The sequence below is a fragment of the Pseudomonas fluorescens genome (assembly GCF_902498065.1).
Classification (GTDB): Bacteria; Pseudomonadota; Gammaproteobacteria; order Pseudomonadales; family Pseudomonadaceae; genus Aquipseudomonas; species Aquipseudomonas fluorescens_BJ.
In genome coordinates this window covers 282,497-397,839 of record NZ_CABVIR010000005.1, presented here as the reverse complement: position 1 = coordinate 397,839, position 115,343 = coordinate 282,497, and the positions used below count along the sequence as shown (strand labels likewise).

77 protein-coding genes, 1 other RNA gene and 2 pseudogenes (2 of these 80 running past the window's edge) are annotated in these 115,343 nt (G+C 61.0%); 43 read left to right on the top strand and 37 right to left on the bottom strand.

Annotated elements, in window-relative coordinates:
• The 5 genes from F8N43_RS20145 to F8N43_RS20125 form a co-directional block, all read left to right on the top strand.
• Positions 1–1,529, top strand: partial view of a non-ribosomal peptide synthetase gene (locus F8N43_RS20145; protein ID WP_150654239.1) — the 3' end only. The gene continues 7,714 nt to the left of window position 1, outside the view; 1,529 of the gene's 9,243 nt are visible here — the last part of the coding sequence; the start codon falls outside the window, past its left edge; the stop codon is at positions 1,527–1,529.
• A gap of 54 nt (positions 1,530–1,583) precedes the next feature.
• The gene (locus F8N43_RS20140; protein ID WP_150654238.1) at positions 1,584–2,642 is read left to right on the top strand and encodes a TauD/TfdA family dioxygenase; all 1,059 of its coding nucleotides are present in this window, start codon (positions 1,584–1,586) and stop codon (positions 2,640–2,642) included.
• Between the two features lie 11 nt (positions 2,643–2,653).
• A complete protein-coding gene (locus F8N43_RS20135; RefSeq protein ID WP_150654237.1) occupies positions 2,654–5,752 on the top strand; it encodes a non-ribosomal peptide synthetase in 3,099 nt (1,032 codons plus the stop codon).
• Positions 5,749–17,547 carry an amino acid adenylation domain-containing protein gene (locus F8N43_RS20130; protein WP_150654236.1) on the top strand — a complete coding sequence of 3,933 codons (11,799 nt, stop codon included), beginning with the start codon at positions 5,749–5,751 and terminating at the stop codon, positions 17,545–17,547. The genes F8N43_RS20135 and F8N43_RS20130 overlap by 4 nt, the downstream gene beginning before the upstream one ends.
• Before the next feature lie 92 nt (positions 17,548–17,639).
• Positions 17,640–18,605 carry an alpha/beta hydrolase gene (locus tag F8N43_RS20125; protein ID WP_150637576.1) on the top strand — a complete coding sequence of 322 codons (966 nt, stop codon included), beginning with the start codon at positions 17,640–17,642 and terminating at the stop codon, positions 18,603–18,605.
• Positions 18,606–18,654: 49 nt separating this feature from the next.
• Here the strand turns inward: F8N43_RS20125 and F8N43_RS20120 are convergent.
• Positions 18,655–19,012: pseudogene (locus F8N43_RS20120) on the bottom strand (DUF6124 family protein).
• Positions 19,013–19,360: 348 nt separating this feature from the next.
• Here F8N43_RS20120 and F8N43_RS20115 point away from each other — a divergent pair.
• Together F8N43_RS20115 and F8N43_RS20110 are read left to right on the top strand one after the other, a co-directional pair.
• Positions 19,361–19,789, top strand: a pseudogene (locus tag F8N43_RS20115) (DUF1963 domain-containing protein); the annotation flags it as partial.
• Between the two features lie 50 nt (positions 19,790–19,839).
• The gene (locus tag F8N43_RS20110) at positions 19,840–20,295 is read left to right on the top strand and encodes a GNAT family N-acetyltransferase (RefSeq protein ID WP_150654235.1); all 456 of its coding nucleotides are present in this window, start codon (positions 19,840–19,842) and stop codon (positions 20,293–20,295) included.
• A gap of 165 nt (positions 20,296–20,460) precedes the next feature.
• Here the strand turns inward: F8N43_RS20110 and F8N43_RS20105 are convergent, their stop codons facing one another.
• From F8N43_RS20105 to pvdM, 5 genes are all read right to left on the bottom strand, one after another.
• On the bottom strand, positions 20,461–22,875 hold the full coding sequence (locus tag F8N43_RS20105) for a TonB-dependent siderophore receptor (RefSeq protein ID WP_150654234.1): 2,415 nt from the start codon (positions 22,873–22,875) through the stop codon (positions 20,461–20,463).
• Positions 22,876–22,998: 123 nt separating this feature from the next.
• Positions 22,999–24,660: a cyclic peptide export ABC transporter gene (locus F8N43_RS20100; protein ID WP_150634072.1), complete on the bottom strand. Its 1,662-nt coding sequence runs from the start codon at positions 24,658–24,660 to the stop codon at positions 22,999–23,001.
• A gap of 102 nt (positions 24,661–24,762) precedes the next feature.
• Positions 24,763–25,668: a formylglycine-generating enzyme family protein gene (locus F8N43_RS20095; RefSeq protein WP_150654233.1), complete on the bottom strand. Its 906-nt coding sequence runs from the start codon at positions 25,666–25,668 to the stop codon at positions 24,763–24,765.
• Positions 25,669–25,697: 29 nt separating this feature from the next.
• A complete protein-coding gene (locus tag F8N43_RS20090; RefSeq protein ID WP_150654232.1) occupies positions 25,698–26,978 on the bottom strand; it encodes an aminotransferase class V-fold PLP-dependent enzyme in 1,281 nt (426 codons plus the stop codon).
• 29 nt (positions 26,979–27,007) lie between these two features.
• Positions 27,008–28,357: a pyoverdine-tailoring dipeptidase-like protein PvdM gene (gene pvdM, locus F8N43_RS20085; protein ID WP_150634075.1), complete on the bottom strand. Its 1,350-nt coding sequence runs from the start codon at positions 28,355–28,357 to the stop codon at positions 27,008–27,010.
• Between the two features lie 243 nt (positions 28,358–28,600).
• Between pvdM and F8N43_RS20080 the strand changes: the two genes are divergently transcribed.
• The gene (locus F8N43_RS20080) at positions 28,601–30,229 is read left to right on the top strand and encodes a PvdJ/PvdD/PvdP-like protein (protein ID WP_150634076.1); all 1,629 of its coding nucleotides are present in this window, start codon (positions 28,601–28,603) and stop codon (positions 30,227–30,229) included.
• Positions 30,230–30,349: 120 nt separating this feature from the next.
• Here F8N43_RS20080 and F8N43_RS20075 read toward each other — a convergent pair whose 3' ends face one another.
• Genes F8N43_RS20075 through F8N43_RS20065 form a run of 3 tightly spaced genes read right to left on the bottom strand, consistent with a single transcriptional unit; the run spans position 30,350 to position 34,898 of the window.
• Complete coding sequence (locus F8N43_RS20075; protein WP_150654231.1) at positions 30,350–31,744, bottom strand: efflux transporter outer membrane subunit; 1,395 nt, start codon at positions 31,742–31,744, stop codon at positions 30,350–30,352.
• Between the two features lie 7 nt (positions 31,745–31,751).
• A complete protein-coding gene (locus F8N43_RS20070; protein ID WP_150654230.1) occupies positions 31,752–33,725 on the bottom strand; it encodes a MacB family efflux pump subunit in 1,974 nt (657 codons plus the stop codon).
• Positions 33,726–34,898 (bottom strand): efflux RND transporter periplasmic adaptor subunit, encoded by a 1,173-nt coding sequence (locus F8N43_RS20065; RefSeq protein ID WP_150654229.1) that lies wholly within the window; start codon positions 34,896–34,898, stop codon positions 33,726–33,728.
• A gap of 416 nt (positions 34,899–35,314) precedes the next feature.
• Here F8N43_RS20065 and F8N43_RS20060 point away from each other — a divergent pair, with 416 nt between their 5' ends.
• The 6 genes from F8N43_RS20060 to F8N43_RS20035 all read left to right on the top strand — a co-directional run bounded on the left by F8N43_RS20060 (position 35,315) and on the right by F8N43_RS20035 (position 45,063).
• Complete coding sequence (locus F8N43_RS20060; protein WP_150634080.1) at positions 35,315–35,794, top strand: sigma-70 family RNA polymerase sigma factor; 480 nt, start codon at positions 35,315–35,317, stop codon at positions 35,792–35,794.
• Between the two features lie 148 nt (positions 35,795–35,942).
• Positions 35,943–37,280 carry a lysine N(6)-hydroxylase/L-ornithine N(5)-oxygenase family protein gene (locus F8N43_RS20055; protein WP_150634081.1) on the top strand — a complete coding sequence of 446 codons (1,338 nt, stop codon included), beginning with the start codon at positions 35,943–35,945 and terminating at the stop codon, positions 37,278–37,280.
• A gap of 522 nt (positions 37,281–37,802) precedes the next feature.
• Entirely contained in the window at positions 37,803–40,505 is a 2,703-nt protein-coding gene (gene mgtA / locus F8N43_RS20050) for a magnesium-translocating P-type ATPase (protein WP_150654228.1), read from the top strand.
• 167 nt (positions 40,506–40,672) lie between these two features.
• Positions 40,673–41,083: a response regulator gene (locus F8N43_RS20045; protein WP_191623754.1), complete on the top strand. Its 411-nt coding sequence runs from the start codon at positions 40,673–40,675 to the stop codon at positions 41,081–41,083.
• A gap of 110 nt (positions 41,084–41,193) precedes the next feature.
• Positions 41,194–41,820: a response regulator transcription factor gene (locus tag F8N43_RS20040; RefSeq protein ID WP_150634083.1), complete on the top strand. Its 627-nt coding sequence runs from the start codon at positions 41,194–41,196 to the stop codon at positions 41,818–41,820.
• Positions 41,821–45,063, top strand: a complete 3,243-nt coding sequence (locus F8N43_RS20035; protein ID WP_150637546.1) for a transporter substrate-binding domain-containing protein — start codon at positions 41,821–41,823, stop codon at positions 45,061–45,063.
• 3 nt (positions 45,064–45,066) lie between these two features.
• On the opposite strand, the gene dkgB is transcribed toward F8N43_RS20035, so the two are convergent.
• The 3 genes from dkgB to F8N43_RS20020 all read right to left on the bottom strand — a co-directional run bounded on the left by dkgB (position 45,067) and on the right by F8N43_RS20020 (position 47,654).
• Positions 45,067–45,870, bottom strand: a complete 804-nt coding sequence (gene dkgB, locus F8N43_RS20030; protein WP_150654227.1) for a 2,5-didehydrogluconate reductase DkgB — start codon at positions 45,868–45,870, stop codon at positions 45,067–45,069.
• Between the two features lie 238 nt (positions 45,871–46,108).
• Positions 46,109–46,648, bottom strand: a complete 540-nt coding sequence (locus tag F8N43_RS20025; RefSeq protein ID WP_150634086.1) for a PaaI family thioesterase — start codon at positions 46,646–46,648, stop codon at positions 46,109–46,111.
• A gap of 97 nt (positions 46,649–46,745) precedes the next feature.
• The gene (locus F8N43_RS20020) at positions 46,746–47,654 is read right to left on the bottom strand and encodes a LysR substrate-binding domain-containing protein (protein ID WP_150637544.1); all 909 of its coding nucleotides are present in this window, start codon (positions 47,652–47,654) and stop codon (positions 46,746–46,748) included.
• Between the two features lie 105 nt (positions 47,655–47,759).
• On the opposite strand from F8N43_RS20020, the gene F8N43_RS20015 reads away from it, so the two are divergent.
• The 3 genes from F8N43_RS20015 to F8N43_RS20005 all read left to right on the top strand — a co-directional run bounded on the left by F8N43_RS20015 (position 47,760) and on the right by F8N43_RS20005 (position 51,001).
• On the top strand, positions 47,760–48,626 hold the full coding sequence (locus F8N43_RS20015) for a pirin family protein (protein WP_150634088.1): 867 nt from the start codon (positions 47,760–47,762) through the stop codon (positions 48,624–48,626).
• Between the two features lie 125 nt (positions 48,627–48,751).
• A complete protein-coding gene (gene ycaC / locus F8N43_RS20010; protein WP_150634089.1) occupies positions 48,752–49,378 on the top strand; it encodes an isochorismate family cysteine hydrolase YcaC in 627 nt (208 codons plus the stop codon).
• A 180-nt stretch (positions 49,379–49,558) separates the two neighbouring features.
• Positions 49,559–51,001, top strand: a complete 1,443-nt coding sequence (locus tag F8N43_RS20005; RefSeq protein ID WP_150634090.1) for a mechanosensitive ion channel domain-containing protein — start codon at positions 49,559–49,561, stop codon at positions 50,999–51,001.
• 151 nt (positions 51,002–51,152) lie between these two features.
• On the opposite strand, the gene F8N43_RS20000 is transcribed toward F8N43_RS20005, so the two are convergent.
• The 3 genes from F8N43_RS20000 to F8N43_RS19990 all read right to left on the bottom strand — a co-directional run bounded on the left by F8N43_RS20000 (position 51,153) and on the right by F8N43_RS19990 (position 55,149).
• A complete protein-coding gene (locus F8N43_RS20000) occupies positions 51,153–53,582 on the bottom strand; it encodes a TonB-dependent receptor (RefSeq protein WP_150637539.1) in 2,430 nt (809 codons plus the stop codon).
• Between the two features lie 101 nt (positions 53,583–53,683).
• On the bottom strand, positions 53,684–54,643 hold the full coding sequence (locus F8N43_RS19995) for a FecR domain-containing protein (protein ID WP_150654226.1): 960 nt from the start codon (positions 54,641–54,643) through the stop codon (positions 53,684–53,686).
• The gene (locus tag F8N43_RS19990; protein ID WP_150637535.1) at positions 54,643–55,149 is read right to left on the bottom strand and encodes a sigma-70 family RNA polymerase sigma factor; all 507 of its coding nucleotides are present in this window, start codon (positions 55,147–55,149) and stop codon (positions 54,643–54,645) included. Before F8N43_RS19990 ends, F8N43_RS19995 begins: the two co-directional genes overlap by 1 nt.
• Positions 55,150–55,456: 307 nt before the next feature.
• Between F8N43_RS19990 and F8N43_RS19985 the strand changes: the two genes are divergently transcribed.
• The gene (locus tag F8N43_RS19985) at positions 55,457–55,897 is read left to right on the top strand and encodes a carboxymuconolactone decarboxylase family protein (protein WP_150634094.1); all 441 of its coding nucleotides are present in this window, start codon (positions 55,457–55,459) and stop codon (positions 55,895–55,897) included.
• Here the strand turns inward: F8N43_RS19985 and F8N43_RS19980 are convergent, their stop codons facing one another.
• The 3 genes from F8N43_RS19980 to F8N43_RS19970 all read right to left on the bottom strand — a co-directional run bounded on the left by F8N43_RS19980 (position 55,898) and on the right by F8N43_RS19970 (position 60,200).
• The gene (locus tag F8N43_RS19980) at positions 55,898–57,490 is read right to left on the bottom strand and encodes a DHA2 family efflux MFS transporter permease subunit (RefSeq protein ID WP_150654225.1); all 1,593 of its coding nucleotides are present in this window, start codon (positions 57,488–57,490) and stop codon (positions 55,898–55,900) included.
• Positions 57,487–58,608: an HlyD family secretion protein gene (locus F8N43_RS19975; protein ID WP_150654224.1), complete on the bottom strand. Its 1,122-nt coding sequence runs from the start codon at positions 58,606–58,608 to the stop codon at positions 57,487–57,489. The genes F8N43_RS19980 and F8N43_RS19975 overlap by 4 nt, the downstream gene beginning before the upstream one ends.
• A 401-nt stretch (positions 58,609–59,009) precedes the next feature.
• The gene (locus F8N43_RS19970; protein ID WP_150631659.1) at positions 59,010–60,200 is read right to left on the bottom strand and encodes a benzoate/H(+) symporter BenE family transporter; all 1,191 of its coding nucleotides are present in this window, start codon (positions 60,198–60,200) and stop codon (positions 59,010–59,012) included.
• A gap of 282 nt (positions 60,201–60,482) precedes the next feature.
• Between F8N43_RS19970 and F8N43_RS19965 the strand changes: the two genes are divergently transcribed.
• Complete coding sequence (locus F8N43_RS19965) at positions 60,483–61,247, top strand: GntR family transcriptional regulator (protein WP_150631658.1); 765 nt, start codon at positions 60,483–60,485, stop codon at positions 61,245–61,247.
• A gap of 176 nt (positions 61,248–61,423) precedes the next feature.
• Here F8N43_RS19965 and guaD read toward each other — a convergent pair whose 3' ends face one another.
• The 4 genes from guaD to xdhA all read right to left on the bottom strand — a co-directional run bounded on the left by guaD (position 61,424) and on the right by xdhA (position 67,570).
• Positions 61,424–62,728, bottom strand: a complete 1,305-nt coding sequence (gene guaD, locus F8N43_RS19960) for a guanine deaminase (protein ID WP_150654223.1) — start codon at positions 62,726–62,728, stop codon at positions 61,424–61,426.
• A gap of 8 nt (positions 62,729–62,736) precedes the next feature.
• Positions 62,737–63,579: a xanthine dehydrogenase accessory protein XdhC gene (xdhC, locus tag F8N43_RS19955; RefSeq protein ID WP_150654222.1), complete on the bottom strand. Its 843-nt coding sequence runs from the start codon at positions 63,577–63,579 to the stop codon at positions 62,737–62,739.
• Positions 63,580–63,723: 144 nt separating this feature from the next.
• Positions 63,724–66,123 (bottom strand): xanthine dehydrogenase molybdopterin binding subunit, encoded by a 2,400-nt coding sequence (gene xdhB, locus F8N43_RS19950; RefSeq protein WP_150631655.1) that lies wholly within the window; start codon positions 66,121–66,123, stop codon positions 63,724–63,726.
• Entirely contained in the window at positions 66,116–67,570 is a 1,455-nt protein-coding gene (xdhA, locus tag F8N43_RS19945; protein WP_150654221.1) for a xanthine dehydrogenase small subunit, read from the bottom strand. The genes xdhB and xdhA overlap by 8 nt, the downstream gene beginning before the upstream one ends.
• Before the next feature lie 268 nt (positions 67,571–67,838).
• Between xdhA and F8N43_RS19940 the strand changes: the two genes are divergently transcribed.
• From F8N43_RS19940 to ffs, 6 genes are all read left to right on the top strand, one after another.
• Positions 67,839–68,498, top strand: a complete 660-nt coding sequence (locus tag F8N43_RS19940) for a GntR family transcriptional regulator (protein ID WP_150631664.1) — start codon at positions 67,839–67,841, stop codon at positions 68,496–68,498.
• A gap of 2 nt (positions 68,499–68,500) precedes the next feature.
• Positions 68,501–71,989, top strand: a complete 3,489-nt coding sequence (gene smc, locus F8N43_RS19935; protein WP_150654220.1) for a chromosome segregation protein SMC — start codon at positions 68,501–68,503, stop codon at positions 71,987–71,989.
• A 258-nt stretch (positions 71,990–72,247) separates the two neighbouring features.
• Positions 72,248–73,102 (top strand): cell division protein ZipA, encoded by an 855-nt coding sequence (gene zipA / locus F8N43_RS19930; protein WP_017337515.1) that lies wholly within the window; start codon positions 72,248–72,250, stop codon positions 73,100–73,102.
• Between the two features lie 112 nt (positions 73,103–73,214).
• Entirely contained in the window at positions 73,215–75,572 is a 2,358-nt protein-coding gene (ligA, locus tag F8N43_RS19925; protein ID WP_150631652.1) for an NAD-dependent DNA ligase LigA, read from the top strand.
• Between the two features lie 204 nt (positions 75,573–75,776).
• The gene (locus F8N43_RS19920) at positions 75,777–76,943 is read left to right on the top strand and encodes a putative zinc-binding metallopeptidase (RefSeq protein ID WP_150631651.1); all 1,167 of its coding nucleotides are present in this window, start codon (positions 75,777–75,779) and stop codon (positions 76,941–76,943) included.
• A gap of 137 nt (positions 76,944–77,080) precedes the next feature.
• An RNA gene (gene ffs / locus F8N43_RS19915) (signal recognition particle sRNA small type) lies at positions 77,081–77,177 on the top strand.
• A 184-nt stretch (positions 77,178–77,361) separates the two neighbouring features.
• On the opposite strand, the gene F8N43_RS19910 is transcribed toward ffs, so the two are convergent.
• On the bottom strand, positions 77,362–77,676 hold the full coding sequence (locus F8N43_RS19910; RefSeq protein ID WP_150631639.1) for a helix-turn-helix domain-containing protein: 315 nt from the start codon (positions 77,674–77,676) through the stop codon (positions 77,362–77,364).
• A gap of 415 nt (positions 77,677–78,091) precedes the next feature.
• Here F8N43_RS19910 and F8N43_RS19905 point away from each other — a divergent pair, with 415 nt between their 5' ends.
• Positions 78,092–79,789, top strand: coding sequence for a putative bifunctional diguanylate cyclase/phosphodiesterase (locus F8N43_RS19905; protein WP_150637520.1), 1,698 nt, complete (start codon positions 78,092–78,094; stop codon positions 79,787–79,789).
• A gap of 12 nt (positions 79,790–79,801) precedes the next feature.
• On the opposite strand, the gene F8N43_RS19900 is transcribed toward F8N43_RS19905, so the two are convergent.
• The gene (locus F8N43_RS19900; protein WP_150637518.1) at positions 79,802–80,539 is read right to left on the bottom strand and encodes a substrate-binding periplasmic protein; all 738 of its coding nucleotides are present in this window, start codon (positions 80,537–80,539) and stop codon (positions 79,802–79,804) included.
• 144 nt (positions 80,540–80,683) lie between these two features.
• Here F8N43_RS19900 and dnaX point away from each other — a divergent pair, with 144 nt between their 5' ends.
• The 4 genes from dnaX to recR all read left to right on the top strand — a co-directional run bounded on the left by dnaX (position 80,684) and on the right by recR (position 85,129).
• Complete coding sequence (dnaX, locus tag F8N43_RS19895; RefSeq protein WP_150654219.1) at positions 80,684–82,774, top strand: DNA polymerase III subunit gamma/tau; 2,091 nt, start codon at positions 80,684–80,686, stop codon at positions 82,772–82,774.
• Positions 82,775–82,840: 66 nt separating this feature from the next.
• A complete protein-coding gene (locus F8N43_RS19890) occupies positions 82,841–83,179 on the top strand; it encodes a YbaB/EbfC family nucleoid-associated protein (RefSeq protein ID WP_008028561.1) in 339 nt (112 codons plus the stop codon).
• 247 nt (positions 83,180–83,426) lie between these two features.
• On the top strand, positions 83,427–84,461 hold the full coding sequence (locus tag F8N43_RS19885; protein WP_150654218.1) for an NADP-dependent oxidoreductase: 1,035 nt from the start codon (positions 83,427–83,429) through the stop codon (positions 84,459–84,461).
• A gap of 65 nt (positions 84,462–84,526) precedes the next feature.
• Complete coding sequence (gene recR / locus F8N43_RS19880; RefSeq protein WP_133836727.1) at positions 84,527–85,129, top strand: recombination mediator RecR; 603 nt, start codon at positions 84,527–84,529, stop codon at positions 85,127–85,129.
• Positions 85,130–85,273: 144 nt separating this feature from the next.
• On the opposite strand, the gene F8N43_RS19875 is transcribed toward recR, so the two are convergent.
• Positions 85,274–86,182 carry a DMT family transporter gene (locus F8N43_RS19875; RefSeq protein ID WP_150654217.1) on the bottom strand — a complete coding sequence of 303 codons (909 nt, stop codon included), beginning with the start codon at positions 86,180–86,182 and terminating at the stop codon, positions 85,274–85,276.
• Between the two features lie 96 nt (positions 86,183–86,278).
• On the opposite strand from F8N43_RS19875, the gene F8N43_RS19870 reads away from it, so the two are divergent.
• The gene (locus F8N43_RS19870; RefSeq protein WP_150637509.1) at positions 86,279–87,145 is read left to right on the top strand and encodes a LysR family transcriptional regulator; all 867 of its coding nucleotides are present in this window, start codon (positions 86,279–86,281) and stop codon (positions 87,143–87,145) included.
• Between the two features lie 57 nt (positions 87,146–87,202).
• Here the strand turns inward: F8N43_RS19870 and yegQ are convergent, their stop codons facing one another.
• The gene (yegQ, locus tag F8N43_RS19865; RefSeq protein ID WP_150654216.1) at positions 87,203–88,528 is read right to left on the bottom strand and encodes a tRNA 5-hydroxyuridine modification protein YegQ; all 1,326 of its coding nucleotides are present in this window, start codon (positions 88,526–88,528) and stop codon (positions 87,203–87,205) included.
• 174 nt (positions 88,529–88,702) lie between these two features.
• Between yegQ and F8N43_RS19860 the strand changes: the two genes are divergently transcribed.
• Positions 88,703–89,764, top strand: a complete 1,062-nt coding sequence (locus tag F8N43_RS19860) for an AI-2E family transporter (protein ID WP_150631631.1) — start codon at positions 88,703–88,705, stop codon at positions 89,762–89,764.
• Here the strand turns inward: F8N43_RS19860 and F8N43_RS19855 are convergent.
• The 3 genes from F8N43_RS19855 to F8N43_RS19845 all read right to left on the bottom strand — a co-directional run bounded on the left by F8N43_RS19855 (position 89,761) and on the right by F8N43_RS19845 (position 90,853).
• Positions 89,761–89,943 carry a hypothetical protein gene (locus F8N43_RS19855; RefSeq protein WP_150631630.1) on the bottom strand — a complete coding sequence of 61 codons (183 nt, stop codon included), beginning with the start codon at positions 89,941–89,943 and terminating at the stop codon, positions 89,761–89,763. The two genes, F8N43_RS19860 and F8N43_RS19855, sit on opposite strands and share 4 nt — an antisense overlap.
• 112 nt (positions 89,944–90,055) lie before the next feature.
• Entirely contained in the window at positions 90,056–90,250 is a 195-nt protein-coding gene (locus F8N43_RS19850) for a hypothetical protein (protein WP_084319749.1), read from the bottom strand.
• 234 nt (positions 90,251–90,484) lie between these two features.
• Positions 90,485–90,853 (bottom strand): hypothetical protein, encoded by a 369-nt coding sequence (locus F8N43_RS19845; protein WP_031319047.1) that lies wholly within the window; start codon positions 90,851–90,853, stop codon positions 90,485–90,487.
• 246 nt (positions 90,854–91,099) lie between these two features.
• On the opposite strand from F8N43_RS19845, the gene F8N43_RS19840 reads away from it, so the two are divergent.
• Positions 91,100–91,918 (top strand): shikimate 5-dehydrogenase, encoded by an 819-nt coding sequence (locus tag F8N43_RS19840; RefSeq protein WP_150631629.1) that lies wholly within the window; start codon positions 91,100–91,102, stop codon positions 91,916–91,918.
• A 207-nt stretch (positions 91,919–92,125) separates the two neighbouring features.
• Here F8N43_RS19840 and F8N43_RS19835 read toward each other — a convergent pair whose 3' ends face one another.
• The 3 genes from F8N43_RS19835 to acnA all read right to left on the bottom strand — a co-directional run bounded on the left by F8N43_RS19835 (position 92,126) and on the right by acnA (position 97,485).
• The gene (locus F8N43_RS19835) at positions 92,126–93,691 is read right to left on the bottom strand and encodes a methyl-accepting chemotaxis protein (protein WP_150631628.1); all 1,566 of its coding nucleotides are present in this window, start codon (positions 93,689–93,691) and stop codon (positions 92,126–92,128) included.
• A gap of 103 nt (positions 93,692–93,794) precedes the next feature.
• On the bottom strand, positions 93,795–94,586 hold the full coding sequence (locus tag F8N43_RS19830; RefSeq protein WP_150654215.1) for a CPBP family intramembrane glutamic endopeptidase: 792 nt from the start codon (positions 94,584–94,586) through the stop codon (positions 93,795–93,797).
• Between the two features lie 157 nt (positions 94,587–94,743).
• Positions 94,744–97,485 carry an aconitate hydratase AcnA gene (gene acnA, locus F8N43_RS19825; protein ID WP_150654214.1) on the bottom strand — a complete coding sequence of 914 codons (2,742 nt, stop codon included), beginning with the start codon at positions 97,483–97,485 and terminating at the stop codon, positions 94,744–94,746.
• A 222-nt stretch (positions 97,486–97,707) separates the two neighbouring features.
• On the opposite strand from acnA, the gene rlmM reads away from it, so the two are divergent.
• Together rlmM and tusA are read left to right on the top strand one after the other, a co-directional pair.
• A complete protein-coding gene (gene rlmM, locus F8N43_RS19820; protein ID WP_150631625.1) occupies positions 97,708–98,781 on the top strand; it encodes a 23S rRNA (cytidine(2498)-2'-O)-methyltransferase RlmM in 1,074 nt (357 codons plus the stop codon).
• A 91-nt stretch (positions 98,782–98,872) separates the two neighbouring features.
• Entirely contained in the window at positions 98,873–99,124 is a 252-nt protein-coding gene (gene tusA / locus F8N43_RS19815; RefSeq protein WP_150631624.1) for a sulfurtransferase TusA, read from the top strand.
• 108 nt (positions 99,125–99,232) lie between these two features.
• Here tusA and F8N43_RS19810 read toward each other — a convergent pair whose 3' ends face one another.
• The gene (locus F8N43_RS19810) at positions 99,233–100,636 is read right to left on the bottom strand and encodes an MATE family efflux transporter (protein ID WP_150654213.1); all 1,404 of its coding nucleotides are present in this window, start codon (positions 100,634–100,636) and stop codon (positions 99,233–99,235) included.
• Between the two features lie 212 nt (positions 100,637–100,848).
• On the opposite strand from F8N43_RS19810, the gene pdxB reads away from it, so the two are divergent.
• On the top strand, positions 100,849–101,991 hold the full coding sequence (pdxB, locus tag F8N43_RS19805; RefSeq protein ID WP_150654212.1) for a 4-phosphoerythronate dehydrogenase PdxB: 1,143 nt from the start codon (positions 100,849–100,851) through the stop codon (positions 101,989–101,991).
• Between the two features lie 185 nt (positions 101,992–102,176).
• Here the strand turns inward: pdxB and F8N43_RS19795 are convergent, their stop codons facing one another.
• Positions 102,177–102,356, bottom strand: coding sequence for a PA1571 family protein (locus F8N43_RS19795; protein ID WP_150631620.1), 180 nt, complete (start codon positions 102,354–102,356; stop codon positions 102,177–102,179).
• A 247-nt stretch (positions 102,357–102,603) separates the two neighbouring features.
• Here F8N43_RS19795 and F8N43_RS19790 point away from each other — a divergent pair, with 247 nt between their 5' ends.
• The gene (locus tag F8N43_RS19790; protein ID WP_191630147.1) at positions 102,604–104,412 is read left to right on the top strand and encodes an ABC transporter transmembrane domain-containing protein; all 1,809 of its coding nucleotides are present in this window, start codon (positions 102,604–102,606) and stop codon (positions 104,410–104,412) included.
• A 76-nt stretch (positions 104,413–104,488) separates the two neighbouring features.
• Here the strand turns inward: F8N43_RS19790 and F8N43_RS19785 are convergent, their stop codons facing one another.
• Positions 104,489–106,417, bottom strand: coding sequence for a transglycosylase SLT domain-containing protein (locus F8N43_RS19785; protein ID WP_150637490.1), 1,929 nt, complete (start codon positions 106,415–106,417; stop codon positions 104,489–104,491).
• A gap of 213 nt (positions 106,418–106,630) precedes the next feature.
• Here F8N43_RS19785 and F8N43_RS19780 point away from each other — a divergent pair, with 213 nt between their 5' ends.
• Entirely contained in the window at positions 106,631–108,550 is a 1,920-nt protein-coding gene (locus F8N43_RS19780) for an ATP-binding cassette domain-containing protein (RefSeq protein ID WP_150631617.1), read from the top strand.
• A 108-nt stretch (positions 108,551–108,658) separates the two neighbouring features.
• Here the strand turns inward: F8N43_RS19780 and F8N43_RS19775 are convergent, their stop codons facing one another.
• Positions 108,659–109,099 (bottom strand): universal stress protein, encoded by a 441-nt coding sequence (locus F8N43_RS19775; RefSeq protein ID WP_008028495.1) that lies wholly within the window; start codon positions 109,097–109,099, stop codon positions 108,659–108,661.
• A gap of 103 nt (positions 109,100–109,202) precedes the next feature.
• Between F8N43_RS19775 and F8N43_RS19770 the strand changes: the two genes are divergently transcribed.
• Positions 109,203–109,640, top strand: a complete 438-nt coding sequence (locus F8N43_RS19770; protein WP_150631616.1) for a hypothetical protein — start codon at positions 109,203–109,205, stop codon at positions 109,638–109,640.
• A 91-nt stretch (positions 109,641–109,731) separates the two neighbouring features.
• Here the strand turns inward: F8N43_RS19770 and F8N43_RS29730 are convergent, their stop codons facing one another.
• Positions 109,732–109,857, bottom strand: a complete 126-nt coding sequence (locus F8N43_RS29730; protein ID WP_263596745.1) for a hypothetical protein — start codon at positions 109,855–109,857, stop codon at positions 109,732–109,734.
• A 390-nt stretch (positions 109,858–110,247) separates the two neighbouring features.
• Here F8N43_RS29730 and fadB point away from each other — a divergent pair, with 390 nt between their 5' ends.
• The 4 genes from fadB to topA all read left to right on the top strand — a co-directional run.
• On the top strand, positions 110,248–112,395 hold the full coding sequence (gene fadB, locus F8N43_RS19765; RefSeq protein ID WP_150631615.1) for a fatty acid oxidation complex subunit alpha FadB: 2,148 nt from the start codon (positions 110,248–110,250) through the stop codon (positions 112,393–112,395).
• A 32-nt stretch (positions 112,396–112,427) separates the two neighbouring features.
• Entirely contained in the window at positions 112,428–113,603 is a 1,176-nt protein-coding gene (gene fadA, locus F8N43_RS19760; RefSeq protein WP_150637486.1) for an acetyl-CoA C-acyltransferase FadA, read from the top strand.
• 99 nt (positions 113,604–113,702) lie between these two features.
• Entirely contained in the window at positions 113,703–113,939 is a 237-nt protein-coding gene (locus F8N43_RS19755) for a DUF1653 domain-containing protein (protein WP_017337558.1), read from the top strand.
• A 114-nt stretch (positions 113,940–114,053) separates the two neighbouring features.
• A protein-coding gene (topA, locus tag F8N43_RS19750; RefSeq protein ID WP_150637484.1) for a type I DNA topoisomerase crosses the window boundary here: on the top strand, positions 114,054–115,343 show its start. 1,338 nt of this gene lie beyond the right edge of the window; only the first 1,290 of its 2,628 coding nucleotides appear in the window; its start codon is at positions 114,054–114,056; the stop codon falls past the right edge of the window.

The following is a 115,343-nucleotide window of genomic DNA, read 5'->3' as shown; positions in this document are numbered from 1 at the left end:
TCGAACATCCGCGCCTGGAGGATTTCGCCGCTCAGGTGCACGCTCTGCGGCACGCCGCCAATGCCTGTGAACGCCCGGCACTGGTGGCGGACCACTCCGGCGACCGCCAGCCGTTGTCCTTTGCCCAGCAGCGGTTGTGGTTCCTGTGGAATCTGGAACCGGACAGCTCGATGTACAACATGCCGGGCGCCTTGCGGTTGCGGGGCGAGTTGAACCTGTCGGCACTGCAGCAGACGTTCGAGACCCTGGTGCAACGCCACGCCGTGTTGCGCACCACGTTCCATGAGGAAGACGGCCAGGCCTGGCAGCGGGTACACGCCGAACTGCCGTTGAACTTCGTCGCCAGCGACCTGCGGCATTTGCCGGCGCCGGACGTCGAAGCCGCGCAACTGGCCCGTGAGGAAGTCGCCCAGCCGTTCGATCTGCGTAATGGGCCGCTGCTGCGGGTGCGGGTGTTGCAGGTCGCGGATCAGGAGCATGTGTTGCTGCTGACGGTGCACCACATCGCTGCGGATGACTGGTCGTTCCGGATTCTGATCAATGAATTCGTGACGCTGTATCCGACGTTCAATCAGGGCGGCGTTGCGCAGTTGCCGGAACACGCCGTGCAATACGCCGACTTCGCCAAATGGCAGCGCCAGTGGCTGGAGCAGGGCGGCGAGCTGCAACGTCAGCTCGATTACTGGGTCGCGCGCCTTGGCCAACCGCAAACGGTATTGGAGCTGCCGGGCGACGGCGATCAGCGTCAGGCGCAGGAAGGCGCCAGCCAACATTTCACCTTGAATGCGACGTTGAGCCAGCAGTTGCGCGACTTCGCCCAACAGCGTGGATTGTCGCTGTTCATGGTGCTATTGGCCGGCTTCACCCTGGTGTTGCGCCAGCGCGCGGAGGTCAGTCGCGTGCGCATCGGCACCGATATCGCCAACCGAAATCAAGTTGAGCTTGAACAAATGGTCGGCTTCTTCGTTAACCAATTAGTGCTGCAAGTGGATGTGAATGCTGACGAGGCTGCCGGGCAACTGTTGCACGCCTGTCGCCGTGCGGTTCTGGAGGCTTCGGACCATCAGGACCTGCCGTTCGAGCGATTGGTGGAAGCGTTGCGTCTGCCGCGTCGGGCCGGGCGTTCGCCGTTGTTCGACATCAAGTTGATCTATCAGGAAGGCGTCGGTCGCTTGCCGTCCATGGACGGTTTGCTGGTCGAGGATTTCCCGTCGGGCCGGCAAGCCGCCGAGATCGGCATGGTCGCTGCGTTCTACAACGAGGCCGAACACATTCACCTGAGTTTCGAAACACCCGCCGGGCAGTACTTGCCGAGCACGCTGGAAAGCCTGTTCGAACAAATCGAGGCGGTGCTGCAAGCGTTGTTGCGCGCTGACGAGCTGACGGTCAGCCAATTGCTGGACCTGGCCACCGAGGTGCAGCGCCGCGCCGATGCGCGCCTGAACGAACAACGCAAGGCATTGCTGGGCGGGCGCATGGCGATCAAGCGTCGTCGCGGCACGCCGGCAACGCACAGCACTGCGGACTGATTCATTGCAGCGGCGCCCACCGGGCGCCGTCGTCATCATTTTCTGGAGGGGTTTATGACTGTTTCAACCACCAAGTCCATTCCCAAAATCGGTCGCGGTGCACGCAAGAGCCTGTCCACCGACCCGACCCGGCTGGTGAGTTTTGCGCCGATGTTCGACGGTGCCAGCATGCCGCTGGTGTGCCGTCCGGCAGTGCCTGGCGTGAGCCTGGTGGAGTGGGCGACGGAGAATCGCGCCCTGATCGAAAGCAAGCTGCTGGCCCACGCGGTGATTCTGTTCCGTGGCTTCCAGGTAGCTGATATCACCGAGTTCAACCGTTGCGTGGCGGCGATTTCCGACGGTGCCCTGGAGTACCTGTTCCGCGCCTCGCCACGGACCCAGATCACCGGCCAGTTCAAGATCTACAGCTCCACCGATTACCCGGCGGCGGAGAAAATCTTCCCGCACAACGAGCACTCCTATTCGCCGGTATTCCCGCGTCACCTGTACTTCTACTGCGACACGCCGTCGACCACCGGCGGTGAAACCCCGTTCGGCGACACCCGCGAAATTCTCGCGCGGATCGACCCGGCCGTGCGCGAGGAGTTTCAGCGCAAACGCATCATGTACGTGCGCAACTACGGCGACGGCATGGGGCTGCCATGGCAGACCGTGTTCCAGAGCGAAGATCGCGGTGAAGTCGAAGCCTACTGCGCCAAAATCGGCATTCAAGCCGAGTGGAAGTCGGGCAATCGCCTGCGCACCCGGCAAAACGGCCCGGCGATCGTGCGCCATCCGCTGACCGGCGAGCGCATCTGGTTCAACCACGGCACCTTCTTCAATGCGCTGACCCTGCCGGACAGCATCCGCGACAACCTGCTGCGTGAATTCGGCCCGCTGGACCTGCCGCAGAACACCTTCTTCGGTGACGGCACCGCCATTCCCGACGACGTCATCCGCCACCTGCAAGGCATCTATCGCGACGTGATGGTCGAGTTCGCCTGGGAGAAGGGCGACGTGGTCCTGCTGGACAACATCCTCAGCGTGCATGCGCGCAACGAATTCACTGGCTACAGAAAAATCCTCACGGCCATGGCCATCGCGCAGAAAAGCGCCGACCTGGATCAGGAATAAGGACACTCGACATGAACACCACCGCCCTCGAACCTTCGGTAGACGTTTTCCAGACTTCCGCTCAGCAAGCCTTTTATTTGCGTGCTCAGGAGTTGGGCGGACAGCCGCTGTTCGCCGCTCTGACCGTGCCGGTCGCCCAGGCCGTGGACGCGCAGGCATTGCGCCTTGCACTGGATGAATTGGGTCAGCGCCATGAAACCCTGCGCACGGTCTATCGCCGTTTGCCGGGGATGAAGTGGCCGGTACAGAACCTGTGCGACGAGGTGCCGGTAGCGTTGCTGGGGCGCGTGTCTTCGTTGGACGAAGCGCTGCGTCGCAGCCGCGAAACTGTGGCTGAGGCACCGGATCGAGTGCTGGTGGTGGCGCAAGTGAAAACCGCAGACGGGCAGCATTTCGTCACGTTGCTGGCGCCGGCCAGCAGCTTCGATGAAGCATCGCTGCGAGTGCTGTCGGTGGAGCTGGCGAGCCTGTTGCGCGGCGAAACACTGGCCGACAATCAGGAAGACTTGCAGTACCTGGATTACACTGCGTGGCAGGAAGAACTGCGCGAAGAAGACATCGGCCATCAAGGCGCGGCGTTCTGGCGCAATCTGCAACAACAGTTCGCGCTGGCCCATCACCTGCCTTTTGAAAAGACGGTAGAAGTGACGCTGGCTCGACATCAGGCCACGCTCGACGACGCAGCATGGCTGGCCGATGTGCAGCGAGTGGCCGGCGCTCAGGGTGTCGAAGCGCAGCGCGTGGCGTTGTTGCTGTGGAGCGCGTTCGTGGCGCGCATCGGCCATCAGGAAAAGTTGCTGATGGGCTGGGAAGTGGCGGGGCGCAACGAGCAGACCGAAGCGACCCTGGGGCGTTTCGCCCGGCGTTTGCCGGTGGCTTTCGACAACCGCAGCCACGAGACCCTGGCGCAAGCGTTGACCTCGTTTGCTGGCAACGTCGAGCAATCGCTGTCCTGGCTCGACTGCCTCAACGAGTTCGAACTGAGTGCCGAAGTCGCAACGCCCCTGCGTTATGGCCTGGTGTATCAGGCCGATGCCGAGGCGAACATCGAAGTGGACGACGCCAACCCGGAAGTCCTGCGCCTGCGGGTTCAGGGCGAACACTTGCAGCTGTCGTGCCTGGCCGGCGCGGTGCCTGAGTCGATGCTGGCGGTCTGGCTGGAGCAGTTTGTCGAATTCAGCCGGCAGTTGCTGACCTCGCCGGAGCTGACCCTGGGCCAGGCCACTCAGGTCAACGCGGTGCAAATGACCCGTTTGATCGAAGACTTCAACCCGCTGGCCGCCGAGCAGGCATTGCCGCATCGCTACCTGCAAGACCTGTTCAGCGAACAGGCACGCCTGCATCCGCAACGCATCGCCGTCAGCGTCAATGGCCAACGCCTGAGTTATGCCGAGCTGGATGCACGCTCCAACCAGGTGGCCAATACCTTGCGCGCCCAAGGTGTGGCGCCGGACGAAATCGTTGCGGTTTACGGTCAGCGCTCGCTGGAAATCGTCATCGCACTGCTCGGCACGCTGAAGGCCGGCGCGGCTTACCTGCCGCTCGATCCGAATTACCCGATCGATCGTCTGACGTTCATGTTGCAGGACGCCGCCGCGCGTCAGGTGCTGGCCTGCCAGCCGCTGCCGGAAGCGTTGCACGGCGAGCGGGTGATTTCGCTGATGACCGATGCCGAAGTCTGGTCCGCTTCACCGGAACAGCCGGCCGTGCTGGGCGACAGCGCCCATCTGGCCTACGTCATTTACACCTCCGGCTCCACCGGAAAACCCAAGGGTGTGATGATCAGTCACGCCAACGCGGTGGCCTCGACCCTCGCACGCAGCGCGTTCTATCGCCAGCCGTTGCGCGCCTTCCTGATGCTCTCGTCGTTCTCCTTCGACAGCTCGGTGGCCGGGGTTTTCTGGGCGTTGGGGCAGGGCGCGACCCTGTGCCTGCCGGACGAAGACAGCTACAAGGACCCGGCGCTGCTGGCGGCGCTGATCCAGCGTGAAGAAGTTTCCCACTACCTGACCTTACCGTCCTACCACGCGCAGATTCTCGAGCACCTCGGCGACCAGGCCCTTGCCTGTGTGATTGTCGCCGGCGAAGCCTGCAGCAACGCCTTGGTTGCGCGACATCGCGAGGCCTTGCCGCAGGTGGTGCTGGTCAACGAATACGGCCCGACCGAAGGCACGGTCTGGTGTTCGGCGTGGGAACTGCCGCTCGGTCAGGATGACGACACCATCCCGATTGGCCAACCGATTCCGGGCATGCGCATTCACGTGCTCGGCCCGGACCTGATGCCAGTGGCCGTGGGCGTCGAAGGTGAGCTGTACGTCGGCGGCGCCGGGATTGCTCGCGGCTACCTCAAGCGCGCCACGCTGACTGCCGAACGCTTCATCCCCGACCTGTTTGCGAAGCAGGCCGGCCAGCGCCTGTACCGCACCGGCGACCTCGCACGCTACCGCGCCGATGGCGTGTTGGAGTACCTGGGCCGGGTCGATCATCAAGTGAAAATCCGCGGTTTCCGCATTGAACTGGGCGAGATCGAAGCCGCCATGCGCAGCGCCCCCGGCATCGAAGACGCGGCGGTCATCGCCCGTGAAACGCCAACCGGCCCGCAACTGCTGGGCTTCGTGATTTCCCCGGCTGACACCGCCGACATCCGCCTCAACGAATTGCGCAGTCATCTCGGCGAAGCGCTGCCCGAGCACATGCAACCTGCGCGCTTGCAGGTGCTGGAACGCTTCCCGCTGATGCCCAACGGCAAACTCAATCGCCAGGCCTTGCTCGACCTCGACGTTCGGCGCGGTGCCTTCGTCGCCCCGCGCACCGACCTGGAAAAAGTCCTGGCGGCGATCTGGGCCGAAGCACTGCACGTGGAGCGGGTCGGCGTGCACGACAGCTTCTTTGAACTCGGCGGTCACTCGCTGCTGGCGACGCGGATTCGTGCGCGGATTCAGGAAGAGCTGAACCTGGCGATCCCGCTGAAGCTGTTCTTTGAAGGCGACACGCTGGAACGCCTGGCGGCGGAAATCGAGCAGTTCCGTCAGCACAGTGAGCACAAAGAAAACGATGTAGACGCCCTGGAAGCGTTGTTCGACGAAGTGGATGAGGAACACACGCGATGAGTGCTGCACCGGACAGAATGATGACCCTGGCCCAGCGTTTCTGCGGCTTGAGCCTGGAGGCGCGGCGTGCCTTGCAAGAAAAGATGCACGCGCAAGGCCTGAACCTGGAACTGCTGCCGATCCCGCCAAGGGACCCGGCGGTGGACACGTTGCCGGCGTCCTACGCGCAGCAGCGGTTGTGGTTTCTGTGGCAGATGCAGCCGCAGGCGACCGCGTACAACCTGACCGGTGCCTTTCGTCTCAGCGGTGAGCTGAACCGTGCAGCGTTGGCGCAAACCCTCGCCGCGCTAGTGCAGCGTCATGAAGTGCTGCGCACCACGTTCGTCTTCGACGAGCAGCAGGTGCTGCAAAAAATCCATCCGCAGATGGACGCAGCGCTGGTCGAGGTCGACGCCGCTGACGAAACCGAACTGCAACGTCAGGTCGGTCTCAACGCCGAGCAGCCGTTCGACTTGCAGCACGGCCCGTTGATGCGCTGCCGGTTGATCCGCCTCGACGCGCAGCAGCATGTGCTGGTGCTGACGTTCCACCACATCGTCACCGACGGCGGTTCGCTGCCGATTTTGTTGCAGGAGTTCACGCAACTCTATGCGCAGCTGAGCGCCGATCAGCCGGCGCAACTGCCGGAGCTGGGCATTCAGTACGCCGATTTCGCCCGCTGGCAGCGCCTGTGGCTGGAGGCTGGCGAGGCCGAGCGTCAGCTGGCGTACTGGCGTGAGCAATTGGGGCGCGAGCACCCGCCGCTGAACCTGCCGGCCGACCGCCGTCGCCCGGCAATCCCGAGTCAGCAGGGCGCCAGCGTCGAGCTGAAGGTGCCGGCCGAACTGGCGATCAACCTGAAGGAGCTCGCCCGTCGCGAAGGCTGCACGCTGTTCATGGTGCTGATGGCCTCGTTGCAAACCCTGTTGCATCGCTACAGCGGCGAACGGGACATTCGCGTCGGCGTGCCGATTGCCAACCGTACCCGTCAGGACGTGGAGAATCTGCTGGGCTTTTTCGTAAACACCCAGGTGCTGCGCACCCAGCCCCATGCCGATCAGCCATTCCTGCAATTGCTGGCCGAGGTCAAGACTGCTGCGCTGGGCGCGCAGGCGCATCAGGATTTGCCTTTTGAGCAGTTGGTCGATGGCCTCGATGTCGAACGCAGCCTGAGCCACACGCCCTTGTTCCAGGTGATGTTCAACCACCAGCGCGATGCCGGCGGGAAACAGCGCTGGGACTTGCCGGGCCTGAGCGTCGAGCCGCTGGTCTGGGACGAAAAGACCACCAAGTTCGAGCTGATGCTCGACACCGTGGAGAGCGACGACGGCATCCACGCCTCGTTTGTCTATGCCACCGAATTGTTCGACGCCTCGACCATCGAGCGTCTCGGCCAGCATTGGCTGAACCTGTTGCAGGCGATTTGCGCCGACGGCTCGGTCGCCTTGGCCGACCTGTGCATGCTCGCCCCAACCGAGCAGCAGGCTACGTTGCTGGAGTGGAACCGCAGTGCCGCTTCGCCGGCCACAAACACGCTGTGCGCGCATCAACTGATCGAAGCCCAGGCTGCCGAGCACCCGCACAGCATTGCGGTGACCTGCGACGGCGTGACCCTCAGCTACGCGCAACTGAACCAACAGGCCAACCGCATCGCCCAGCGTCTGCGCGAACGCGGCGTCGGCCCGGATGTGTTGGTGGGGATCGCGCTGGAGCGGTCGCTGCAAATGATTGTCAGCGTGCTGGCGATCCTCAAGGCCGGTGGCGCCTATGTGCCGCTGGACCCCGAATACCCGCAGGACCGTCTGGCCTACATGCTGGCCGACAGCGGCACGCGCCTGTTGCTGACCGACTCCGCGCTGCTGCCGCGACTGCCGTTGTCCGAAGGCCTCGAAGTGATTTGCCTCGACCACGCCAGTGACTGGCTCAACGAAGCGTCTGCCGAGAATCTGCCGAACCTGACCCAGCCGGAAAACCTCGCGTACGTCATCTACACCTCCGGCTCCACCGGCAAACCCAAAGGTACGTTGTTGCCCCACAGCAACTTGACCCGCCTGTTCAGCGCCACCGAGCACGGGTTTGGTTTCAACGCGGACGATGTCTGGAGCTTGTTCCATTCCTACGCCTTCGACTTCTCCGTGTGGGAAATCTTCGGCGCGCTGTTCTACGGCGGCAAGCTGGTGGTGGTGCCGCACGCCATCAGCCGTTCCCCGGAGGAGTTCGCTCGCCTGCTGTGCGATGAACAGGTCACGGTGCTCAACCAGACGCCGTCGGCGTTCCGTCAGTTGATGCCGTTTGCCTGCGCCAATGCCCAGGGCATGGCCCTGCGTTATGTGGTGTTTGGCGGCGAGGCGCTGGATGTCGCGAGCCTGCGTCCGTGGTACGACGCCTTCGACGACCAGCAGCCACTGCTGATCAACATGTACGGCATCACTGAAACTACCGTGCATGTGACGTACCGGCCGCTGTCTCGGGCCGACCTCGACGGCGTCAACAGTTCGCCGCTGGGCGAGCCGATTGCCGACCTGCGCTGGTACGTGCTCGATCCGCGTCTGAACCCGGTGGCGAAGGGTTGCGTCGGTGAGCTGTACGTCGGTGGTGCCGGCCTGGCGCGGGGTTATCACCAGCGCTCCGACCTGACCGCCACGCGGTTCGTCCCGGACCTGTTCGCCAGCGAGGCGGGCGCACGCCTGTATCGCACCGGCGACCTGGCGCGCTATTGCGCCGACGGCAGCATCGAGTACGCCGGGCGCGTCGACCATCAAGTGAAGATTCGTGGCTTCCGCATCGAGCTGGGGGAAATCCAGGACCGCCTGCAAAGTCACCCGGCCATCGAGCAAGCGCTGGTGCTGGCGCCTGAGATCAATGGCAGTCAGCAACTGGTCGCCTGGTTCACCGTCACCCAGGACGTGGCCGATCTACGTCAATCGTTGCGTGAACACTTGCAAGCGGGCCTGCCGGATTACATGGTGCCGGCGCATTTGCTCAAGCTCGATCAGTGGCCGCTGACCGGCAACGGCAAGCTTGATCGCAACGCACTGCCCAAACCTGACGCCACGCTGGCGCAGCAGGTTTACACGGCGCCAGCGGATGAGATGCAAGCCGCGTTGGCGGCGATCTGGCAAGACGTGCTCAAGCTTGAGCGCGTGGGCATCGATGACAACTTCTTCGAGCTGGGCGGCGACTCGATCATCTCCATTCAGGTGGTCAGCCGTGCGCGTCAGGCCGGCATCCGCATCACCCCGCGTGATCTGTTCCAACACCAGACCGTGCAAAGTCTGGCGAAGGTTGCCCAGCGCAGCGCCGGGCTGGTCATCGACCAGAGGCCGGTGCGCGGCGAGGTGCTGCTGACACCGATCCAGCACTGGTTTTTCGAGCAGGCCATCGAGCCCCGGGACCACTGGAACCAGTCGGTATTGCTGGAACTTCGCGAACCGCTCGACAGCGCGTGCCTGCAACAGGCATTGGCCGCGCTGCTGGAGCATCACGACGCGTTGCGCCTGCGTTTGCATCAGGTCGATGGCGTGTGGCAGCAGGCTCAGGCCGAGCACTGGAACAGCACCGAGCTGTTGTGGCAACGGCAGGCCGCGAACGCTGATGAGCTGCTTGAGCACTGCAACGCCGCACAAGCCAGCTTGAATTTGCACGACGGCCCGCTGTTGCGCGCCTTGCTGGTGGACATGGGCGCGGCCGGTCAGCGCTTACTGCTGGTGGTGCATCACCTGGCGGTGGACGGTGTGTCGTGGCGTCTATTGCTCGAAGACTTGCAAACGGCCTACGACCAGGCGCGTCAGGCGCAACCCCTGCGCCTGCCGGCCAAATCCAGCGCCTATCAAGCGTGGGCGGCGCGTTTGCAGTTGCATGCGCAAAGTCCCGAACTGGCGAGCCAGGCCGCTTACTGGCAGCGCCAATACCACGACGTGGTGGTGGACCTGCCCGCTGATAATCCACAAGGCAGTCTCGCCGGCCAGCATGCCGTGAGCGTGGAAACCGTGCTCGACAGCACCTTCTCTCGCCAACTGCTGCAAGAGGCTCCGGCGGCTTACCGTACGCAGGTCAACGACCTGTTGCTGACGGCGTTGGCGCGGGTGCTGGGCGACTGGACCGGCCAGCCGTCGACCTTGGTCAAACTGGAAGGTCACGGCCGTGAAGACCTGTTCGACGACATCGACCTGACCCGTACCGTGGGCTGGTTCACCTCGATCTTCCCGGTCAAGCTGACCCCGGCCAACGATCTGGCGGGCAGCATCAAGGCGGTCAAGGAACAGCTGCGTGCGGTGCCGGACAAAGGCATTGGTTTTGGCATCCTGCGCTATCTGGCCCAGGCCGGTCTTGAGGCGTTGCCGCAGCCACAAATCACGTTCAACTACATGGGCCAGTTCGATGCCAGCTTCGATGAGCAGGCACCGTGGCGTCCGGCCCGGGAAAGCGGTGGCGCCGAGCAAGGGGCTTCGGCGTCGCTGGACCGTGGCCTGAGCATTAACGGTCAGGTCTACGCCGGGCAATTGCGCCTGAGCTGGACCTTCAGCCGAGACGTGTTTGCCGAGCACACCGTGCAGCGTCTGGCCGAGGCCTATGCCACCGAGCTGCAACAGCTGATCAAACATTGCCTCAGCGGTGCCGGTGGCCTGACGCCGAGTGATGTGCCGCTGGTCAGCGTCGATCAGACGCAGCTCGACGCACTGCCGCTGGCGGCGCGTGATATCGAAAGCATCTTCCCGCTGTCGCCGATGCAGGAAGGCATGTTGTTCCACAGCCTGTTCGCCCCGGATGCCGGCGCTTACATTCCGCAAATGCGCGTAGACGTGCAGGGCATTGAGGTCGAGGCGTTCCGCAGCGCCTGGCAACAGACGCTGGAAAACCATGAAGTGCTGCGCGCAGCGTTCTTCAGCGAGAGCAATGGCTCGCGGCCGCTGCAAGTGATTCTGGCCAATGCCACGCTGCCGTTGACCGTGCTCGACTGGCGCAATGAAGCGGATCAGGCGCAGGCCCTGGAACGTCTGGCCGAGCAAGACCGTCTGCGCGGTTTCGACCTGACAGCGGCACCGTTGCTGCGCCTGACCCTGGTGCAGACCGCGCACGACACGCATCACCTGATCTTCACCCACCACCATATTTTGCTGGACGGCTGGAGCACCTCGCAGCTGTTCGGCGAAGTGTTGCAGCGTTACTCCGGTGAGATGCCGGTGGCGAGCGGCGGTCGTTATCGCGATTACATGACGTGGCTGGGCGGGCGTGATCGCGCTGCGTGCGAAGCGTTCTGGCTGGAGCAATTGCAGGCGTTCAACGAGCCGACACGTTTGGCCGGCGCACTGCCGGGGCCTGTCGCGGGGCAGGGCGAGGGTCATCGCACCGTTCACCTGAGCCTGGACCGGGCGGCCACCGAGCGCCTGAGCGGGTTTGCCCGTCAGGCCCGCGTCACGCCAAACACCTTGCTGCAAGCGGCCTGGCTGTTGCTGTTGCAGCGCTACACCGGCCAGCGCACCGTCGCGTTCGGCGCCACGGTGTCGGGGCGTCCGAGCGAGTTGCAAGGCATCGAGCAGCAAGTCGGCCTGTTCATCAACACCTTGCCGGTGATCGCCACGCCGCACCCCGAGTGCACGGTCAGCCAATGGGTGGACGAGGTGCAGGCGCTCAACCTCAAATTGCGCGATGTCGAGTACACGCCGCTGGCGGATGTACAGCGCTGGGCCGGGCATTCCGGCGAGGCGCTGTTCGACACGCTGCTGGTGTTCGAAAACTACCCGGTCGCCGAGGCGCTGGAGGGTGGGAATCCGAGCGCGCTGAAGTTTTCCGGTATCAGTAATCACGATCAGACCAGTTTCCCGCTGGCCATCGCCGCCGAGTTGGGCGAGTGCCTGGACCTGCGCTTCAATTACGACACCACATTGTTTACCGCCGAGGCCATCGACGGCCTGAGCAATCGTCTGGTGGCGTTGCTCGATGCCATGGTCCGTGAGCCGCAACAAGCCCTGGGCCGTCTGAGCCTGCTCGACGCCGCGCAGACCGAGCAGCAAGTTCAAGGCTTCAACGACACCGCCGTGACCTGGCCCGATGTGCGCCCGGTCCACCTGTGTTTCGAAGCCCAAGTGCTGAAAACCCCGGACGCTGCGGCGTTGGTGTTTGCCGGCCAGACCCTGACGTATCGCCAACTCAACCAACAGGCCAACCGCCTGGCGCACTCCCTGCGCGCCCACGGTGTTGGCGCCGAAGTGCTGGTGGGCATTGCCGCCGAACGCTCGCTGGAACTGGTGATCGGTTTGCTCGCGATCATGAAAGCCGGTGGCGCCTATGTGCCGCTGGACCCGGATTACCCGCGCGAGCGCCTGGAGCACATGTTCGAAGACAGCGGCGTGCACGTGCTGTTGACCCAGCGTCATCTGCTGGCGCAATTGCCGATTCCGCCCGGCACCACGCTGATCTGCCTGGACGACAGCGCCCAACTCGTCGAAGGCATGAGCGAGGAAAACCTGCCGTGCGTGGTCGAGCTGCAATCGCTGGCCTACATGATTTACACCTCCGGTTCCACGGGTAAACCCAAGGGCGCGGCCAACCGTCACGATGCGTTGTACAACCGCATCGAGTGGATGCAGGGCGCGTACCCCCTGGACGGTCGCGACACCGTGCTACAGAAAACGCCGTTCAGTTTTGACGTCTCGGTGTGGGAGTTCTTCTGGCCGCTGATGGTCGGTGCACGCCTTGCGGTGGCCGAACCGGGTGCGCATCGCGACCCGGCGCAGCTGGTGCGTTTGATCGAGCAGTATCAGGTCAGCACCCTGCATTTCGTGCCGTCGATGTTGCAGGCGTTTGTTCAGGGCGAAGGCTTCGAACGTTGCGCCAGCCTGCGGCAAATCATGTGCAGCGGTGAAGCATTGTCGGCGGATTTGCAGAACAGCCTGTTCCGCGTGCTGCCCGACGTTGGCTTGTACAACCTGTACGGGCCGACCGAAGCCGCCATCGACGTGACCCACTGGACCTGCGTCGAAGACGGTTCGATCAGCGTGCCGATCGGTTGCCCGATTGCCAATCTGGTGACCTACATCCTCGACGACAGCCTGCAACCGCAAGTGGCGGGCTGCGTCGGTGAACTGTATTTGGGTGGCATCGGCCTGGCGCGGGGTTACCACCGTCGTCCGGACCTGACGGCCGAGCGTTTCGTCGCCAGCCCGTTCGGCGTAGAGGGCGAGCGCCTGTACCGCACCGGCGACCTGGCGCGTTACCGCGAGGACGGCGTGATCGAGTACGTCGGCCGCATCGATCATCAAGTGAAAATCCGTGGCTTGCGTATCGAGCTGGGTGAAATCGAAGCCTGCCTGCTGGACCATCCACAGGTGCGCGAGGCGGTGGTGATCGCGCTGGATGTCGGTAAATCCAAGCAATTGGTGGCTTATGTGGTCGGCCAGTCGTTGGTGCTCGACGGGCTCAAACAGCACCTGCGCAACGCATTGCCCGAGCACATGCAGCCGAGTCATCTGCTGATGCTTGAGCGGTTGCCGGTCACGCCAAACGGCAAGCTCGATCGCCGCGCCTTGCCGCAACCCGATCAGCAGGTGCGCGAGTACGTCGCGCCGCGCAATGCCGTGGAGGCGACGCTGCAGGAAGTCTGGCAGGCGTTGTTTGAGGTGCCGGTCGGCATTCAGGACAACTTCTTCGAACTGGGCGGCGATTCCATCGTGTCGATCCAGGCGGTCAGCCGTGCACGCAAGGCCGGCCTGAGCATCTCGCCGAAACACGTGTTCAGCCACCCGACCATCGCTGAACTGGCGACGGTTGCCCAGGCTGTGGACGCCGTGGAAGTGGCGCCGGTGATGGCTGCGCCGACGCTGAAGATCGAGCTGAGCGACGTGCAATATCAGGCGCTGGAGTTGACGGCAGACGAAGTGGACGACGTTTATCCCCTGTCGCCGATGCAGCAGGGCATGCTGTTCCACTCGGTGCAGGACGGTGATTCGGGGCTGTACGTCAACCAGATCGAAGTGGGCGTACGTGGCGTTGACGGTCCGCGCTTCCGCGAAGCCTGGGCCGACGCCGCGCAGCGCCACGCGATCCTGCGTACCGCGTTCCTGTGGGAGGGCGACAAGGAGCCGCTGCAAGTGGTGCTGCGCCACGCGCCGGCGCTGCTGACCGAACTGGACTGGCGCGGTCTGGATAACCAACCTGAGCGCGTACGCCAATTGGCCACCGATGAACGTGAACGTGGCTTCTCGCTGAACCGCGCGCCGTTGTTGCGCCTGCTGCTGGTGCGTCTGGAAGACGACCGCTATCGCCTGATCTGGACTTACCATCACATCCTCATGGACGGCTGGAGTGTGTCGCGCCTGATCGGTGAAGTGCTGCGTCATTACAGTGGCGATGCGCAGGAGCCGGTGGCCGCGTATCGCGACTACATCGACTGGCTCGGCCAACAGGTGGCCGAGGCCAGCGAAGCGTTCTGGAAAGGCAAACTCAACGCCCTCGAAGGCGCCACTCACCTGGCCCGCGCGTTGCCGGTGAAGGCGCCGCAAGCGGGTTATCACGCGATCTACACGCACCTGAATGCGCAGCAGACCGCGCGTTTGCAGGCGTTTGCCCAGCAACAGCAAGTGACGCTCAACACTCTGGTGCAAGCCGCGTGGCTGCTGCTGTTGCAGCGTTACACCGGTCAGCGCACGGTGACGTTCGGCGCCACGGTGTCGGGCCGCCCGGAAACCCTCAACGGTTCGGAGAACATGTTGGGGCTGTTCATCAACACCTTGCCGGTGGTCAACAGCGTGCCGACCGAAGCAAGCGTCGGTGACTGGCTGCGCGAGATCCAGGCCTACAACCTCGATATCCGCGACTTCCAGCAAACCCCACTCAGCGATATCCAACGCTGGGCCGGGCAGGGCGGGCAGACGCTGTTCGACAGCATCATCGTTTTCGAAAATCAGCCGGTGGACCGCACGTTGCGCGAGTGGAACGGCGATTCGCTGCGCTTCGAAGACGTCTCCGACTTCGGCCTGACCAGCTTCGCCATGGACTTGATGGTCAGCCTCGATGAGGGGCTGCGCATCGAGTACATGCATCAGCGCGATCAGTTCGACCTGGCCACCGTCGAAGTGCTGCGCAGCCACATGGAAAGCCTGATGCAGCGCCTGTGCGACAACGCCGGGCGCGCGGTGGGCGAGTTGGGCTTGCTGACCCTGGACCAAGGCCGGCACCTCGACGGCGAGTTGCCGACGCTGGCCGACGACCATGAACGGCCGGTGCATGAGCTGATCCGCGAGCGGGCGCGCCTGCAACCGGAGCACACCGCGTTGGTGCTCAGTTACGCCGACCGCGACGCCGAACACTTGAGCTATGCCGAACTGAATCGGCGTTCCGACGCACTCGCGGTGCACCTGCTGGAGCAGGGCGTGCAGGCCGAAGACGTGATCGGTGTGTTCATGGAACGCTCGCTGGAACTGGTGGTGTCGCTGCTGGCGGTGATGAAGTGCGGCGCCGCCTATGTGCCGCTGGACCCGCAATACCCGCAGGAACGTTTGCGCTACATGATGGCCGACAGCGACATGCGTTTGCTGCTGACCCAGGAGCGTCTGCGCGACACCGCGCAACTCAATCCGGGCACGCCGATGGTCGCCGTGGATCGCTTGAACCTCGACGTTGAAGTCGCGCCGCCGCAACGCGCAGTACACGCCGAGCAACTGGCCTACCTGATTTACACCTCGGGCTCGACTGGCAAGCCGAAAAGCGTCGCCGTGGCTCACGGGCCGTTGAGCATGCACGTGCAGGCGATTGCCGAGCTGTACGAAATGGACCCGGGCAATCGCGAACTGCATTTCATGTCGTTCGCCTTCGACGGCGCCCATGAACGCTGGATCACCGCGCTGATCAGCGGCTCGACCCTGGTGGTGCGCGACAACACCTTGTGGACTGCCGAGCAGACCCTGGCGGTGTTGCACCGTCAGCGCATCAGCGTCGCCTGCTTCCCGCCGGCGTACCTGTTGCAACTGGCCGAACACGCTGAGTTGCAGGGCGGTGATCCGCCGCCAGTGCGTATCTACTGCTTCGGTGGCGATGCGGTGCCGGACGCCACGTTCGAGCGGGTCAAGCACACGCTCAAACCGCAATTCCTGGTAAACGGCTACGGCCCGACGGAAACCGTGGTCACGCCGCTGCTGTGGAAGATTGCTGCCGACGGACACTGCGAGGCGATGTATGCGCCGATTGGTCGCCGCGTCGGCACCCGCAGCCTGCATGTGCTGGACATGGACCTCAATCCATTGCCGGTGGGCATGGTCGGTGAGTTGTACATCGGCGGTCGTGGCGTGGCGCGTGGTTACCACCGTCACCCGTGGCAAACCGCCGAGCGTTTCGTCGCCAACCCGTTCAGCAACGACGGTGGTCGTCTATACCGCACCGGTGACCTGGTGCGCCGTCGCGAGGATGGCGTGTTCGATTACGTGGGGCGCATCGACCATCAGGTCAAAGTGCGCGGCTTCCGCATCGAACTGGGTGAAATCGAAGCCCGTCTGCGTGAGCAAGTCGGGGTCAATGACGCGCTGGTGGTGGTCCGTGACAGCGGCCAGGGTCCGCAACTGGTGGGTTATGTGGTTGCGGCCGAAGACGACGGTCTGGGCCTGCATTGCCAGGCAGCCTTGCGTGAAAGCTTGCCGGATTACATGGTGCCGACGCAGATCGTGGTGCTGCCGCGTTTCCCGCTGACACCCAACGGCAAGCTCGACCGCAAGGCCTTGCCCGACCCGACCTTCGAGGGCCGCGATTACGTGGCCCCGCGCACACCGCTGGAATGGGCACTGGCCGAGATCTGGCAGCAAGTACTGGGTGTCGACAAAGTCGGCATCACCGACAATTTCTTCGAGTTGGGCGGCGACTCGCTGCGCACCCTCAAGGTGATCTCGAAGGTGCGGGCGCTGAATCAGCCGGACTTCCAACTGAAACTGCGCGACATGATGGCCAAGCCGACCATCGCCGGGTTGTCCGGTGTCGATGAGCAACCGCCCAGACAGAGCCCTGAACCGCTGTTGCTGTTGAACCAGCCCGTGGACGATCAACCGGCACTGTTCTGCCTGCACGCCGGGTTCGGCACGGTGTTCGACTACGAACCGCTGGCCCGCCGACTGGAAGGTCTGCGCACGGTGTATGGCGTGCAATGCCGCATGCTGCTGGACCGCCAGTGGCACGACACGTCGCTGCAACAAATGGCCGCCGACTACGTCGAAGCGATCCGCCGCAAACAAGCGCAAGGCCCGTATCACTTGCTGGGCTGGTCGTTGGGCGGAGCGCTGGCGTTGATGGTCGGCGAACTGCTTGAACAGCAGGGGCAGCGTGTGGCGTTCGTCGGTCTGGTGGACAGTTTTGTGCCGACCCAGGCCAATGCCGCCGCCAGTGTTGATGAGTGGCGCGCGGACCTGCGCGAGTTCCTCGGCGCAACCTTGAGCATGGACAGCGATGTCGTTGCCCAGGCATTGAGTGTCGAGACTTCGGGTGATCAGGACGCCATCGCGCGGATCATTCGCACGGTGATCGACACCGAAGGCGAGCAGGCCAGCGGCTACGCGCTGCTCGGTGCCGATGAGTTGGCGCAGACGTTCATGGTCAGCACACGCTTGAAGGCGTTGTCGCGGCAGGTGGAGACCTTGCCGCTGCCGCACGCCGAACTGTGCTGTTGGTGGGCCGATGGCAACCCGACGGCGGAACGCGCGACACTGGAGCGTCAGCAACCGCGACTGCGCAAGGTGCAGACCGTCAGCGCCAGCCACTTCGATATCCTGCAACGGGATGAATGCCTGAGCGCCGTGGTGACGGCACTCGGTCGGGAGGTGGTGGCGCAGGACTAAGCGTTTACCGCGTCAAAACAAGCTCGCCCTAATGAACGGTCCTCACGGTTCGTTTATAGGGCGAGCTTTTATTTTTTTGGAGACGACCGCCCATGGCACTGCACCCGGACATCGAAGGTTTTCTAGAGCTGGCCGAGTTCGGCCGCCTCACCGGCAAAAGCCTGCCCATGCACGAGCTGAGCCCGACCGAAGCGCGCCAGCAATTCGAACAAACCTCGCAGTTGCTCGATGCGGCACCGATGGGCGCGCTGACCGTGACCGCGGTCAGCATTCCGGCCCGCGACGGCCATCTGCTCAACGCGCGCCTCTACGCTCGCCCGTCGCTGGGCACGCAGGAGCGCGCGGTGCTGCTGTATTTTCATGGCGGCGGCTATGTGGTCGGCAGCCTTGATTCCCATGACACCCTGTGCCGGCGACTGGCATTGGCAGGTGGTTTTGCGGTGCTGTCGGCGGATTATCGACTGGCCCCGGAGCACCGTTTTCCTACCGCCTACGAGGATGCGGAGGATGTGACGCGCTGGCTCGCGACCACGGGCGCCGGTGCTCTGGGCCTGGACGCCACGCGCATCGCACTGGCCGGCGACAGCGTCGGCGGCAGCCTGGTGGCCTCGTTGTCGATCGCGATCGCGCAGAATCCGCAAGCCTGGCCGCTGACGCCACGGCTGCAAGTGTTGTTATACCCGGTGATCGACGCCGTGGAAAAACGCCCGTCGCTTGCGCGTTTCGCTGAAGGCTATCTGCTGGAAGCGACCACGCTGCAATGGTTCTACCAACAGTACCAACGTAGCGCGGATGATCGCCGCGACTGGCGCTTTTCACCGTTGTTTGCCGAGACCGTGCAAGGTCTGACGCCGACCGTGTTGTGGTTGGCCGAGTACGACCCGCTGCTGGACGAAGGCCTGGCCTGGGCCGAAAAATTGCGGGCGGCGGGGCAACCTGTGGTGCTCGACGTTAAAGCGGGGATGACCCACGACTTCGCGCGGATGGGGGAGATGGTGCAGGAAGTGCCGGGGATGCTGGAGCAACTGGCAGGGCTGATCACTGAAAGCCTGAGTTGATGCATTCGTGGTGATCGTTCCCAAGCATGGGAACGATCACATTGCCGGACTAATGCACGCCCTCTATCGGATACAGATGGTCCAACGCCCGATTCACTGCCAACTCCGCGAACATGATCACCTGCGAAATACCCAGCAGCGAATTGCGCGACGATCCCGTCATATGATCAGCCAGATCGTTTGTCATCACATCGGCGGAGGCCAGCGACTCACAGGCATAACCGAGCAGGGTTTCGATATCGAGGTCCGGGTTGACGATGAACATCGTACTCAAGGTGCGAGGCGTCGCCATGATGTCGGCGGCTGAGTGCGGTTGGAATTCCGGGGTGGGGTCGGTGGGGGAATCGAGATTTTCGTTGTGGGGATGCCGGTTCGGTTTCCGGCGGGTTGGGTGTGACCTTGGGCATAGATGGAACTCCTAACGCGAAATGTAAAGGAGCCATCACCCTCGCTACCAAACGAAGGGTGGCGGCCATACGCGGGTTGGTAGACCGGTCGCATTAGGACCCCGGCGCTCCCGAAGGAGCCCTGCGCATGACCACCATAAATCAGAGCCCTGAAAAAGCGGCCGTATAGGTGACTCAATGCGCCTAAGCGAAGCGGGCTACCAAACCCGACCACTGATTTGCAGTGGCAGGGAAACGATAGAGACCGTGCTCAAGACGCACAAGACGGCGGATTCTGGCGTACCTGTAGGCAACGACGCAAGGTGATGTAGCTTTCATGAAGTAACTTGTAGGCCGCTTAAACAAGCGCTCGAACCGATGGGAAACAACTGGCTGATCAGAGAGTACGGCCCCGACGATGTACTCGTCCGCAAAGAGCCGGCGGTAGCAGGCTCATGCATCAAACCCTTTCCCTTGCTGGCCGAACCGGTGGCTGAAGACTTTCCGCTGTGGGATGGAGGCGGCGTACCGGAGGATCTTGAGGGCGAAATTTGCAAGCTTGAGAAGGCGGGGGAGATAGAAAGCTACTACGATGTTGTCACTCATACGTACGCACACAAAATTGGCGGATACCCCTCATTCTGCCAACCTGGCGTCGACCTCGGTGATGACTTCGAATTCGTGTTCCAGATTTCATCTGACTCCAAAATCAATCTGAACGTGGTGGATTGTGGAAGCCTGATGTTCTGGAAGAGCAAAAGCACGGGGACGTGGGCTCTGTACTACGACTTCTACTAAGCAGGCGGCATCCCTCACGCTCAGCCAACCACACGGAAAGAAGCACTCAAATGGACTGCCTGACTCGAATCGCCACAAGCGAAGATGCAACCGCCATCAGCCGAGTCGTCATTGGCGCACTACGCGAAACCAACGCCAGGGACTACACGCTGGCAGTCATCGAACAGGTGGAGCAAAGCTTCTCCCCTCAAGCCATCCTTTGCTTACTGACTCAGCGTCTGGTCTACGTGGCAACAATCGACGATCACGTCGTTGCAACCGCCAGCCTTGACCAGGACGTTGTTCGAAGCGTATTCGTCGACCCACTCCATCAAGGGCAGGGCATCGGCAAACAGTTGATGGCGATGATCCAGTCGGCCGCCGTCAGCAGGGGAGTCACATTATTGCGCGTCCCTTCTTCAATCACCGCAGAAGGCTTTTACGCATCGCTTGGCTTCAAAAAAGTTCGAGACGAGTTTCACGGTGCCGAGCGCACGATCATCATGGAGCAATGGCTCGCGTATTAACTTGTCTCCGGGAATCGAAAAGGCAATCGAACATTCAAAGTAGGGACCCTCCGGCCCGTCGAGCAGCAAATCCCAACCGCGCATCGCACCGAATGCCATCCACTCCAAAAACAAAACCGGGCCGCAAGCGGCCCGGTGGTGTTCAGCAATTAACCTGCGCAGCGATCAATAGTTAGCCCGCAACGTCAGGGTCAAGTTACGCGGATCGCCATAGAAGTTGGTGCCCCACGAAGCATCCACGCGATCGTAGTACTTGCGGTCGAACAGGTTGTTGGCGGTCAGGGTCGACGACAGGTTTTCGTTGAACTTGTATCCGACCTGCGCCGTCGCGACGGCGAAGCCGCCTTGTTCGAATTTCACATCGCGCTGGTAGTGGGTATCGCTCACAACACGCACGCCGCCGCCGACGCTGAAGTCTTTGAGCGGGCCGTCGGTGAAGTCGTATTTGGTCCACAGGTTGAAGTTGTGCTTGGGCGTGATGGTGCTGAAGGTGGCACCTTTTGTGGCTTCATCACCTTCCAGAAACTTGGTGGAGGTGAAGGCGTAGCCGGTGACGACACTCCAGTTGTCGGTCAGGTTGCCGCTCAACTCGGTTTCCCAGCCTTCACTGCGTGCCTTGCCTTCGGTCATGTAGGCGGCGGTAGCGTTGTCGTATACGGCACGGTTTTCATCGTAGATGCGAAAGACCGCAACGCTGGCGTTCAGACGGCCGTCGTAGAACTCGCGCTTGAGGCCGATTTCATATTGCTTGCCTTTGCGCGGCCCGATAGGCGTGTTGTCACTGCCGATCTCGCTTTGTGGCTTGAATACGCCGGTGTAGCTGGCGTAGGCCGACAGTTCCGGGGTCAGCTTGGCGATGATAGCGCCGTAGGGCACGACCTTGCGGTTGATGCTGGTGTGGGCTTCGCCGAAATTGTTGAAGAAGGCGTTGGCGTTCTTCGCGTCGCTTTCGTACCAGGTCACGCGGCTGCCGCCGATCACGTCGAGCCAGTCGGTGACGTTGAACTTGGCGCGGGTATAGAGGCCGTACTGGTCGGACTTGGACCAGTTACCGTTGACCCGCTCATAGTCGTTCTTGGGAATATCGATACTGCCCGGGTTGTAGACGTTGATCGGGAAGTATTCGCCGCCACCGTATTCGAAGTCCTTGTCCAGGTGCTGGTACTCGGCCCCGACGGTGAACTCGTGTTGGCGATCCGCGAATTCAAACGGCGTGGTCACGAAGCTGTCGACGCCGATGGTCTTGATATGGGTGTAGTAGTCGTACGCCACAGCCCAGCTGTCGCCATTGGGCTCGACCGCACCGTCGGCCCAGGTGAAGTTACGTTGCGGGGTTTCCGCATCACGGTAAGTCAGGGTGGTCTTGAACTGACCACCGTTATCCAGCGCGTGATCGACCTCGGCGAAGGACTCCCAGACTTTCTCGTTCAGGGTGTTCCACTTGGCATCGACGAAGGTCGAGCGCGACACGTCCAGCAACTTGCCATCGGCAAAGGCCGGCAAACCGAACGCCGGTGTGGAGTGGTTTTGCTGGTAGGCACCGCCGACCGACAAGGTGGTGGATGGGTCGAGGTCGAATTCCAGGCGACCGTACACCATGGGGCGTTCGTTCTGGGCGGAGTCGACGAAGGATTTGTTGTTTTCGTAAGCGGTGATGAAGCGACCGCGTACGGTGCCCTGATCGTTCAACGGGCCGGTGACGTCGACCATCGAGCGGTAGTGGTCATAGGACCCTGCGCCCAGTTCGCCACCGAGGGCGAATTTGTTCAGGGCGCGCTTGCGCACTACGTTGATGGTGCCGCCGGGTTCGCCAGCACCTTGATACAGGCCCGACGGGCCGCGCAGCACTTCGACGCGGTCGTACATCGCGAGGTCGAAGCTGGTGCCCAAATCGCCCTGGCCGGTCGGTTGCGACACGCCGTCAACCTGTACCTGGTCGACGAGGAAGCCGCGCATGTAAACGTCGTTCAGGCTGGAACCGGAGTTGTACGTCTTGATGGTGACGCCGGTGACCTGACGCATCGCGTCTTGCAGGCTGTTCATGTTCTGGTCGTCCATGCGCTGGCGCGTGACGACGGACACTGACTGCGGAATGTCCTTGAGCTTGATGTTGCCCTTGCCGATGCTGACTTCATCGGAGGTGTAGGAATGCGTGCCTTCGGTAGTCGGCCCCGGTGCCACGCCGGAGATCGCGGTCGCGCCCAGTTGTAGCGCACTGGAGTTGCCCGCCACCGGAATCAGCGAAACGGTGTTGCCAGTCAGTTGAAACGTAATGCCGCTCCCCAGCAGCAACGTGTTCAGTGCCTGTTCCGGCTCCAGATTGCCGGAAACCGCCGTCGATTTGAGGCCGTTGACCATGTCTTGGCTATACAGAATCTGCAGGTCGGTCTGTTGACCCAGTTGCTGTAGCGCGCTGGCCAGCGATTGCGCAGGAACGTTGACGTTCACCGGGGCCGCCTGGACTTCAGACGTGCCCAGCAGCAACAGGGTCAGCAACGCACCCGGTACGACTGTTCGGAATTTCTTTTGCGGCGCGATAGCCAGTGCCAACGGCGCGCGGGACAGGGTAGGGCTTTGCATTGCTCAAATCGCTCCTAAGGTGTGCAGTTTTTTAGTTAATGATAATTATTATTAGACGCATCACCCCGACGAAACCGGAAAACAATCTCCGAAAATCATCGAGGTCGTTGAATTCAAGGAGGCTCAGGCGGTCGCCCGCTCCGTCACCACTCGGCCCGATTCCATGCGCACCAGTTGATCGGCCATGTCGAAATAGCGATCGTCGTGGGAGATGACGATGATGGTTTTGCCCAGGCGCTTGAGGTCCGGAAGCAGCTCGGTGTAGAAGATCCGGCGGAATGTCGGGTCCTGGTCGGCCGCCCATTCGTCAAACACCAGCACCGGACGTTCTTCCAGCCAGGCATTGACCAGTGCCAGGCGTTTACGCTGGCCGGTGGACAGGTCGGTGGTGGTGAAACTGCCGTCCTTGACGCTGACCTTGTGCGCGATTTCCAGGCGTTGCAGGTATTTGTTGGCGTCTTCGGGAATGTGCTGATCGCCCTGCACCACGTCATCGAACAGGTAGTAGTCGGCAAAAATCGTGGTGAACAATTGGCGGTAGTCGTCACGGTTCTGCGCATCGATGCCTTCGCCGTTGAGCAGGATGGCGCCTTGTTGCGGCGCATACAGCCCCAGCAGCAACTTGATCAAGGTGGTCTTGCCACAGCCGTTTTCGCCGACGATGAAAATGATGTCGCCCTGTTCGATGGTCAGGTTCACCGGCCCCAGGCGGAACGCTTCGCTGCCCGGTGCGGCCGGGAAGGCATAGCTGACGTTGTCCAGTTGCAGGCTGTTGACCACGGCCGGTTTTTTGCCGGTGTCGTTGAGCAGCAGGTGCGGCTCGGGCGAGGAAAACCGGCTCGACAGTTCGGCGATGCGGCGGAAGGCAATCCGCGCCCGGCTGACCACCGGCAAGGTGCCGACCAGATGCTCGATCGGGCCTTTCATGTACAGCAACACCAGGACGAAGCCGCTCATCACCGACTTGTCGGCGCTCGGCCAGAACGATTGCAGGGCCAGCGCAAGGCCGATGACCACGAAGAACAGCATCGACCCCAGCGTCTTGGCGATCACGAAGGTATTGATCGAGCGCACCTGGGTGTTGCAGATGAAGTCGGCCGTGCCCTGGATACCCGAAGTGAACATGCGCTGGCGGCGCGGACGGTGAATGCGCAGTTCCTTGGCGCCGCCGGCAATGGCGTTGTAGTGTTTTTGCAGTTCGTCTTCGGCGTCACGGGCGGCCATGAAGCCTTTGATGCCTTTGCCCTGGGCGTAGAACTGGATGCCTGTGCCGATGGCAATCGCCAACACCATCATCAGGAACATCGGCCACGACAACAGGGCCAGGTAGCCCATGCAGCCGAGGGTCACGGTCAGGGAAATGGCCAGCGGCGCGAAGGCAAATGCGAAGTCGCTGATGGTGTCGACGTCATGGGTCAGCACCGGGATCAAACGGTGGCTGCGATAGCGTTCGATCTGTTCGATGGGCGCCGACAGCACCTTTTCTCCCAGCTCTTTGCGCAGCTTGGCAATGATGTGCTGGCCAACATAGTTGGTGCCGATGTCCGAGCAGATTGAACTCGCCAGGGCCAACAGGCAGAGGCCGCCGAACAGCGCAACCACGCCTTGGGTCAGGCCGCTTTGCGAATGCAGCGCATTGTTGATCGTGGCCAGCAGCACCGTCACGCTCAGACCGCCCACCATGCCCAGAATGATCGACAGGCTGACCACCAGCCGGAACGGTTTCAGGAGGGTGAACAATTCATGAATTGCACCGCGCGTAGGCTGGGTCTTGAGGAGATGCATTTGAGGACGGTCCCTTGGGTCGTGAGGCATACCCAGTAGAACGTGTGGTCAGGCGTTTAATTTAGACGGCCGCCGACTGGCGGCGGCCGAAGGGGAGGGGGCTCAGCCTTTGGACGGCAGCTCGCGTACCACGCGGAAACCGATCCAGTCGCCACGGGTTTGCGGGTAGATGTTGTTGCGGTTGCCGGAACGCGAGAACACCGGCGCTTCGCCCCAGTCGTTGCCGCGAATCTGCAGGGCTTCGCAGTTGCCTTCGACCCAGGCGCTGCCGTCGGTGGGGGCGCCGACGTAATCGCTGTGTTCACAGTCGGCGATCCACTCGTAGACATTGCCGTGCATGTCGTACATGCCGAAGGCGTTCGGCGGGTAGCTGCCGGCCGGGGAGGTGTAGCTGAAACCGTCGGTTGGCCCGTACGTATTGGCGTGGGTGGCGATGCTGTACTCGGTGCCCTCATCGAACGGGAACGGGAACGGTCCGGTTGATCCGGCACGGGCGGCGTATTCGCGCTGTGCCTCGCTGACGATGTGGTAGTGCTGGCCGGTCTTGAGCGACAGCCACGCGACATACGCGCTGACCTCGGCGAAATTCATGCACACCGCCGGCTGGCGCGGGCCCTGTGGATAACGCGGTTTGCTGTTGATGCACTCGCGGCCGGGGCGGGTGTCGCCGTCGGGGAGGGTGATCCCGGTTTCCTTCAGGTAGTGGTCCCATTCACCGGCGGTGATCTGGTAACGGCTCATGGCGAAGGGCTTGGCGAACGTCACTTCGTGCATCGGGCCTTCATCGGGTTCGCGACCGACTTCACCTTCCGGTGTGCCCATGGTGAAGGTGCCGGCGGGCAGCACCACCATTTCCGGGCAGTGGCGGCAGTCCTTGAACACCTTGCCCGGCAGCGGCGCAGTGGAGGCCTGGGCACCGCAGGACAACGCGGCGCCGAGCAATGCCAGCAGGGTCAACGCCCGCGATTGTGGGCGCGACGATCCGAGTCTGTGCAGGATGTTTTTCATGAGCATTCTCGCTAAAGGGAATCGGTGTGTCAGAGCTTGCTGGCCAACAGCGCCACGACGCGATCGATGTGCGCCTCGGTGTTGAGCAGGCCCGGGGACAGGCGAATGATCGGCCCGACATCACGGTCGACGGCATCACAGACCACGCGCTGGTCCATCAGGAAATTGGCCACTTCCTCGCAGTCGCGGTTCTTGATGCGGAAGAACGTGAAACCGGCGGAATACTCAGGCGACAGCGGCGTGACGAGCTCCACCGACGGATGCGCCTGCAAGCGCTTTTTCAGGTAGCTGTTGATCTCGTGAATGCGCGCCTGAACCTCGGCCTTGCCCAGGTCCAGATGCAATTTGAACGCTTCGGTCAGCGCCCAGCGGTGTTCAAACGAGTGATAGCCGCCGTAGGTCATCACGGTCGAAAACGTGGTCGCTTCGGAGAACGTCGGGATGGTCGGCGTGACATCTTTCATCTCGTCCGAGCGGGCGCAGATGACCCCGGTGCCCCGTGGCCCGAACATCCATTTGTGGGTGCCGGCGATGAAATAGTCGCAATGCATGTCCGGGAAATCGAGGTTTTCCACGCCGAAACCGTGGACGCCATCGACGACATAAAGGATGCGATCCTTTTCCTCGCGGTCGCGGTTTTTCTCGGCGACCAGTTTGCCGATCTCGCCGATCGGCAATTTCACACCGCTGCCGGAGTGCACCCAAGTCATGCCCAGCACGCGGGTCTCGGGACGGATGTTGCGGGTAATCGAAGCCAGTATTTCGTCGGTCGAAACCTTGTACGGGTCCTCGAACAATTTGATTTTGCGCACCTGGGTGCCGTCCTTCTGCGTGCGGAATTCGAACACGCTGTTGGCCGCGTAGTGTTCATGCTCGCTGGTGAGGATTTCCTGATCCGGACGCACATGAATACCGGCATAAATCATTGCCAGGCCTTCGGTGGTGCTGCCGGTCAGGGCGATCTGCGACGGTTTGGCGTTCAGGTAACGGCCGGCCCACACGCGGACTTCTTCTTCGCGGCGTTCGGTTTCACCGCGATGCCAGTCCATCGCCAGACCGGGGTTGCGATCGAGGTTGGCGCGGTGCATCTCGATCGCCTCGCGCACCGGTCGTGGGTGCGAGGTCACCAGAAAGTTGGCGAAATGCAGGTAGTCGGGGTCCTGATTGAACAACTGGCGAAACTGCGCCCATTTGTCTTTGGGCAGCGGCGCCGGCGTGGCGGCCAGCGCAGGCAGGCTGACGGCGGAACTCAGGGGGATGCCGGCCGCGATAACGCCAGCCTGCTTGAGGAAGGTACGACGGTTGGTCATGGATTCGGTTCGCTTGGCAAAGGTGAAGGTCAGTGTTTGGCGACGGGTCTGGAGGACTTCTGCACCTGATCCCAAACCCGCAGGAAGTTGCCGCCCCAGAGCTTGGCAATGTCGGCTTCGCTGTAGCCGCGACTGATCAGCTCGGCGGTCACGTTGCGTGCCTCGCTGACGTCTTTCCAACCGTTAAGGCCGCCGCCGTCGTTGAAGTCGGAGCTGATGCCGACGTGGTCGATGCCGATTTTTTTCACCGCATAATCGATGGCGTCGCCGTAATCCTTGAGGGTGGCCTTGGGCTCTTCATCGATGATGCCGTAGAGCTGACTGGCGTATTCGCCGAAGCGCTGTTCCGACCACACGGTGATCACCGGATCGCCCGGCATCAGCGCCATCTCCAGGCCTTGCAACGGTTGCAGGTCGAAACGCGCACGCAGGGCGTTGAGTTTGTCCTGGGTGGCCTGACTGAGGGGCTTGATGTAGGTCGGGAAACCGACGATCTGCACCACGCCGCCGCTGTTCTTGATCAACTGCATTTCGCTGTCGCTGAGGTTGCGCGGGATGTCCACCAGCGCCCGTGGCGCCGAGTGCGAGGCAACCATCGGGGCACGGCTCAATTGACTGACTTGCTCAAGCGCTTTGGTCGACATTTGCGACACGTCGATGATGACCCCGAGGTCGTTCAGGCGATGCACCGCCTGCTTGCCCAGCTCCGACAGGCCGCCCAGCGCATCACGGGAATCATTGAAAAACGGCAGTGGCCGGGACGAGTCGGCCCAGGCGTTATTGCCCACGTAACTGAAGCCGAACATGCGCATTCCGCGGGCGGCCCATTTATCCAGGGCATTGACGTCGTTGCCCAGTGGGTAGGCGTTGAGCATGCTGATGAACACAGCGAACTTGCCCTCGCCGTGCAGGCGTCGGAAATCGTCCGGGGTGTAGGCGATGGCGACCTGATTGGGGAAGTCGCGCACCAGGGTGCTGATGATTTTGTAGCGGGTTTCCTGCTCGTGACGGGCTTCGTCGATGAACCCGGCGGTCGGGCGGTGCGGGGCGTTGTCGCCGTTCCAGATTTCCGGCCAGCCGAAAATGGTCAGCGCCGCGCCTGACAGGCGACCGCGTGCCGCCTTGACCAGGTCGAACTGACCGCTACCGTCCTTGTCAGCCTCGTTTTCGGCGGTGCCGAAATCCATCGGGACGGTGATGTGGCTGTCGAACGAGAGGATGCGCTCTTGCAGTTCATCGGCCTGTTTCATCACCGCGACCGGGTAGCCGGGATTGTCGTTGAGCCAGTAATCCCAGGCCGCAAACCCCGCCGCGCCAGCGATGGCCAGCGCCAGGGGCAGGCCAATGAAAAGAGCCTTTTTCGAACGAGGTTTTGTCATTGCCATCTCAGTCAGGTTCGCCGTCGAGGGTGCAGGCGCGGGGGCCTTTGCTATCTGGGAAGAACGAGTGGCCAGGGCAAGAATTTAGTCGTTTGTGCGGGCCTCATCGCGAGCAGGCTCGCTCCCGCCTGATTAGCGCACTACTTGTGGGAGCGAGCCTGCTCGCGATGCTCTTAAATTTGTCGAGGTGATGAACGTTCTAGCTTGGATAAAGCCTGCTCCATGGCTGACACAGGTAGGGCAATGACGATTTCTCGACGATGGTTCCTGGCGGGCCTGGCACTGACCGGCGCTGCCCTGCCTGCGGCGTATTACGGGCATCGCGAACTGACAAAACCGGACCCGACGATTACCCCCGGCGAAGCGTCATTCGACGTCGCGGATGTGGCCGGGCAGCGGTTGGCCAACACCTTGCAAGGCGTTTGGGACATTCGTTTCGAAGGCCGTGACGCCGGGCTCGACGGTTTAGCTCGCGAGGGCCTGCAACTGCTGCTTGATGTCGGTCACAAGGGCCGAGGGCTCAACGGTTTTCTCGATACGTTCGAGGCGCTGCGTGCCGGGCCGCCGCCGCGCTATCGCGTCCTCGGCGATCTGGCGGGCACGAACAGCACCGAGTTGAGCTGGCGCTTGATCGATTCCCGCTCCCCGACCGGGACGCCGGATTACGAGTTCACCTTCACACTGGACGAGGTCTGGGCCGCATTCGGCAATGCCGGCAGCGGCACCTTGAGTGGGCGCGTGCTGCGTCTGGATCGTCCGCTGGCCTTGACCGCTCAGGACAATCGTTTCGTCGCGGTCAAACAAGTGTTCCCTGAAGCACGTGAGCGCACGGGCCTGGGCCCGGCGTTGCTGGCGTGGCTGATTTCGCCCGAGCACCGCTTGTTCCACCAGCTCTGGCACGCTTCGCGAGACAAATGGCACACCTTGTCCGAAGACAAACGCAACGCCTTGCGTGGTATCGGCTGGCAGCCGGGGCGGCGGGACAAGGAGCGCGATGCGCGTGGTCCGCGCAAGGACCGCAATGGTTCAGGCATCGACTTTTTCTTTATGCACCGGCACATGCTCGGCACCGCGCGCTCCCTGCAAGACTTGCCGTCCTGGCAGCAGTTTCCGTTGCCGCAACCGGAACTGGTGCGTGATCGCCAAGGCTTTGCTCGTTACTTCGACAACCACGACGGTACCGCGCTGCCACCCGCCTGGCGCGCCGATGACGATGACGAGTATTCGCAGTGGGTGGCCGATCTCAAGACGGCCGAGACTTACCACAGTAATTTTCAGGTCTGGGAATCGCGTTACCGTGACCCGCGCTACTTGGCGAAATTGACCCTGGGGCAGTTCGGTTCCGAGGTTGAACTGGGCCTGCATGACTGGTTGCACATGCGCTGGGCATCGGTGCCTCGCGACCCGTCCAACGGCCAGCCTGTGCCGTTCGCGCGGGACACCGCAGACTTTTCCGCCCGCTGGTTCGCGGCGGAAAACGACTTTCTTGGCGACCCGTTTTCCTCCCATGTGAACCCGGTGTTCTGGCATTTCCATGGCTGGATCGATGACCGTCTCGAAGACTGGTTCTGCGCACACGAGCGCTTTCATCCGGGGGAAGTGAGTCGCCTGGACGTCAATGGCGTGCCCTGGTTTGCGCCCGGGCGCTGGGTCGAGATCGACGATCCTTGGCTGGGCCCGAGCACCCACGGCTGCAACACCACGCCGGGTTTGCAGGCGGGCAAGTCGGTGGAAATGGACCCGGAAACCATGAAGCTGGCGCTGCGGATTACCTTTGGCGAAGACGAGAAGAAACTGGAAGATCTGTTCCGCAAAGTGCCGCAGCGACCGTGGTATGCGCGGAATCTGAAGGCCAAGCCGATTACCAGTTGATCCAGAGATACCGCGTTATCGTTCAATCGCGAGCAGGCTCGCTCCCACAATGGAACGGTGTACGCAGGACTAATGTGGGAGCGAGCCTGCTCGCGATGGCGGACTCACTGGCGCTGCAAGTCACAAAACCTGCCACCCACCCCCAAGCGCCTTGTACAGCGCAATACTCGCCTGCAACCTCGCCAACCGCAGCTGCACATTCAGATCCTGCGCGGTATACAGCGTGCGCTGCGTCTCCAGCACCGTCAGCAAATCCTCGGCCCCGGCCTGATAGCGGCTTTGCGCAATGTCGAACGCCGTTTGCGCCTGATTCAATTCTTCACTTTGCCATTGGCGCTGGGCGTCCAGTCCGCGAATACCGGTCAGGGCTTTTTCCACGTCAGCAAAGCCGTTGATGATCGCGCCACGGTAGGTTTCCAGCAGCTCTTCCTGGCGCGCCGTGGCTTTGTCGCGTTCGGCGCTCAGGCGGCCGTTGTTGAAGATCGGTGCGACCAGTCCGGCGGTGAGGTTGTAGAACGGGCTGCGCAGCACATCGCTGAAGGTGTCGGCGCCAGACCCGAGCTGGGCGCTCAATGTCACGGTGGGCAGCATTTTCGCCCGGGCCACGGTCACGTCGGCGCGTGCCGCCGCCAACTGCGCTTCGGCGCGAGCGATATCCGGGCGGCGGTTGAGCAAGTCGCTGGGCACGCCCGCGCCGATGACCGGCCAACTGAGCTGATCGAAGCGTTGATCGTCGAGCTTCAACTCCTGAACCGGTCGACCGAGGAGGGCGGCGAGGGTGATTCGCGCTTCTTCGGCTTGTTGCTGAACCTGTGGCAACTGCCGTTGTTGCGCGGCCACCAGACTCTTTTGCTGGGCCAGTTCCAGTGCGGTGGCCGAGCCTGCGTCGAAGCGGGTCTGTACCAGATTCAAAACCTTTTGCGCATTCGCCAGATTGAGCTGCGCGATGCGCTGTTGTTCCTGCAATGACAACGCTTGCGCATAAGTGTTGGCGACTGCGCTGAGCAGCGTCAATTCCACCGTGTCGCGATCGAATTCACTGGCCTGCAGGCCCCATTGCGCACTGTCGCGAGAGGCGCGCAGGCCACCCCAGAAATCGATTTCATAACTGGCGCTGAGGCTGGCGTCGAAGTAATCCACCGCCTTGTTGCTGCTGTCGGCGTCCAGTTGGCTGTAGCCGTTGCCGCGCATCAGCTTCTGGCGGTTGGCGTTCACCGCTGACTTCACTTCCGGCAGCAGCGAACCACCAGCAATCACAGTGGTGGCCTGGGCTTGACGAACTCGAGCCAGCGCCGCCGCCAGGTCATAGCTGCCGACGCGGGCCTGTTCAATCAGTTGAGCGAGCTGCGGGCTGCCAAAGTGCGTCCACCACTGGGCGTTGCGCAACGGGGCATTTTCACTGTGCGCCGACTGCCAGGCGGGCGGCGGCTGCAGGCCACTGTCCGGACGCGGGTCCGGGCTGGCGCACGCGCTGAGCAACACGCAAAGGGTCAACAGGCTGAGTGGCGCTTTCATAGGTCGATCATTCACTGGTAAGGGCCGTGACCGGGTCGAGCCGGGCAGCTTTGCGAGCCGGCATGAAGCCGAAGACAACACCGGTGACCAGGGCGCAGCCGAAGGCACCGAGTACCGCTATCAAAGAGAACGCGACCGCGACTTCGCTGAGGATCAGCACGCCGCCGACGATCAGCGCCAAAGCAATGCCCGCCAGACCGCCAACCACCGAGAGCATCACCGCTTCGGTGAGGAACTGCCGCAGGATGTCGCGTTGCCGGGCGCCGGTGGCCATGCGGATGCCGATCTCGCGGGTGCGTTCGCGCACGGTCATGAGCATGATGTTCATCACACCAATCCCGCCCACCAACAGCGAAATCGCGGCGATCGAACCGAGCATCAGCGACAGGGTGTTTTGCGTGCGCGCTTCGGCCTGAATCATCGCCGCGTTGTTGGTCAGCTCGAAATCCTTTTTGCCGTCGTGCAGACGCAACATCAACTGCTCGATGGCGGTTTCCGTCTCTTTGACCTTGCGCGCATCAGCCGCCGCGATGGCCACGTATTCGGGGTTGTGGGTGCCGAACAGCCGCACACTCGCGGCGGAATACGGGATGGCGATGCGGTCGTCGCTGTCGGTGTCGCCGGAGCTGGCGCCTTTTTCCGCGAGCACGCCGACCACCTGGAACGGCACGTTTTCGATCAGGATGTACTGACCGATCGGGTTGGCGACATCCTTGAGCAATTTGGTCCGCACCTTGTGGCCGATCACCGCGACGGCCGCGGCGTTGCGTTCATCTTCCTGGGTGAAATAGCTGCCTTCCACCACTGGCCAATTGAAGATTGCCGGGAAGTTTGTGTCATTGCCGCCAACGTAGCTCAAGTGATCGAGGTTTCCGAAACGCACCCCGGCTTCCTGGCCGTTGACCGGCATGATGCGCGTCACCTGCGGCAGGCTGCCCACCGCCGCGACGTCATCAAGGGTGATGATGCCCTGCGGCGTTCGCGGGTTCGGTGCCGAGCCGCTGAGGTAAATGATGTTCGAGCCGAACGCGCCCATTTGCGCCATCACCTGACGCTTGCTGCCCTCACCAACGGCCAGCATCACCACCACCGACGCAACGCCGATAATGATCCCGAGCAGCGTCAGGGCGGTGCGAAACCTGTTGATCCACATCACCCGCCACGCGGCGTGTACGGCGTCCACCAGTTCGCCTTTCCAGGCGCCGGTGGCTTCAGCGCCTTCACTCAGGCGCTTGCGCAGATCGACCGCTTGCAGGGCGCCGGGGTTGGCCGAGGTTTGTACGTCGGGGTCGTCGTGGGCGCTGTCGCTGATGATCAGCCCGTCGCGGATTTCGATGATGCGTTTGGCCCTGGCCGCGACTTCGCGGTCGTGGGTGATAAGAATCACCACATGGCCCTGGCTCGCCAGTTCATCCAGCAGCGTCATGACCTCGGCGCCACTGTGGCTGTCGAGGGCGCCGGTGGGTTCGTCGGCGAGGATGATGTGGCCGCCGTTCATCAAGGCGCGAGCGATGGACACCCGTTGTTGCTGGCCGCCGGAGAGTTGGTGCGGACGGTTGCCGGTGCGCGAGGCGAGGCCGAGGCGGTCAAGCAGTGCGGCGGCGCGGGCGTGGCGCTCGGCGGCCGGGGTGCCTGCGTAGATCGCCGGCATTTCGACGTTTTCCTGGGCCGAGCCGGACGGAATCAGGTGATAGCCCTGGAACACAAAACCAAAGGCTTCGCGGCGCAGCCAGGCCAGCTCATCGCTGTCGAGCCCGGCGACGTTTTCCCCGGCGAAGCGGTATTCGCCCGAGGTCGGGCGATCAAGGCAGCCGAGGATGTTCATCAGCGTCGACTTGCCGGAACCTGACGCACCGACAATCGCCACGAATTCACCGGCATGGATCGACAGGTCGATGCCGCGCAACACGTGAACCTGCGGTGAATCGCCGCCGCCGTAGGATTTACGGATGTCCTGCAGGTCGATCAGGGGCGTCAGCATTTAGCCGCCACTCCCGTCGGCCGGGCCGATCAACAGGTGATCGCCTTCCTGCAAACCGTCGAGGATCTGCACGCGCAGGCGATCGCTGATGCCGGTGCGCACGTCGCGTTGCTCGATACGGCCGTTTTTGGCGACGACCTGGGCGCTCTGAATGTTCGGTTGGGTGCCGCTTTGCAACGCGGCGATGGGCGCGGTGAGGACGTTTTTCGCCTGGTCGGACACGAAGAATACCTGCGTGGTCATTTCCGCCATCAGCGCGTTGTCGGCGTTGTCGACGTCGAGCAATACGGTGTACAGCACCACGCGGGCGCTGCCGCTTTTGCTCGAACTGGCCGGGCTGCCGCCGCTCTGGCTGGTCTGGTCCAGAGGCTTGGGCGGCACCGGCAGAATCTGCCGCACGGTGCTGCTCCAGCGACGCTTGCCGCCGCTGAGGGTGGTGAACCAGGCCGACATGCCGGGTTTGACGTGGCCGATGTCGGCTTCCGACACCTCGGCCCAGACGGTCATCGGCGACAACTTGGCGATGCGCAGTATCAACGGTGTTTGCTGTTGCGCGTTCAGGGTCTGGCCGACCCGGGCATCGAGTGCAACCACGGTGCCGGACATCGGCGCGTAGATTCGTGTGTAGCCGAGCTCGGCCTGATCACTGCGCAAGCTGGCCTGGGCCTGGCGGATCTGCGCCTGGAACATGTCGATGCGCGCCTGGGTGGCGCGCAGCTCAGCCTGGGCAGTTTGCACGTCTTCTTCGCGGGTGGCGCCGCCGGCCTTGAGGTTCTGCTGGCGCTGGAATTTTTGCCGGGCCAGTGCGTGCTGTGCCCGTTGTTCTTCGAGTTGCGCCTTGAGGTTTTCGATGGAGAAGCGTCCGGCGTCGAGTTTGGCCTGCTGCGTGGACGGGTCGATTTCCACCAGCAGCTGGCCTTCCTTGATCACATCACCGACTTCCACGTGGATTTTCTGGATCTGCCCGGACGCCTGTGCACCGACGTCGACGTAGCGTCGAGGTTGCAGGGTGCCGAGGGCGGTGACGCTGCTTTCGATGTCGCCACGACTGACTTGCACGGTGGCAAATTTGTCTCGGCCAGGCGGGATGACCTGCCAGGCAGCCACGGCGATAACGGGGATCAGACAAAGGGCTACAAGCAGGGCGCGTCGGGTCTGTCGGGGACGTTTCATGCAGGGTTCCGGCCAATGGAAATAGGCCCGTCGTTCAGCCTGTGCACGAAATCCGGCAACAGTTGAACGCTGTCGGGAGGCCGACAGAGACGGGGAGCTGTCCTTTATACGAGGAAGGCGGCGGGGAATTTAGGCGTGGACACAAGCCGACACAATCACACTGTGGGAGCGAGCCTGCTCGCGATAGCTATTTAATTTCAACCAAGATGTTGTTTGGCTAAACGCTATCGCGAGCAGGCTCGCTCCCACAAGTTCAAGACTATTTGCCGGGCAAGTTGAAGCAATACTTTAAATCTATATGAGAATTACTATAAATTACGCATCTCGAACTGCCACTATCGTGCCACTGCCCATTTTCGGCGGTCGTCGACGTGGCTCAAGGATAGAAACCGCACCCGTGCGGCCGGGAGTCATGGTTGGAAAACTACTATCGCGAGCTGGTGTGTTTCCTCAACGCCAAGCTGGGCAACCGTCAGGTGGCCGAGGATGTGGTGCATGACGCGTATGTGCGGGTTCTGGAGCGTTCCAGCGACACGCCGATCGAACAGCCCCGGGCATTCCTTTATCGCACCGCGCTCAATCTGGTGATCGACGACCATCGACGCAATGCCTTGCGTCAGGTCGAGTCGCTGGAAGTGCTCGACAACGAAGAACGCTACTTCACCCCTTCGCCCCACAGCAGCCTCGACCACGGCCAGCGCCTGGAGATGGTCCAGCGTGCCTTGGCGGAATTGCCACGGCTGTGCCGCGAGAGTTTCCTGTTGCGCAAGATCGATGGCCTGTCGCACCCGGAAATCGCCGAACGCCTGGGGATTTCACGGGCGCTGGTGGAGAAGCACATCGTCAATGCGATGAAGCATTGCCGCGTGCGGATGCGCCAGTGGGATGCCCACTGATCTTCTCCGGCGGGTAAAAAACAACATTAAATTTTTTTTCATTGTCCTCGTTCCCTATCAACAGACGACTTGCTGTCCTGCTCAAGGCTGGTCAGGTCACTTAGGCTTACTCCCCACTGTTGAGGGGTTCATCCAGAGGACACTGGAAATGACACAGGCAATTGCATCGCCCATCGTTCACGACCTGATCGGCGTCGGTTTCGGCCCTTCGAACCTGGCGCTGGCCATCGCGCTGCAAGAGCGCGGGCCGAGTCAGGGCGAACTGGATGTACTGTTTCTCGACAAACAGGCGGATTACCGCTGGCACGGCAACACCCTGGTGACCCAAAGCGAATTGCAGATTTCCTTCCTCAAGGACCTGGTGACCCTGCGCAATCCGACCAGTCCGTATTCCTTCGTCAACTACCTCAAGCACCACGGTCGTCTGGTGGATTTCATCAACCTCGGCACGTTCTATCCATGCCGCATGGAATACAACGACTACCTGTGCTGGGTCGCCGGGCAATTTGCCGAACAGAGCCGCTACGGCGAAGAAGTGCTGACCATCGAGCCGGTGGTGCACAACCAGCAGGTCGAAGCGTTGCGCGTGATCTCCCGCGATACACGGGGCCAGCAACACGTACGCACCGCTCGTTCGGTGGTCGTCAGTGCGGGTGGAACACCGCGCATTCCCGAAGCGTTCAAAGCGTTGAAGGATGACGGGCGAGTGTTCCATCACTCGCAGTACCTGGCACAAATGGCCAAGCAGCCGTGCGTGAACAATCAACCGATGAGTATCGCGATCATCGGCGGAGGGCAGAGCGCGGCGGAAGCCTTCATCGATTTGAACGACAGCTTCCCGTCGGTGCAGGTCGACATGATTCTGCGCGGCTCGGCGCTGAAGCCGGCGGATGACAGCCCGTTCGTCAACGAAGTGTTCTCGCCGGAGTTCACCGATCTGGTGTTCCAGCAGGCGAGCAGCGAGCGCGAGCGCCTGGTCAACGAGTACCACAACACCAACTATTCGGTGGTGGACATTGACCTGATCGAACGCATCTACGGCATCTTCTATCGCCAGAAAGTCTCGGGCATCGCCCGTCATGCCTTCCGCACCCTGACCACCCTCTCAAAAGCCACCGCCACCGAGCGCGGCATCGAACTGACAATGTGTAACAACGCCACCGGCGAAGTCACGGTTCGGCATTACGACGCGGTGGTGCTGGCCACCGGGTATGAGCGTCAGATGCACCGCAAACTGCTGGCGCCGCTGGAGCAGTATCTCGGCGATTTCGAGGTGGACCGCAATTACAAGCTGATCACCGACGAGCGCTGCAAGGCCGGCATCTACATGCAGGGCTTCTGCCAGGCGAGCCATGGTTTGAGCGACACCTTGTTGTCGATCCTGCCGATTCGCGCGGATGAGATTGCCGGGTCCTTGTATGAGCATGGCAAGAGTCGGGGGCAGGGTCGGTCGGTGATGGATTTGCTGCTAGCGACTGCCAGCTGAGATCTTCGGCGTTTGTTAAACCGTCATCGCGAGCAGGCTCGCTCCCACATGTGATCTCTGTCGTACACAAATTCTGTGTTCACAGAAGATCCCCTGTGGGAGCGAGCCTGCTCGCGATGGGGTCCTGAAAAGCGCCACAAATCCACAATCCTGAACCCTCCCTGAAGAACCCCGCAATTCCCCCGCAACACACCGTTCCTTCGTTTACTCTCCAGAAATCGGGGCGTAAGCTTCGCGCGTTTTCATCAATAGCGGAGACCCACAGTGGGTACTTGTTCGAGTGACAGTAGTCGGCCGGTTCCAGTAACCGGCACATCCTCGGCAAGATAACGCGCAGTTTTTTTGTGCCGTTGTCTCGCCGTAAAAGCGAGCAGCGGCATCCCGATCGCGGCCAGTCCTGGTCCGTGTCCCGACGTCCTCTCATCGACGCTGAACCGTGCGTGATGTTCGACTGGTTGTCGTCATCGCGGCGCACCGACACGCCTGCTGGAAGGTTTCCCGGCTGACCCTGGGGGAACTGCCATGAACCTGACCCTGCTCAAAGAATTCTTCGCCGGATTCCTGCGCACCCGCCACATCGTCCGACACTTTCGTCGCCTGGCGCTGCTGGAAACCTTCACCGACACCACGGTCAGCCGTGAGGTGCCGCCGACCCTGGCGCAAACCCTGGTGAGCGCCGCCAACAGCGACACCGGCCGACTGCTGAACAACCTCGGCAGTCACACCGACGGCCTGAGCGAACTCGAAGCCGACGCACTGCGCGTGCAATTCGGCCTCAACGAAGTCGAGCACGAGCAACCGCTGCCGTGGTGGACTCACCTGTGGCACTGCTACAAAAACCCGTTCAACCTGCTGCTGACATTGCTCACGGTCATCTCGTGGCTGACCGAAGACATGAAAGCCGCCATCGTGATTTTCTCGATGGTGATGCTCTCGACCTTGTTGCGCTTCTGGCAGGAAACCAAGTCCAACCAGGCCGCCGACGCGCTCAAGGCGATGGTCAGCAACACCGCCACGGTCATGCGTCGCGATGCCCTGCGCAGCGAAGTGCCGATCAAATTGCTGGTGCCGGGCGATCTGATCGTGCTCTCGGCGGGCGACATGATTCCCGCCGATTGCCGGGTGCTCAGTGCCAAGGATTTGTTTGTCAGCCAGGCGGCCATGACAGGGGAATCGATGCCGGTGGAAAAATTCCCCCGCCAGCAGGACAGCGACACGAGCAACCCGCTGGACCTCGACAACATCCTGTTCATGGGCACCAACGTGGTGTCCGGCACCGCGATTGCGGTGATTCTGACCACGGGCAATAGCACCTATTTTGGTGCGCTGGCCCAGCGGGTCGGTGCCACGGACCGCGCGCCAACGTCGTTTCAGACCGGGGTCAACAAAGTCAGCTGGCTGCTGATCCGCTTCATGTTTGTCATGGCGCCGCTGGTGCTGTTCATCAACGGTTTCACCAAAGGCGACTGGACCGAAGCGCTGCTGTTTGCGCTGTCGATTGCCGTGGGCCTGACCCCGGAAATGCTGCCGATGATCGTCACCTCGACCCTGGCCAAAGGCGCGGTGTTCCTGTCGCGCAAAAAAGTCATCGTCAAACGGCTCGACGCGATCCAGAACTTCGGCGCCATGGACGTGCTCTGCACGGACAAGACCGGCACCCTGACCCAGGACAAAATTTTTCTGGCGCGCAACGTCGATGTCTGGGGCAACGATTCCGATGACGTGCTGGAAATGGCCTACCTCAACAGCTACTACCAGACCGGCCTGAAAAACCTTCTGGACGTGGCGGTGCTCGAGCACGTCGAGGTCCACCGTGAACTGAAAGTCGGCACGGCGTTTCACAAAGTCGACGAGATCCCGTTCGACTTCACCCGCCGGCGCATGTCGGTGGTAGTCGCCGAGCGCGATCACTCGCACTTGCTGATCTGCAAAGGCGCGGTGGAAGAGGTGCTGGCGGTGTGCACCCGTGTGCGGCACGGCGTGGTCGATGAAGCACTGAGTGATGACCTGTTGGCACGGATTCGCCAAGTGACCGCTGCATTCAATGCCGAAGGACTGCGCGTGGTAGCAGTCGCCGCCCGACCAATGATCGAAGGGCGCGACACCTACAGCCTGGCGGATGAACAGGCCCTGACGCTGATCGGTTACGTGGCGTTTCTCGATCCGCCGAAGGAAAGCACCGCACCGGCCCTGAAAGCATTGGCCGCTCACGGCGTGGCGGTAAAAGTGCTGACCGGCGACAACGAACGGGTGACTGTGAAGATCTGCCGCGAAGTCGGTCTGGAGCAGCAAGGCCTGTTGATGGGCAACGACATCGAGCGCATGACGGACGCTGAACTGGCCGTGGCGGTGGAGACCGCCAACGTCTTCGCCAAACTGACGCCGTCGCACAAGGAGCGCATCGTTCGTTTGCTCAAGGGCAATGGCCATGTGGTCGGCTTCATGGGCGACGGCATCAATGACGCGCCGGCGCTGCGCACTGCCGACATCGGTATTTCGGTGGACAGTGCCGTGGACATCGCCAAGGAAGCGGCCGACATCATCCTGCTGGAGAAAAGCCTGATGGTGCTGGAGGAGGGCGTGCTCGAAGGGCGGCGGACCTTCGCCAACATGCTCAAGTACATCAAAATGACTGCGAGCTCGAACTTCGGCAACGTGTTCTCGGTGCTGGTGGCCAGCGCGTTCATCCCGTTCCTGCCGATGCTGCCGATGCACTTGCTGGTGCAAAACCTGCTCTACGACATTTCACAGATCGCCATCCCGTTCGATAACGTCGATGAGGAAATGCTCAAGCAACCGCAGCGTTGGCAACCGGCGGATGTCGGGCGTTTCATGCTGTTTTTCGGCCCGATCAGTTCGATCTTCGACATCAGCACGTTTGCCTTGATGTGGTACGTGTTCGACGCCAACACGCCGGACCACCAGACCCTGTTCCAGTCCGGCTGGTTCGTGGTCGGGTTGCTGACGCAGACGCTGATCGTGCACATGATCCGCACGCCGAAAATTCCGTTCCTGCAAAGCCGCGCAGCCATGCCGCTGCTGGTGATGACCGGGATCATCATGGCCGTGGGCATCTTCCTGCCGATGGGGCCGTTGGCGCACTACTTCAAATTGCAGGCGCTGCCGTCGCTGTATTTCGTGTTCCTGCCGGTGATTCTGCTGGCGTACATGGCGCTGACCCAGGCCGTGAAGGGGTTCTATATCCGCCGGTTCGGCTGGCAATAAGCGGTAACGATCCGAGACAAAAACCCCCGGACACTCAACGACATCTCCCTGACGTTTTCCTCTCCACCGAGGTGGCGCCACGGAATTTAGGAATAGTCCTACAGAAAGCTCGACGGGTCTTCCGTAGCCTTGCAGCCTCAAATCTGAAACCCTCTTGGGGGCCCCGGTTGTCGAACAAAGCGTTACGTATCCTGATTGCCGACGAGCAGCATTTCCAGCGGATGAGAATCGAGCGCCTGTTCAACCGGCTCGATTATTACCGCGTGGCGCCCGTGCAAAGCCTTGCGGAACTGCTGACCCTGGTCGAATACGGCGGCGTGCCTTTCGACCTGCTGGTCATCAATGCCGCGTTGGCGGACGGCGCATTGAACCTGCGCGATTTCCTCCTTGATCAGCCGCAGGTGCACCACGCCTTGATCTACGGGCAGCCGGCTGAGTGGCCGCCAACCCCGGCCGGCGGACTTCAAAAGATCCAGGTGAGCGATGCTGCGGTGCCCGATCTGACGTGCATTCAGCGGCTGATGGCCATCGTTGATCCTCAACTACCGTTCGTCGGCACTGTCATTTCTGTCAGGTAGTCGGGCGCGGATTTCCATGCAACAGTCTTCGCGCAGCTGCTGCGTCTAACAGGGAGCCGGCCTATGGGCATTCAATGTCCGATTGTCATGTATTTGCTCAGGGAGTTGCCATGAAGTCAGTGCTGATAGCGGACGATCATCCGGTGGTTCGCGCTGCCGTCAAAATCCTGCTCAAACAGGAAGGGTTTCAACAGATTTACGAGGTGGCCAACGGCAACGAGGTGTTGTCGATGATCCGTGAGCATCAACCGGATCTGGTGGTGCTGGACCTGGGCTTGCCGGGACTCGACGGGCTGGATGTACTGAACCGGATCAAGACCAGTGGTGTGCGCTGCCGGGTGTTGGTCTTCACTTCACAAGAGCCAAGGTTTTATCAGGATCGTTGCATGCGTGCCGGTGCGGCCGCGTACGTGTCCAAAACCAACGACCTGCAACATTTGCACAAGGCCGTGCACGCGGTGATGGCCGGTTACTCCTATTTCGCCAAACTCGCCTCGAGCTCGGTGTCGCTGAACACGCTGCAACGCAGCGAAAAGGAGATGATCGACAAACTCTCCGATCGCGAGCTGACCATCTTGTGTTACGTGTCCCAAGGTATGAGCAACAAGGAAATCGCCGAAATCACCAACCTGAGCCATAAGACCGTCAGTACCTACAAAACCCGCTTGATCGAAAAACTCAATGTGGACTCCAAGGTTCACTTAAGGGATTTCGCCAAGCGTAACGATCTGATCTGAATGAGTGTTTTTCGACGATTTCGCCTTCTGACCCACTGGGTATTGCTGGGGTGCCTTTGGATTTCCAGCGTCTGCGCCCAACCGCAAACACTGACGCTGCTGGGACGCTCCAGCGTGGACGGCTACGAGGTCAGGCTGTCGGATGCCGATTCCCGTGTGCTGCGGCAAAAGGGCCGGCTGGTGCTGGCCGTCTCGGCACCGGATTACCCTCCCTTCGACATCACCACCACCGGCACTGACTACGAAGGGTTGACGGCTGACTATGCCGGGCTGCTCAAACAGCTGTTACACGTGGAGATCGATGTTCAGCGCTATGCATCGCGGGACGATGCGGTGCGGGCAATCAAGGACGGCAAGGCTGATCTGTTGGGAACGGCCAATCGCTATGAGGTCGAAGATCCACAGCTGCGGATGTCCAGTGCCTACGCCGATGATCAACCGGTACTGGTCACGCGCACCGATTCATCTCAGCCTCTGGACCCGGATCTGGCCGGTAAACGGCTGGCGATGCTGTACCACTATTTGCCCGCGCAGCAAGTGCGAGCCATTTACCCCAAGGCCACTGTACAGCTGTTTCCTTCGACACTGGGCGCCGTCGGCGCCGTCGCGTTTCGCCAATCGGACGCCTATCTGGGCGACGCCATCAGCGTCAATTACCTGATCAGTAAAAATTACCTCAACAACGTTCAGCTGGCGGATTTTTCCCGTATGGAGTCCGGGCGTTTCGCGTTTGCGATGAACCTCGACAACCTCCAGTTGCAACGCATCGTCAACCGGGCGCTGGCGGCGATTCCGACCAATGAACGAATGAATATCCTGCGGCGATGGGGAGGCAGCGGGGCTTCCATCGCCGGCACGCAAGTCCTGCAATTCACTGTCGCCGAGCAACGCTGGCTCGATGATCATCCGCGCGTGCGAGTGGCGATCAACCCAAACCTCATGCCGATTTCCTTTATCGACAGCGAGGGCAAGTACCGGGGTATCAGCATCGATGTGCTGGCGAAAATCAGTTTGCGTACAGGTTTGAAATTCGACATTCAGCCAACCCGTTCAGTGGCTGAACTGTTCGAGTGGATCAGGACCGGTCATGTTGATGTGGTCGCCGGGATCAGCCCCAGTATTGAGCGTGAAACAGAACTGCGTTTTACCCGGCCGTTTCTGACCAGCCCGAATGTGCTGGTGACCCGCATCGCATCCGACGGCCCCATGACACTGGATCAAATGGCCGGAAAAAAACTGGCCATCACCCAGGGCAACAGTGCCGGCGAATTCATTCGCAAGCATTTCCCGCAGGTCGAACTGGTCAATGCCCCGTTGACAGCGGACGGGATGGAAATGGTCGCCGAGGGCAAGACGGACGGCGCAATCAACTCGTTGATCGGTGCCCGGATCATGATTTCCCGGCAGTATCGGGATCGGTTGCAAGTGACCAGCACCGTCGGCAGCGATCCGGCCCGCAGCACGCTGGCGACCAGTCGCGAGGCCGTAGAGCTGCACTCGATCCTGGACAAGGCGCTGCTGAGTATTTCCCCCGAGGAAATCGATGAAATGACCGGCTATTGGCGCAACGACCTGATGGTCGAGCAGAGCTTCTGGCTGCGTCACCGGCAGGACATTCTCCAGGCCTTTGCCGGCGCCGGCGCCTTGCTGTTGCTGGCGCTGGCCTGGATCGCCTGGCAGCGCCGGCAAATCGGCCTGCGTCAACAATTGCTCGGTCAATTGCAGGACGCCAAAGACGCCGCGGATGAGGCAAACCGCGCCAAGACCACGTTTCTGGCGACCATGAGCCATGAGATCCGCACGCCGATGAATGCGCTGCTCGGCATGCTTGAATTGGCGCTCAAGCGCGCGGATGAAGGCGTTACCGACCGGTCGGCCATCGAGGTGGCGGCCAATGCCGGGCAACAATTGCTGGCGTTGATTGGCGACATTCTGGACATCGCCCGCATCGAATCCGGGCATTTGTCCCTGGCGCCGGAACGGGCCAATCTGCGCTCGCTGGTCGAATCGGTGTGCCGGGTATTTGAAGGCCTGGCCCGGCAGAAAAACCTGGAGTGGCGCGTCGAACTGGGCGAGCACAGCGATGCCGACGTGTTGATCGACCCCACACGCTTCAAGCAGGTGCTGTCCAATCTGCTGAGCAACGCGATCAAATTCACCCGTGAAGGTGAAGTACGCCTGACGCTGCGGGTCGAGCCCGGATTGTCCGGGCATTTGAGGGTCGCCGTGTGCATTCAAGACACCGGCATCGGTATCAGCGTGATTGATCGGCAGCGACTGTTCAGCCCGTTTGCGCAAGTGGAAAACAGCCTGCAATCGGGTCGCACCGGCTCAGGACTGGGGCTGGTGATCAGCCGTACGCTGTGCGAAATGATGGGAGGGCAATTGCAGCTCGACAGTGTGTCAGGCAGGGGCACGCGGATTGATGTCTGTCTGGATCTGCCCGTGTTGCAACCGTTGCCGCCCAGCGAGTTGCCTGATCGTGAGGAGCTGACGCAGACCCGGGCGCTGAAGATTCTGGTGGTCGATGATTACCCGGCCAATCGTTTGCTGCTCTCACGGCAGTTGAGCTATCTGGGCCACTGCGTGATGGACGCTGAAGATGGACAGCAAGGTCTTGAGCGATGGCGCGAGCATGAATTTGATGTGCTGATCACCGACTGCAACATGCCGGTGCTCAGCGGGTATGAATTGGCCGGGGCCATCCGCGATGAAGAGCGGGCTCAGGGATTGCAACCGATCCTGATTCTGGGGTTCACCGCCAATGCACAGCCCGAGGAGAAGGCCCGTTGCCTGGAAGCGGGGATGGACGACTGCCTGTTCAAACCGATCCGGCTGGCGGATCTGGCCACCTGGTTGGCATCGAGATTTGCCGCTGCCCCCGTGACCCTCGCTACACCCTCAACACCGTCAACCGTCGAAATCGACTTGAGCGGTCTGGAGCGGTATATCGGCGAGGACGACGAGCTGATCAATCAACTGCTCAGTGATTTGGCCGCGACCAATCGCACGGATCGGGAGGCGTTGCTCAAGGCCCATGCGAGCGGCGAACAGCATGTCCTGTGCACGCTGGCGCACCGCATCAAGGGCGGGGCGCTGATGGTGCGGGCGGTCAGTCTGATCGAATGCTGCGAGAACCTTGAGCGTGCCTGCGGCGATGGCCGCACAGGGCTGATCGACGAAGCCGTCGATCGGTTGCTGCAGGCCATGACGCGCCTGGACCAACACCTGGCGCAGGCCTGACGCTTAATCCCAGTTCGGTGCGATGCCTTTGGGGCTGGTCAGGCGGTGGCCGCGCTCAAGGCCGGCGATCAGCGCCATGTCCGCGTCGCTCAAGGTCAGCGCGCAGGCCTTCAGGTTGCTTTCCAGATTGGCGCGTTTGGTGGACGACGGGATCACCGCGTAACTCAGCTGCATGGCCCAGGCCAGGGTGACTTGCGCGGGGGTTGCCTGCAGGCGAGCGGCGATCTGCTGGATGACCGGGTCTTTCAGCACTTCGCCGTAGGCCAGGGTCATGTAGGAGGTGATCTGGATGCCCTGGCTTTGCGCGAACTCGACGACCTTGCGGTTTTGCAGGTACGGGTGCAGTTCGATCTGGTGGGTGGCGATGTGCTCGGCACCAACGGCGGCGATGGCTTGCTTCATCAGGTCGACGGTGAAGTTGGAGACGCCGATCTGGCGAGTTAATCCGAGTGTTTTGGCTTCGAGCAACGCGCCCATGAATTCTTCGACCGGCACCTGGTCTTCCGGCGATGGCCAGTGAATCAGCGTCAGGTCGAGGTAGTCGGTCTGCAGTTTTTGCAGGCTCTCTTTGAGGCTGTCGATCAAGCGGTCCTGGGCGAAGTTGGCGACCCAGATCTTGCTGGTGATGAACAGTTCTTCACGGGCAATGCCGCTGGCCGCGATGGCCTCGCCGACTTCGGCTTCGTTCTCGTAGATTTGCGCGGTATCGATGGCGCGGTAGCCCAGTTCCAGGCCAGTGCTCACCGAATCAATGACCACCTGGCCTTGCAAGCGAAACGTACCAAGACCGAATGCGGGAATAGACATCAATGACTCCAGGGTTTGCAGTGGGAATGAGCACGAGTATCCGCGCCTGAATCCTTGAGAAAAACCGCTGGTGGGGCAAAGCACTGTTTACCGCAAGTCATGAATCGTGAGTAGTCCGGGGATTGTCGGTGTTGAGTCTGGCTCCATCGCGAGCAAGCTCCTACAGGAGATCTTCGGTGTACACACATCCAATGTGGGAGCGAGCTTGCTCGCGATGGCCGCGACTCGGTTTCGGATCTTATCCGCGTGCCTCAAGAATCATGCAAGTCGTCGACCCCGTCGCATACAACCGCCCATCCGCATCATAAATCCGCCCCTCGGCCAGCGCCGTCGAACGCCCCAGGTGCACAAGCTTGCCCTCGGCACGCACCGGCCCGCTGGCGCCGGTCAACGCGCGGACATAACTGATGCGCAGATCCAGCGTGGTGTAACCCTGGCCCTTTTTCAGCTGCGTATGAATCGCGCACCCCATGCACGAATCCAGCAAGGTCGCCGCATAACCGCCATGCACACTGCCCAGCGGGTTGTAATGTCGCGAATCCGGCGTGCCCTGGAAGATGAACAGCCCGGCCGACCATTCGACAGGGATGAAATCCATCAGCGTGCCAATCGGCGGTGAGGGCAGTTCACCGCTACCGATGCCCTCGAAGAACTCGGCGGGCGACAGCGCGCTGACCTCGGCCAGGGACAGACTGCCGGGCCCGGCCAGTCGAGCGCGCATGGCTTGTTCCTGAGCGATCCATTGAGCGAGGGTGGCTTCTCGGTTGGGGCTTTGCATGTTCAGTGTCCTCGGACGGGCGCGGATATTATGGTTGTAATCTGCGCCAATATTATGTCCGAAATAAAAACTCCGCCAGCCCCGCGTGTCGCGCTTCTCAAGCAATGTCGGCGTGGCTGAATTCTTCCCCGAGAAAGTCGATCAACGTCCGCACCGATGGCAACAACCCTCGGCGAGAGGGGAAGATCGCATGAACGATCCCGCACTTGGGTGCCCAACCCGGCACCAGCTCGACGAGGCGTCCGGCGGCAATATCTTCGCGCACTACCACGCTGGGCAGATGCGCGACGCCAATCCCTGCGAGCACCGCGTGACGCAAGGCCAGCAAGTCATCGGTGACCATGCGCGGCGCGTGTCGAATCAACGCGCTGGCGCCGTTCGCACCGAACAATTCCCACTGATACTCACGCTGCGCCGCGCCCCAATGCACGCTGGGCAAACCGCTGAGGTCGGCCGGGGACGCGGGCGACGACAGCCGCTCGGCAAACGTCGGGCTGCCCACCAGGCATTGGGTGCTGTTGCCGAGCACCTTCATCACCATGTCGGTGTTTTCCAGCGGCGGAAAACGCACGCGCAGGGCAATGTCGAAACCCTCATGGATCAGGTCGACCCGGCGGTTGGTGCTCTCGATGAACAGCTCAACCAACGGATATTTGAGCATGTAGCGGGTCAGCATCGGCCCGACCCAGGAGTTGAGCAACGCGGTCGGGCAACTGATGCGCACCAGACCTTGGGGCTCGGAGCGGTTGCGTTCGATCAGTTCGGCGGCGCTTTCCGCTTCCACGCGCATGGCCAGGCAACGCTGGTAGTAGGCCTGGCCGATTTCGGTCAGCGAACAGTGTCGGCTGGTGCGGTGCAGCAAGCGTACGCCGAGGCGTTCTTCGAGCTCGGCGATGCGGCGGCTGAGCTTCGATTTGGGCATGTCCAGCGCCCGCCCGGCGGGGGCGAAACCACCGTGTTCCACCACTTGGGTGAAGTAGTAGAGGGTGTTGAGGTCTTCCACCATCGTTCTCCATATAGAACGCTAAGGCTGATTTTTGCAGTCTAGCGCAGCAAAGGCTGCGGTTTTAAGCTCTGTTCATCGCGTCAAACCACAGATTTCGGAGGCAGCATGAAAAACATCATCGGCATCTACACCAGCCCGCGGACCCATTGGGTCGGCGACGGTTTTCCGGTTCGCACGCTGTTTTCCTATGACAACCTGGGCAAACACATCAGCCCGTTTTTGCTACTGGATCACGCCGGCCCTGCCGAATTCACCCCGACCACCGAGCGTCGTGGCGTTGGTCAGCATCCGCACCGCGGTTTTGAAACCGTGACTATCGTTTACAAGGGCGAACTGGAGCACCGCGACTCCACCGGCAGCGGCGGCAAGATCGGCCCTGGCGACGTGCAATGGATGACCGCCGCCTCGGGGATTCTCCACGAAGAGTTCCACTCTGAAGGCTTCGCCAAAACCGGCGGTACCCTGGAAATGGTGCAGCTATGGGTCAACCTGCCTGCCAAAGACAAAATGGCCGACGCCGGTTACCAGACGATTCTCGATGGCGACATTCCGAGCATCCCGCTCAAGGACAGGGCCGGCAGCCTGCGCTTGATCGCCGGCGAATTCGACGGCCACACCGGCCCGGCGCGGACGTTTACCCCGGTCGATGTCTGGGACTTGCGCCTCAACGGCGGCAAGTTGCTGACCCTGGATCTGCATGAAGGTCGCAACACCGCACTGGTGGTGCTGCGTGGCACGGTTCAGGTCAATGGCCTGGAACTGGTGCGCGAAGGGCAATTGGCGTTGTTCGAACGCAACGGCCACCAGATCAGTCTGGAAGCCAATAACGACGCCATCGTGTTGCTGCTCAGCGGCGAGCCGATCGACGAACCCATCGTCGGCCACGGTCCGTTCGTGATGAACAGCGAGCAGGAAATCCACCAGGCCTTTGCCGATTTCCAGTCGGGCCGGTTCGGTCGGATGAGCGGTTGATACACGGATATACGGCTGCACCGCGCCAGGCTTGACTGACTACGCTTGTCTGGCCGCGTTTGAACGATCAATCAAAACACCTGTTCGCCGAATATTCGGCATCGATTAAAAGCGAGGATGACCCCATGACTACTTCTTACAAACGTCTCGACAAGGATAACGCTGCCGTTCTGTTGGTCGATCACCAGGCAGGCCTGCTTTCTCTGGTGCGCGACATCGAACCCGACCGTTTCAAGAACAACGTGCTGGCCCTGGCTGACCTGGCCAAGTACTTCAAACTGCCAACCATCCTCACCACCAGTTTCGAAACCGGCCCCAACGGCCCGCTGGTGCCCGAGCTCAAAGCGCTGTTCCCGGATGCGCCGTACATTGCCCGTCCAGGCCAGATCAACGCCTGGGACAACGAAGATTTCGTCAAGGCGATCAAGGCCACCGGCAAGAAGCAACTGATCATTGCCGGCGTGGTGACCGAGGTGTGCGTGGCATTCCCGGCGCTGTCGGCCCTGGCGGAAGGCTTTGAGGTGTTCGTGGTGACCGACGCTTCCGGCACATTCAACGAACTGACCCGTCAATCGGCCTGGGACCGCATGTCGTCTTCCGGCGCGCAACTGATGACCTGGTTCGGCCTGGCCTGTGAACTGCATCGCGACTGGCGCAACGACGTGGAAGGCCTGGCGACCCTGTTCTCCAACCACATCCCGGACTATCGCAATTTGATGACCAGCTACAACACGCTGACCAATAGCAAATAAATCTGGCAACACCCGTAACCTGTGGGAGCGAGCCTGCTCGCGATAGCGGCCGATCAGTCACTGCAAATGTGTCTGTTCAACCGCCATCGCGAGCAGGCTCGCTCCCACAGGTTTTTGTATTGTTCTCTGGCCCGCGTTTGCTCCTACACTGTGCCGATCCGTACATGGCTGGAGTTCTTGATGCTGTCACTGCTTACCAATCACCCGCTGGTCTGTGCCCTGATCCTGATCCTCATCGATCTGGGGCTGTGGCGCCTGATCAGTGCCAATGGCAGTAACTGGAAACTGGTGGTGCGGCTGCTGATTTTCTCGTTGTTCAGCGTCCTGTTGTTCAACGAAGGCTTGAACCCGCTGGAGCCCGCGCCGTGGGCGGACAACGTGCCGTTGCACCTGGCGGCGACCGGTTTGCAGATTGGTTGGTGGCTGTTCGGCGCGCGCACCCTGACGGTGTTGATCGGCGCGGTGATGATGCAGCGGGTCGGGCACACCGGGCGCTTGCTCCAGGATTTGCTCGGCGCGGTGATTTTCCTGATCGCGATCATCGCGGCCCTGGCGTATGTGCTCGACCTGCCGGTCAAAGGCGTGTTGGCGACGTCCGGTGCGTTGGCGATCATCGTCGGCCTGGCGTTGCAAAGCACCCTCAGCGACGTGTTCTCGGGGATCGTCCTCAACACCACCAAACCCTATCAACTGGATGACTGGATTTCCATCGACGGCACCGAAGGTCGGGTCACCGACATCGATTGGCGTGCCACGCGCCTGCAAACGTCCCAGGGCAGCATGGCGGTGATCCCCAACTCGCTGGCGGCCAAGGCCAAGATCATCAACTTCAGCCGGCCGAGTGATATTTTCGGTGTGTCGATCAGCCTGCAACTCAGCCCGCATGAACGGCCGCAAACGGTGATCGATGCGCTGGAACGGGCGATGGAGGGGTGCCGATATCTGCTGGCAAAACCGGCGCCGTGCGTTGCCCTCAAAGGGTCGAGCGCCACCGGCGTGGAGTACGAAATCAGCGGCTTCGTGGTCTCGATGGACCAGAAGCGCATGGTGCGCAATCTGCTGTTCGATCTGGCCTTCCGGCATTTGCAGGCGTCCGGCGTGAGCCTGTTGTCCAGCGTCGAATCAAATGCACCAGCGGGCCTGTCACGGCCACGGGCGTTGCTGGAAAGCTCGGCCATTTTCTCGACGTTGCGCCAGGACGAGAAAGAAACCTTCGCACAACACATGACCCTGCAAACCTTCCGCCCCGGCGAGGTGATCCTGCCGGCGGGGGAGGTTAGCGATCACCTGTTCATCATCGAATCCGGCGTGGTCTCGGTGACGCTGAGTCGCGCCGGGGTCAAGTTCGAATCCGGGCGCATGGGGCCGGGCGAAGTGATCGGCGAGGGCGGGATCTTGTCGGACACCGCGCTGCCGGCGGACTTCAGTGCCAAGACCGCTTGCAGCCTGTACCGGATCGAAAAGGACTACCTCAAACCGTGCCTGGATGCGCGGCATGACATCGGCGAAGCGATGAAGGCGTTGCTGGATTTCCGTTTGCACAAGGCGCAGACGTTGACCCAGGAAGCGCCGAAGGTGGTGGCGAAGAAAGGGTTTTTGCAGTGGTTGCGCAGTCGGGCTTAGCAATCTGTGTTGGATGGCCGCTGCGCGGATCGCTGGCAAGCCAGCTCCCACAATGGATTGGTGTCGAACGCAAATGTCCGGTTCACTGGAGATCAACTGTGGGAGCGGGCTTGCCCGCGATGGCGGCTGCAGGCTCACCGCCAGATTCAGATCAGAAATCCAAAGTCGCCGACACCTTCAACGTCCTGGGCGTCCCCTGTGTCAGATACCCGCCATTCGCCGAGGCCCAATACGCCTTGTTCGCCACGTTCTCCAGATTGGCGCGCAAGGTGATTTCCTTCTCATCCACCTTGAAGGCATACCGCGAGCCCACATCAAAGCGGTTCCACGCCGGAATGCTCTGCGTGTTGGCAGCGTTCAGGTACTGCCCGCCCGTGCGCAACATCCGCGCACTGAGCGCCGCGCCTTCGATCCCCGGCACATCCCAATCAGCCCCGACGTTGAGCTGAAAACGTGGCACGCCGACGGCGCGGTTGCCGTCGTTGACGCCGTTGGCGCTGCCTTCGATCTCGGTCTTCATCAGCGTCGCGCCGCTCAGCAGGCGCAGGCCATCGAGCGGTTCGCCGTAGACGTTGAGTTCCATGCCTTTGTTTTGCTGCTGGCCGTCGACCCGAAAGAGGCCGTTCTGGGTGTAGCTCGACGGCTGTTCGATACGGTACACGCCAAGGCTCGCACCGTAGCTGTCCATGTCCAGGCGCACGCCGGCTTCGATTTGCTTGCTGCGCACCGGGGCGAACGTTTCGTCGCGGTTGAGTGCGGTGGTCGGCGGCGTCGGGCCCTTGGCCAGGCCTTCGATGCGGTTGGCATAAAACGAAACGTGTTCCCACGGCTTGATCACCAGGCCGTAGACCGGTGTGGTGATCGACTCTTCGTAGCTTGAAGTGCGCGCGCCGGTGGTGGTGTTCCAGCCGTCGACGTTCAGTGTCTGGCGCCGTACGCCGAGGGTGAGCAAGACGCGATCATCGATGAACCCCAGGGTGTCGGACACCGCCGCGCTGCGCAGGGTGTTCTTGCCGACGATGCGCGGATCATGAATGTCGCTGGCAAACGATGTGGGGCTTGGGCGCGGTTTATCGGTGACGTCGTAGAGGTTGGTGCTGTAGCGCGAAGCGGCACCTATGGTTTCGAATGCCGAGCGTTGCTGGCCCCAGGTACCCGCGAGCCCCAGGTTCAATTGATGACTGATCGGCCCGGTGTTCAAGTGGCCGTTGAGGCCGGTCATCAGGCTTTTGTTGTCCTCGTCGTGTGGCGAGTACAGCATGCCGCCCCGGGCATTGCCGTTGAGGTCGGTGACGGTCAGCGATGAATACACGCCGTTTTCCCGGGTGTGTTTGGCGCCACCGGAGACGTAGGCGGTCCAGTTGTCGCTGAGGTCGTACTCGGCGCGGGCCATGCCGAAGGTGTCTTCCAGTTGCGAGTAGCTCCAGCTCTGTGCGTATCCGGCGTTGGCGTCCGGTACCTTGGGCGCCTTGCTCAAGGTCGAATCGACATAGATCACCGAGCGGCCCTGATTGATCACCTGTTTCTGATAGCCCAGGTCCGTCGATACCCGCAGGCGATCACCTTGGTAGTCCAGACCGACGCTGATCAGCGACGAGCGACGGTCTTCGTCATCGACGGCGGTGGCGCCTTCGCGTTGCAGCAGGTTGACCCGTGCACCGAAGCGGTTGTCTTCACCGAAGCGCTGGCCCAGGTCCAGGTGCCCACCCACTCGACCATCGTCACTGTAATCGAGGGTGACGCTGCGGGTCGGCACATCGTTGGCGCGTTTGGGTTGCAGGTTGACGCCACCGCCAATCCCGCTGCCGCTGGGCGTGACACCATTCACGAAAGCATTCGGTCCTTTGAACAATTCGACCCGTTCAAGGGCTTCGGTGGCGATGATCTGCCGGGGCAAGATGCCGTAAAGACCGTTATAGGAAATGTCATCGGACAGCAGCGGCAAACCGCGGATCATGAACACCTGGGAGAAATTGCCAAACCCGGCGGACTGGCGCACCGAGGCATCATTGAGCAACACATCGCCCACGGTCTGCGCTTGCTGGTCGGCGATGGTTTTGGCGGTGTAACTGGTGACACTGAAGGGCAAGTCTTTGACGGCCTGATTACCGAGCATGCCGACCTGCACAACCTTGGCAACCTGACCGCCGCCGTAGGTGTCCGCGTTGTCGTCGCGCAGGGCGCTGACGCTGGTGGCGCCCAGTTCAAGCGCACCGCCGGCGGCCATTCGCGGCGCCACGGTGTAACCGTTTGCGCCGGTGCTGATCAGCTGGAAGCCACTGCCTTCCAGCAACTGCGCGAAGCCCGATTGCACGCTGTAGTTGCCCTGCAATCCCGGACTCTGACGATTGCCCAGTTGCGCCGGATCGAACGACAACGGCACGCCGACCGCCACGGCGAATTGCGCCAGGGTATGGCTGAGCAGACCCGGGCCGATGTTGAGGGTGTGGCTGGCGCTTTCGTTGACAGTGTCAGCGGCATGGCTGTTGATCGGCAGCCACGCGGCGAAGGCCAGGGCAACACTCAGGCTCAAAACCTTGAGCGGGAAATCGGCGGGACGGTGCGGGGGCGTTGAAGTCATTCGGCGTTCCTGTTGCGCGCGTGGAATTGAAGAGGTCTATCCACACACCGAACGAAACGCAGAAAGGTATCAGGGGACTGTGAAATAGTTTTTCAGGGCACTCAGACTCGCGGTTCGACCGACAGCCAATACCGGGTCAGGCTGCTGATTTTCAGCGGCAGCGTATCGCTGAGCAGGCGCAAGCTGGCGTCGGTATCACGCAGGGAAAACGCCCCCGAGACCCGCAACCCCGCGACATCCGCATGACAGCGCAACACGCCGGGGCGGTAACGGCTCAATTCACCGAGCAGCTCATCCAGGCGCATGTTGTTGGCCAGCAACATGCCTTTGTCCCAGGCCAGGGCACTGGTGTCGAAATTTTCGAGCGGGTCGAGGCGATTGAGCTTGAAACTCTGGCGCTCACCGGCCTTGAGGGTCGTACTCTTGGTCAGCAACTGCGGCGTGACTTCCACGAGCCCTTCGAGCACCGACACCTGGCTTCGCGAGTCAGTGACCCGCACGCAAAACCGCGTACCCAGCGCACGCGTGATGCCTTGCGGGGTTTCGACGATAAACGGCCGGGCACCAGGGTCTTTGGCGGTGCTGATCAACACTTCGCCATCGAGCAGCACAACCCGGCGTTCGCGCAGGTTGAAGGCAATGTCCACCGCACTGGCGGTGTTGAGCAGCACATGGCTGCCGTCCGGCAGTTGCAGGCTTTTCTGTTCGCCGACGGCCGTGCGTTGATCGGCGGTCCACTGCTGCCATGGCATGCGTTGCGAGGCAATGCCCAAGGGGCCGGCCATCAGGAACACACCCAGACACGTGAGGGTCTGGCGACGGCTGAGGCCATCCTTGTGCGCGGCCCGTTGCAGGGTCTGGATAGCCAGGTTGGCCGGTACGCTGCGAAATTCTCCAAGCAGCGCTTCGGCGCGTTGCCAGGCCAGCGCATGCTCGGCACTGCGGTTGCGCCATTGGGCAATGGCCTGATGGTCGGACGGTGTCGCGGTGCCTGAATGCAACTGCACCAGCCAATCGGCGGCTTCGCCGAGAATATGCGGTTTGATCATCGACGAATTCATCACGCGACACTCAGGCAGGCGATGAATGCGGCGCGCATGTGTCGTTTGACGGTGATCAGCGACACATTCAGTCGTGTGGCGATCTGGGTGTACGTCAGCCCTTCGATCTGCGACAGCACGAAGGCGTCGCGAGTGACGGCGGGCAATTCGCGAAGCAAGGCTTCGATGCGCATCAGTGTTTCGAGAATCAGCAGACGGGTTTCCGGTGACGGCACCTCGGCGACCGGCAGGTGAGCAATCGTCTCCAGATAGGCGCGTTCGATGTCCTGACGCCGCCAGCGATCAATCACCAGGCCTTTGGCGATGTGCGTCAGCAGCGCGCGAGGTTCGCTGCCCCAGGGTTTGACGACTTGCCGGGTCAACAGGCGCAGGAACGTATCGTGAGCCAGGTCCGCCGCGTCGCAGCGGTTACCGAGTTTTCGATGCAGCCATCCCTGAAGCCAGCCGTGGTGCTCGCTGTAAAGGGTATGGATTTGCTGATTCGAAGGTGGGTTGGCTGACGACATGGGGGACAGATACTCTTTTCCGGCGTCCTGGCCTGAGTGCGATTAAGAATTGATCGCATTCTAGTGGCCGGGAGCGAGTGCTGGCAATCAGGTCGACAGACTATTTTTTGCACCTTGCAGGAGCCGGCTTGCGGGCGACAGCATCACCTCGGTCATCAATTTTGCTCCGAGTTGCCCGCATCGGTAGCAAGCCGGCTACTACCGGGATTGTGGAGGTGGTCTCCTCGACTTCTGGAATATTGGCTATTTAAGCAGTCGGCCGGCGGGATTAACTTAGCTCCACCCCCATTTGCTCCTGGAGCCTGCCATGAAACCTCGTATCGATTTCTACACCGCATCGCCTGATGCACTCAAAGCCATGATCGCCCTGGAAACCGCTGTTTCGAAGCTGCCGCTGGAAAAAAACCTGATTGAACTGGTCAAGCTGCGCGCCTCGCAAATCAACGGCTGCGCCTTCTGCATCGACATGCACACCGCCGATGCGATCAAGGGCGGTGAAACCCCGCGTCGCCTGTTCGCCGTGACGGCCTGGCGCGAGGCGCCGTTCTTCACCGAGCGCGAACGTGCTGCGCTGCTCTGGACCGAGTCCCTGACCCAACTGAGCCTGACCCACGCTCCGGACGAAGACTACGACGTGGTCGCTGCGCAGTTCAGCGCCAAGGAAATGGTCGACCTGACCGTCGCGATCTCCACCATCAACAGCTGGAACCGCCTGGCCGTTGGCTTCCGTAAAACGCCTCAAGCCTGATCAATGAGCGTCCGCTGACGGCGCGGCCGGTGGTTGCACCTTGCGCATCAAGGGCACCATCGCCGTGGCGATGATGAAACAGACCATGATCATCAGAAACGCGTCGCCGTAGGTTTGCGTCTGCGCTTCGCGGTAGGTCAGCAGCCATAACTGGTGCAGGCTGGCGGTGACGCCCACGTCACCGCTTTGGCCGAGCGTGGCAAAGTTGTTGCCAACCTGGGACAGCCACTGATTCAGGGCTTCGTTGGTGCTGTTTAGGTTTTCCGCCAACCGGGTGAAGTGCAGATTGGTCCGGTCATTGAGGATGGTCGCGCAGGCCGCGATGCCAATGGCGCCGCCGAGGTTTCGCATCAGATTGAACAAACCCGAAGCGTGCTTGAGCCGGGCGGGCGCCAGTCCACCGAGGGTCAGGGTGACCGCAGGCGGCACCGCCAATTGCTGGGCAATCCCGCGCAGCGCTTGCGGCAGCATCAACTCCTTGCCTCCCCAGTCATGGGTGATCGGGCTGAAATCCCACATCGACAATGCGAACAACCCAAGGCCGGTCATCATGATCCAGCGCAGATCGATGCGGTTGGCCAGAAAGGCGTACAGCGGAATCGCCATGATCTGGAACACTCCGGTGGAGAAAACCGCCAGACCAATGTCCAGCGCGCCGTAGCCACGCACTCGTCCAAGAAACAACGGCGTCAGGTAGATCGTGGCGAACAGGCCGATGCCGGTGACGAACGAGAAGAAGCAGCCGAGGGCGAAGTTGCGGTCTTTGAGGGCGCGCAAATCGACGATCGGGTTGGCCACGTGCAAGGTTCGACCAATGAACGCCAGACCGGCCAGGCCGCTGATCCATGCTGTGGTCAGAATCGTGCGGTCACTGAACCAGTTCCAGCGCGGGCCTTCTTCGAGGGTGTATTCCAGGCAGCCGAGAAACAGTGCGAGGAACAGCATGCTCAAATAGTCGGCGCCCTTGAGCAGCGACAGTTCCGGCTGATCGATCTTCACCAGCATCGGCACCGCCACCGCAACGAAAATCCCCGGCACCAGGTTGATATAGAACAGCCAATGCCAGGAGGAAATATCGGTGATGAACCCACCGATGACCGGCCCCAACGTCGGCGCCAATGAGGCCACCGCACCGATGGTCGCAGCGGCGATTACCCGTTGTTTACCGGTGAAGAAAAAGAACGCGGTGGTGAACACCAGCGGGATCATCGAACCGCCAAGAAACCCTTGCAGTGCGCGAAAGGCGATCATGCTCTGGATGTTCCAGGCCGCGCCGCAGAGCAGGCTGGCCAGGGTAAAACCCACCGCCGACGCGCAGAACAGCCAGCGGGTCGAGAACACGCGGGAGAGCCAGCCGGACAACGGAATCACGATGATTTCGGCGATCAGGTAACTGGTCTGCACCCACGCCGTTTCGTCCGTGCCTGCCGACAGCCCGCCGCCGATATCGCGCAACGAGGCCGAAACGATCTGGATATCCAGCAGCGCAATGAACATGCCGATGCACATGCTGGCGAAGGCGAAGACCTTGGTCGCCGTCGCCATGTTCGCGGCGTTGAACGGCTGCGCGGGGACGGCGAGGGTGCGGCTCATGGAGCGCTGGCCACGGCAGGCGTTTCAGGCTCCTTGCGCGTATCGACTTCAGCGGTCACCGATAAGCCTGGACGCAGATGCCCGAGCACGCCGTCGGCGGGATCGAGCACGATCCGCACCGGCACTCGCTGCACGATTTTAGTGAAGTTGCCGGTGGCGTTTTCCGGTGGCAACACGCTGAACTGCGAACCGCTGGCCGGTGCGAGGCTGTCGAGGTGACCGTGGAATACCTGACCCGAGAGCACGTCGGCGTGAATGATCACCCGTTGGCCCGGTGCCATGTGCGCCAGTTGATCTTCCTTGAAGTTGGCATCGACCCACAGCCCGCTGGCCGGCACCACTGACAACTGTTGCGAACCCGCCTGCGCATAGGCGCCGACCCGCGCCCGGCGATTGCCGATCACGCCATCCATCGGCGCGCGCAATTCGGTGTAACCGACGTTCAATTGCGCCAGGTCTCGTTCGGCCCGGGCCTGCATCAGCGCGGCGCGTGCCTGCTGTTTCTGGGTGTCGATCACGTTCAATTGGCGTTGCGCGGCCAGCAGTTCCGCCTGGGCCCGTGCACTCAATGCCTGGGCGGTCTTGAAGGTGGCATCGGCCCGTTGCGCACTTTCCACGGAGACGGCGTTGCTGCCGACCAGGCGTTTGTAGCGTGCATTGTCATCCCGCGATCGGGCCGTTTCAGCGCCGGTGGCATCGATCCCGGCACGGGCCTGGCCGATCACCGCGTGTTGCAGTTGTTCGGTGGCATCGAGGTTGGCGAGCAAGGCTTCTTCGGCGGCAACCGCGCCTTCGGCCTTGGCCAGGTTGGCGCGGTAGTCACGGGAGTCGAGGCGGATCAGCACATCGCCGGCCTTCACTTTCTGGTTATCGCTGACCAGCACTTCTTCGATGTAACCCGCGACCTTCGGCCCGATCACGGTCACGTCGCCGCCAATGTAGGCGTCGTCGGTTTCTTCGATGAAACGCCCGGCGGTCCACCAGTGAGCGGCGTAAAGGCCCGCAAATACCAGGGCCGCGATGGCCAGCGTCAGCAGAATCAGGCGCTTGAGCAGGGGAGGCTTGGGCGTGCTCACCGCAACAGCGACGTCGGGTTCAAGGCTGGGCATGCGGGTCATGGAGGATTACCTGTGGGAATCGGCGTTAAATTACGTGCGTAATATGACGTATGTAATATTTGGTGGCAATTGATTTTTGCTGCCGGCTGTCAGGTGCTTATTTGCGCCAGTGGCCAGGGGGGCTGCCGGTCATGTCCAGGAGGAAGGCAGATTGCCGATGCGGGTGTGCGGTGGAGTGGCGATGCTGTTGGCACACACAAGAAGCCGTTCGGTCATTGATCGTGGAGTTCACTGAAAACCATAGATGCAGGAGCCGGCTTGCTGGCGATTCGGCCTTTGGATTTGCATCGATCTTCAGGCCGTCTTCGCCGGCAAGCCAGCTCCTGCAGTTGATCAGTGTGGCGCTTGAAACTGGAGTTCGCTGTCGTCCCCTGTAGGCGCTGGCTTGCCAGCGATACTCTTCAGCCTTTACGCCAATTCAGGATCACCAGCGTCAACACCCCCGCCACAATGCCCCAGAACGCCGAACCGATGGAAAACAGCGTTAGCCCCGACGCCGTGACCATAAAGGTGATCAGCGCCGCTTCGCGTTCCTTCACCTCGGTCATGGCAATGCTCAAGCCATTGATGATCGAACCGAACAGCGCCAGCGCCGCAATCGACAGCACCAGTTCTTTGGGCAATGCAGCGAACAACGCCGCCAGCGTCGCGCCGAACACCCCGGCGATTCCGTAGAAAATCCCGCACCACACCGCTGCCGTATATCGCTTGTTGCGGTCTTCGTGGGCATGCGGCCCGGTGCAAATCGCTGCGCTGATGGCAGCCAGGTTGATCCCGTGGGAACCGAACGGCGCCAACAGCAGCGAGGCGATGCCCGTTGTGGTGATCAGCGGCGAGGCCGGCACCGTGTAACCGTCGGCGCGCAACACCGCAATCCCCGGCATGTTCTGCGAGGTCATCGCCACCACAAACAGCGGAATGCCGATGCTGATGGTCGCAGCCAGGGAAAAGTGCGGCGTGGTCCAGACTGGTGTCGCCACTTCCAGGTGAAACGCGCTGAAATCCAGCAGCCCCATGAACCCTGACAGCGCCGTGCCAATGAGCAGTGCAGCCAGTACTGCGTAGCGGGGCGACAGGCGCTTGACCACCAGGTACGTGAAGAACATTCCCAGTACCAGCGCAGTGCGATGCTGGGCGGCGACGAAGATTTCACTGCCGATCTTGAACAGAATCCCCGCCAGCAACGCCGCGGCCAATGACGCTGGAATCTTCTTCATCAGGCGTTCGAAGCTGCCGGTCAAGCCACACACTGTGACCAGCACCGCACAGGTGATGTAGGCGCCAATGGCTTCGCCGTAGCTCACACCGCCCAGGCTGGTGATCAGCAACGCCGCGCCGGGTGTCGACCAGGCGATGGTGATCGGCGTGCGATAACGCAGGGACAGGCCGATCGAACACACCGCCATGCCAATGGAGATCGCCCAGATCCACGAAGAAATCTGCCCACTGGTCAGGCCTGCCGCTTGCCCGGCCTGGAACATCAGCACCAGGGAACTGGTGTAGCCGGTCATCATCGCGATGAACCCGGCAACGATGGCGGAGGGAGACGTATCCGCCAACGGGCGGAGCTGCGTGTGCGTGGCGTCGTTCATGACAGCGGTGTTCCTTAATGCGTACGAAAATATCCACAGCAACGCCAACCCTTTCAGGAGCCGGCTCCTACAGGAGATCGCGCTGCGGATTCTGTGATCAAGCCTAAACTCAAACGTAAGCAATCGTTGCAATACAGCGGAGGCGACAAACAGCCGTACAGTCGTGTTGCCACCATCCATTGTGTACAATCGCGGTGTTTTTTACGCGATACTTGCCAGCGACCCACTGTGCCGTATTACAGTCACGGTCAATTCGCCGCAGTTCTCCCGACTCGAGTGCCCATGAACGAACAGTTGCAACCCCTCAAGAAACAACCGCGAGCAGGCAAAGCCGGCCGCAGCGGTACCCAGGACGATATTGTCTACGCGCATATCTTCGAGGCCATCCTCGAACAGCGCCTGGCGCCCGGCACCAAGTTGAGCGAAGAAGCGCTGGGGGAAATTTTCGGGGTCAGTCGCACCATCATTCGCCGTGCGCTGTCGCGCCTGGCCCATGAAGGTGTCGTGCTGCTGCGGCCCAATCGTGGTGCCGTGGTTGCCAGTCCGAGTGTCGAAGAAGCGCGTCAGGTGTTCCTCGCCCGGCGTCTGGTCGAGCGGGCGATCACTGAACTGGCGGTCCAACACGCCACCGCCGAGCAGATCGCCGAATTGCGCCAGATGGTCAACGACGAACGCGACAGCTTCTCCCGTGGCGATCGCGGTGCCGGTATCCGTCTGTCGGGCGAATTCCACCTGAAGCTGGCCGAAGCAGCGAAGAACGCTCCGCTGATCAGCTTCCAGCGCAGCCTGGTGTCCCAGACTTCGTTGATCATCGCCCAGTATGAAAGCGGCAACCGTTCGCACTGTTCCTACGACGAGCACACCCAACTGATCGACGCCATTGAAGCGCGCAACGGTGAGTTGGCGGTGAACCTGATGATGCATCACATGGACCACATCGACAGCAAACTCAACCTCGACGAGGAAAGTGCGTCGGATGATTTGCATGCGGTGTTCTCGCATTTGTTGCAGACCAAGAAGCCGGGGCGTTCGTCGGCGAAAATCTGAAGCACTGTGTCGTCCCCATCGCTGGCAAGCCAGCTCCCACAATGTTTTGTGGGGTTCACCAGATCCGCGATACACCAAATCCTGTGGGAGCTGGCTTGCCAGCGATAGCAATCTGACAGGCAATAAAAATCCCCCGGGGCTGAACACCACCGGGGGATTTTTTATACCTGAAAGAATTAGCGCTGATGCACCTGATTCCCCGCCGCATACGTCTGCAGAACAGTCCGGTCATCCCCCAGCGTCATCAACACAAACAACGTCTCGGCAATGTTGTTCGCCTGCTTCAAGCGATAACTCAACAGCGGTGTAGCGTTGTAATCCAGCACCAGGAAGTCGGCATCGGTGCCGGGCAGCAACGTGCCGATCTTGTCTTCCAGACGCAACGCACGTGCACCGCCGAGGGTCGCCAGGTACAGCGATTTGAACGGGCTCAACCGCGCGCCTTGCAACTGCATGACCTTGTACGCTTCGTTCAACGTTTGCAGCAGCGAGAAACTGGTACCGCCACCCACGTCCGTGCCCAGGCCGACATTCAACTTGTGCTTCTCGGCCATTGGCAAATTGAACAAACCGCTGCCGAGGAAGAAGTTCGAGGTCGGACAGAAGGCAATCGCCGAACCGGTTTCGGCCAAGCGTGCACATTCGTCGTCGCACAGGTGCACGCCGTGGGCGAACACCGAGCGCTCGCCCAGCAACTGGTAGTAATCGTAGACGTCGAGGTAGCCCTTGCGCTCCGGGAACAGTTCCTTGACCCACTCGACTTCCTTGAGGTTTTCGCTGATGTGGGTCTGCATGTACAGGTCCGGATATTCGCTCAGCAACTGACCGGCGAGGGTCAGTTGTTCCGGGGTGCTGGTCGGGGCGAAGCGCGGCGTGACGGCGTAGTGCAAGCGACCCTTGCCGTGCCAGCGTTCGATCAACGCCTTGCTTTCCACGTAGCTGGATTCGGCGGTGTCGGTCAGGTAGTCCGGCGCGTTGCGGTCCATCATCACCTTGCCGGCGATCATCCGCAGGTCCAGTCGTTCGGCGGCTTCGAAGAACGAGTTCACCGATTGCGGGTGCACGCTGCCGAACACCAGCGCGGTGGTGGTGCCGTTGCGCAGCAGTTCCTTGATGAAAATGTCCGCGACTTCGTCGGCGTGTGCCTTGTCGGCGAACTGGCTCTCACACGGGAACGTGTAAGTGTTGAGCCAGTCCAGTAGCTGCTCGCCGTAGGCACCGACCATGCCGGTTTGCGGCAGGTGGATGTGGGTGTCGATGAATCCGGGGGTGATCAGCGCGTCCTGATAATGAGTGATCTCGATATCGGCCGGCAGGGTTGGCAGCAGTTCGCTGGCGTGGCCGAGGGCACTGATCTGGCCGTTATCGACCACCAGCAAGCCGTCCTCGAAATACTCGTACGAGGCTTCGATGCCAACGATGGCAGGGTCGGCGATGCTGTGCAGGATGGCGGCGCGGTAGGCTTTGCGAGTCAGAGGCATGGGCGTTCTCAATTAGAGGCTTGGCTGCGGCGTGAGGCAGGCAGCAGTTTGGCAATCGATCCGGCGCTGGCGGAGTGCTGGCCGAAATTCGCGTTATAGGTGGCGATGATTTCGCCGGCGATGGAGATGGCGATTTCCACAGGCAGCTTGCCTTTGACTTCGCCGATGCCCATCGGGCAGCGCATGCGTTGCAGCACGCTGCTGTCAAAACCGCGATCGCGCAGGCGGTGTTCGAACTTCACCCGTTTGGTCTTCGAACCGATCAGGCCGAAGTAGGCGAAGTCGTTGCTCTTGAGGATCGCAGCGGTGAGTTCGAGGTCGAGCTGATGATTGTGGGTCATGACGATGCAGTAACTGCCGGCGGGCAGGTCGTCGATTTCATCCACCGGCTCTTCGGCGACGATTTTGCGTACGCCGTGGGGGATCTGTTCGGGGAATTCATCTTCCCGGGAATCGATCCAGCGTACGCGGCAGGGCAGGCTGGCGAGCAGCGGCACCAGCGCGCGACCGACATGCCCGGCACCGAACACGGCGATCTGCGCCTGCACCTGGCCCATCGGTTCAAACAGCAACACGGTTGCGCCGCCACAGCACTGGCCGAGGCTGGCGCCGAGGCTGAAACGCTCCAGGTGCGTGTCCTGTTTGCCGCTGGCGAGCATCTCGCGGCCGATCTGCATGGCCTTGTATTCAAGGTGTCCACCACCGATGGTGTCGTAGGCCTGGGTGGCGCTGATGACCATCTTCGAACCGGCATTGCGCGGCGTCGAGCCGAGCTCTTCGATGATGGTCACCAACACGCAGGGCTCACCCCGGTTTTGCAGGTCGGCGAGGGCGTCGATCCAGTTGTACATGTTTCACCTCGACATCTGTGTTGTCTATCCGGGCCTCATCGCTGGCACGCTAGCTCCCACAGGGTTTTGTGGTGTCCACAGAATCTGAATTCAGCGCAAAATCCTGTGGGAGCCAGCCTGCTGGCGATTGGGCGCGCCTCGGTCCTAGAGCGAAGCCAACTCGGTTTCGGCTTCCTCAGCCTTCGCCGCCTTCAACTGCCGCATCTGCTCACACCCCCACAACACCCGCTCCGGCGTCGCCGGGGCATCGATTTTCGGTTGATGCTTGTAGTCGCCCAGGCTCGCCACCGCATCCTTGATCGCACACCACGAGGCAATGCCGAGCATGAACGGCGGCTCACCCACCGCCTTGGAATGGAACACCGTGTCTTCCGGGTTCTTGCGGTTTTCCACCAGCTTCACCCGCAGGTCCAGCGGCATGTCCGCCACGGCCGGGATCTTGTAGCTCGCCGGGCCGTTGGTCATCAGTTTGCCCTTGGCATTCCACACCAGCTCTTCCATGGTCAGCCAGCCCATGCCCTGGATAAAGCCGCCCTCGACCTGACCAATGTCGATGGCCGGGTTCAACGAGGCGCCGACGTCGTGGAGGATGTCGGTGCGCAGCATCTTGTACTCGCCGGTCAGGGTGTCGATGATCACTTCGCAGCATGCCGCGCCGAAGGCGTAGTAGTAGAACGGCCGACCCCGCGCCTGACTGCGGTCGTAGAAGATTTTCGGGGTCTTGTAGAACCCGGTGCTCGACAACGACACCTGCGCGAAATACGCCTGTTGGATCAACGCTTCGAACGTCAGGATATGGTCACGAACCCGCACGTGACCGTTGTGGAATTCCACGTCTTCTTCGCTGACCTTGTACTGCCGCGCGGCAAATTCCACGAGGCGTTGCTTGATGATTTCCGCCGCGTTCTGCGCGGCTTTACCGTTCAGGTCGGCACCGCTGGAAGCCGCCGTCGGCGAGGTATTCGGCACCTTGTCGGTGTTGGTCGCGGTGATCTGCACGCGGTCCATTTCCACCTGGAAGACTTCGGCCACGACTTGCGCAACCTTGGTGTTCAGGCCTTGGCCCATTTCGGTGCCGCCATGGTTCAGGTGGATGCTGCCATCGGTGTAGACGTGGATCAGCGCACCGGCCTGGTTGAGAAAACTGGCGGTGAAGGAAATACCGAATTTCACCGGCGTCAGCGCCAGGCCTTTTTTCAGGATCGGGCTGTTGGCGTTGTAGCGCCGAATCGCTTCGCGGCGCTCGGCGTACTGACTGCTTTCTTCCAGTTCGGCGGTCATTTCTTCGAGCATGTTGTGCTCGACGGTCTGGTAGTAGTGGGTGACGTTGCGCTCGGTCTTGCCGTAGTAGTTGGCCTTGCGCACCGCCAGCGGATCGAGGCCCAGATGGCGGGCAATCGCGTCCATGACTTCTTCGATGGCGACCATGCCTTGCGGCCCGCCGAAACCCCGGTACGCGGTGTTCGACGCGGTGTTGGTCTTGCAGCGGTGACCGTTGATGGTCGCGTCGCCCAGGTAGTACGAGTTGTCGGCGTGGAACATCGCCCGGTCGACAATCGACGCCGAGAGGTCCGGCGAGCAACCGCAGTTACCGGCCAGTTCCAAGGCAATGCCGTGCAGCCGGCCAGTGCTGTCGAAGCCCACGTCGTACTCGACGTAGAACGGGTGACGCTTGCCGGTCATCAGCATGTCTTCGACCCGCGGCAGGCGCATTTTGGTCGGCTGGCCGGTGAGGTGCGCGATCACCGCGCACAGGCACGCCGGGCTCGCGGCCTGGGTTTCCTTGCCGCCGAAACCACCGCCCATGCGGCGCATGTCGACGACGATTTTGTTCATCGAAACGTCCAGAACCTCGGCCACCAGTTTCTGCACTTCGGTGGGGTTCTGGGTCGAGCAGTAGACGATCATCCCGCCATCTTCAGTCGGCATCACCGAAGAGATCTGGGTTTCGAGGTAGAAGTGTTCCTGGCCGCCGATGTGCAGCGTGCCTTGAATACGATGTTCAGCGGTGGCCAGGGCACCGGCCGAATCACCACGCTGATGCGTGTGGCTGTCGAGCACGAAGTGGCGTTTGCGCAAGGCTTCGACCACGTCCAGAACGGGCTCAAGATCTTCATATTCGATGATCGCGGCCATCGCCGCTTTGCGAGCGGTTTCCAGGTCTTTTGCGGCGACGGCGAGCACTGGTTGACCGACGAACTGCACATCATCAATCGCCAGCAATGGATCACCCGGCAGCAACGGCCCGATGTCTTTCAGACCGGGCACGTCTTCATGGGTGATGGCGATGCGCACGCCTTCGAAGGCGTAGCAGGGCTTGGTGTCGATGCTGATGATTTTCGCGTGGGCGCGGTCCGATAGCCGGGCGTAAACGTGCAGCTGGTTCGGAAATTCCAGTCGATCGTCGATGTACTGCGCCTCACCGGACACATGCTTGGCGGCGCTGTCATGCTTGACGCTGCGGCCGACACCGGTGGTCAGGTCCTTGGCGAACAGTTCAGCCAATTCGGCCTGGGTCTTCTCTACGGCGTGATGGTTAGACATAAGCGGTCACCCGAGTCTCGATGTGCGGCGTTTGCAGTTCGATGAAGTATTTGCGCAGCAGGTTTTGCGCGCTGAGCAGGCGGTATTCCTTGCTGGCGCGGAAGTCCGAGAGCGGCGTGAAATCTTCGGCCAGTGCGGCGCAGGCGCGTTCGACGGTGGCGTGGTTGAACGGTGAGCCGAACAATACGGCTTCACAGTGGGCGGCGCGTTTCGGGATGGCAGCCATGCCGCCAAATGCCACGCGGGCATCGGCAATCACGCCGTTTTCAAGGCGCAGATTGAAGGCGGCGCAGACGGCGGAAATGTCATCGTCCAGACGCTTGGAAACCTTGTAGGCACGGAACAGCTGTTCGGCACTGGCACGCGGCACGATGATCTTCTCGATGAACTCGCTTTCCTGGCGCGCGGTCACGCGGTAATCGATGAAGTAATCCTCCAGCGCCAGGGTGCGGCGAGCCTCGCCTTTGCACAGGACGATTTGCGCGCCGAGGGCGATCAGCAGCGGAGGCGAGTCACCGATCGGCGAGGCGTTGCCGATGTTGCCGCCGAGGGTGCCCTGGTTGCGGATCTGCAGGGAAGCGAAGCGTTGCAGCAATTCGCCGAAGTCCGGGTACTCGGCTTTCAAGGCTTCATAGCAATCGGAGAGGGCGGTCGCAGCGCCGATTTCCAGGCGATCGTCAAAGCGTTCGATGCGCTTCATCTCGGCGACGTTGCCGACGTAAATCATCACCGGCAGGGTGCGGTGGAACTGGGTGACTTCCAGCGCCAGGTCCGTGCCGCCGGCCAGCAGCCGCGCCTGTGGATAAGCGTCATAGAGGTCGGCCAGATCGGCGACGGTCAGCGGCACCAGGCAGCGCTTGTCGCCACTGTTGAGTTCGCCGATATCGGTGGGGGCGATGGCTTTAAGGCGGGCGATGGTATCGGCTTCTCGAGCATCGAATTGGTCCGGTTGCTTACCGCAGCAGGACTGCTCGGCAGCTTCCAGGATCGGCCGATAGCCGGTGCAGCGGCAGAGGTTGCCGGCCAGCGCTTCGTGCGCTTTATGCGAGTCCGGCTGGTCGCTGTTCTTTTGCAGCGCGAACAGCGACATCACGAAACCGGGGGTGCAGAAACCGCACTGCGAGCCATGGCACTCGACCATGGCTTTCTGCACGCTGTGCAGTTCGCCTTGGTGCTTGAGGTCTTCGACGCTGATCAGCTGTTTGCCGTGCAGCGACGAAACGAACGTCAGGCACGAATTGAGGCTGCGATAGCGAATGTGTTCGCGGCCATCGTCATCCGTTTGCAACTCGCCGACCACCACGGTGCACGCGCCGCAGTCACCGCTGGCGCAGCCTTCTTTGGTGCCGGGTTTGCCCACATGGTCGCGCAGATAGTTGAGCACGGTCAGGTTCGGGTCCAGGGCGTGCTCGCTACGGAGTTCCTGGTTTAGTAAAAACTGGATCACGGAAGGCCTCGCAGACTCATTATTGTTGTTAACCGACTTGGACCGAATTTATCAGGTCTGACTTTCGGGTCAATGATTTTCTGACTTAAAGGTCAGGAAATAGCGTTTTGTCGATCAACAACCTGTTCCTTCATTATTGACCCTTGCGGGATTGCCTGCTTTTTTGCGGGATTCGTGCCAAAAACCGCCGAGTGGGCACTCCGCCATGACCCTTCATGTGCGCTACACTGCGCCGCTTGTGCAGATCGAAGAGTTTGAAGGGACAACCATGACGTTCAAGGCGCCGGACAGCCTCGCCGAGCAAATTGCTCACCACCTCGCCGAACGCATCATTCGTGGCGAAATGAAGCCGGGGGAGCGCATCCAGGAACAGAAGGTCACGCTGGCCCTCAATGTCAGCCGCGGCTCGGTTCGTGAAGCCTTGCTGATCCTCGAACGACGCCACCTGATCGCGATCCTGCCGCGACGCGGCGCCCACGTGACCGAACTTACCGCACACAAGGTGCAGAGCCTGTGCGCGTTGATGGGCGAGATGTACATCCTGCTCGCCAATGCGGTGGCCGCTGGCTGGAAAGTCCAGGCCGACCTGGCGCCGTTCGTGCAGATCCAGCAGCGCCTGACCGCGAGCTACGAGCGCCAGGACATCCATGCCTTCGTCGACGACAGTTTCAATGTGATGCGTGCCACGTACGAGTTTGCCAACAACCCGTACTTGCAGGAAACCGTCGAGAATCTGCAGCCGGCCATGAGCCGTGCGTATTTCCTCGCCCTGGAGCAGCGCAAGGCCTCGATGAGCGAGTATCTGGAACTGTTCGAACGCTTGCTGGCGGCCGTGATCGCCCGTGACTATGCGCTGATCCGCACCGTGCTGACCGCGTATTGCCAGCGCAGTTGCGATCTGGTGATCTCTGCCCTGACGGACGCTTAAGCGTGCGGCTCAAGTGCATCAAGCTGGCGGGGTTCAAATCCTTCGTCGATCCGACCACGGTGAACTTCCCCAGTAACATGGCGGCGGTGGTCGGGCCCAATGGCTGCGGCAAATCGAACATCATCGACGCCGTACGCTGGGTGATGGGCGAGAGCTCGGCCAAGAACTTGCGGGGCGAGTCGATGACCGACGTCATCTTCAACGGTTCGACCAGCCGCAAACCGGTGAGCCAGGCGAGCATCGAACTGGTGTTCGACAACTCCGACGGCACGCTGCTCGGCGAATACGCGGCTTACGCGGAAATCTCCATTCGCCGCAAAGTCACCCGCGACAGCCAGACCACCTATTACCTCAACGGCACCAAATGCCGCCGCCGTGATATCACCGACATCTTTCTCGGTACCGGCCTGGGCCCGCGCAGCTACTCGATCATCGAGCAGGGGATGATCTCCAAGCTGATCGAGTCCAAGCCCGAAGACCTGCGTAACTTTATTGAAGAAGCGGCGGGCATCTCCAAGTACAAGGAGCGCCGGCGCGAGACCGAAAACCGCATTCGTCGCACCCACGAAAATCTGGAGCGCCTGACGGACCTGCGCGAAGAACTGACGCGTCAGCTCGAACGCCTGCACCGCCAGGCCGAGGCCGCCAAGAAGTATCAGGAATACAAAGGCGAGGAGCGGCAGCTCAAGGCGCAACTGTCCGCATTGCGCTGGCAGGCGTTGAACGAACAGGTCGGTCAGCGTGAAGCGATCATCGGCACTCAGGAAGTCACTTTCGAAGCGCTGGTGGCCGAGCAACGCAACGCCGATGCGAGCATCGAACGCTTGCGTGACGGGCACCATGACCTGTCCGAACGCTTCAATCTGGTGCAGGGGCGCTTCTATTCGGTCGGCGGCGACATCGCCCGGGTCGAGCAGAGTATCCAGCACGGTCAGCAACGTTTGCGTCAGCTACAGGACGATCTGAAAGAAGCCGAGCGCGCACGTCTGGAAACCGAGTCGCATCTGGGCCACGACCGCACCTTGCTACTGACCCTCGGCGAAGAGCTGGACATGCTCACGCCGGAACAGGAAGTCACCAGCGCCGCCGCTGAAGAAGCCGCCGCCGCGCTGGAAGAGTCCGAAACCACCATGCACGGCTGGCAGGAGCAGTGGGACACGTTCAACCTGACCGCCGCCGAGCCGCGCCGCCAATCCGAAGTTCAGCAGTCGCGCATCCAGCAGCTGGAAACCAGCATGGAGCGCCTGGCCGATCGCCAGAAGCGTCTCGGCGAAGAACGCGCTTTGCTCTCGGCGGACCCGGAAGACGCGGCGATCATGGAACTCAGCGAGCAGTTGGCCGCTTCCGAGGCGACGCTCGAAGACTTGCAGGCCAGTGAAGAGGCGCAGGTCGAGCGCCTTGAGCAACTGCGTCAGGAATTGCAGCAAGCGCTGTCGGCGCAGCAACAGGCCCAGGGCGATTTGCAGCGTCTCAACGGCCGTCTTGCCTCGCTGGAAGCCTTGCAGCAAGCCGCGCTCGATCCGGGCACCGGCACCGCTGAATGGCTGCGCGAGCAACACTTGGCAGACCGTCCGCGTCTGGCCGAGGGCCTCAAGGTTGAAGCCGGTTGGGAGCTGGCAGTGGAAACCGTGCTCGGCGCTGATCTGCAAGCGGTGCTGGTGGATGATTTCGGCGATTTCGATCTGGCCGGTTTTGCCCAGGGCGATTTGCGTTTGCTCAGTCCCGCCAGCGATGGCGTGCGCGTGCCTGGTAGTCTGCTCGACAAGGTCGAGGCGCAGATCGATCTGTCGCCGTGGCTGGGGCAGGTTAAACCGGTTGAAAATCTCGAACAGGCCTTGGCCCTTCGTGGTCAGTTGAGCGCCGGCCAGAGCCTGATCAGTCGTGACGGTTACTGGGTCGGCCGACATTTTTTACGTGTGCGTCGGGCCAGCGAAGCGGAAAGCGGCGTGCTGGCGCGCGGGCAGGAAATCCAGTCTCTGAGCATCGAACGCGAGGAGCGCGAGGCCACGGTCGAAACCCTTGAAACGCAACTGCAAAATCTGCGGGCACAGCAGCGTCAGCAGGAAAACGGTCGCGAACATCTACGCCGTCTGCTGCAAGACGAAGCGCGCCAGCAAGGCGAATTGAAAGCTCAGTTGTCCGCCGGCAAAGCCAAGGTCGAGCAACTGACGTTGCGCCGTACCCGGCTCGATGAAGAACTCACCGAGTTGGCCGAGCAGCGCGCCCTGGAGCACGAAAACATCGGCGAAGCGCGCCTGCAATTGCAGGAAGCCCTCGACGCCATGGCGCTGGACACCGAGCAGCGTGAGTTGCTGCTGGCCCAGCGCGACAGTTTGCGTGAGCGGCTGGATCGCGTGCGTCAGGAAGCCCGGCAGCACAAGGATCACGCGCATCAACTGGCGGTGCGTCTGGGCTCGCTCAAGGCGCAACACGACTCGACGCGTCAGGCGCTGGAGCGGCTGGAAATGCAGTCCGAGCGTCTGACTGAAAAACGCGAACAACTCAGCCTCAATCTGGAGGAGGGCGAGGCACCGCTGGAAGAGCTGCGCCTGAAGCTCGAAGAGTTGCTCGACAAGCGCATGACCGTCGACGAAGAGCTCAAGACCGCACAGATTGCGCTCGAAGACGCCGACCGCGAACTGCGTGACGCCGAGAAACGTCGCAACCAGGCCGAGCAGCAATCGCAGTTGATTCGTGGCCAGATGGAAACGCAGCGCATGGAATGGCAAGCCCTGACCGTGCGCCGCAAGACCTTGGAAGATCAGCTGCTGGAAGACGGCTACGACCTGCACGGCGTGCTCGGCACACTGACGACCGAAGCCAGCGAGAAGGACGCCGAAGAAGAACTCGAACGCATTGCCGCACGCATTCAGCGTCTCGGGGCGATCAACCTCGCGGCCATCGACGAATATCAGCAACAATCCGAGCGTAAACGTTATCTGGATGCGCAGAACGACGATCTGGTGGAAGCGCTGGACACGCTCGAGAACGTGATTCGCAAGATCGACAAGGAAACCCGTAACCGCTTCAAAGATACCTTTGATCAGATCAATGGCGGTTTACAGGCGCTTTTCCCAAAAGTTTTCGGTGGAGGACGCGCCTATTTGGAACTGACGGGCGAAGATCTACTCGATACAGGGGTGACGATCATGGCGCAGCCGCCCGGAAAGAAGAACAGCACCATCCATTTGCTCTCCGGCGGCGAAAAAGCCCTGACCGCATTGGCCCTGGTTTTTGCGATCTTCAAGTTGAATCCGGCGCCGTTCTGCATGCTCGATGAGGTTGACGCGCCACTGGATGACGCTAACGTTGGACGCTACGCACGGTTGGTGAAAGAGATGTCGCAGACGGTGCAGTTCATCTATATCACCCACAACAAGATCGCCATGGAAATGGCCGATCAACTGATGGGGGTGACGATGCACGAGCCGGGGTGTTCGCGTCTGGTGGCGGTGGATGTCGAGGAGGCGATGGCGATGGTGGATGCCTGAGTCGGCGTCTGTAGGGCGGGTTTTTTTTGTCCGTCGGACTTATTTACCTGGCTCGACTTGCTGGCCAATCGACATATTCGCGCAAGCCATTGTGACAGACGGTGTAAAGTTGCCTTTGGTCGTGCTAGTTTAATGTCAATTTTTCGTATACGTGGGCAAAACGCCTGTCAGAACATAGAGTTGGCGCCACGTTTTAAAGCGGTTTGCGAGTTGTAAACCCCTTATTTTTCAGCATTTTTTATAGAGGCACGGGATTACATGGAAATCGGTCTGCGCGAGTGGCTGATCGTCATCGGCATTATTGTCATTGCCGGTATTCTTTTCGATGGCTGGCGCCGTATGCGCGGCGGCAAGGGAAAACTGAAGTTCCGTCTTGATCGAAGTCTGTCCAATTTGCCGGACGAGGACACCAGCGCCGAGCTGTTGGGCCCGCCCCGCGTCCTGGATACCCATAAAGAACCGCAACTGGACGAGCACGACCTGCCGTCGGTGAGCATGCCGGCCCGGGAGCCACGTGAGTCGGGTTCCAAACGCGGCAAGCGTGGCCATGGCGAACCGTCGCAAGGCGACATGAACCTCAGCCTGGATCTGGACGGCGGCCCGAGCTTCAGCAGTCGTGACGACGATTTCCCGGATGACACCAAGGCTTCGCCGTCGGTGAGCGACAAGGAACAACCGCAAGCCGAAGAAGTGCTGGTGATCAGCGTGATCTGCCGCGACGCCGCTGGCTTCAAAGGCCCGGCGCTGTTGCAGAATATTCTGGAAAGCGGCCTGCGCTTCGGCGAGATGGACATCTTCCATCGTCACGAAAGCATGGCTGGCAATGGCGAAGTTCTGTTCTCGATGGCCAATGCGGTCAAGCCTGGCATCTTTGATCTGGATGACATCGACCATTTCAGCACCCCGGCAGTGAGCTTCTTCCTTGGCCTGCCAGGTCCGCGTCATCCGAAGCAGGCCTTCGATGTAATGGTGGCTGCGGCGCGCAAATTGTCCCAGGAGCTGAACGGCGAACTGAAAGACGATCAGCGCAGCGTACTGACCGCCCAGACGATCGAGCATTACCGTCAGCGCATCGTTGAGTTCGAACGTCGCGCCCTGACCCAGAAGCGCTGATATTGATCGCGCCCTTGTAGGAGCCAGCAAGCGCTGGCTCCTACAATGAATCTGCGCCGTACTTACAGATTGAGCAGCCTAGGCTGCTCTTTTGCTTTATGAGAGAACACCCATGACCGCCGCCAAAACCCGCATTCTAGAGCTGCGCGCTGAGCTTGATCAGCACAACTATCGCTACCATGTGATGGACGAGCCGAGCATTCCGGACGCCGAATACGACCGGTTGTTCCACGAGCTCAAGGCCCTCGAAGCGGCCAATCCCGAACTGATCACCAGTGACTCGCCGACCCAGCGCGTCGGCAGTGCGGCGCTGTCGGCGTTCACGCAGGTGCGTCATGAAGTGCCGATGCTCAGCCTCGGCAACGCCTTCGAAGAAGCCGACATGCGCGAGTTCGATCGTCGGGTGACCGAAGGCCTCGATCTGCCGGCCGGCGACCTGTTTGGCGGCGGCGCAGCGGTTGAATACAGCTGCGAACCGAAGCTTGATGGCCTGGCGGTCAGCCTGCTGTATCAGGACGGTGTGTTGGTGCGCGGCGCGACGCGCGGCGATGGCACCACCGGCGAAGACATCAGTGTCAACGTGCGCACCGTGCGCAACATCCCGCTCAAACTGCAAGGCAGCGGCTGGCCGGCGACCCTTGAAGTGCGCGGTGAAGTGTTCATGTCCAAGGCCGGTTTCGAACGGCTCAACGCTACGCAACTGGAAGTCGGTGGCAAGACCTTCGCCAACCCACGCAACGCGGCGGCGGGCAGTTTGCGGCAGCTGGATTCGAAGATCACTGCCAACCGTCCCCTGGAGTTCTGCTGCTACGGCATCGGCCAGGTCTCGGCGGACATTGCCGACACGCACATCGGCAATCTCAAACAGCTGCAGGCATGGGGCATGCCCATCAGTCGCGAGTTGAAACTGGCGCACGGTATTGATGAGTGCCTGGATTACTACCGCGACATCGGTGAGCGCCGCAACGGGCTGGCCTATGAAATCGATGGCGTGGTGTTCAAGGTCAACAGCATCGCCTCCCAGCGTGAGCTGGGTTTCCGCGCTCGCGAACCGCGCTGGGCGATTGCCCACAAATTCCCGGCGATGGAAGAACTCACCGAGTTGCTCGACGTGGAATTCCAGGTCGGCCGGACCGGTGCCGTGACGCCGGTGGCGCGCTTGAAACCGGTCAAGGTGGCGGGCGTCACTGTGGCCAACGCGACGCTGCACAACATGGACGAAGTGGCGCGTCTGGGCCTGATGATCGGCGACACCGTTGTCATCCGCCGTGCGGGCGACGTGATTCCGCAAGTGGTGCAGGTGGTCATGGAGCGCCGTCCGGAGAATGCGCGGCCAGTGCAGATTCCTGAGCAGTGCCCGGTCTGTGGCTCGCATGTCGAACGCACGCAACTGATCAAGCGCAGCAAGGGGCGCGAGACCGTCAGCGAGGGCGCGGTGTATCGCTGCGTTGGGCGACTGGCCTGCGGTGCGCAACTCAAACAGGCGATCATTCACTTCGTTTCCCGTCGCGCGATGGATATCGAAGGCTTGGGAGAGAAGAGCGTCGAGCAGTTGGTGGATGAAGGTCTGGTCAATTCACCGGCCGATCTGTACGCCCTGACGTTCGAGCAAATCGTCGATCTCGAAGGCTTTGCCGAGCTGTCGAGCAAGAACCTGCTCAGCGCCATCGAGGACAGCAAAAAGCCAGGCCTGGCGCGTTTCATCTATGCCCTCGGCATTCCCGATGTCGGCGAGGAGACGGCCAAGGTGCTGGCGCGTTCTCTCGGCTCGCTGGAACGGGTTCAGCAGGCGTTGCCGCAAGTGCTCACGTATTTGCCGGATGTCGGCCTGGAAGTGGCGCACGAGATTCACAGCTTCTTCGAGGATGCGCATAACCGGCAGGTGATCGCAGATCTTCTCAAGCATGGGCTGCAGATTCAGGATCAGGGCGAGTTGGGTGCAGAGTTCGCGGCGAGTACCACGCTGGGCGGTTTCCTCGACAAGCTGCACATTCCTTCGGTCGGGCCGGGCGGGGCACAGAAACTGGCGGACAAGTTCGGTTCGCTGGAAGGGGTGTTCGCTGCGGACTGGCTGGACATGCGTCAGGCGCTGCCAGAGAAACAGGCAAATTCGGTTCGTGAGTTCTTTGCGGTCGCCGAACATCGCCGGGTTGCTGAAGCCGCTGAAAAGCAGCTGCGTGATTTCGGCATGCACTGGCAGAGCGAGAAAAAAGTCGTCGAGGGCTTGCCGCTGGCCGGGCAGACCTGGGTATTGACCGGTTCGCTGGAATTGATGAGCCGCGATATCGCCAAGGACAAACTGGAAAGCCTCGGCGCCAAAGTGGCCGGTTCGGTGTCGGCCAAGACCCATTGCGTAGTGGCCGGGCCGGGTGCCGGTTCGAAGTTGGCCAAAGCCAATGAACTGGGATTGAAAGTTCTCGATGAAGAGGGGCTTATCAAAACATTGCGTGAGCACGGCAAGCTGGATTAAGACTTGGCAATTCAAAACTTGTGGGAGCGAGCCTGCTCGCGATGAGGCCGTTACAGTCGGCATTCATGGTGACCGGTCCAGCGCTATCGCCGGCAAACCGGTCTCGCTCCCACATTGACCGCACCAGGCTTGCTTCATCGCGGCGCGGGAACGATCTGCACGCAAGGATGATCTAGTCTTGGCAAGCCCCAGGGAGAGATCGCCATGCACCGCTTCTTCGAACAGCTCAGTTCACGCATCGCCGCGCCGTTCATTGGCGAAAGCTCGCGCAACAGCAAGGTCTGGCATTGTCGCTGCGGGCAGTCGCTGTTCTTTCGCAACAGCCAGTGCCTGGCCTGTTCAGCGGCGTTGGGCTATCAGCCTGAGCGCAGTCGCTTGTCGTCGCTGCAACCCGGCTTGCGCGCGGACACCTGGATTCTCGATGCTGATCCAGGTGCCGGTGAGTTGCGCCGGTGCGCCAATCTCGATTCCCCTGCCGCGTGCAACTGGCTGTTGCCCGCCAACGACCATGATGCGTTGTGTATCGCCTGTAGCTTGAATCGCACCATTCCTGATTTGTCGATCCCCGAGAATCACGAACGCTGGGGCAAGGTCGAAACCGCCAAGCGTCGGCTGGTCGCGCAGTTGGTCAGCCTGGGTTTGCAGGTCATCCCCAAAACCGTGGACGAAGAAACCGGCCTGGCCTTCGATTTCATCGGCGTCGACCTCGAAGGCAAACCGCCGACCACCGGCCATGCCAACGGCCTGATCACCCTCGATATCAAAGAAGCCGACGACGCCCACCGCGAGCAGGTGCGGGTGCAGATGCACGAACCGTATCGCACATTGCTCGGGCACTTTCGTCACGAGGTCGGGCATTATTATTGGGATCGGCTGATCGCCAACGGCCAGTGGCTGGAACCGTTTCGCGGCGTGTTCGGCGACGAGCGTGCGAGTTACGCTGAGGCGCTAGATCGGCATTATCAACAAGGCGCGCCACTCGACTGGCAGCAACATTTCGTCAGCGCCTACGCCACCATGCATCCATGGGAAGACTGGGCCGAAACCTGGGCGCACTACCTGCACATGATGGACGCGGTAGACACCGCCCTCGGCTTCGGCATGAGTGCACGGGAAATGGATTTTGACTACCAGCCATTCCCGTCCAGCACCCTTTATGATCCGCAGCATCCCGGCGGTGCGGCGTTCCTGTCATTCGTCAATGCGTGGATCGAACTCGCCGGCATGCTCAATGAGCTGTCGCGCAGCATGGGCCAGCCAGATTTTTACCCGTTCGTGTTGCCGCCGGCGGTGATCGCCAAGTTGCACTTCATTCATCTGGTGATTCAGCAGGAGGGCGGCAGGGCGGATGAGGTGTTGCAGGACCTGTAGGAGCCTGCGCACTTTTCAGGCCTGCGCATGTCCTTGAAGCCGCTCATATTTTTTAATCCGACCGAACGGTTGTAACTTCGTCTCAGACAGGTACAATGGCGCGGCTCGCCGTCAGGCAAGCGTCGTTATGGTGACCCCATCGGTCCCCCCGCAACGATTACCCGTGAACCTGGTCAGATCCGGAAGGAAGCAGCCACAGCGGGAACATTGTGTGCCGGGGTGTGGCTGGTGGGGTTGCCTCCATAACGCACCGCGAGCCTTCTCTCGCGTTATCCATTGAAAATACCGACTTGTTACTCTGCCATGGACCCTGTCCAGCGGCGGATTTTTGTCGTCTGCGATGCTGAATTCCGCCGATAAAAAAGGAGGCCGATCTGTCGAACCACGACAAGTCGGCCTCCTTTTTTCATTTCTGCCACTAAGGCTTGGACATGGCCTGGTCAACCGCTGCAATCAGCTTTCCCAGATCCTTCGGGGTGGCCTTGTGGATGACACCAAACAGGTACGCCCGCTGTTCGTCTTCATCGGCCAAATCTGCGAAGAAGACTTTCAGTTTTACCCCCAGCACGCCGGCAAGCAGGAACAGGGCTTCCACGCTGGGGGTGTAGGTGCCGGTTTCAAAACGGCTGATGGTTTTCGGGTCAAAACCGGTTTTTTCGCCGAGTTCAGCCTGAGTAAGCCCCGCGACCTTGCGGTAACGCCGAATGGCTGAACCCAAACTTGAAATTTGCATCGCTCAATTCCCATTTAGAATCAAGAACTTAACGATAGATCTTTGCATTAGGCAACTGCATGATCCATCACCTTGCTTTGCAAAATGTGATGCATTTCGTAGAATTGCCGCTCCAAAGGGTATTTGGTGACCTGTTTGCGCACGTTTGGCTGATGCGAAAGAGCCAGCATGGCGCTCCCCTGAGCAGTGTGTGGAGCGCTGAAGCATCCCTGAAGCTTGGCAAAATGCTCTCGAATTGGTTGTTGCTGCCCTTTGTCCGGGCCTTTGAGACTAGTTGATCTTCGGCGGCCAAAGGGCCATCAATCGCTGTTCATGGAGTGATCACGTGGCTCTGCGCAGGACGATTCAAAACACCTCTTCCGGGCATTGTGCGCTGGTCGAGCGGTACCACCGCTAGCGACAGCGAGCCTGACTCATGGATGAGAAATACCGCCGGGCCGTGGACGCCGCCGCGATTTTTTCCGAGACCGATCTGACCGGCCGGATTACCTACGTCAACGATCAGTTCTGCGCCGTGTCCGGTTACAGCCGTGACGAACTGCTTGGGCAAAACCATCGCCTGCTCAACTCCGGCCTGCACTCCGCTGACTTCTTCGCCGGCATGTGGCGCACCATCGCGCTGGGCAATGTCTGGAAGGGCGAGATCTGTAATCGCGCCAAAAATGGCAGTCTGTATTGGGTTGAAAGCACGCTGGTGCCGCTGCTGGATGACGCCACCGGGCGGATTCACCGTTACCTGGCGATTCGTTTCGATATCAGTGAAAAACGCCAACTGCTGCATTCCCTGCAATGGCGGGTCGGTCATGACGTGCTGACCGGGCTGCCCAATCGCGCGTTTCTCTCCGACTTGCTGGATCAGGCACTGGCGTTCTCGCGGGAGGAAAATATCCCGCTGGCGGTGTGCATGCTCGACCTCGACGGCTTCAAAGCGGTCAACGATGGCTACGGGCATGCCAGTGGCGATCTGCTGCTGGTGGAGGTGGCCAAGCGTTTGCGCGACATTGTTCGCGGCGAGGATGTGGTGGCGCGGCTGGCCGGTGACGAGTTTGTGCTGGTGTTGCGTTATGTGCGTGATGTGCCGGACGTGCGCGCGGCGCTGAATCGCGTGCTGGGCGCGATTTCGGCGCCTTACCTGCTGCGGGGAAAGGCCCTGAATGTATTTGCCAGCATCGGCGTCACCCTGTATCCGGATGACAATCAAGATGCCGAAACCTTGCTGCGTCATGCCGACCAAGCGATGTACGTGGCCAAGCAGAGCGGGCGCAATCGCTTTCATTTATTCGACGCGCTCCGGGATCGAGAGGTCAAGGCCACTCACCAGACCGTCGAGCGGGTTCGGCAGGCGCTGGCCGCTGGCGAGTTACGGGTGCATTTCCAGCCGAAAGTAAACATGCGTCGCGGTGTTGTAGTCGGCTTCGAGGCGCTGTTGCGTTGGGAGCATCCGCAAAATGGCATGGTGCCGGCCCGGGAGTTTTTGCCGTTGGTGGAGGAGACGGACCTGATCATCGATATCGGTGAATGGGTGATGGATCAGGTAATGATGCAGTTGGACCGTTGGCAGCAAGCGGGGCAGGGCTGGCCGATCAGCGTCAATATCGCCGCCCGGCATTTCCAGCGGGCGGATTTCGTCGACCGGCTCAGGCGGGTGCTCGACCGGCATGCCCGGGTCGCGCCGCAGATGCTGGATCTGGAAATCGTCGAGGCGGTGGCGATAGAAAACATCCAGCATGTCAGCGCCTGTCTGCAAGCCTGTCAGGCGCTCGGCGTGCAGTTTTCCCTGGGCGACTTTGGCACCGGTTATTCGTCCTTGAATTACCTCAAGCGATTGCGAACCCAGACCATCAAGATCGACAAGTCATTTATCCGCGACATTCTGCATGACCGCGACGATTTGGCCCTGACCTCGGCGGTGATTGGCCTGGCTCGCGCGTTTGGCCGACAAGTGATCGCCGAAGGGCTGGAAAGTATCGAGCACGGTGAGCTGCTGTTGCAGTTGGGCTGCGACGTTGCCCAAGGCTATTTCATCGCCCGGCCGATGCCGGCCGTTGAAGTGCCGGGCTGGGTCGAAGGTTTTGTGGCGCCGCCGCAATGGCGAGTGGATGAAACCGTGTGAGCCGTGATGCGCTCAGGGTTTGCCCACATACAGCCGGATAATGTCATCGATCTCCCCGGACATTTTCATCCTCAGCAAAGTGCGCAGGATGCGTTGCACGGGCACTTTCGGGTCGTTGCGCACGTAACAGCCGACACTCTGCACTTGCAGCACTGTCACGCCTTGCAGTTGTCGCTCAGGCAGCAGGCGCTGATTGAACCAGTCCAGCGTCCATTGATTGCTCACGGCATAGCGGTAGCGTCCGGCCATGAGTTTTTCCAGGACCTGTTCCTGGTTGCGTGCGTCCTCGCGAAGCAGGCGGCCGGCGTCGAACAGGGGTTGCAAGGTGGGGTAGCTGTAGCCGTGCACGGTGCCGATGGATTGTCGCGCCAACCCCGCCGGATTGATTGAGGTCGGCAACTCGTGCCGGCTGATCAGCACATCCGGTTGGGTCCAGAGCGGAATGCTCCAGATGTAGTCGCCAGACTGGTTTGGCGACCAGGATTGCGCGGCGTAGCAACGGACATCGACCTCGCCGTGCTCCATGGCGCTTTGCACCCGGGCCCGTGGCAGTACGTGAAACTCGGCCGGAACGCCGACCTGGGTCGCGAGGCTGACTATCACATCATGCAGGATGCCCTGGGTCGGCTGGCCGCGATCCAGCTGCACCATTGGCATCGCCCAGCTGTCGGGCACCACGAAGCGCAGCGGCGTACCGGCAGCCATGACGTTCAGACTCATCAACAGCAGTGCCCCCAAGGCCAGCCGCATAAACACTCCACTACCGATGAAACCCGAGCCGATAAAAATCGCCCCAAGTGCATCTTAGCCAGATTAGACGAGCGCGCCGGATGCAATTTTGGCCTTGCTCCGCTAGCATTAGCCGCTTCTGCTTCCCAGTGGCGATGGTTTTCGATGAGTTATCAGGTTCTTGCACGTAAATGGCGTCCGCGCTCGTTCCGCGAAATGGTCGGCCAGACCCATGTGCTCAAGGCTCTGATCAATGCCTTGGACAGCCAGCGGCTGCACCACGCTTACCTCTTCACGGGGACGCGCGGGGTCGGCAAGACCACCATCGCGCGGATCATCGCCAAATGCCTGAACTGTGAAACAGGTATCACTTCGACGCCGTGCGGTGAGTGCTCGGTGTGCCGCGAGATCGATGAAGGCCGTTTCGTCGACCTGATCGAGATCGACGCCGCGAGCCGGACCAAGGTCGAAGACACCCGCGAGCTGCTCGACAACGTGCAGTACGCCCCGAGCCGCGGGCGCTTCAAGGTCTACCTGATCGACGAAGTGCACATGCTCTCCAGCCATTCCTTCAATGCGCTGCTGAAAACCCTCGAAGAGCCGCCGCCCTACGTCAAGTTCATCCTGGCGACCACTGATCCGCAGAAACTTCCTGCAACGATTCTCTCGCGGTGCTTGCAGTTCTCGCTGAAGAACATGACCCCTGAACGGGTGGTCGAGCATTTGACCCACGTGCTGGGTGTCGAGAACGTGCCGTTCGAAGACGACGCGCTGTGGCTGCTGGGTCGCGCCGCCGATGGTTCGATGCGCGATGCCATGAGCCTGACCGACCAGGCGATTGCCTTCGGTGAAGGGCGGGTCATGGCCGCCGATGTACGGGCGATGCTTGGCACGCTCGATCACGGCCAGGTTTACGATGTTCTGCACTCGCTCATTGAAGGCGACGCCAAGGCGTTGCTCGAAGCCGTCCGCCATCTGGCGGAACAAGGCCCGGACTGGAATGGCGTGCTCTCGGAAATTCTCAACGTGCTGCACCGTGTCGCCATCGCCCAGGCCTTGCCTGAGGGCGTCGACAACGGTCACGGCGACCGTGATCGGGTGCTGGCGCTGGCCCAGGCCTTGCCGGCCGAAGACGTACAGTTTTATTACCAGATGGGCCTGATCGGTCGCCGCGATTTGCCGCTGGCGCCGGACCCGCGCGGTGGCTTCGAAATGGTCTTGCTGCGGATGCTCGCGTTCCGACCGGCGGACACGGCGGATGCCCCGAGGCAACCGCTAAAGCCAGTGGGGATCAGCCAGGCCACAGTTGATTCCGCAAACTCAGTGGCTGCCGCGCCGGTTGTTGCGCCGGTAGTCGCTGCGGCAGTTGCACCGGTTGTCACCGCGCCGATCGCGGCGGTGGTTGTTCCCGAGCCTGAGCCGGTTGCGGCCGCTGTCGTGCCCGAGCCGGTCATCGTGCCGGAGCCTGTCGTTGCGCCGGTAGCGGTCGAAGCCGTCGTCGACCTGCCGTGGAATGATCCGGTCGAACCCGAAGTCATCCAGCAGCCAGCCGTCGAGCCGGTATTGGAAACCGCCGGTGAACAACCCGAATTGCCCCCGATGCCGTTGCCGACGCCGGACAGCGTTGTGCCGGACGCGCCGGAGTGGGCTGCTGCGCCAATTCCCGAGCCGTCCGTGGCCGATGTCGACGCCGCGACCCCGGGCATCGACCCCGACGACGAGCCGCCGCTGGATGAGGATTACATCGAGCCGGACATGGACTCGGCGTACAGCTACCTCGACGAGTTGGCGAGTGAGCACGCCGCCGAGCCCGCGCCGGAACCCGAACCTGAGCCGGCGTCGATGCCCGCCACCGGTTTGGCCCTGCAATGGCTGGAGCTGTTCCCGAAACTGCCGATATCCGGCATGACCGGCAGCATCGCCGCCAACTGCACGCTGATCTCCGTGGAGGGCGACCATTGGCTGATGCACCTGGACCCGGCCCATAGCGCCTTGTTCAACGCGACCCAGCAGCGTCGTCTCAACGATGCGCTGAACCAGTTTCACGGGCGCACGCTGACCCTGAGCATGGAGCTGATCAAGCCCGAGCAGGAAACGCCGGCCCAGGCTGCGTCCCGGCGCCGCGCCAACCGTCAGCGCGAGGCCGAGGAGTCGATTCACGGTGATCCGTTCATCCAGCAAATGATGCAGCAGTTCGGTGCGGTGGTCCGTAACGATACTATTGAACCTGTCGAAGCCCTGGTCAGTCAGGGCTAATAACTGAAGGCGTTCGACCGAAAGGGCCGGGCGCTGTTTTTATCCAAGTACTTTGAGGTGATTCCCATGATGAAAGGTGGCATGGCCGGCCTGATGAAGCAGGCGCAGCAGATGCAGGAAAAAATGGCCAAGATGCAGGAAGAACTGGCCAACGCCGAAGTCACCGGCAAGGCGGGTGGCGATATGGTCACCGTGGTGATGACCGGTCGTCACGACGTCAAGCGCGTCACCATCGATCCAAGCCTGGTCGAAGGCCTGAGTGAAGACGACAAAGAGATGCTGGAGGCCGTATTCGCCGCCGCCGTCAACGACGCCGTCCGCAAGATCGAAGCCAACAGCCAGGACAAAATGTCCGGCATGACCGCTGGCATGCAACTGCCACCGGGTATGAAGCTGCCGTTCTGATTCGCCAAAGCGCGTCGGATGAGCTACAAAAAAATGCCAGGCATTGCGCCTGGCATTTTTGTTTCTGCCTGATGGCGATGTAGTGTCTAGCAGGCTCGCTCCCACAGGTTGATCGCATTCCAATGTGGGAGCGAGCCTGCTCGCGATGAAGTCACCTCGGTACAACTGACGAAACATCGAACGCGCCACCATCACAAAGGTCTGCTCCCTTATACCGCCGAATTCATCGATCAAAGGAGACGCTCACATGCCAGAAGCATTGACCCTCAACCAACGTATCGTCCTCGCGTCCCGCCCCGTAGGTGCGCCGACGCCGGAGAATTTCCGCCTGGAACGGGAAGCGCTGCCGGATTTGGCCGAAGGCCAGGTGTTGCTCAAAACCCTGTATCTGTCGCTGGATCCCTACATGCGCGGACGCATGAGTGACGCGCCGTCCTACGCCGCACCGGTGGAAATCGACGAAGTGATGACCGGTGGCGCTGTCAGCCGTGTCGAGCGTTCCATGAATCCCAAGTTCCACGAAGGTGATCTGGTCGTCGGCGCCACCGGCTGGCAGAGCCACAGCATCAGCGACGGTCGCAATGTCATTCCGGTACCGTCCGGGCTGCCGAGCCCGTCGATGGCACTGGGCGTGCTCGGGATGCCGGGTATGACGGCCTACATGGGCTTGATGGACATCGGTCAGCCAGCCTCCGGAGAAACCCTTGTGGTCGCGGCGGCGTCCGGCGCGGTGGGGTCGGTGGTCGGGCAAGTGGCGAAGATCAAAGGTCTGCGGGTGGTTGGCGTGGCCGGTGGCGCGCAGAAATGCCGTTACGTGGTGGATGAGTTGGGTTTCGACGCCTGCATCGACCACAAGAGCCCCACCTTCGCCGATGAGCTGGCTCAGGCGTGCCCGGACGGCATCGACATCTATTACGAGAACGTCGGTGGCAAGGTGTTCGACGCGGTGGTGCCGTTGCTCAACCCCAAGGCGCGCATTCCACTGTGCGGGCTGATCGCTTCCTACAACGCCAGCGAAACGCCGACCGGCCCGGATCGCCTGCCGCAATTGCAACGCACGTTGTTGACCAAGCGTGTGCGGATTCAGGGTTTTATCGTGTTCGACGACTACGGCGATCGTCAGCCCGAGTTCGTCAGCGCCATGGCGCCGTGGGTGCGCGACGGCAAGGTGAAATTCCGCGAAGATGTGGTCGATGGCCTTGAGAATGCGCCCGAGGCGTTCATCGGTCTACTGGAAGGACGCAACTTCGGCAAACTGGTGGTTCGGGTCGCGCAGGACTGAGTATTTGACGCTAAAGAGAGGCGCGGGTATAAACCGCGTCTCGTTGTTTTGTCGGACGTTTCCCCATGAGCTTCAGCCCTTTGATTCGCCAACTGATCGATGCCCTGCGAACGTTGCCAGGTGTGGGTCAGAAAACTGCCCAACGCATGGCGTTGCAGCTGCTCGAGCGTGATCGCAGCGGTGGCTCGCGACTGGCCCTTGCACTCAGCCAGGCCATGGAGGGGGTGGGCCATTGCCGGTTGTGCCGCACGCTGACCGAAGACGATCTGTGCCCGCAATGTGCCGATAACCGCCGCGACGATACCTTGCTGTGCGTGGTGGAAGGGCCGATGGACGTCTACGCGGTGGAGCAGACCGGTTTCCGCGGTCGCTACTTTGTGCTCAAGGGCCACTTGTCGCCGCTCGACGGGCTGGGGCCGGAAGCCATCGGGATTCCGCAATTGCTGGCGCGGATAGAAGAGGCGGGGACCTTTACCGAAGTCATCCTCGCGACCAACCCGACGGTCGAGGGTGAGGCCACGGCGCACTACATCGCCCAGTTGCTCAGCAACAAAGGCCTGATCGCCTCGCGCATTGCCCACGGCGTGCCGTTGGGGGGCGAGCTGGAGCTGGTGGATGGCGGGACGTTGGCGCATTCGTTTGCGGGGCGTAAGCCTATCGCCCTCTGAAGTGATGTGGCGTCACGGCTGACGCCATCGCGGGCAAGCCCGCACACAGGGTTTTGTGTTGATCAAATAATGGGGTCGACACAAACCCTGTGGGAGCGTGGCTTGCCCGCGAAGACGCCAGACGCATCACCACAAAACCGCCAATCAAACACTGGCCACCCGAATCACCAGCCATCGCCGCTCCAGATTCAACGCCAACACACTGACCAACACCACCATCGCCCCCACAACAACCATCAACGTCGGCCGCTCACCCAGCGCAAACGAGGCAATCGCCATCGCCGTCGGCGGCACCAGATACAGGGTCATCGTCGCCCGGCTCAAATCAACGTGGGCCAACACAAACGCCCAGGCCAGGTAGGCGAGCGCGCTCGGAAAAATGCCCAGCGCCAGCACTGCCAGTTGCACCTGCATCGGCGCGTTGAGCACTTGCGTCGCCAACCCCGGCAGATAAACCAGCAACAACGCGGTCCCCGACCACACCGTGTAGCAGACCAGTGTCAGCCCGTCGTGACGCCCGGTGTGATGTTTCTGTAGCGCGAAGTAGAAACTCCAGGACAACGCTGCCAGCAGAATCAACACGCCGTGGGCGTCGATGCTGCCCAGTCCGCGATCGCCCGCGACCACAATCACCACGCCGATCAATCCGAGAAAAACACAGCCCCAGCGCCAGGCGCTCACCCGGTCCTTGAACACGAAGCGCGCCAGCAGCGTGCTGAACAATGGCGTCGATTGCGCCAACACGCTGGACGCTCCGGCGCTGATCCCTTGCTGACCAAAATTGATCGCCACGTGATGCAGGCTCACCGCAAAAAAACCGAGGCCGAACAGCAGCGGCAAATCGCGCAGGTTCGGCAGACTGATGCCTTTGAACCCCGCGACCAGCGCCATGAACAATGACGCGATCAGAAACCGCAGCAACGCCAGATGCCCGGGGTCATAGGCTTGCAAGCCGATGTGGATACCGGTTGGGGAATACCCCCAGCACGCGACGACGAAGGCCATGGCCAGGATGATTTTGAGGGGAGAGGCGGCGGTTGAGAGCGTTGGCATGGTCGGGCACCTGTGGGCAGATGCTTCAAGTATCAGAACACGGATCGTTCGCCACAACTGACTTATACTGCGTTAACTGTTCACTTTGGGTGATGTATGGAGCTGGCGCAGATTCGCATGTTCAAGACCGTGGCCGACGTCGGCAGCATCGCCCGGGCAGCCGAGCTGTTGCATTGCGTGCCGTCGAACATCACGGCACGGATCAAATCGCTGGAAGCCGAGTTGGGCGTCGCGTTGTTTATCCGCGAAGGCAGAGGGTTGCGCATCAGCCCGTCGGGGCAGACTTTTCTGGCCTACGCCTCGAAGATTCTGGCCATGACGGCGGAAGCCAAGCGGGCGGTCGACCCCGCCGCCGAGCCATCCGGCCCGTTGCGTATCGGCGCCATCGAATCGTCGGCCACCGGTCGCTTGCCGCGTTTACTCGCCAAATTCCACAAGCGTTATCCGGCGGTGGCGCTGGAACTGACCACCGGCACCTGGGGCCAATTGCTCGATGACACGGTCAGTCACCGGCTCGACGGCGCGATTGTCGCGGTGGATGTCGAGCGCTCACAACTCAAGCGCACGCCGATGTACCGCGAGGAGCTGCTGCTGATTGCCTCGACGTCGCTGGGGCCGCTGCGTGAGATCGCTGATTTGCAGGACAAGACCGTGTTCATGTGGCCTCAGGGGTGTCCATACCGCGCGGCGCTGGAGCATTGGTTGTTGCGCCAGGGGCAGGCGCTGCCGATTGTCAGCCTGGCGAGTTACGGCGCGATTGTCGGGTGCGTCAGCGCAGGGGCGGGGATCGCGCTGGTGCCTAAGGGGGTGTTCGATCAGTACGCCCAAGGCGCCGGTTGCGCGGGGTATGAGTTCCCCGAACTGACCGCCATCGACAACCTGTTCTACTGGCATGAAAACGCCGGGGTTCACCCGGCGCGAGAAGCGTTTGTGGCGATGTTGCGCGAAGAGTTCACCCAATAACACCGCGCCCTCTGTGGGAGCTGGCAGTGTTTCAGAAGAACAGGTGTAGATCGAAAATTACACCCCGCTCACATCCCGCATCAACAACCCGAAGCGCAAATCCACCGCATCCGGAATCGGCAGGTACACGGTGTGCCCATCCCCCGGTGCCACTTCGATGGGCTGGCCTTTGACGTTCTGCAACTGGTGCAAATCGAAGTGGAAGTTGCCCTTGGGCGTCATCAGTTCCATGTGATCGCCCAGGCCAAAGCGGTTCTTCACTTTGACTTCCGCCAGCCGATCACGCCGCTCGCCGGTCAGCTCACCGACAAACTGTTGCCGCTCCGACACCGAGCTGCCGTTCTGATAATTCTGATATTCGTCATGCACGTGCCGACGCAGAAAACCTTCGGTGTAGCCGCGCTGGGCGAGGGATTCCAGATCGCTCATCAGGCTGCGGTCGAACTCGCGACCGGCCACCGCATCGTCGATCGCCCGGCGATAAACCTGAGTCGTGCGCGCGCAGTAAAAGTGAGATTTGGTTCGCCCTTCGATTTTCAGCGAATGCACGCCCATCTGCGTCAGACGCTCGACGTGCTGCACGGCGCGCAGGTCCTTGGCATTCATGATGTAGGTGCCGTGTTCGTCTTCGAAGGCCGGCATCAGTTCGTCGGGGCGGTTGGCTTCCTGCAACAGGAACACCTGGTCGGTGGGCGCGCCAATTCCCAGTGTCGGTTCGGGCTGGAAGGTCTGCACGATTTCGCCGAGATGATTTTCCGTGGCCTGCTGCGCCGAGTACTTCCAGCGACAGGCATTGGTGCAACTGCCCTGATTGGCATCGCGTTTGTTCATGTAGCCCGACAGCAGGCAGCGCCCGGAATAGGCCATGCACAACGCGCCGTGGACGAACACTTCCAGTTCCATGGTGGGCACTTGCTGGCGGATTTCGGCGATTTCTTCCAGGGACAGTTCCCGCGACAGGATGATCCGGCTCAAGCCTTGTTGCTGCCAGAACTCGACACTCGCCCAGTTGACCGTGTTGGCTTGCACCGACAGGTGAATCGGCATCTGCGGGAAGTGCCGACGCACCAGCATGATCAGGCCCGGGTCGGACATGATCAGCGCGTCCGGCGCCATGGCAATCACCGGCTCCAGGTCCTTGAGGAAGGTTTTGAGTTTGGCGTTGTGCGGGGCGATGTTCACCACCACGTAAAAGCGCTTGCCCTGGGCCTGGGCCTCGCGAATGCCGAGCGCCAGGTTGGCATGATCAAACTCGTTATTGCGCACCCGCAGGCTGTAGCGCGGCTGACCGGCATACACCGCATCGGCGCCATAGGCAAAGGCATAACGCATGTTTTTCAGGGTGCCGGCGGGGGCGAGCAGCTCAGGTGTGAAAAGGGTCATGGGCGGGTCGATCGCAAAAACCACCGAGGGTAATCGGCTTGTCCGCGGCGTACCTTGATCTGGATCTATGCTTGATGAACAAACGGATGGCACTCGCGCGAACCGTGGCGGACTAAGCATCAGAACGGCTCTTGCTTCAAGGGCCTGTGCCCTGCGGACTGACATGGATCGGACATGAGCGAAGAGACGGTACAAGACAAATCACTGGTGATTCTGCTGGGGCTGGTGACCGCCGCGTTTATCTGGATTTTGCTGCCGTTCTACGGCGCGGTGTTCTGGGCGGTGATTCTCGGCATTCTCTTCGCGCCGCTGCAGCGGCGCCTGCAACTGAAGTTCGGCTGGCAGCGCAACCTGACGTCACTGCTGACATTGAGCATTTGTCTGGTCATCGCGATCCTGCCGGTGATCATCCTCAGTATTCTGCTGGTTCAGGAAGGGGCGGCGCTTTACAAAAGCATCGAAAGCGGCGAACTGGACATTGCCGGGTACGTCACGCACTTCAAACACAGCCTGCCTCCGTACTTCCAGCATTTGCTCGATCGCGCGGGGATCGGCGAACTGGAAGGGCTGCGGGAGAAAATCATCAAGAGCGCAGTGACGGGCAATGAGTTCATCGCCAACAAAGCCTTCAGTTTCGGCCAGGGTACGTTTGATTTCGTGGTGGGGTTTTTCATCATGCTGTACCTGCTGTTCTTCTTTTTGCGCGACGGTGCAGAACTGGCGCGCAAAGTGCGCGCCGCCGTGCCGCTGGAAGAACACCAGAAACGTCGTTTGCAGCTCAAGTTCAACCGCGTGGTGCGCGCCACGGTGAAGGGCAACCTGCTGGTGGCAATCACGCAAGGTGCATTGGGCGGCTTTATTTTCTGGTTTCTGGACATCCCGAGCTCGTTGCTCTGGGCGGTGCTGATGGCGTTTTTGTCGCTGTTGCCGGCGGTTGGCGCAGGGATTGTCTGGGCGCCGGTGGCCGCGTTTTTCCTGTTCAGCGGGGCGATCTGGCAGGGCGTGGTGCTGGGGCTGTTCGGGGTGTTCGTGATCGGGCTGGTGGACAACGTGCTGCGCCCGATCCTGGTGGGCAAGGATACAAAGATGCCGGACTATCTGATCCTCATTTCGACCCTCGGTGGCCTGGCGATTTTCGGACTCAATGGCTTTGTCATCGGACCGTTGATCGCCGCGCTGTTCATGTCGAGCTGGGCGATTTTCATCGAAACCAAACCACGGGTGCAGCTGCCTTAAGCGCTGAGTCGACCGGTGTGGAGGCTCTGCGACAGGGCCTTGGCCGCGTTAAGCGAGGTAAGCGGACCGCTGATCGGTTCGCCGTCCTGCACCAGATACCAACAGGCGAGCAATCCCAGCTCTCTAAGCGGGGCGGGAACGGCGCTGCCGATAACGGACATGATCTGAACCTGGGACATAAGTACCTCCATCAATCTATGGAGCTACCTTACGGACCCGATGCTTGAACGAGAAATCAACGCTTTCGATAGTCGTCATTGACGCCAGTAGCCCCAAACGACCGTCTGTCAGTCAGTCAACCACCAAATCCAGCATATGGACCACTTCGTGCTCGTTGAGCAGGCCTTTGCGCACCAGGTTTTCGGCCAGCAACGAAAGAAACTTGGCGCTGCGGTGGCCTTCCAGGTGTTTGAGTTCGGTCAGGGCGTTGTACACCTTGCTGGAGGTGCACAAGCTGATATCGCGGTGCGGGTTTTGCGTGGGCATGAGGTCGTCCTTGTTGTTATCAACCTGTTGTTGGCGGACAGATCCAAGCTTGCGGACCTGACATGACATAAATATGACCGTTCCCCCTGCGCGGGGGAAGGACGCTTGAGTCAATCTTGCCCGCTTGAACCGGCGGGACTGTCCCGATAGCGACCTTGGCGAGATGTATCCAGACGTTCACCGACGAACGGGCATAAAAAAGCCCCGCTATAAAAGCGGGGCCTTGTGAGCCTGTTACCAGCGGCCGTAACCATGGGGATGGCCGTAATAACCGCGTGGCGGGCCGTAATAGCCGCGGGGCGGACCGTAGTAAACCGGTGGCGGGGCGTAATAGACCGGTTGTTGCACGTAGACCGGCGCCGGCTGGTAGTAAACCGGTGGCGGTTGCTGTACGTATACCGGTTGCGGCTGGTAGTACACCGGTTGTTGCTGGACATATACGGGCCGGTTGCTATTGATGATGGCCGAACCGACGATGGCCGAGCCAACGATCGCGCCAAATACCGCTGGACCTTGCCAACCGTGACCGCCGCCAGCCTCTGCCTGCCCTGCGATAGCAAGCGCACCGATCAGCAAGGCAACTGTGGGGATTTTACGGATCATGATCATTCCTCGGTTCTTCAACCCGGCGCTTGGGTCTGCAATAGACCCAAGGATTGTCGCGGGGATACTTCTAAGACAGCGTTTTTTTGAAAATCAGCACAGCCGTTGGGTAAATTTTGTGTAAGGTCTGTACCGGCTTCCTTACCCACGTGCGCTGCCACGAGCAGGCACGCCGATATGATCGATCAGATCTCGATGGAATGGCTAATCCCGTCCATCTGAAAGTGCTACCGAAGGAGATTCTTCATGCAGATGAACCCCAACAAAGACACTCAGCTGTGCATGTCCCTGTCGGGGCGCCCGGGGAACTTTGGCCTGCGATTTCACAATCATCTGTACGAACAACTTGGCCTGAACTTCTACTACAAGGCGTTCCGCAGCCAGGACCTGACCGGGGCTGTCGGTGGCATCCGCGCCTTGGGGATTCGCGGCTGCGGCGTGTCGATGCCGTTCAAGGAAGCCTGCATTGCGCTGGTCGATGAGCTGGACGCGTCGGCTGCCGCGATTCAGTCGATCAACACCATCGTCAACACGGACGGCCACCTCAAGGCTTACAACACCGATTACATCGCCATCGCTCAATTGCTGGCAACCCACCAGGTACCCAAGGAATCGACCTTTGCCCTGCGCGGCAGCGGCGGCATGGCCAAGGCTGTGGCCAGTGCCTTGCGCGATGGCGGTTACAAAAACGGCCTGATCGTCGCCCGGAACGAGCGCGCCGGACGAGCGCTGGCAGAGTCGCTGGGGTATCAATGGCAGGCCGATATGGGGGCTCAACGCCCGCAAATGTTGATCAACGTGACACCGATCGGCATGACCGGCGGGCCTGAAGCCGATCACCTGGCGTTTGCTGCTGAAATCATCGCAGCGGCAGAGACCGTCTTCGATGTGGTGGCGATCCCCTCGGAAACACCACTGATCGTGCGTGGGCGTGCCGAAGGCAAACGGGTGATCACCGGACTGGAAGTGATCGCCATCCAGGCGCTGGAACAGTTCGTGCTGTATACCGGCGTGCGGCCGACGGATGAGCAGTTTCAGAAAGCTGTGGCGTTTGCCCGAAGCTAGAGGCTGCATGGTGTGGCGGTTGTGCTGGCCGCTTCGCGGGCAAGCCCGCAGAGTGACAGGTGTGTTACGCAAAATTCATTTCCGGCACAAAACCCTGTGGGAGCGGGCTTGCCCGCGATGAGACCCTGGCAGACAACATCACTTTCAGATTGGCAAGAAAAAACCCGGAAGCTTTCACTGTCCGGGTTTTTGTTTTTCCAGCATCAATCAGCGGTTAAACCGCTCCACCAACGAATACTGGGTATTCGCAGTCTTCGTCAGCTCTTCACTCAGCAACGCGGAGTGCTGCGCCTGTTCCGACGTCTGGTCAGCCAGTTGCGAGATGTTGCTGATGTTGCGGCTGATTTCTTCGGCCACCGAGCTTTGCTCTTCGGTCGCGGCTGCGATCTGCGTGGTCATGTCGGTAATGTGCGCCACCGCTTCGCTGATCCCGATCAACGCCTGGTCCGCTTCGAGCACCCGCGCCACACCTTCTTCCGCCTGGCGATGCCCGGCTTCCATGGTTTGCACGGCGGTGCTGGCGGTTTGCTGGAGCTTGGCGATCAGGGCGTGAATCTGCCCGGTGGATTCGCTGGTGCGCTGTGCCAATTGACGAACTTCGTCGGCAACTACCGCAAAACCGCGCCCCATTTCACCGGCCCGCGCCGCTTCGATGGCGGCGTTCAACGCCAGCAGGTTGGTCTGGTCGGCGATGCCTTTGATCACGTCGACCACGCCGCCGATTTCATCGCTGTCCTTGGCCAGTTGCGTCACGGTCAGGCCGGTTTCGCCGACCACTTCCGACAGGCGCTGAATGGCTTCGCGGGTTTCCCCGGCGATGTCACGGCCGCGCCCGGTCAGGCGATTGGCTTCCTGAGTCGCATCCGCCGTGCGTTGCACGTGGCTGGCGACTTCCTGCGTGGTCGCGGCCATCTGATTGACGGCGGTGGCCACTTGCTCGGTTTCGACGCGCTGACGTTCCAGGCCGGTAGAGCTGCTGTGAGCCAGGGTGTCGGACTGCTTCGCTTGGTCGCTCAGGTGCTCGGCGGTGTCCTGCAGACGGGTCAGGCAGGTTTTCAGGCGGGCTTCCTGGCTGAGGATCGACATCTCCAGACGCGCCTGAGCGCCGCGACTGTCGGTGTACATCTGCGCGATCAGCGGGTCGGACGTGGTCTGCTCGGCCAGGCGCAGCAAGCGCTTGAGACCGCGCTGTTGCCAGCTCAACCCCAGCAGGCCCAATGGCACCGAAAGACCGGCGGCCAGGGCAAAACCCCAGTGGGAGTTCAGCGTGGCGCCGATCATGAAGCTCAACTGGCTGACCAGAATGAACGGCAGCCAGTCCTGCAGGATCGGCAGCCATTTATCGGTGGAAGGAATCGCTGACTTGCCCTGGTTGATGCGTTGGTAGAGCGCTTCGGCACGCTGGATCTGTTCGGCGGTGGGTTTGACCCGCACCGACTCGTAACCGATCACCTGGTTGCCATCGAACACCGGTGTGACGTAGGCGTTAACCCAGTAGTGGTCACCGGTCTTGCAGCGATTCTTGACAATGCCCATCCATGGCAAGCCTTGTTTCAATGTGCCCCACATGTGCGCGAACACCGCAGACGGTACGTCAGGGTGACGGACCAGGTTATGCGGCGCACGGATCAGTTCCTCGCGGGAAAACCCACTGATTTCGACGAACGCGTCGTTGCAGTAGGTGATCACGCCCTTGGCATCGGTGGTGGAAATCAACCGTTGCTGAGCCGGGAAGGTCCGTTCGCGTTGTGTAATGGGCTGGTTGTTACGCATGGCTTTTTCAATCCGCAAGGCTTTGAGTGGTTGTCGGCATCGTCAGGGGTTTATTGAATTTTTATTTCAATAATCAGCGGCGCGTCGCAAAACGACCGTTGCGTCATCCCGCCAGCATCGGATAGGTGAACAGGCCGAAATGCAGCAGGTTCAAACCGAAATGCGTGGCAATGGCCGCACCCAACCCGCCGAAACGGTAGGCCAGACCATAGCCGACACCTGCCAGGCTCGCCAGTAACACCCATTGCCAGCCAGCCCCCCCATGCACCAGACCAAACAGCAGCGAAGCGAGCAACAGCGCCAGGTTTTCGCCATAAGGCAGGTGTTTGAAGTGCCGGCTGAGACCGCCCTGAAGGTAGCCACGAAACAGCGCTTCTTCCACCAGCGTCACGAGCAGCAGGTTGTTGACCAGCCACAGCCACGCCTGATCGGGCCATTTTGGGGCCCAATTGATCACGCCCAGCAATAGCGCGCCACCCAACGCCAGCACGCTGCTGAGTGTCAGCCCCATCGCGGTGGCAAAAACGCCAAGCCGCAGCGAACGCCGGCCGACAATCCACGGGCAGACCAGCAACAGCCAGAAACCGATCAGCGGTTTGTCCAGATTCAGATACAGGGCAAACGGTGCAGCATCGTCGGTAAAACGATGCGGATTGATACCGCGACCATTGTGGAAGCAGGGCAGCCAGTGCATCGCCAATGCCAGCGCCATGAAAACAAACAGGGCGTGACCGAGGTAGCGGCCAATCGGGACCTGTTGTTGGCGAGCCGCGAAACCGGCGATCAGCAGCAGTGCAACCGAGATAAGCGCCAGCCAGCCGAGGCGGCCGTATGTCAGGGCCATGGCGTAGCCGAGGGAGAGCAGGGCCAGGAAGGTCCATGGCAAAGCAAACATCTGAAGTCCTTGTGTCGAAGATTCTGCGGGTCGTCTCGGTCCTTTGTAGGAGCAAGCTTGCTGCTTCAGGGTGCGGTATAAAAAAAGAGGGGCGATTATAGGGATGTCCGTACAAACAAAAACACCGCCCGAAGGCGGTGTGTTTTTCTGCAAACACTTACGATGCAATCAACTGCCGCAACACATAGTGCAAAATCCCTCCTGATTTGAAGTATTCGACTTCATTCAGCGTATCGATCCGGCACAGCACCTCGATTTTCTCGCGGCTGCCGTTTTCACGGGTGATGATCAGCGTCAGGTTCATCCGCGGCGTCAGCTCGACGCCGGTCAGGCCCAGAATATCCAGGGTCTCCTTACCGGTGAGATTCAGGCTCTTGCGGTTCTGATCCAGCTTGAACTGCAAGGGCAACACGCCCATGCCCACCAGATTGGAGCGGTGAATCCGCTCGAAGCTTTCGGCGATGACCGCTTTCACGCCCAACAGGTTGGTGCCCTTGGCCGCCCAGTCGCGGCTTGAGCCGGTGCCGTATTCTTGCCCTGCGATCACCACCAGCGGCGTGCCCGAGGCGTGGTAACGCATGGCCGCGTCGTAGATCGCCAGTTTTTCCCCGGTGGGAATGTAAATCGTATTCCCGCCTTCCTCGCCGCCGAGCATCTCGTTGCGAATGCGGATGTTGGCAAAGGTGCCGCGCATCATCACTTCATGGTTGCCGCGACGGGAGCCGTAGGAGTTGAAGTCTCGCGGTTCCACGCCTTTTTCTCGCAAGTAATTGCCCGCCGGGCTGTCGGACTTGATGTTGCCGGCGGGGGAAATGTGATCGGTGGTCACCGAGTCGCCGAGCAGCGCAAGGACTCTGGCGCCCGCGACGTTCTTGACCACGGGCGGCGGGCCGCCGATGTCGTCGAAAAACGGTGGATGCTGGATGTAAGTCGAATCGTCCTGCCAGACATAGGTCGCCGCTTGCGGCACTTCAATCGCCTGCCATTGCGCGTCGCCGGCAAATACTTCGGCATATTCCTTGTGGAACATCGCGGTGTTGACCTGATTCACTGCGTCGGCGATTTCCTGGGTGCTTGGCCAGATGTCCCGCAGGTAAACCGGGTTGCCGTCCTTGTCGTCCCCCAGCGGTTCGCTGCTGATATCAATGCGCACCGTGCCAGCCAGGGCATACGCGACGACCAGCGGCGGCGAGGCCAGCCAGTTGGTTTTCACCAGCGGATGCACGCGGCCTTCGAAGTTGCGGTTACCCGACAGCACCGAAGCGACGGTCAGGTCGGCTTTCTGGATGGCTTTTTCGATCGGCTCCGGCAACGGCCCGGAGTTACCGATGCAGGTGGTGCAGCCATAACCGACCAACGCAAACCCCAGCTCATCAAGGTATTGCGTCAACCCGGCCGCCTTGTAGTAGTCGGTCACCACTTTCGAGCCCGGCGCCAGCGAACTTTTCACCCACGGTTTGCGTTTGAGGCCTTTCTCCACGGCTTTTTTTGCCACCAGGCCGGCGGCCATCATCACGCTGGGGTTGGAGGTGTTGGTGCAAGAGGTGATCGCGGCGATCACCACCGCGCCGTTTTTCAGTCGATAGGTCTGGCCGTCGTACTCGTAGTCCGTTTCGCCGACCAGATCCGCGTTGCCGACCGCGACGCCGCCACCGCCCTCACTTTCCAGGCGACCTTCTTCCTTGCTGGTGGGCTTGAACTGCAGGCCGAGAAAATCGCTGAACGCTTGCGCGACATTGGGCAACGACACCCGGTCCTGTGGGCGCTTAGGCCCGGCGAGGCTGGCTTCGACGCTGCCCATGTCCAGCGCCAGGCTGTCGGTGAACGCCGGCTCCTTGCCCGGCAGGCGCCACAGGCCCTGGGCCTTGCAATAGGCCTCGACCAGTTTCACGGTTTCAAGCGGCCGGCCGGACAGGCGCAGGTATTCCAGCGTCACGTCATCCACCGGGAAGAAACCGCAGGTGGCGCCATATTCCGGGGCCATGTTGGCGATGGTCGCTCGGTCAGCCAGCGGCAGGTCGGCAAGACCGTCGCCGTAGAATTCGACGAATTTGCCGACCACACCTTTCTTGCGCAGCATCTGGGTCACGGTCAGCACCAGATCGGTGGCGGTGATGCCTTCCTTCAATTTGCCGGTGAGCTTGAAACCGATCACTTCCGGAATCAGCATCGACACCGGCTGACCGAGCATCGCCGCTTCCGCTTCGATCCCGCCGACACCCCAGCCGAGGACGCCGAGGCCGTTGATCATGGTGGTGTGGGAGTCGGTGCCGACCAGGGTGTCGGGGAACGCATAGGTGCGACCGTCCTCATCCTTGGTCCAGACCGTGCGGCCGAGGTATTCGAGGTTGACCTGATGGCAAATCCCCGTGCCCGGTGGCACCACGCTGAAGTTGTCGAAGGCGCTCTGGCCCCAGCGCAGAAAGGCATAACGCTCGCCGTTGCGCTGCATTTCGATGTCGACGTTCTGTCCGAAGGCGCTGGCGCTGCCGAACTTGTCGACCATTACCGAGTGGTCGATCACCAGGTCCACCGGGGACAGCGGATTGATCCGCTGCGGGTCGCCACCGGCCTTGGCCATGGCGGCGCGCATGGCGGCCAGGTCGACCACGGCGGGCACACCGGTGAAGTCTTGCATCAGCACCCGGGCAGGGCGGTACTGGATCTCGCGGTCGGAGCGGCGCTCCTTGAGCCAGGCGGCTATCGCCCGGAGGTCGGCGCCGGTGACGGTTTTTTCGTCTTCCCAGCGCAGCAGGTTTTCCAGCAACACTTTCAACGACATTGGCAGCTTGTCGAGATCACCGAGGCTTTTGGCGGCGTCGGGCAGACTGAAATAATGGTAGGTCTTGTCGTCGATTTGCAGGGTTTTAAGGGTTTTCAGGCTATCGAGGGACGGCATTGAAATGACTCCTTTGAGTCCGCACGGCTACGGACTGACGTGACGAACAGAGCTTTTAACCTAGCCCTGTTTAGGCGTTAAGGCTAATAACTGGACTCTATGGCCAAGTCCAAGGTTCCGAACTCGGCTATCATGCGCCGGTTTTCGTGACAGGCTTTGCTTCAACGCAAGCCTGGGCATCGCGCAGTGGCTGAATTCTTCGCCAACTGCCCAGGAGTAAGAATGAACACCCTCTTTATGCATTGCCGGCCGGGCTTCGAAGGCGAAGTCTGTTCCGAGATCTCCGAACACGCCGCACGGCTGAACGTCGCCGGTTATGCCAAGGCCAAAACCGCCAGCGCCTGCGCCGAATTCATCTGCACCGAAGAAGACGGCGCCGAGCGCCTGATGCGTGGTCAGCGTTTCGCCGAGCTGATCTTCCCGCGCCAATGGGCGCGCGGGATTTTCATCGACTTGCCGGAAACCGACCGCATCAGCGTGATCCTCGCGCACATGGCGGACTTCCCGCTGTGCGGCAGCCTGTGGCTGGAAATGGTCGATACCAACGACGGCAAAGAACTGTCGAACTTCTGCAAGAAATTCGAAGTGCACCTGCGCAAAGCGCTGATGGCGGCGGGCAAGCTGGTGGAGGACGAAAACAAGCCGCGCCTGCTGCTGACGTTCAAAAGCGGTCGCGAAGTGTTCATGGGCCTGGCCGAGTCGAACAACTCGGCGATGTGGCCGATGGGCATTCCGCGCCTGAAGTTTCCCCGCGAGGCACCAAGCCGTTCGACCCTGAAGCTGGAAGAGGCGTGGCACCATTTCATCCCGCGCGATCAGTGGGACGAGCGTCTGCACAGCGACATGACCGGCGTCGACCTTGGCGCAGCGCCCGGCGGCTGGACCTGGCAACTGGTCAATCGCGGCATGCTGGTGACGGCCATCGACAACGGCCCGATGGCGGAAAGCCTGATGGACACCGGTCTGGTGCAACATTTGATGGCCGACGGTTTCACCTACAAGCCCCGCCAGCCGGTGGACTGGATGGTCTGCGACATCGTCGAGAAACCGGCACGCAACGCGGCGATGCTGGAAGAGTGGATTGGCGAAGGGCATTGCCGTGAGGCGGTGGTCAACCTCAAGCTGCCGATGAAACAGCGTTACGCCGAAGTGAAGCGCTTGCTCGAGCGCATTGCCGACGGCTTCAAGGAGCGCGGGATTCGGGTCGAAATCGGCTGCAAACAGCTGTATCACGACCGTGAAGAAGTGACGTGCCACCTGCGCCGGCTCGACGTGAAGAAACCGAAATCCCGCTGAAATGCTTATATCCCTGTGGGGGCGGTGTATGTCACAGATGACGTTAAACCCGGCAATGCGCGACAATGCCGGCCAGTTTCAGGAGTGAATCATGAGTGAAATGCTTGATACGCCGGTAGACGGCACCCTCGACGCCTCCGGCCTCAACTGCCCGGAGCCGGTGATGATGCTGCACCAGCACATCCGTGACCTGGCGCCCGGCGGCCTGCTCAAGGTGATCGCCACCGACCCGTCGACCCGTCGTGACATTCCCAAGTTCTGCGTGTTCCTCGACCACGAGCTGGTCGCGCAGCATGAAGAGGCCGGCACCTACCTCTACTGGATTCGCAAGAAGTCCGATTGACCCACAAAAAACTACGGTGGGAGCCAGCCTGCTCGCGATGGCTGATTCAAACTCAACATCATTGTTGACTGAATCACCGCAATCGCCAGCAGGCTGGCTCCCACAGGGTCAACTCAGCCCGTTGCGGATCCGCTTGCGTGCACTGCGCGTCAGGCGGATCGACAGCATCAGCGCGGCGCAGCTCAGGCCGACGATCAAACCCTGCCACAGCCCGCTCGGGCCACTCGGCGTGCCGAACCAGTCGGTCAGACCCAGCGCGTAACCCACCGGCAAACCAATGCCCCAGTACGCGAAGAGCGTCAGGATCATCGTCACCCGCGTGTCCTGATAGCCGCGCAACGCACCGGCCGCCGTGACCTGGATCGCATCGGAAAACTGGAACAGCGCCGAGTAAACGATCAGCATCGCCGCCACGCGAATCACCGTTGGGTCCGCCGTGTAGATGGTCGCGATGTGCTCGCGCAGCAACAGCATCATGCTCGCCGAGATACACGCGTAAGCCAGCGCCGTGCCCATGCCGACACCGGCGGCGAAACGCGCTTCACGCGGTTCCTGACGACCGAGCGCCTGACCCACTCGTACGGTCACGGCCATGCCGAGCGAGTAGGGAATCATGAACACCAGCGAACTGAAGTTCAGCGCGATCTGATGCCCGGCCACCACGGTCGCGCCGAGGCTGCCGATCAGCAGCGCAATCACCGCGAAGATGCTCGATTCGGCGAACACCGCGATGCCGATCGGCAGGCCGATACCCAGCAGGCGTTTGATCACTGGCCACTGCGGCCAGTCGAAACGGCTGAACAACTGGCTCGACTGATACGCCGGCGCCCAGCGTTCCCAGCCGGCCATGCCCAGCGCCATCACCCACATCACAATCGCCGTGGCCCAGCCACAACCGACGCCGCCCATGGCCGGCACACCGAAGTGGCCATAAATGAAGATGTAGTTCAGCGGAATGTTCAGTGCGAGCCCGCACAACCCCAGGACCATCGCCGGGCGCGTGCGTCCCAGGCCGTCACTGAAACAGCGCAACACATGGTAGAACGCGACGGCGGGCAGCCCACTGGCGATGCCGTGCAGGTATTGCATGCATGGGCCGATCAACTCGGGATCGACCTTCATCAGGTGCAAAATCGGTTCGGCGCTTAACAGCATGCCCGTCGCCATCAAACCCACCACCAACGCCAGCCACAAGGCCTGCCGCACGATCGGGCCTATCTCGCTGTGCGTGCCGGCGCCAAAGCGCTGGGCGACTTTTGGCGTGGTGGCCAGCAGGGTGCCGGTCATCAACAGAAACACCGGGACCCAGATCGAGTTGCCCAACGCCACCGCCGCCAGGTCTCGCGGCCCGACTCGGCCGGCCATCACCGCATCGACGAAGCCCATCGCGGTAGTGGCAAGTTGCGCAATCATGATCGGCAGCGCCAGGCCGAGCAGGGTTTTCAGCTCCATGCGAACCCGAGCCGGGCGATTGAGGGGAATTGCAGCGGAGTGGTCAGTCACGGAATTCAAGGGCGAAACGTCCAAAAGGTTTTGATGCGCGAGGCCGCGCATTCTACGCGTTGACGCAGTGGTCAGGAAAAGTCCTGTGTTAGCCATTTGTAAGCATCGACTCGCGGTGTTCGCATCTCCTGAGTGGTGGCTTCATGTCTGAGGTGGTTAATGCCCGCTGGCCCGCCACAGGCTTCTGCGCCTACACTGCCGATCCGCCAAAGGAGCCTGCCATGCTGATTGTTGCCGACGAAAATATTCCGCTGCTCGATGCCTTCTTCGAAGGTTTCGGTGAAATCCGCCGGGTGCCGGGACGTTCAATCGACCGCGCCACCGTCGAACAGGCCGATGTGTTACTGGTGCGCTCGGTGACCAACGTCAATCGCGCGCTGCTCGAAGGCAGCAAGGTGCGCTTTGTCGGCACTTGCACCATCGGCACCGATCACCTCGACCTCGATTACTTTCAGCGGGCCGGCATCACCTGGTCCAGCGCCCCCGGCTGCAATGCCCGTGGCGTGGTCGACTACGTGCTGGGCAGTTTGCTGACGCTTGCGGAAATCGAAGGTGCCGATCTTACCCGGCGTACGTACGGCGTGATCGGTGCCGGCGAAGTGGGCGGGCGGTTGGTCAAGGTTCTGCAAGGGCTGGGCTGGAACGTGCTGGTCTGCGATCCGCCACGGCAAGCGGCTGAAGGGGGCGATTTTGTCAGCCTTGAGCAAATCCTCGAGCAGTGCGATGTCATCAGCCTGCACACACCGTTGAAAAAACACGGTGCCGGATCGACCTGGCATCTGTTCGACAAGAACCGTTTGAATCAGCTCAAACCCGGCTCCTGGCTGATCAATGCCAGTCGCGGCCCGGTGGTGGACAACGCTGCCCTGTGCGAAGTGTTGCTGCAGCGCGAAGACCTGCAAGCAGTGCTGGATGTCTGGGAAGGCGAGCCCGAGGTCGATGCGGCACTGGCCGACCTCTGCGTGCTGGCGACACCGCACATTGCCGGTTACAGCCTCGACGGCAAACAACGCGGGACGGCGCAGATCTATCAGGCGTATTGCGATTTTCTCGGGCAAACGGCGCAGGTCAGCTTGAGCGATTTGCTGCCGGCACCGTGGTTGTCGCAAGTGACCTTGAACGCTGAAAGCGATCCTGCCTGGGCGCTGGCGATGTTGTGCCGTGGCGTGTACGACCCGCGCCGCGACGACGCGGATTTCCGCCGCAGTCTTGTCGGCAGTGTGAGCGAGCAGCGTGCGGCGTTTGACGGGCTGCGCAAGAACTATCCATCGCGGCGGGAGATTGATGGGCTGCAGGTGCGGATCGAAGGGGATTCGCCGGAGTTGCGCAAGATCGTGGCGGCGCTGGGCGCTTCGGCTGTCTGAAAAACCAGTTGGCCCAATCGCGAGCAGGCTCGCTCCAACATGTATTCTCAGGCGTATGCAGAATCCACATTCACTGAAGATCTACTGTGGGAGCGAGCCTGCTCGCGATAGGGTGCGCAGCACCCTCAAAATGCACCCACAAAAAACCCGGCCATCCGGGCCGGGTCAAGAAGACGGTGGCTATATCAATCTTGTTTGGCAGGCTTGACCAATCGCTTTTCCAGTTCGCGGCAAGCGTCCTGGATCATGTCTTCAGTGATCGGTACTTCGCGGCCTTTTTCGTCAATGATTGAGCAACCCAAAGACTGATCTGGCTGTGTGCGGATCACTTGAATCTTGTCATCGCTGCTATTTTGCAAGGACATGGCCTGTCTCCTCTTCAGGTGTGTGCTTACTGTAAAACCGCCAGGTGACCGGGCTATGACAACTCCCTGCGATCTTTTCAGGGCGGCAACACCAGTCCACCAGAAATCCCCAAATGTTGCCACCCGGACTTTAGATCAATAGCGTCTAGGACCTGGTCATCGCGGTCATAATTAACCTGACTCATTGTGATTTACAGAGTTCAACCCCATTGAACCCTCTGGCTGGCCCCATCAATTGCGTAACTGGATGAACCCGATGCTCTCTGCCCGTCACCGTCGCGCGATTCGCCTGACCAGTCTTTTTCTCGCACCCTATCGTTGGCAGGCCTTTGGTGCCTTGCTCGCGCTGATCGTTACGGCTGGCATCACGTTGTCCATGGGGCAGGGGATTCGCTTGCTGGTGGACCAGGGGTTCATGACCCAGTCCCCGCATCTGCTCAACCAGACGATCGGTTTGTTCATGGTGCTGGTGATGGGCCTGGCGATCGGCACATTCGCGCGTTTCTACCTGGTGTCATGGATCGGTGAGCGCGTAGTCGCCGACATCCGCCGTCAGGTGTTCAACCATCTGGTTTACCTGCATCCCGGATTTTACGAAGACAACCGCAGCTCCGAAATCCAGTCGCGGTTGACCGCCGATACCACGCTGCTGCAATCAGTGATCGGCTCTTCGCTGTCCCTGTTCCTGCGCAATCTGCTGATGGTGATCGGCGGGATTATCCTATTGTTTATCACCAACCCGAAACTCACCAGCATCGTGGTGATCGCCTTGCCGCTGGTGATTGCGCCGATCCTGATTTTCGGCCGGCGGGTACGCGGCCTGTCGCGCCTGAGTCAGGACCGGATTGCCGATATCGGCAGTTATGTTTCCGAAACCCTGGGCCAGATCAAAACCGTGCAGGCCTACAATCACCAGGCTCAGGACGAACAGCGTTTTGCCGTGACCGTGGAGGAGGCGTTCAACACCGCCCGTAAACGGATTTTCCAGCGCGCCTGGCTGATTACCCTGGTGATCGTGCTGGTGTTGGGCGCGGTCGGCGTGATGCTCTGGGTGGGCGGCATGGATGTGATGGCCGGGCGGATTTCTGCGGGTGAACTGGCGGCGTTCGTCTTCTACAGCCTGATTGTCGGCAGCGCGTTCGGCACGTTGAGTGAAGTCATTGGTGAGCTGCAGCGCGCGGCCGGTGCCGCCGAGCGGATTGCCGAATTGCTGCGCTCGGAAAACATCATCCAGCCACCGGCGACCGGACTGGTGACGTTGCCCGAGCGGGTGGCGGGCAACCTGGTTCTGCAGGATGTGCGTTTTTCCTACCCGTCGCGTCCGGAAAGCTACGCCGTCGATGGCTTGAGTCTGACCGTCAAGGCTGGCGAAACCCTTGCGCTGGTCGGGCCTTCCGGTGCGGGCAAGTCGACGGTGTATGACTTGCTGCTGCGTTTTTACGACCCGGCCGAAGGCCGCATCCTGCTCGACGGCGTGCCGCTGACTCAACTCGATCCGCTCGACTTGCGCCGTTGCTTTGCGCTGGTTTCGCAAAACCCTGCGCTGTTTTTCGGCAGCATTGAAGAGAACATCCGCTACGGCAACCCGACAGCGACGCTGGAACAGGTCCGGGAAGCGGCGAAGATTGCCTACGCCCATGACTTTATCGAGGCGATGCCTAACGGCTACCAGACTCACCTCGGCGACGGCGGCCTCGGTTTGTCCGGCGGCCAGCGCCAACGCCTGGCCATCGCTCGAGCGCTGCTGGTGGACGCGCCCATCCTGCTGCTCGACGAAGCCACCAGCGCCCTCGACGCCCAAAGCGAACACTTGATCCAGCAGGCCTTGCCCAGCCTGATGAAAAACCGCACCACGCTGGTCATCGCCCACCGCTTGGCCACGGTTAAAAACGCCGACCGGATCGCGGTGATGGATCAGGGGAAACTGGTGGCGGTGGGCACCCACCAGGAGTTGATCGCGAGCAATGCGCTGTATGCGCGGCTGGCGGCGTTGCAGTTCAATGATGGGCGTAATGCCTCGGCAGACCCCGTAACCGGCCCCGTCCCGACCCAGTAACCATCCAAGTCAATCATCATAAAAAAATGCCCGCATTTCTCAATGCGGGCATTTTTGTCAGTGCCTCAATTGACAATCATTGATCGTCAAAATAACGCTCATGCCAGTCCACCAACGGCTGTGGCGAGTTGAGCTTCTGGCCGTAGATCACCGAGTACGACAGCACGTTCTGCACGTACTGGCGGGTTTCGTCGAACGGGATGCTTTCCACCCAGACGTCGAAGCTCAGGTGATCCGCGCCGCGCAACCACTGGCGCACGCGACCCGGGCCGGCGTTGTAGGCGGCGGAGGCGAGGACGCGGTTGCCGTTGAACTGGCTGTGCACCTGGCTCAGGTACGCGGCGCCGAGCTGGATGTTCTTGTCCGGATCGAACACATGCTGCGGCGAGGCCAGGGGAATGCTGAACTTGCGCGCGGTTTCCTTGGCGGTGCCGGGCATCAGTTGCATCAGGCCACTGGCGCCGACGCCGGAGCGGGCGTCGTCCATGAAGGCGCTTTCCTGACGGGTGATGGCGAATACCCAGCTCGAATGCAGGCCCCGGACCTTGGCTTCGCGCACCAGGGTTTCGCGGTGGGCCATCGGGAAGCGGATGTCCAGATCGTCCCAGTACTGCGCCTGACTGATGGTGCGGATCGCGGGGAAGTACCATTTCAGGTCATACGCGAGTTTCGCCTGGGCGACCATTTCGTCACGATTGAAGTGGCGGCTGACGTGATACCACTCGCGACGACCATCAACGATCTGCCCGCGTGCGTGGAACTCCAGGGCGCGACGTACACCCGGCGTGTTGCGCACCTTGTTGATCAGCGCCTGGCTAAGTACCAGCGGCTTGTTGTTCAGCGAGTACGGCAGCTGTGAGCGGTCGGCGGCGAGGAAACCGTAGAAATCACGCTCACGGGCTAGGCCTTTGTAAAGCGTCTGCGCCTCCTGGTTCTGCGGTTGCGCCAGCTCCAGGCTGCGGGCCTGCCAGTAGCGCCAGCGATTGGTGGTCGCCAGGTCTTGTGGCAAGCGGCGGGTCAACTGATAGGCATCGTCCCAGCGGGCCAGACGCAACAGCAGGCGCAAGCGCCATTCAGACACGGTGTTGTCGCGCAATTCCGGGTCGTACTTGGTCATCACATCCAGCGCCCGGCTATCAAAGCGGCGAGCGAGGGTCAGGCCGATTTCCCGGGCGATCGCGACTTTTTCGTCCCGGGAGAAGTGCATGCTGCTGGCATAACCGTCGAGCAATGCCATCGCCTTGTCCGGGTCTTGCTTGGCCAGGCGGCGCAAGCCGAGGCTGACGATGTCAGACATCGGCTCATCGGCCGGGGTGAAGCGCGACGGCTGATTGAGCAGTTCAGGTTTCTGCGCCACATCCACCAACAAGCGACCGCGCGGAGCGAGGGTGGTCAGGCCGTTGACCAGACTGTTGGCCAGCGGATAGTTGCGCGCCTGGGCGGCAAGCTTGGTGCGTTCCCAGCGTTTCTGCTCGGTCAGTTGGCCTTCGGCGGCCCAGATCCCGAACAAGCCATCACACGCCCCAGGCAGCGATTTACCGGTCAGCCAGAGTTTTTCGGCGTTGGCATAACCTTCGGTCTTCTGGTTGCGCGCGATCTGATTCTGCGCGTTCAGGCAGTCCAGTTCGGTGAAATTGAGCTTGGGGTCGTAGTACTTGACGAAAGTCGCCCAGTCGCCGCGATCGGCCAGCCAGCGCAACCAGCGAAGTTTCATCCAGTTGGCTTGCGGCAGGTCGCCGTGTTCGGCGAGGAATTTCTCGATTTCGGCATTGCTTGCGGTTTTCAGACGCGCGGTCAGTTCGTCATACGCAAGGTAAGGCTCCAGCGGGTAATCACGAAGCGCCTGGCTGTAACGGAAGTAGGGACCGGTATCACCCTTGGCCAGGGCACGCTTGGCTTCATCGTAGTATTGACGCTGGGTAGACAGGTCCACCGCCTGTGCTGTTTGGATGGCTGTGGCAGAAAGTAGAAAGCAGGATAAAAGACCAAAAAGGCGGCTGCGCATGAGACGTCCGAACAGAGAAATCATGACAAGCGTTGACGGTGCCAACACTGAATTAACTGTAGCTTAGCCTTTTGCCAGCAGCGGGCGAAAGCTTTGCGGGCCAGTCAGCATCAGTTCGCAACATTTGTCATGCAGAGTGCCCCGAAGGTGAAATTGCCGGCCTTCTGAAGCCTCAAGTCAGGTAGAATGCGCGCCCGGTTTTTGGAGAAGCTCATGACCCTGCTCAAATTCAGCGATGTGTCCCTTGCTTTCGGCGCTATGCCGTTGTTGGACAAGGTGTCCTGGCAGATCGCCCGTGGTGAGCGGGTGTGCATCATCGGCCGCAACGGCACTGGCAAGTCCAGCATGATGAAGCTCGTCAAGGGCGACCAGAAGCCCGACGAAGGCTCCGTTTGGCGCGCACCCGGCCTCAAGATCGGTGAGTTGCCGCAAGAATTGCCGGTAGCCGACGAGCGGACCGTGTTCGACGTGGTTGCTGAAGGCCTGGACGGTGTTGGCGAGCTGCTCGCGCAGTATCACCACCTGAGCCAGAACATCGTCACCGACGCCGACCTGGACAAGCTGATGCACGTCCAGCACGACCTCGAAGCCCGTGACGGCTGGCGTTTGCAGCAACTGGTCGACAGCACCTTGAGCCGTCTGCAGTTGCCGGCCGACAAGACCCTCGCCGAATTGTCCGGTGGCTGGCGTCGCCGCGTCCTGCTGGCGCAGGCGCTGGTTTCCGAGCCGGATCTGCTGCTGCTCGACGAACCGACCAACCACCTGGACATCGGTGCCATCGCCTGGCTCGAAGAGGCGTTGAAGGATTTCCAGGGCGCCGTGCTGTTCATCACGCACGACCGTTCTTTCCTGCAAAACCTGGCGACTCGTATTCTGGAGCTGGACCGCGGTGGCTTGATCGACTGGAACGGCGACTACGCCAGTTTCCTCGTGCACAAAGAAGCCTCGCTGGCCGCTGAAGAAACCGCCAACGCGCTGTTCGACAAAAAGCTGGCCCAGGAAGAAGTCTGGATCCGTCAGGGCATCAAGGCCCGTCGCACCCGTAACGAAGGCCGTGTCCGCGCACTGAAAGCCCTGCGCGTCGAGCGCAGCGAACGTCGTGAGCGCACCGGCAAGGCCAACATTCAGCTGGACACCGCCGACAAGTCCGGCAAGCAGGTAATGGTCCTTGAGAACGTGAGTTTCGCCCACCCGGGCGGTCCGTTCCTGATCAAGGATTTCTCGATGGTCCTGACGCGCGGCGACCGTATCGGTTTGCTCGGTGCCAACGGTACCGGCAAGACCACGTTGCTGAAGCTGATGCTCAGCGGCCTGCAACCCACCAGCGGCAAAGTGGAAGAGGGCACGCGCATCGACGTGGCGTACTTCGACCAGTTGCGCCATCAGCTGGACCTGGAAAAGACCGTGATCGACAACGTGGCCGAAGGTCGCGACTTCATCGATATCGATGGTCAAAGCCGCCACGTGCTGAGCTACCTCGGCGACTTCCTGTTCAGCCCGCAGCGTGCTCGCACGCCGGTCAAGGCGCTGTCGGGTGGTGAGCGCGCTCGCCTGTTGCTGGCGAAACTGTTCAGCAAACCAGCGAACCTGCTGGTCCTCGACGAACCGACCAACGACCTCGACGTGGAAACCCTCGAGCTGCTGGAAGAGGTCCTGCTGACCTTCAACGGCACCGTGCTGATGGTCAGCCACGACCGGGCATTCCTCGACAACGTGGTGACCAGCACCCTGGTCTTCGAAGGTGAAGGCAAGGTTCGCGAATACGTCGGTGGTTACCAGGACTGGCTGCGTCAGGGCGGCTCGCCGCGCCTGTTGGGCGTGACCGAGAGCAAATCCGGCAAAGCCGACCTGACGTCGGCGGTCGTGACGGCTGAAGCTGCACCGGTTGCGGCGGCGGTCGAAGCACCCGTGGCGAAGAAGAAACTCAGCTACAAATTGCAGCGTGAGCTGGAAATGTTGCCGGGCCAGATCGAAGCCATGGAACAGCAGATCGCGGCCGTTGAAGCGCAGATGGCGGACGGTGGCTTCTATCAGCGTCCTGTTGCCGAGACGGCTGCGGTGATCGCTCAGCTTGAGCAGTTGCAGGCTGAGCACGACGTGATGGTCGAGCGTTGGGCCGAGCTGGACGCCTGATTGATCCAGCAATAAAAAAGCCCGGCGTTCAGTGATGAGCGCCGGGCTTTTCGTATGCAACATAATCCTTCTGTAGGAGCCAGCAAGCCGGCTCCCACAAAATCTTTATCAGCTTTTGTTTTGCAGGCGCACCGCAAGCACATCGCAAGGCGCACCGTGCAGCACGTCGTTGGCGGTGGAGCCCAGCAGCAATGCCAGGCCATGCCGGCCATGGCTGCCCACCACAATCAGGTCGCAGGTCTGCTCTTTGGCCAGGTGATGAATCTCCTGGCGTGGCTGGCCGTAGGTCAGGTGGCTGTACTCTTTGGACAGTTCCGGGTACTTCACGATCAGCCGGTCAAGACGTTCCTTTGCCTGATCGAACTGTTGCTGTTGCAACTGGGAAAGGTCCATCGGCACGTCGCCGCCAAAGGCCATGGCCATGGGTTCGACAATGTGCACCAGGGACAATTTCGCGCCGTTGCTCACCGACAATTCGCGAGCACGGTGGATGACAGGGTCGCACTCTTCGGTCAGGTCTACAGCGACCAGAATGTGGTTGTAGGGCATGAGGTGCTCCTCCTGAGGATGCAATATTGGTAAGTATGGCTGGTTTCAAGCGCATTGTTTTCAAAGTGACCCAAAGCGCTCATCAAGAATCGGGAGTACAGATATGACGGTCTGGATAGTGGTGTCAATCCTGTTGGTGGTGTTGAGTCCGCTGGCATGGCTGCGACCGTCCCGTGGGCAGAGCGGGCGCATGGCCCTGCGCATGGAGGCGCGACGCATCGGGCTGGCCATGCAACTGGCTCCTCAAGAGTGGCCGCACTGGCTGAGCCAGGAACCGCCGAGCCCCTGCGCGCAATACCATCGACCGCGTCGCGGCAGTCAGCCCTCTTGCTGGACTTATTGGCAGAAGTCGCCGGGTGTGTGGGTGAATCAGTGGCAGGAGGTCTGCGAGGAGCCGGCGTTGCTGATTCATTTCGAAAAGTTGCCGGCCAACGTCTACAAGGTCGAAGCGGACAAGCAAATGATCACGTTGTATTGGGGCGAGAAGGGCGACGCATCCGTCCTGCAACAAATCGACGCCACCCTCAAGGACCTCGCCTGAACCCGATCCTGCAGGAGCCGGCTTGCTGGCGATGAACGACACGCGGTTTTCCTCGTTATCCGCGTTGTCTGGATCGCCAGCAAGCGGGCTCCTACAGGGCGTTGGCAGATTCGCAGGCAATAAAAAGCCCGACATTCAACATCGGGCTGGAGTTGGCCAGGCAGGCCGGTAATTCGATGTGGCTGATCTTACGCCGGGCATTCGCCGACGCGTTCATATTTTTCCTCAAAACTCCCGTCAGCGTAGCCCGTTAAACAAAGGCTGCGGTGAATTAGGGCGACTTTTCTAACTATTGATCTTATGAATGGCCTCACATGCAGCCGCGTGTTGCAGGTCTTCGTGTTACGGAAATGACCGGAAAGTCGCGTTTCAACCCGTATTTTGGGCGATTGACAATTGTCGGAAATTCCGTGAAGGTGACGTACCCAAATCAAACGGGCGTATGAATTGAGCGTTTGTATTTCAGACCGCTCCTACAGAATCCCGACTATCGCGTTGGCGGGTGTGTCGGGTGGATTGGCGTAGCATCGACGATAAACGTCCCTGCCAAGCCATTCGCCTGCGTCCGACGTGTACTGTTCAGCTTCCATATCGTGGAGATCAGTTGATGATTTACGAAGGTAAAGCCATCACGGTTAAGGCTCTTGAAAGTGGCATCGTCGAATTGAAATTCGACCTCAAGGGTGAGTCCGTCAACAAGTTCAACCGTCTAACCCTGAACGAACTGCGTCAGGCCGTTGACACCATCAAGGCAGATGCTTCGATCAAGGGTGTGATCGTCAGCAGCGGCAAAGACGTGTTCATCGTCGGCGCCGACATCACCGAATTTGTCGAGAACTTCAAGCTGCCTGATGCAGAGCTTGTCGCTGGCAACCTCGAAGCCAACAGAATTTTCAGCGATTTCGAAGACCTCAACGTCCCGACTGTCGCCGCGATCAACGGCATCGCCTTGGGTGGCGGTCTGGAAATGTGCCTGGCGGCGGACTACCGCGTCATGTCCACCAAGGCCAAGATTGGTCTGCCGGAAGTCAAACTGGGCATCTACCCGGGCTTCGGTGGCACCGTGCGCCTGCCGCGCCTGATCGGTGCCGACAACGCCATCGAGTGGATTGCCTCCGGCAAGGAAAACCGTCCTGAAGACGCGCTGAAAGTCGGCGCCGTCGATGCGGTGGTTGAACCTGGGAAACTGCAGGAAGCCGCTCTGGAGCTCGTCAAGCGCGCCATCTCTGGCGAGTTCGACTACAAGGCCAAGCGTCAGCCGAAGCTGGAAAAGCTGAAACTGAACGCCATCGAGCAAATGATGGCTTTCGAAACCGCCAAAGGTTTCGTGGCTGGCCAGGCTGGCCCGAACTATCCGGCGCCCGTTGAAGCCATCAAGACCATCCAGAAAGCGGCGAACTTCGGTCGCGAAAAAGCGCTGGAAGTCGAAGCTGCCGGTTTCGTCAAACTGGCCAAGACCTCTGCCGCGCAGAGCTTGATCGGTCTGTTCCTGAATGATCAGGAACTGAAGAAAAAGGCCAAGGCCTACGACGAAATCGCCAAAGACGTGAAGCAGGCTGCTGTATTGGGCGCCGGCATCATGGGCGGCGGTATCGCTTATCAGTCGGCGTCCAAAGGCACGCCGATCCTGATGAAAGACATCAACGAGCACGGCATCGAGCAAGGCTTGGCTGAAGCCGCCAAGCTGCTGGTCGGCCGCGTTGATAAAGGTCGCATGACTGCGGCGAAAATGGCTGAAGTGCTCAACGGCATTCGTCCGACCCTGTCCTACGGCGACTTCGGTCACGTTGACCTGGTGGTTGAAGCGGTCGTCGAGAACCCTAAGGTCAAGCAGGCTGTGCTGGCCGAAGTGGAAGACAAGGTCAAAGAGGACACCATCCTCGCGTCCAACACCTCGACCATTTCCATCACCTTGCTGGCCAAGGCCCTCAAGCGTCCGGAAAACTTCGTCGGCATGCACTTCTTCAACCCCGTGCACATGATGCCGCTGGTTGAAGTGATTCGTGGCGAGAAGTCCAGCGAACTGGCCGTTGCCACCACCGTTGCCTACGCCAAGAAAATGGGCAAGAACCCGATCGTCGTCAACGACTGCCCGGGCTTCCTGGTCAACCGCGTCCTGTTCCCGTACTTCGGCGGTTTCGCCAAGCTGGTCAGCGCCGGTGTGGACTTCGTCCGTATCGACAAGGTCATGGAAAAATTCGGCTGGCCAATGGGTCCGGCGTACCTGATGGACGTGGTCGGCATCGACACCGGCCACCACGGTCGCGACGTCATGGCTGAAGGCTTCCCGGACCGCATGAAAGACGACCGCCGTTCGGCTGTCGACGTGCTCTACGAAGCCAAGCGCCTGGGCCAGAAGAATGGCAAGGGTTTCTACGCCTACGAGACCGACAAGAAGGGCAAGCAGAAGAAAGTGGCCGACCCGTCGGTGCTGGAAGTGCTCAAGCCAATCGTTTTCGAACAGCGCGAAGTCACTGACGAAGACATCATCAACTGGATGATGATCCCGCTGTGCCTGGAAACCGTGCGTTGCCTGGAAGACGGCATCGTCGAAACCGCTGCCGAAGCCGACATGGGTCTGGTCTACGGTATTGGTTTCCCTCCATTCCGTGGTGGTGCGCTGCGCTACATCGATTCGATCGGTGTTGCCGAGTTCGTTGCCCTGGCTGACCAGTACGCTGATTTGGGCGCGCTGTACCACCCGACCGCAAAACTGCGTGAAATGGCCAAGACCGGCCAGCGGTTCTTCGGTTAAGCGTCCCAACTTTTGAGCGAGAGTGAAATTTTATGAGCTTGAATCCAAGAGACGTCGTGATTGTCGACTTCGGTCGTACTCCGATGGGCCGCTCCAAGGGCGGCATGCACCGCAACACCCGTGCTGAAGATATGTCGGCACACCTGATCAGCAAATTGCTGGAACGTAACGTCAAGGTCGACCCGAACGAAGTCGAAGACGTGATCTGGGGCTGTGTCAACCAGACCCTGGAGCAGGGCTGGAACATCGCTCGCATGGCGTCGCTGATGACGCAGATCCCGCACACCGCTGCCGGTCAGACCGTCAGCCGTCTGTGTGGCTCGTCCATGAGTGCTCTGCACACCGCTGCTCAAGCGATCATGACCGGCAATGGTGACGTGTTCGTCGTCGGCGGCGTCGAGCACATGGGCCACGTGAGCATGATGCACGGTGTCGATCCAAACCCGCACATGTCGCTGTACGCGGCGAAAGCCTCGGGCATGATGGGCCTGACCGCTGAAATGCTGGGCAAAATGCACGGCATCACTCGCGAGCAGCAGGACGCTTTCGGCGTGCGCTCCCATCAGCTCGCCCACAAGGCGACTGTGGAAGGCAAGTTCAAAGACGAAATCATCCCGATGCAGGGCTACGACGAGAACGGTTTCCTGAAACTGTTCGACTACGACGAAACCATTCGTCCGGAAACCACCCTGGAAAGCCTGGCGGCATTGAAGCCAGCGTTTAACCCGAAAGGCGGCACCGTGACAGCCGGTACTTCGTCGCAGATCACCGATGGTGCGTCGTGCATGATCGTGATGTCGGCGCAGCGTGCACAAGACCTGGGCATCCAGCCTCTGGCAGTGATTCGCTCGATGGCAGTGGCAGGTGTGGATCCGGCAATCATGGGCTATGGTCCAGTACCGGCCACACAAAAAGCACTGAAGCGCGCGGGCCTTGGCATCAACGATATCGACTTCTTCGAGCTCAACGAAGCTTTCGCCGCACAGGCCCTGCCAGTGCTGAAAGATCTGAAAGTGCTCGACAAGATGAACGAGAAGGTTAACCTGCACGGCGGCGCGATCGCCCTGGGTCACCCGTTCGGTTGCTCCGGTGCGCGTATCTCCGGCACTTTGCTGAACGTGATGAAGCAAAATGGCGGCAATCTTGGGGTAGCCACCATGTGCATTGGTCTCGGCCAAGGCATCTCCACCGTCTTCGAACGCGTTTAAGCGTTCCGTTGACGGAAGCCGGGGCCAAGTGCCCCGGTTTTTGTTTTTCCGGATTTATTTTTGTTTTTATTTTGAAAAGATTTGAGTGAGGGCCAAACCATGCCGATACAACCTGGGCTCTACCAACATTACAAAGGTCCGCAGTACCGTGTATTCAGTATTGCGCGGCATTCGGAAACCGAAGAAGAAGTGGTCTTCTACCAAGCCCTGTATGGCGATTACGGCTTTTGGGTACGTCCCTTGAGCATGTTCCTGGAGTCGGTCGAGGTTGACGGCGAACAGGTGCCACGCTTTGCTTTGGTGCAAGCCGAACCGAGCCTTTTTTCGAAGGCATAAGCTGAGAGCGCGCAGAACCCTGCGCTTGACCTCACCTTGTAGCCACTATATATAGCGGTGCCGCGTCAGGCGCCAACCGCCTTTCACTTCTAGAATTCAGGAATTTTCTGATCCATGGGCAAATCGCTGGTCATTGTGGAATCCCCGGCTAAGGCCAAGACCATCAACAAGTATCTGGGTAACCAATACGTGGTGAAGTCGAGTATCGGCCATATCCGAGACCTGCCCACCAGCGGTTCGGCTAGCGCCAGCAAAGAGCCAGCCGCCAAGCGCGGCAAGGCTGCCGCGGGTGAAGGTCCGGTGCTCACGCCGAAAGAGAAAGCGCGCAAGCAGCTGGTCTCGCGCATGGGTGTCGATCCCGATCATGGCTGGAAAGCCAAGTACGAGATCCTCCCGGGCAAGGAAAAGGTCATCGAGGAGCTGCGCCGGCTCGCCAAGGATGCTGACACCATCTATCTCGCAACCGACTTGGATCGCGAGGGGGAAGCCATTGCCTGGCACCTGCGCGAAGCCATCGGTGGTGATGACAGCCGCTACAAGCGCGTGGTGTTCAACGAAATCACCAAGAAGGCGATTCAGGAAGCCTTCTCCAAGCCGGGCGAGCTGGACATCGACCGTGTAAATGCCCAACAGGCGCGTCGTTTCCTCGACCGCGTGGTGGGTTACATGGTTTCGCCGCTGCTGTGGGCCAAGATCGCCCGTGGCCTGTCCGCCGGTCGTGTGCAGTCGGTTGCCGTGAAGCTGGTGGTCGAGCGTGAACGCGAAATTCGTGCGTTCAACCCGGAAGAGTACTGGGAAGTCCACGCCGACCTCGGCACCGCCAAGGGCGCCACCGTGCGCTTTGACGTGGCTCGTGAGAAAGGTGAGGCGTTCAAGCCGTTGAACGAAGCCCAGGCCATGGCCGCGCTGGAGAAGCTCAAGGCTTCCAGCTACAGCATCGTCAAGCGCGAAGACAAGCCGACCAGCAGCAAGCCGTCAGCACCGTTCATCACGTCCACCCTGCAGCAGGCGGCGAGCAACCGCCTGGGCTTCGGCGTGAAGAAAACCATGATGATGGCCCAGCGCTTGTATGAAGCCGGCTACATCACGTATATGCGTACCGACTCCACCAACCTCTCGGCCGATGCCGTGACGATGGCGCGGACTTATATTGAAGGCGAATTCGGCAAGAAGTACCTGCCGGAAACCCCGAATGTCTACAGCAGCAAGGAAGGCGCACAGGAGGCTCACGAAGCGATTCGTCCGTCCGACGCCAATACCGAGCCAAGCAAGCTGTCCGGCATGGAGCGTGATGCAGAGCGGCTCTATGAGCTGATCTGGCGCCAGTTCCTCGCCTGCCAGATGCTGCCGGCCCAATACCTGTCGACCACGGTCACCGTCGGTGCCGGCGATTTCGAGCTGCGC

What these genes read in the sequence shown, in the direction of transcription:
- F8N43_RS19790 (WP_191630147.1), top strand. Translation starts at nt 102,604, where the DNA reads ATGAACCCGATGCTCTCTGCCCGTCACCGTCGCGCGATTCGCCTGACC.
- F8N43_RS19990 (WP_150637535.1), bottom strand. Translation starts at nt 55,149, where the DNA reads ATGTCGTCAGCCAACCCACCTTCGAATCAGCAAATCCATACCCTTTAC.
- F8N43_RS20035 (WP_150637546.1), top strand. Translation starts at nt 41,821, where the DNA reads ATGAGTGTTTTTCGACGATTTCGCCTTCTGACCCACTGGGTATTGCTG.
- yegQ (WP_150654216.1), bottom strand. Translation starts at nt 88,528, where the DNA reads ATGACCCTTTTCACACCTGAGCTGCTCGCCCCCGCCGGCACCCTGAAA.
- F8N43_RS20105 (WP_150654234.1), bottom strand. Translation starts at nt 22,875, where the DNA reads ATGCAAAGCCCTACCCTGTCCCGCGCGCCGTTGGCACTGGCTATCGCG.
- acnA (WP_150654214.1), bottom strand. Translation starts at nt 97,485, where the DNA reads ATGCCGTCCCTCGATAGCCTGAAAACCCTTAAAACCCTGCAAATCGAC.
- ycaC (WP_150634089.1), top strand. Translation starts at nt 48,752, where the DNA reads ATGACTACTTCTTACAAACGTCTCGACAAGGATAACGCTGCCGTTCTG.
- F8N43_RS20065 (WP_150654229.1), bottom strand. Translation starts at nt 34,898, where the DNA reads ATGAAACGTCCCCGACAGACCCGACGCGCCCTGCTTGTAGCCCTTTGT.
- F8N43_RS20140 (WP_150654238.1), top strand. Translation starts at nt 1,584, where the DNA reads ATGACTGTTTCAACCACCAAGTCCATTCCCAAAATCGGTCGCGGTGCA.
- F8N43_RS20110 (WP_150654235.1), top strand. Translation starts at nt 19,840, where the DNA reads ATGGACTGCCTGACTCGAATCGCCACAAGCGAAGATGCAACCGCCATC.
- F8N43_RS20135 (WP_150654237.1), top strand. Translation starts at nt 2,654, where the DNA reads ATGAACACCACCGCCCTCGAACCTTCGGTAGACGTTTTCCAGACTTCC.
- F8N43_RS20095 (WP_150654233.1), bottom strand. Translation starts at nt 25,668, where the DNA reads ATGAAAAACATCCTGCACAGACTCGGATCGTCGCGCCCACAATCGCGG.
- F8N43_RS20055 (WP_150634081.1), top strand. Translation starts at nt 35,943, where the DNA reads ATGACACAGGCAATTGCATCGCCCATCGTTCACGACCTGATCGGCGTC.
- F8N43_RS20080 (WP_150634076.1), top strand. Translation starts at nt 28,601, where the DNA reads ATGACGATTTCTCGACGATGGTTCCTGGCGGGCCTGGCACTGACCGGC.
- dnaX (WP_150654219.1), top strand. Translation starts at nt 80,684, where the DNA reads ATGAGTTATCAGGTTCTTGCACGTAAATGGCGTCCGCGCTCGTTCCGC.
- tusA (WP_150631624.1), top strand. Translation starts at nt 98,873, where the DNA reads ATGAGTGAAATGCTTGATACGCCGGTAGACGGCACCCTCGACGCCTCC.
- fadA (WP_150637486.1), top strand. Translation starts at nt 112,428, where the DNA reads ATGAGCTTGAATCCAAGAGACGTCGTGATTGTCGACTTCGGTCGTACT.
- F8N43_RS19855 (WP_150631630.1), bottom strand. Translation starts at nt 89,943, where the DNA reads ATGTCCCAGGTTCAGATCATGTCCGTTATCGGCAGCGCCGTTCCCGCC.
- pvdM (WP_150634075.1), bottom strand. Translation starts at nt 28,357, where the DNA reads ATGACAAAACCTCGTTCGAAAAAGGCTCTTTTCATTGGCCTGCCCCTG.
- F8N43_RS19755 (WP_017337558.1), top strand. Translation starts at nt 113,703, where the DNA reads ATGCCGATACAACCTGGGCTCTACCAACATTACAAAGGTCCGCAGTAC.
- dkgB (WP_150654227.1), bottom strand. Translation starts at nt 45,870, where the DNA reads ATGTCTATTCCCGCATTCGGTCTTGGTACGTTTCGCTTGCAAGGCCAG.
- F8N43_RS20125 (WP_150637576.1), top strand. Translation starts at nt 17,640, where the DNA reads ATGGCACTGCACCCGGACATCGAAGGTTTTCTAGAGCTGGCCGAGTTC.
- recR (WP_133836727.1), top strand. Translation starts at nt 84,527, where the DNA reads ATGAGCTTCAGCCCTTTGATTCGCCAACTGATCGATGCCCTGCGAACG.
- F8N43_RS20025 (WP_150634086.1), bottom strand. Translation starts at nt 46,648, where the DNA reads ATGCAAAGCCCCAACCGAGAAGCCACCCTCGCTCAATGGATCGCTCAG.
- mgtA (WP_150654228.1), top strand. Translation starts at nt 37,803, where the DNA reads ATGAACCTGACCCTGCTCAAAGAATTCTTCGCCGGATTCCTGCGCACC.
- F8N43_RS19905 (WP_150637520.1), top strand. Translation starts at nt 78,092, where the DNA reads ATGGATGAGAAATACCGCCGGGCCGTGGACGCCGCCGCGATTTTTTCC.
- ligA (WP_150631652.1), top strand. Translation starts at nt 73,215, where the DNA reads ATGACCGCCGCCAAAACCCGCATTCTAGAGCTGCGCGCTGAGCTTGAT.
- F8N43_RS20075 (WP_150654231.1), bottom strand. Translation starts at nt 31,744, where the DNA reads ATGAAAGCGCCACTCAGCCTGTTGACCCTTTGCGTGTTGCTCAGCGCG.
- xdhB (WP_150631655.1), bottom strand. Translation starts at nt 66,123, where the DNA reads ATGTCTAACCATCACGCCGTAGAGAAGACCCAGGCCGAATTGGCTGAA.
- F8N43_RS20090 (WP_150654232.1), bottom strand. Translation starts at nt 26,978, where the DNA reads ATGACCAACCGTCGTACCTTCCTCAAGCAGGCTGGCGTTATCGCGGCC.
- F8N43_RS19870 (WP_150637509.1), top strand. Translation starts at nt 86,279, where the DNA reads ATGGAGCTGGCGCAGATTCGCATGTTCAAGACCGTGGCCGACGTCGGC.
- F8N43_RS20015 (WP_150634088.1), top strand. Translation starts at nt 47,760, where the DNA reads ATGAAAAACATCATCGGCATCTACACCAGCCCGCGGACCCATTGGGTC.
- F8N43_RS20130 (WP_150654236.1), top strand. Translation starts at nt 5,749, where the DNA reads ATGAGTGCTGCACCGGACAGAATGATGACCCTGGCCCAGCGTTTCTGC.
- F8N43_RS19830 (WP_150654215.1), bottom strand. Translation starts at nt 94,586, where the DNA reads ATGTTTGCTTTGCCATGGACCTTCCTGGCCCTGCTCTCCCTCGGCTAC.
- F8N43_RS19890 (WP_008028561.1), top strand. Translation starts at nt 82,841, where the DNA reads ATGATGAAAGGTGGCATGGCCGGCCTGATGAAGCAGGCGCAGCAGATG.
- F8N43_RS19770 (WP_150631616.1), top strand. Translation starts at nt 109,203, where the DNA reads ATGACGGTCTGGATAGTGGTGTCAATCCTGTTGGTGGTGTTGAGTCCG.
- F8N43_RS19785 (WP_150637490.1), bottom strand. Translation starts at nt 106,417, where the DNA reads ATGCGCAGCCGCCTTTTTGGTCTTTTATCCTGCTTTCTACTTTCTGCC.
- F8N43_RS19875 (WP_150654217.1), bottom strand. Translation starts at nt 86,182, where the DNA reads ATGCCAACGCTCTCAACCGCCGCCTCTCCCCTCAAAATCATCCTGGCC.
- zipA (WP_017337515.1), top strand. Translation starts at nt 72,248, where the DNA reads ATGGAAATCGGTCTGCGCGAGTGGCTGATCGTCATCGGCATTATTGTC.
- F8N43_RS20040 (WP_150634083.1), top strand. Translation starts at nt 41,194, where the DNA reads ATGAAGTCAGTGCTGATAGCGGACGATCATCCGGTGGTTCGCGCTGCC.
- F8N43_RS20005 (WP_150634090.1), top strand. Translation starts at nt 49,559, where the DNA reads ATGCTGTCACTGCTTACCAATCACCCGCTGGTCTGTGCCCTGATCCTG.
- F8N43_RS19985 (WP_150634094.1), top strand. Translation starts at nt 55,457, where the DNA reads ATGAAACCTCGTATCGATTTCTACACCGCATCGCCTGATGCACTCAAA.
- fadB (WP_150631615.1), top strand. Translation starts at nt 110,248, where the DNA reads ATGATTTACGAAGGTAAAGCCATCACGGTTAAGGCTCTTGAAAGTGGC.
- F8N43_RS19975 (WP_150654224.1), bottom strand. Translation starts at nt 58,608, where the DNA reads ATGACCCGCATGCCCAGCCTTGAACCCGACGTCGCTGTTGCGGTGAGC.
- F8N43_RS19780 (WP_150631617.1), top strand. Translation starts at nt 106,631, where the DNA reads ATGACCCTGCTCAAATTCAGCGATGTGTCCCTTGCTTTCGGCGCTATG.
- F8N43_RS19920 (WP_150631651.1), top strand. Translation starts at nt 75,777, where the DNA reads ATGCACCGCTTCTTCGAACAGCTCAGTTCACGCATCGCCGCGCCGTTC.
- F8N43_RS20000 (WP_150637539.1), bottom strand. Translation starts at nt 53,582, where the DNA reads ATGACTTCAACGCCCCCGCACCGTCCCGCCGATTTCCCGCTCAAGGTT.
- F8N43_RS19995 (WP_150654226.1), bottom strand. Translation starts at nt 54,643, where the DNA reads ATGAATTCGTCGATGATCAAACCGCATATTCTCGGCGAAGCCGCCGAT.
- F8N43_RS19900 (WP_150637518.1), bottom strand. Translation starts at nt 80,539, where the DNA reads ATGCGGCTGGCCTTGGGGGCACTGCTGTTGATGAGTCTGAACGTCATG.
- F8N43_RS19970 (WP_150631659.1), bottom strand. Translation starts at nt 60,200, where the DNA reads ATGAACGACGCCACGCACACGCAGCTCCGCCCGTTGGCGGATACGTCT.
- pdxB (WP_150654212.1), top strand. Translation starts at nt 100,849, where the DNA reads ATGCTGATTGTTGCCGACGAAAATATTCCGCTGCTCGATGCCTTCTTC.
- F8N43_RS20070 (WP_150654230.1), bottom strand. Translation starts at nt 33,725, where the DNA reads ATGCTGACGCCCCTGATCGACCTGCAGGACATCCGTAAATCCTACGGC.
- F8N43_RS19885 (WP_150654218.1), top strand. Translation starts at nt 83,427, where the DNA reads ATGCCAGAAGCATTGACCCTCAACCAACGTATCGTCCTCGCGTCCCGC.
- F8N43_RS19965 (WP_150631658.1), top strand. Translation starts at nt 60,483, where the DNA reads ATGAACGAACAGTTGCAACCCCTCAAGAAACAACCGCGAGCAGGCAAA.
- F8N43_RS19795 (WP_150631620.1), bottom strand. Translation starts at nt 102,356, where the DNA reads ATGTCCTTGCAAAATAGCAGCGATGACAAGATTCAAGTGATCCGCACA.
- rlmM (WP_150631625.1), top strand. Translation starts at nt 97,708, where the DNA reads ATGAACACCCTCTTTATGCATTGCCGGCCGGGCTTCGAAGGCGAAGTC.
- xdhC (WP_150654222.1), bottom strand. Translation starts at nt 63,579, where the DNA reads ATGTACAACTGGATCGACGCCCTCGCCGACCTGCAAAACCGGGGTGAG.
- F8N43_RS19835 (WP_150631628.1), bottom strand. Translation starts at nt 93,691, where the DNA reads ATGCGTAACAACCAGCCCATTACACAACGCGAACGGACCTTCCCGGCT.
- guaD (WP_150654223.1), bottom strand. Translation starts at nt 62,728, where the DNA reads ATGCCTCTGACTCGCAAAGCCTACCGCGCCGCCATCCTGCACAGCATC.
- F8N43_RS19775 (WP_008028495.1), bottom strand. Translation starts at nt 109,099, where the DNA reads ATGCCCTACAACCACATTCTGGTCGCTGTAGACCTGACCGAAGAGTGC.
- F8N43_RS19910 (WP_150631639.1), bottom strand. Translation starts at nt 77,676, where the DNA reads ATGCAAATTTCAAGTTTGGGTTCAGCCATTCGGCGTTACCGCAAGGTC.
- F8N43_RS19840 (WP_150631629.1), top strand. Translation starts at nt 91,100, where the DNA reads ATGCAGATGAACCCCAACAAAGACACTCAGCTGTGCATGTCCCTGTCG.
- F8N43_RS19845 (WP_031319047.1), bottom strand. Translation starts at nt 90,853, where the DNA reads ATGATCCGTAAAATCCCCACAGTTGCCTTGCTGATCGGTGCGCTTGCT.
- F8N43_RS19980 (WP_150654225.1), bottom strand. Translation starts at nt 57,490, where the DNA reads ATGAGCCGCACCCTCGCCGTCCCCGCGCAGCCGTTCAACGCCGCGAAC.
- F8N43_RS19940 (WP_150631664.1), top strand. Translation starts at nt 67,839, where the DNA reads ATGACGTTCAAGGCGCCGGACAGCCTCGCCGAGCAAATTGCTCACCAC.
- F8N43_RS20100 (WP_150634072.1), bottom strand. Translation starts at nt 24,660, where the DNA reads ATGCATCTCCTCAAGACCCAGCCTACGCGCGGTGCAATTCATGAATTG.
- F8N43_RS19850 (WP_084319749.1), bottom strand. Translation starts at nt 90,250, where the DNA reads ATGCCCACGCAAAACCCGCACCGCGATATCAGCTTGTGCACCTCCAGC.
- F8N43_RS19860 (WP_150631631.1), top strand. Translation starts at nt 88,703, where the DNA reads ATGAGCGAAGAGACGGTACAAGACAAATCACTGGTGATTCTGCTGGGG.
- F8N43_RS20020 (WP_150637544.1), bottom strand. Translation starts at nt 47,654, where the DNA reads ATGGTGGAAGACCTCAACACCCTCTACTACTTCACCCAAGTGGTGGAA.
- F8N43_RS29730 (WP_263596745.1), bottom strand. Translation starts at nt 109,857, where the DNA reads ATGAACGCGTCGGCGAATGCCCGGCGTAAGATCAGCCACATCGAATTA.